The organism is Collinsella sp. LCP19S3_D5 (assembly GCF_052121415.1).
GTDB lineage: Bacteria > Actinomycetota > Coriobacteriia > Coriobacteriales > Coriobacteriaceae > Collinsella.
This window is the reverse complement of record NZ_JBQKEH010000004.1, coordinates 1-115,343: the sequence shown is the minus strand read 5'-3', so window position 1 is coordinate 115,343 and position 115,343 is coordinate 1. Positions and strand designations below refer to the sequence as shown.

Genomic DNA, 115,343 nt, shown 5'->3' with positions numbered 1-115,343 from the left:
AAATAAACATCCCTTTTTGGTAGGTTTTAGTGCTTGCCGTTGGCAGAGGCGGAGCCGTTGACGTGGTCGCGGGCATAGATTACGCCGTGCACAATCGCCAGGCCGGCGGCGTCGGCGGCGCGGGCGCAGGTGTCCTGAAAGTCCTCGGCCTCGCGGGCGCGCAGCTGCTTGAGCACGTAGTCGGCGACAGCCATCTTGCCGGGAGGGTTGCCGATGCCGGTGCGGATGCGGCTAAAGTCGCGGCTGCCCATCTTGTCGATGATGGAACGCAGACCGTTGTGGCCGGCGTGGCCGCCGCCCACCTTGACGCGCACGTCGCCGGCGGGAATGTCGAGCTCATCGTGGATTACGAGCAACTCCTCGGCCTTGATTTTGTACTCGCGGCAAAGCTTGGAGATGGGGCCGCCCGAGGTGTTCATGTACGACTGCGGCTTGACCAGCACAATCTGGCGCTTGCCGCCCTCTTCCTCTGGATCGTTGATGTTGATGAGCGCGACCTCGGCGCCGGCCTGGTTTTTCCAGTACGTGACGCCGGCCTGACGCGCCAGCTCGTCGATCGCCTTAAAGCCTGCGTTGTGGCGGGTCTCGGCATACTCATCGCCAGGGTTGCCAAGTCCGGCAACCATGCGAATCTTAAGCGGCTGTGCAGCTGCCATGTGCTTCCTTTCATCGATTTGTCGCCTGCTATGGTGAGCGACCCCGTTGCTGCTGTCAAATGGAGGGTGATTGAGGCCGCATGAGGGCGTTTGGACAGTCGTCAGAAGCCGGGATGGACAGTTAGTTCAGATTTGTATAAACCAAGAGATCTTTAACTGCCAAAATCGGGGCCACGGAACTGTCATGGCGCTTTGGGGAGCACAATTTGCGCTATTTCAGATCTTTTGAGTCTTCAAATGAGGTGATTGGCGCCGGGATGGCGGCAAACCACCTCGAAATGAGCCGTCTGTTTATACAAATCTGAACTAACTGTCCAGCCATGCTCGGTAGCACTGGGTAAAAGTCTTTTAGACCGGCGCGAGGCCGATTCCGGCCCGCAGGGTGTTGAGCCAGGCGGCCTGACGCTTGCGATAACCCTTGATGCGGTAGCGGAATCGAACTCCCGCAAGTCGATGCATCGTCTGGGCGAAGGCTTCGAGTGCAACAAGGTCCTTCATTTGGTCACGGTTGATAACCAGGACGTGGATACCCATGGCCTTAAGGCCATTGTTGCGATTGCCATCGTGGATGCGAGCGTTTTGAAGCTCATGTCCAATTCCGTTGTATTCGTTGTCGACTCCGGCGGCTGGGCAATATAAGTCGCAGATGGCGTAGGGGATGCCCGAGGACATGTTGACCGCAAGGGTGTCGAAATCGACTCGATAGTTGAGCAGCAGGCCTCCCATGGGCAGGCTGCAACACCCGAATCCGCCAAAGCGCATGGGTGCGCCCAGGACGGCGAACATCAATGATTCCGCTGGGGATGCGGATCCGGCCCGGGCGAGTTTGATAGCTGTGCGAAACGAGGCGTAGGAACTACTTTTGGCAAACCGTGCGACTGCCTCGAGCTCTTCGATGGTTGTGGCGGGCTCGCATTTGTAGTGTGCCTGTTCGTAGCGGGTTTCGGATTGCTTTTCGGGTGTCGGTTGATCGCCTTGGCAATCGAGATCGTCCATCGTTTCGAAGCTGTTGGCCTCGGGCCACGTGTCGTCGTAGGCGATGGGGTAAGTTGCTTCGGGCGGAAGTGAGTAGGTCCCGAGCAGTTCCATGAGAAGCATCAAGGTTTTGGCAACCGATTCATTTTTGGAACAAAGCATGGCCGTCATGGCGGGAGACGTTGCGTAGATGTCGGCTTCGATGTGCATGATCGCGCCCTGGGGGAGAGGGGCGGTGATGGTGTGCTGGAGGAGCCGTCCGTCGGGTCGTCTGTTGCTGCCGCTCGCAACAAAGAGGTCTAGACGCTCGGAGTCGTCTTCGCTCCAGGCGTCAAGTATTGCAAGGGCCGCAAAGTCTATGGCGTCCTTGTTGGGAACGCAACCTACGAGGGCTTGTGTCTGTTGCTCGTCATCGATGGCGTCCCAGGGAAGGGCGGAGTACGCCCGTCGAGCGCGGCGAATTGCGCGGAGGGCGGAGAGGTGTGAAATTACGGTTGTCATAGCTATAAGGTACTAAGCCGTTGGCGAAATGATATGGCCGTACCGTTCTTTTCGCTCAAAGGGGCGTCGCGCGCCGCGGGCGGTAACGACATCATACGGAATGCCTTGGAAAAGTGGAGAATGGAGTGATGGGTTGGCCTTGGAGGCATCTACTGAGATGGGTGCTGGACAGTTAGTTCAGATTTGTACAAGGTGACCGGGGTGTATTGCCGTTGTTGAAGGACTCGGTGGGCAAAATGGGGCCAATGGCATGGTGAAGAGATCCATAGGTGGAGGAATCGAGTAGAATTATGCCGGCAAGAGAGCTTTCGATACATTAAATGGCCCAAACGAATGCCCAAATTAATACAAATCTGAACTAACTGTCCAAGGCGGGTTGTCGAGGGGCAGAAAAAAGGTCGGAAGTGAGCTTCCGACCCTTCAAAAACACCAAAGATGATGCGATGCGCGCTGGATTACAGCGCGAAGTCGCCGCCGACGAGCGTGGAGACGGGCTCCTCGTGGTAAACGGCAGAGATGGCCTCGGCGAACTCCTCGGCGACCGAGATGGTCTTGATCTTGCCGCCAACCTCGACGGGGATGGCATCGGTGACGAGGCACTCGACGATGGGGGCGTCGTTCAGGCGCTCGATGGCCGGGCCGGAGAAGATGCCGTGGGTGGCGCACACGTAGATGTCGCCGGCACCCATAGCCTTGAGCTCCTTGACGTTGGCGCACAGGGTGCCAGCGGTGTCGATCATGTCGTCATTGATGATGCAGGTCTTGCCCTTGATGTCACCGATGATGCCCATGACCTCGGCGGCGTTGTGGCGCGGACGGCCCTTGTGGGCGATGGCGAGGCTGCAGCCGAGCATGTCGGAGAGCTTCTTGGCGGCTTTGGCGCGACCCACGTCGGGGGAGACGACAACCAGGTTGTCGGTGTCGAAGTGCATGTCGTTGTAGTACTGGCCAAACAGCGGCAGTGCAGACAGGTGGTTAACCGGGATATCGAAGAAACCCTGAATCTGGCCCTGATGCAGGTCGAGGGTGATGATGCGGTTGACGCCAGCGCGCTCGAGCAGGTTGGCGACGAGGCGGGCGGTGATGGGCTCGCGCGGGCCGGCCTTGCGGTCCTGGCGGGCATAGCCGTAGTGGGTGATGACGGCGGTGATGGAGCGGGCGGATGCGCGCTTGGCAGCGTCGGTGGCGATGAGCAGCTCCATGAGCATGTCGTTGACGTTGCCGCCGGCCACGGACTGAATCAGGAAGACGTCGGCGCCGCGGACGGTCTCGTCGTAGCGGGCGTAAATCTCACCATTGGCGAACTGCTTTAGCGTAAGGCCCGAAAGCTCGACCCCAAGGTACTCAGCGATCTTCTGAGCGAGGGGACGGTTGGAGGAACCGGAATACACGCGGATGGACTTGCGCATATTCTCCGACTTCTCGGGATCATTAATCGGCATTACCCTTCTCCTTTATATATCGAATGCCATATAGATGCCTTGTTGCATTGTAACCGCGCGGCGGGGTTTATCGGGTCTTGATAACGTCTTTACCGTCAACGGACACGAACCGACCACTCATCCGGTCGCGCAGGTCAGCATAGAAAAAGGAGCCATCCCCATGGGAACAGCTCCTTAGATGCTTGGTAAAACGTTATACCTCGTCGTCCTCGTGCAGACGGCGGCGATAATCGGCGGCCCAGCCCTCAATATTTACCTGACGGGCGCGGCCCAGGCCGAGTGCGTCAGCCGGGACCGGCTCGGTGATGACGGAGCCGGCGGCCACGAGTGCGCCGTCGCCGATCTGGGCAGGCGCGACCATCATGGTATCGGAACCGATGAAGGCATCCTTGCCGATGACGGTCTTGTGCTTGTGCACGCCGTCGTAGTTGCAGGTGATGGAGCCCGCTCCCACGTTGACGCCGGAACCCATGGTGGTGTCGCCGATGTAGGACAGGTGCGGCACCTTGGAGCCCTCGCCGATCGTGGACTTCTTGATCTCCACGTGTGTGCCGGCCTTGGAGCCATCGAGCATGTGGGTGCCCGGGCGCAGGTAGGCGCGCGGGCCGCAGTCGACGCCGTTCTCGATGACAGCCTCGATGGCGATGGTCTCATCGATGGTGCAGCCGCTGCCGACGGTGGTGTCGGTGAGGCGGCTGTTGGGGCCGAGCTGGCACTCCTCGCCCACGGTGACGTGGCCGATCAGGTGCGTCTGCGGCCACACGACGGTGTCGCGGCCGATGGCGGCGTCGGGGCCGATCCAGGCCTGCGTGGGGTCGATGAAGGTAACGCCCTCGGCCATCCAGTGCTCGTTGATGCGGTCGCGCGCGATAGCGGTGAGTTGCGCGAGCTGGATCCGGCTGTTGACGCCCAGGCCGTCGCGGTAGTCGTCGCAGTGGAAGATGGAGACTGCCTGGCCGTGGCCCTTGAGAATCTCGAGCATGTCGGGCAGGTAGTACTCGGACTGCGCGTTGTCGTTGCCGATCTCGCTGATGTGGGCGGCGAGCTGTGCGCCGTCGAAGGCGTAGCAGCCGGCGTTGCACTCGAGCAACGTGGCGGCCTGCTCGGGCGTGCAGTCCTTCTGCTCGATGATGCGCTCGATCTGACCGTCGGCGCCCAGCTTGATGCGGCCGTAGCCAAAGGGATCGGGCGGGGTCATGGTCATGACGGTGCAGGCGAGCTCGCCGCCGGCGACGGTCTTCGCGAACTTGGCGACGGTGTCGGCGGTGATGAGCGGCAGGTCGCCGTTGAGCACGACGACGGGGCCTTGCATGATGCCGCATGCCTCGAGCGCGACCTTTACGGCGTGGCCGGTGCCCAGGCGCTCGGTCTGTTCGACGCACTCGACCTTGGTGGCGCTGTTGGCGTAGGCGCCGTCGATAAGGGCGCGCATCTCGTCAGCGTGGCTGCCGATGACGACCACGACGCGGCTGCAGCCGGCCTTGATGGTGGCGTCGACGATCCACTGGACCATGGGCTTGCCCAGGATCTTGTGCGAAACCTTGCAGTGGTTCGACTTCATGCGGGTGCCCTCGCCGGCGGCGAGGATAATTGCGGTTGCGTCCATGTGATCTCCTGTTACGTTATAGAGACGTGTGTTTGGAAACGATACACGGCGCAATATGATACCGCAGGCATATGATGAGCGCGTAACGATTGGCGCATGGCGGCTGATGTCGGTGCCGCCGGCGTGACGTTTGCGCTGGTTGTGCATGGCGGCGGCACTGCGGCGTTGGCGTTTGAGCGAGGGGATGGGGGTGTCCGTGGATATCATGCGAGAGGAATCGGGCAACGAACCCGTCGCGGCATTCTCGATGTCGCATCCGGCGGTGCCGGCGCTCTACATGGTGCTGACGCTGGGGCTCACCATGTTCTCGATGCAACCGGTGCTGCTTGCGCTGTCGCTTGCGGGCGGGCTGGCGTATGGGTTTGCGACGCGCGGCGTCGCACGCACGTTGGGGGCGCTTCGCTGGCAGCTGCCGGTGATTTTGATTATCGCGGTGCTCAACCCGTTATTTAGCGCTTCGGGCTCGACGGAACTGTTCCGTATTGGCATGCGTGCGGTGTATCTGGAGAGCATGGTATACGGCCTGTGCATGGGCGGGCTGTTTGTGGCGAGCGTGCTGTGGTTTGAGGCCGCGGCGTCGATGCTTAGCTACGACAGGGTGCTTGCGCTTTTGGGTAACACCGCGCCGGTGATCGCGCTCATGATCTCGATGTGTATGCGGCTTATCCCGCAGTTTTTGCGTCGCGGTCGCACGGTGCTGGCGGTGCAGGATGCGATTGATGTGCCGGGCCGCGCGCAGGCCGACCCCGTGCGTTCGCGCCTACGGGCATCGAGCGTGTTGATGGGCTGGGGCATGGAAGATTCGCTGGAGCGTGCGGACGCCATGCGCTCCCGTGGGTGGGGCGCCGCGGCGCGTCGCACGACGTACGCGCGGTATCGGCTGGCGCGCGGCGACGTTGCCGCGCTGGTTGGGCTTGCGCTGTTTGGCGTGGCCACGGCGGCAGTGGCGTGGACCGCGACGATGCAGTATTCGTTTTACCCGCAGCTTTCGGTGCCAGCGCCGTGGCCTGGCTATGTTGTATACGCGACCTGGATGGCGCTGCCCTGCGTGGTGCATGCGATTGACGAGAAGAGGTTTGGCTGATGGCTCGGTTGGACGGGAGCATCATGGCGGACGCGGTGTGCGGCTCGGATATGCCGGCGATTGAAGTGCGGGGCCTGCGCTTTGCCTACCCCGGGGCCGAAGTGCCGGTGTTCGAGGGGCTCGATTGGCGTGTTCCCCAAGGGACGTTTGCGTTGCTTGTCGGTGGTACCGGGTCGGGCAAGTCGACATTACTCTCGTTGCTCAAGCCCGAGATTTCGCCGGCGGGCGAATGCTCCGGCGAGCTGCGCATGCTGGGCGAAAGCGTTGCCGACATGGACGTTCGCGCGTCCGCGGAGCGCGTGGGCTATGTGTTTCAGGACCCCGAGAACCAGATTGTGTGCGAAACCGTGTGGCACGAGATGGCGTTTGGCCTGGAAAACTTAGGCATGTCGCGCGACGAGATGCGTCGTCGCGTGGCCGAGACCAGTTATTTCTTTGGGGTGGAGGATTGGCTCCACCGCGATACCGATACGCTTTCGGGCGGACGCAAGCAGCTGCTGTCGCTGGCAGCCGTGCTGGCGTTGCGCCCTCGCGTGCTGCTGCTCGACGAGCCCACGTCCCAACTGGATCCCGTTGCCGAGAAAAATTTTCTGCATGCGCTGTTTCGCGTGAATCGCGAGCTGGGCTGCACGGTTGTTGTGGCAACGCACCAGCCGCGCCCGATGCTTGAATACGCGACGTGCGCGTATCGGATTGAGGGCGGGCGCGTATGCGAGGTCGCTGACATCGCCTCCTTGGGGCATCGCGAAGAGCTGTTTTCTGGCGAGGTGCCAGGGTGGGGTGGCTCGCGGCGTGCAAAAAACGGAGTTTTCAGCAGCGCCAGTGGCCGGCCGGGCTATTTGGACCCGCGCGTGGGCGCTCCGGGCGCAAAAAAAAGACCGAAATCGGACAAATCGGCTGAATTTGAGGCGCAAATCCTGTCGCAAGACGACTCGGGGGCGCCATCGTGCGCAAGTGGATGCCGAATACTCCCAAAAATGCACGCTGGGTCGGCTACCACCCTGGCAGGGGGCTGGTTTCGCTACGATCGAGCGTCCGGCTGGGTGCTGCGCGGGCTCGATGCGTCGTTTTCGACAGGCGCGGTGCATGCTGTTGTGGGCGGTAACGGCTGCGGTAAGTCGACAATGCTTTCGGTGCTGGCCAAGACGGTCAAGTTGCAGCGTGGGCATATGGAGCGCGGGGCGGCCTCGGCGGCACTGCTGCCTCAGAATCCCAAAGCGCTGCTGGTTGCCGAGACGGTGCGCGAGGAGCTGATGGAATGGGCTTCGACCTGCGGATATGACGAGGCTATGGCGCGAGAGCGCGCGACGAGTCTGGGATTGTCCGGCTTGGATGGGCGCCATCCGTACGATCTTTCGGGCGGGCAGCGCCAGCTGCTTGCGTTGGCAAAGCTGCTGTTAATCGGCCCCGAGCTGCTATTGCTCGATGAGCCCACCAAGGGTCTGGACCTGGCCAGCCGTCGCATCATCGCCCGCGCCCTGCGCGACCATGCGGAGGCTGGCGGTACCGTCATCATGGCAACGCACGATCTGGATTTTGCCGAGCAGGTTGCCGATGACATTGCCATGATGTTCGACGGCGAGATTGCCTGCATGGAGCCGCCCGCCGACTTTTTTGCCGACAATGTGTTTTATAGGGCGTGATGGGATGGCGGATTATCGCGTCCTGCGCATACTCGCAAAACTGGAAATCCCGCTGCTGCTGGCGGTGCCGGCTGTAATGGCCGCAGCATTGTTGGCGGGCATTGAGCAGGCAGCGCTTGCCATGCTTGTCGTGGTGGCGCTGGTGCTCGCGCTGTTCTTTGCGGGTTACGAGGCATCTCGTCCGGGTTTGCGCCAGATTATGCCCTCGCTGGTTCTGGCGGCGTTGGCCGCGGCGGGGCGTATCTTGTTTGGCCCCATTCCCGACTTTAAACCGGTGAGCGCCATCGCCATTATCGCCGGGACGACGCTTGGTCGCCGCAATGGTTTTATGGTTGGCGCGCTGGCGGCGCTGACCAGCAATTTCTTTTTTGGGCAGGGCATGTGGACACCGTGGCAGATGTATGCCTGGGGTCTGGTCGGCTATGTTGGCGGCGCGCTGGCGCATGCGGGTGCGTTCGACCGTGCCGATGGAACCGTGCGCATGCCGGCGCTGATGGCGTACGGCTTTGCGTCGGGCCTGCTCTATGGCGCCGTGATTAACGCCTATGACATCATCGGTTTTGTGCAACCGCTCACGTGGGCGGGTGCCGTGGCGCGTCTTGCCACGGCGGTACCGTTCGATATCACACACGGCCTTGCGACCTGCGTGTTCTTGGCCGCTCTCTACAAACCTTGGTGTCGTCGCATTAACCGTGTCGTCGTGAAATACGGGCTGTAGTGGCGGTTGCGCCGGGGCGAGAATCAATACTGTCGAAGTGCCATTTTAAAACTATGCCGGTTTACGGGGCTAGATTGGCACAGGCAGACCATGCCGGCTTTTTCCGAAAATAGACGATCCGTCTACCTGCGGTTTTATTTTGCTTGAATTGCGTTTGGTTGGGGATTTGCGATTCAGCCCCGTAAACCGGCATGGTTTTGGAATGGCCGACTGATATGACGGGCGTCGTGGCCCTCAGAGAGCCAAATCGAGCCGTTTTCTTCCGCCCCCAGACGTCCCCAGGGAATCAGTTGACGGCGCTTGCCACGAAACTAGCCCATCTACTACGTTTAGCTTGATACCCTCGACCATGACCGCGTTTTATGAAAAACCGCAGGCTTTCTACCTGCGGTTTTCTTTTTGCGTTGTTCGCCGTGATTGAGGGTAGTGGCTTAAACGTAGTAGATGGGGCAGTTTCGTGGCGGGTGTGCCGCGTGGATTCCCTCGCGAGGTGAACATGATCCGTTTTGCTTCGTCCCCGAGGGGTCGGCTGGGGCTAGAGCTCTAGGGTGAGGGTGACGGGGCAGTGGTCGCTGCCAAAGATGTCGCCGCGGATGCCGGTGTCGCGCACGTTGCCGGCGATGGCGTCGCTCACCAGGAAGTAATCGATGCGCCAGCCCGCGTTGTTCTTGCGGGCATTAAAGCGGTAGCTCCACCAGCTGTAGACGCCCTCGACGTCGGGATTTGCCGCGCGCCAGGTATCGGTAAACCCGGCGTCGAGCAGCTCGGTAAACTTGCCGCGCTCCTCGTCCGAAAAGCCTGCGTTGCCGCGGTTGGACTTGGGGTTCTTAAGGTCGATCTCCTCGTGCGCGACGTTAAAGTCGCCGCAGGTCACCACGGGCTTGCCGGTCTCGCGCTCGAGTCCCGCCAAAAAGCCGCGATAGGCATCGTCCCAGGCCATGCGCACATCGATGCGCGCGAGCTCATTTTGGGCGTTGGGCGTATAGACGTCCACAAACCAAAACTTGTCGAACTCGAGCGCGCAGACGCGGCCCTCGGTCGCGGCCTGCGCCACGAGCTCGGCTGCCGCGCCCTCGCCGGCGTAAGGCAGCAGCGCATCGGCGCGCAGCACGCGCAGCGGTTCCTGGCGGCTAAAGACCGCAGTACCCGAATAGCCTTTACGTTCGGCGTAGCTCCAGGTTTGGTGATAACCGGGCAGGTCGATATCGGCCTGGCCCTCCTGCAGCTTGGTCTCTTGCAGCGCCAGGATATCGACATTGAGCTCCTGTGCGATCTGGATAAAGCTCGGGTCCTTTTTGAGCACGGCGCGCAGACCGTTGACGTTCCACGAGGCGAAAGTGTAAGTCTGAGGCATGGTGTCCTTTCGACGGGGTTTGCAGGCTTAAGATTAGCGCAAAAGGGGCGGTGGTGGGCTCCGCGCGTGCTGACTCAAAGGCCGCATGCTGGGATGTCGCCCGACGCTGCCCGACCAACAAGGACGGAGGACTCATATGACGCAGGCGATATCGGATCCCGAGCGGGCCTCCGCCGCACTGGCGGAGCTGTTTGGTACCCACAAGCGTGTGGTCTTCTTTGGCGGCGCCGGCGTTTCCACGGCGAGTGGCATTCCCGATTTCCGCAGCGTGGACGGCCTATATCACCAACAGTTTGCCTACCCTCCCGAGACCATGCTCTCGCATAGCTTTTACGAGGCGCATCCGGCCGAGTTCTTCGACTTCTACCGCACCAAGATGATCTCACTTGGCGCCAAGCCCAACCGCTGCCACACCAAGCTGGCCGAGCTGGAGCGTGCCGGCAAACTAAATGCCGTTGTGACGCAAAATATCGACGGTCTGCATCAGATGGCAGGCTCGCAGCGCGTGTTCGAGCTGCACGGATCGGTCCATCGCAACATTTGCCAGTCGTGCGGCGCGGTCTATAGCGCCGAGTGGATTTGCGCCCGCGGGCACGAGGACGCCGCGGGTGTGCCCGTGTGCCCCGCGTGCGGCGGGCGCATTAAGCCCGATGTGGTGCTCTACGAGGAGCCGCTCGACGAGCATGTGCTGACCGACGCCGTTGCCGCAATTGCCGCGGCCGATGCCCTCATTGTGGGCGGGACCTCGCTCGTGGTGTACCCAGCGGCGGGCCTCACGCGCTACTTTACCGGTGATACGCTGGCCATTTGCAATCTGGCGTCTACCGATCAGGATGCAAATGCCGACCTGCTGATTTCTTGCGACATCGCGGCCGCGTTTGCGTTCTAGCCCGCGCGCGCGGATACAATAGAAAGACTGATTGCAAAGCGACCCCGCCGCCAGCGCCCGACCGCGGCGGCGGGGGCATTTTAGGAGGATGTTCATGGCGAACGACAGCAAGACATGGCGGTGCGGAAAGTACGAGCTCAGCTTTGACCGTCCGCGCATCATGGGCGTCCTCAACGTGACGCCCGATTCTTTTAGCGACGGCGGTGAGCACTTTGACCAGGATGCCGCTATCGAGTACGGCCTGGCGATGCTCGATGCCGGCGCCGACATCATCGACGTGGGCGGCGAGTCCACGTCGACGTGGCGCCCCGGCTTTACCCCGGTCAATCCCGATGAGGAAGCGCGTCGCGTGCTGCCCGTGGTGCGTGCGCTTGCCAAAGAGGGCGCCATCGTCTCGATCGACACGCGTCATGTGGCGGTTGCCAAGGCAGCCGTGCGCTGCGGTGCCTCGATCGTCAACGACGTGACCGGCTTCACCGACCCCAAGATGGTCGAGTTTGTTAAGACGAGCACCTGCGGCGTCATCGTGATGCACGCCGGCGAGGTCGCCGCGCCCGCGCGCACGCACGCGACGGTGCAGCTCGATACCTCGGCAGCGGCGTTTGTTGCCGAGAAGGCGCGCGAGGCGGCTGCCGAGGCCGCGCGCGAGGCCGAGAAGCCGGCTCGCCGCCGTCGCGGCAAGTTGCTGGGCGAGCTTAAGGTGGAGAGCAAGCTCCCGGGCGGCGTGGTGCAGCCCTCGCTGCCGTTTGGCGAGCCGGAGCCCGCGCCCGAGTCTGCAACCGAGCAGGGGCAGGAGACGCCGACTGCCGAGCAGGCTGCTGCCGCCGAGACCGTCGCGCCCGCGCCCGAGGCCACGCCCGCACCCACCGAGGCCACATCAGAGCCCAGCGACCACCTGGCCGCCATGATGCGCCGTAGTGCTCGCCGAGAGGAGGCCTACGTGCCCACCTCGCAGCTCCGCCGCTTCACCCTGCCCGATTCGGCGCCCATCATGCGCCGCGTCATGGGCTTCCTGTCCGACCAGGCCCGCACGCTCATTCATGCCGGCGTGTCGCGCGACCGCATCTGCATCGATCCCGGCCCGGGCTTTGGCAAGACGGCCAACGAGAACATCGTCATCCAGCGCGAGACCGCCAAGATGGCGTCGCTGGGCTATCCGCTCATGTGCGCCGTGTCGCGCAAGCGCTTTGTGGGCGCCGTCTCGGGTGTGACCGAGGCCGCCGCGCGCGATGCCGCCACGTTTGGCGTGTGCCTGGGCGCCATCCAGGCCGGTGCCAACATCGTGCGCGTGCACGACGTCTCCGGCTTTGCGCAGTTCCTGAACGGTTACTGGGCCGTTGCCAAGCCGCAGCCGCGCCGCGCGTTTGTGGCCGTGGGCTCCAACATGGGGCATCGCTGCGACAACATCCGCGCTGCGCGCGACATGATCGCCGAGATCCCGCTCACCTGCGTGTCCAATTGCTCGCGCATCTACGAGAGCGAGCCGGCCTACGAGACGCGCCAGGACGCGTTTGCCAACGCCGTCATCGAGATCAAGACCGAGCTGGCGCCGCTGGTGCTGCTCGACGAGCTCATGAAGATCGAGGCCGAGCTGGGCCGCGACCGTTCCAAAAAGGCCAAGGCCAACGGCCCGCGCACCATCGACCTGGACCTGCTGTGGATGGACGGCGAGACCCACGGCGGCAAAAAGCTGCGCCTGCCGCATCCGCTCATCGGCGAGCGCGACTTTGTGCTGGTGCCGCTCGAGGACCTGATGCACGACCCGGCGCGGTTCTTCCGCTACAACGGCGTCGAGGTCAAGGAGCCCGAGGACCGCGTAGGCCATATCGTGGGCGAATTGGGGCGTATGTAGATGATCGAGATGAACGCTGTTGCCGCCGGCACCGAGCTCGATGCGGCGCGCGATGCGGGCCGCGAGGGCGTGCTCGCGGGCTGGTGCGCTTGGAGCACAGGCGACGCATCACTAACGTTTTCGCTGGTCGTGCGCCCAGATGTGAACATGCATGCCTTCCACGGCCTGCCGTTTGTGGCCGCGATGGGCATGATGGATGCGCTCGTAGGCACGGCTTCGACGCCGGGGTTGCGCCTTGCCGGCAAGGTAGGCATTGAGTGGCCGAGCAATATCGTGTGCGGCGCGCCGGCGTTTGAGATGTCGCTCGCACGCATTGCCGTGAACGGCGGCGCCGGCGCCGCGGGCATGTTCGCTGCCGTGACGGTGGATATCGAGCGTGCGGCGCTGGCAGAACTTGGCGTGGATGTGGCCGACGAGGCGCTGGTCGAGGCGTTGGCCGCGGCGGTGCTCGCCCGCGTTGATGCCTGGGCGGTTGTCGCAAACACACCACAGGGCGCTGCCGGCCCGCTGGCTCCCGTGTTGGGCGAGTACTTCGACATGGTGCCGCTGCTGGGCCGTCAGGTCGCGGCGGTGTCGCCCAACGGCCTGCCGCTCGCGGTCGGCGTGTTTGCGGGTCTGGACATCTGGGGTCGCGCGACCATCAAGACCGACGCCGGCGAGCAAGAGTTTCCGCCCGAGGCCGTACGAATTCGCGGGCTGTAACGCGAGATGCCCGCGCTCAAAGACAACGATGACAACAAGACCCTCCTCGGCAGAGTGAACTGCCTCTGCCGGGGAGGGTCTTTGCGCGACTACAGGGTGGCATCGCGGCCCTATTCCTCAAAACTGAAAATTTTTCGTTTTTGAGGAATAGGATTAAGGCAGCTCGGCCTTTCGCGAGGTATATTCGCTATAGAGCCTATTCCTCAAAACTGAATAATTTTCGTTTTTGAGGAATAGAGATAAAAGACCGCGAGGAGGCCCCGATGAAACTCATCAATAGAGCGTCATATATGGACACGTTGACGAGTCTTATTGGCGTGCCGGATATCAAGGTCATCACGGGCATCCGCCGCAGCGGTAAATCAAAATTGCTCGAGGCCCTCCGCGATTACGTGGAGGCAAATCTGCCTAATTCGAATGTCATCCATATCAACTACAACCTCGATGAGTTCGAGAACCTGCTCGAGTATCACGCGTTGCTCGCTTATGTAAAAGATCATCGGGTGCCCGGCAAACAAAACTTTCTGCTTATCGATGAGGTTCAGATGTGCGACGGTTTTGAGCGTGCGATCAACAGCCTTCACGCATCCGAGCATTATGACATCTTCATTACCGGATCGAATGCCTTTTTGCTGTCGAGCGATCTGTCGACGCTCTTTACGGGGCGCACGTTCGAGATCGAGGTTTTCCCATTCTCGTTTGAGGAGTATCGTCTCTATGGCGACGAGGGCGAGGTCGACCGTGGCTTCGATGGGTATGCGAGAACCGGCGGTATGTCTGGCTCTTACCCTTATCCACTGCAGGAGCAGCGCTATCAATATCTCTCCAACGTCTTTAAGACGCTCATTGTGAGAGATATCGTGCAACGGCATAACGTGAGAAACGAATCGGCGCTGCTGCGCATTGCCGATTACATGATGGACAACGTTTCCAACATTACGTCGGCACGCAACATTACCGATGCATTAAATGCGGATGGACTAAAGATTACGAACAAGACGGTCGGTGCGTACATGGGGTACCTGTGCGATGCGTTTGCCTTCTATAAAGTTCGCCGATACGACATTCGCGGCAAGAAATACCTTAAGAGCGGCGAGAAGTATTACCTGGCGGACCACGCGTTCAAATACGCGCTGCTCGGTACACGCGATATGGACTGGGGTCGCGTGTACGAGAACATAGTGGCCATCGAGCTGCTGCGCCGCGGATATGAGGTATACGTCGGCGTACTCTATAAAAAGGAAATTGACTTTGTAGCAATCAAGCGAAGCGAGAAGCTCTACATTCAGGTGAGCGACGACATCAGCTCGGATAAGACATTTGAACGCGAGATTTCACCACTGCTGAGCATTGGCGACGCGTACCCCAAGATGATTCTCGCCCGCACGCATCACGAGGCCACGGACCGCGACGGAGTGCAGATCGTGGACCTGGCGAGGTGGCTGTGCGGCGAGGCTTAGCGTGCTTCGAGCCTATTCCTCAAAACTGAAAAATTTTCGTTTTTGAGGGATAGAAAGGCTTTGAGCCTCTTAGAAAGCCATTGGGCTGCCTTTTCGGTGCGAGATTTGTGTCCGCGCCGTGCGAAATAATAGTTTATGTCCTAACGATGGGAGCAGACTATGGCTGTCAAAGCAAATTCGGCGTGTCCACAGGCATGGAGGGTTGCAAAATCCCTATCCGAGAAAATACTCGCTCAAGGCAAGAACGGGGTTTGGTCGCCTGCGTGCGTCGCGAGCTTGTTGACGATTGTACGAAAGGGTGCCTCGGGCGCCACATGTCGGGAGCTCGACATGCTCCTGGGCGATGGCGACATGTTTAGCGAGCGTGATCCCTTCGGCATCGAGCTGGAGCGGAACTGGGGCTATGACGGTTATGATGCGAGCACGGCAACGGCAGCTTGGCTTTCCAGGTCCGCGAGCCCATCGGAGGCGTTTCTGCACGAGTGCGACAAATGCAGCGTGCATGTGTCAATCGATGACTTGGCCGATCCGCGCGTTAGCCAACGGGTGACCGATTGGATAGCCGAACAAACTCACGGCCTGTTGTCGCCAAGCATCGAGTTATCACCAGTGGCTCTTGCCTGTCTTGTGAGCGCGCTTTACATGAAGGATGCATGGGCGGATCCGTTTGACGGCGAATCGACCAAAGTTGAGACCTTCCATGCAAAGAACGGCGATGTTCAAGCAGCGTTTATGCGTGGCGAGCGCGATTGTGCGGTGATCGTCGAGAACGGCAGGGTGGCCTTCTTGTTGCCGCTCAGCTCCGATGCCGGCGTGTGTTTTGTTCTTCCGAGCGGCGAGGATGATCATATTGATGACGCGCTTGGGCTATTCGAGCGTCTGTCCCAAGGCGAGGGAGAATGGGAGCCCGTCGACCTGGGGATTCCTCGCTTTGAATGCGAGTCGACGCTCTCGGACGTCTGCTCGCCGCTAAAGGCCGCCGGCGTCTCTACGGCAACTGCGATGGAGCTTACACCTATGGTGGGGGTAGAGGGGACTCCAACGCAGATTGTCCATGGCGCGAAGTTCGCTGTCGATGAGAACGGCGTAGAGGCCGGAGCGTACACGGTGATGGTCGCTGTCGCGGGCCTTCCGCCGGAGAACCCGCCAGAGCCGCGCAAGATAACGCTTGACAGGCCTTTCTATGCAGCGCTCGTGTCTCGCACCGGCGTACCGCTCTTTGTGGCAAGCGTCGCGCTGCCGTCGGTGGACATGCAAGAAAGGTGAGGTTGAGGTTTGCGAAGGGGGGCTGCTATGCCAAGGGTTGCCAACGTACTCTTTCCAGCTGACTATTTTGAAAAGATAGTTCCAGATGGGTTGATGCGCATCGAATATGAGTCTGCGTGTGCTGAGGGGCGTCTTGACGTGGGGCTTTTCGATCTGGAACTGTTCGAGGAGCGTGGAGAGCTTGCGCCCTGCTTTTCTAGGCCATCGGACTGATGCGGGGGTAATCAACCGCATGTTCACGGAGTTTATGGTCAAGGACTATGTAAAGTCGGTCAAAGGGACGAGGTTTCCCGTTAGCTTTCACACTCCCGTGAGCCAGGAGCGCATGGACGGGATTGTTAAAGAGTTCGTCAAGCTCCGCGGGGACCTTTTCACGGTCGGTATTGTCTGCAAAGAGTACGTTGATCTGGCCCGCTACCTTTCTGTTTTGATGAAACGTAGTCCCTTGATCTGGCTCACGGAGGGGTTGGAGAACTAGAGTCATCTAGTCCGTGCGTCAGAGAAACCGAGGGGATAGGACAATGCTCACGCTTGGCTCCGGTCCCTGTCTTGCCCCAGCTCCTGCATGCGGCGGTAGATTTCGCAGATACCCTTAATGGTGAGCTGTCCATCGACCACGTCGAAGGCATCGGTCGAATCGGCGACGATGCCGGCGAGGCCTCCCGTGGCGATAACGGTGGCATCCTCGCGGCCCAGCTCGCGCTTCATGCGCGCGACCAGGCCTTCGGCCATAGCGGCGGTGCCCACCACGGCGCCGACCTTGATGCACTCCTCGGTATCGCGGCCGATGGCGTGCTCGGGCGCCTCGAGCGGCACGCTGGCGAGCTTGGCGGCGCGGGCGGCAAGTGCATCCATGGAGATGCGGATGCCCGGCGCGATCGCTCCGCCAATGTAATAACCGTCCTCATCGATGACGTCGATATTGGTTGCGGTGCCAAAGTCCACCACGATCGCCGGTGCGCCGTAGAAGGTCTCGGCCGCAACGGCGTTGGCGACGCGATCGGCACCTACGGCCTGGGGACGCGCCGCGCGCAGCTTGGTCACGGCGGCCGTCTGCGGCCCAATGACGATGGCGTCTGCGGCAATGCGGTCAGCCACGGCATGCCATTCGCGCGAGAGCTGCGGCACCACGCCCGCAAAGGCGATAGCGTCGACCGCGTCGAGCGAAAGGCCGTACATCTTAAAAAAACCCATCAGGCGCACATGGATCTCATCTGCGGTATAGGAGCGGTCGGTGGGCATGCGCCACGACTGCACCAGCTCGTCTCCGTCAAACAGGCCCATGGCCGTCTGCGTGTTTCCCATATCGATAGCGAGCAGCATGTCTACTCCCGGTTTCGGCATAAAAGGACGCGCACCATTGTATACGTGCTGTCGACGGCGCTCGGCTGCGATTCGTTTACGGTGATATGGGCTGAGAGGTTTTAAATATGAAGGAATTATGCTCTACGAGATTTTTCTTGCCGTCCACCGAACTCCCGAGTAATATTCTTTCTTGCGCATATGAGGCGCCCAGACATTGCGGGGTGGAGCAGTCTGGTAGCTCGCCGGGCTCATAACCCGGAGGTCGTAGGTTCAAATCCTGCCCCCGCGACCAAGACTTTTAGCAGCTCAGAGGCATTGTTTCTCTGGGCTGTTTTCTTTTGGCTAAATAGTGCGGCGAAGAAATAGCGAAGAAAATAAGACGGAACCACGCACAAAGAAGCCTACCGGAGTGCAATAAAGCCAAACGCTGGTAAAAAAGACCGGACTAGCACGTAGAATCTTTCTTAGTGGAAAAGGCTATCAAGTGAGGGTCCGTATGCCGGGGAAGAAAGCCGATGCAGAAGCTTTTGCAAGCAAGTGGGCGAACAAGGGAATTGAGAACCAGGACACCCAGCGGTTCTGGATCGACTTCTATCAGAACGTCCTGGGCGTTGAGGATGCAGTCTCGAGGCTCGAGTTCGAAAAGCCCGTCTCCACCGATGCGAGCACGCATGAGGGCTATATCGACGTCTTCATACCATCAGCCAAAACCCTTGTCGAACAGAAGTCGCTGGGAATCGACCTCGCCAAGGAGGAGACGCGCCAGGGCCGCAAGGTGACGCCCGCGAAGCAGGGCAACGCCTACGCTCAGGGCATGCCCCTCTCCCAACAGCCGCGCTACATCATCGCTTGCAATTTTGCCGAGTTTTGGGTCTTCGACCGCGAGCGGGACTCGCTATGCCGGGAGCCTCTTTTCAAGTTGCCGCTCGCCGAGCTCCCCAAGAACCTCGCGGCCATCCAGTTTCTCAAGGGTGGGGCGGAGGCTCCGGCCACGATCTCTCGCGCCGTTTCCGTAGAGGCTGGCAAGATCATGTCGAAACTCCATGACCAGGTCGCCGAGGCGTTCGATGACTCCGACACGCCCGAGAATCACCATTGTTTGTGTCAAGCTCGGGCTTTCAATTGAGGCAGCGGTTCTTTTCACACGTGGCAAGGAAAGGTTTCAGGTTTGGCAAAGGCGTGCCTCTTTCTCTCTTTGGCTTTGCCTCTTAGCCCCTTCGGGCCATAGGCGAGGCCTCCATCCTCTTCGTCGGCCCCTCGAACACGACCAGGTGGCCGTAGTGGACGATTCGGTCGATCATGGCAGCCGCCATCTGGTCGTCGGTCAGGATCTTTCCCCACCTGCTGAACTCAAGATTCGTGGTCACGATAAGGCTTCTCCTCTCGTAGCACTTGTTCACCACCTGGTACAGGAGCTTGGCGCCATCTTGGTTTATGGGAAGGTACCCAAGCTCGTCCAGTATCACCAGATCGGCCCTCTCGACCTCTTTGAACACCTTCTCCAAGGTTCCCTCGGCTTCGGCCTTGGTCATCCTCACGACGAGGTCGGCGATCGTCGTGAACATCACCGTCATCCCCATGGCGCAGGCTGCGGTTCCGCACGCTATGGCCATGTGGGTCTTGCCGTTCCCCACGCCGCCGTACAGGACGAGGTTCTGCTTGTCTGCAATGAACCTGCAGCTCTCGATGCCCCCGCGTCCGATCTCCTCCGGCACCTTTACCCTCGACCAGTCGTACCCTTCGAAGGTCTTGGGGACCGGGAACTTGGCCCGTTTCAGCAGCCGCCCCCTCCTGCTCTCCTCTCTCCAGGAGAGCTCCTCCTCGAACATGCCTGCCAAGAACCTGAGCTCTGCGGCCGTCGACTCCGACGCGTACTTCTCCGCAGTGTGGTTGGATAGCATCACGGCCCTGAACCCTCTTCTCACCGCGCTCTCCAGGTCGCCTCGCGCGCTCATGCGGCGTCACCTCCGAGCATCCTGTCGTAGACAGTGAGATCCGGGCCGACGTCGGGCTCCGTCCCAAGGCCGAACCCGCCCATCCTCGCGAGCATCATCTCCACGTCGGAGGGCCTGGCTCTCCCCGTTGAGGCCAGCACCTCGGAGATAGCGGCGCCGACGTCCTCGACCGAGCTCTCCCTGCACCACCTGCGCATGCACACGATCAGGTCCTTTCTGGCAGCCGACTCCAGCGCGTCCACATGGGCCCTCACGTCTGCGGGCATGGCGGCCCTGACCGCCGAGTTGCGCCATGCGCCGGGCTTCCTCACCAGCAACGCCAGCTGGGACACGGCCTCCGGCCCGTTCTTCGCGGCCCCGAACCTCCTCGCGTGCTCCGCCACGATCTCGCCCGCGGCGTCCGCGAACGCGACGGTGTGGGCGCCGTACACGGCGGTGACGGTGCCGGAAGCCTGCCTGTGGCCCACATGGTAGCGGTGGCCGCCGTCGACGGTGGCGTCGCCGCGCTTGTCCACCGACACGCCGGTGACGAATCGCATGCAGCTGAAGGGCTTGGCGGGCAGGGGCGGCATCGCCGACCTGTCCCTCTCGAACAGCTCCGACCATGTCAGCCCCTTCTCGTAGTGGCGGTTCGAACCCGAGCCCGAGCAGCGGCTGAGCAGCTCCGCGTTGAACAGCTCGATGTCGTCGACGCTGGGCGCAGGCGTGAACAGATGCTGGCGACACCAGTAGACCTTTCGCTCCACATTGCCCTTCTCGTTGCCGGCGCGGGGGTTGGCGTAGGTCGCCTCGAACCCGTAATGGGCCTTCATCCGGCGGAAGAGGTCCGCCTCGGTCACGCTTTGCCCGCGGCGCCTGCCGGCGCCCGTGGCGTTGTCGAAGACGATGCGGGTGGGAACGCAGCCGATGTGCTCGAAGATGTCGCGGAGGCCCTGGCACACGCACTCGCTGGTCTCGCCCGCGAAGAGCTGGCAGAAGCCCATGTTGGAGAAGGGGAAGCTGAGCACCAGGAAGTGCATCCTCACGCGCTCTCCCCCGGCCAGCACGTCGACGTCGCCGAAGTCGGCCTGCGCCTCCCCCGGCGCCCAGACAAGCTCCATATAGCAGTCGGACGCCGCGGATATCTCGGCCTTGCGCCTCCTCACGTAGTTCTTGACGGTTCCGTAGCCGCCGTCGTAGGCGGTCTCGTCCAGCAAGCGCTCGTATATGCGCTTTGCGCTGTGTCGCTGCTTGCGCCATACGCGCTGGTCGCCGAGCAGGATCTCGTCGACGAAGGGCTTGTAAGGGTCAAGGATCGACGGGCGCGATTGCAGGCTCGGGGCCTGCGGCGAGAAATCGTCCATCGCGATGTACTTGCGGATCGTCGGTTGGGATATCCCCGTCCTGTGCTGTATCTCCGCATTGGAGAGGCCCCTTCTCGACATCTCTCGTATACTTTCGATCATTGGCATGCTGATCATCCTTCCTGCCTCCTATGCAATTGTCAGTTGGTAGCTGCAATTGCAACGGTAGGCCTAGCTGGTCGGCATGCCTTTGCCTTTTCTGAAATTCTTCGTTTCCGTAGATGAAAAGAATGGGTGCCGCACTAGCAACAATCAGATTGCCCTAAACAATATGGATTTCGCCAGAAAGGTTTCAGACTATCGCTTTCAGGCAACGGCTAGACGAGTTGTCTGCTCGCAAGCATTTCGGCTATGCGGTTATCGACGAGGTGCACTGCCTTTCCGAGTGGGGGCACGATTTCAGGGTCTCTTACCTCAAACTGTACGGAACCATAAAGAGATATTGCTCTGAAGCGCAGATCATCGCCCTCACTGCCACCGCCTCGAGAAACGTCCTCGAAGACCTTCTCTGCGAACTCGAAATAACGAAAGCCAACGTCCAGACGTCGACAAGCTTGGACAGACCGGAGCTCAAGTACCACATCGTGCGGATTGACGAGCAGGATCGTGAAGAGAGGCTCGATGCGATTCTCGATCAGATCGACGAGCATTTCCAGGAAACCGAGGGCATCGAATCAATATTTGAAGCACGGGGAATGGATTCTATCTGCGGAATCATCTTCTCAAACATAAAAAACAGCTCCAAGAGGCTTCCCGCGTCATGCGAAGGGGTTCTTGCCCACTTGAGGAAGCGGGGTATTTCCGCCGACTCCTATCATGCTGATAGAGGAGCAGAACGTACGCGCATCCAGGAGGAGTTCCTCGACAACCAGTTCACCGTCATGTGCGCCACGAAGGCATTCGGAATGGGCGTGAACAAGAAGAACATCCGGTATACGATTCACAACGGATTGCCTTGGTCGGTTGAGGCTTTCTACCAGGAGGCCGGGAGAGCCGGGCGCGATCCTGCGCGCAACGAATCCGAATGCTACATCCTATATTCGAACGAATCGGATCCAGATGATACTCGGCTACTATTCGAGGAGACCACCACCGTCGACGAGATCATAAGCCTACAACCGCACCTGGCAGGAGACCTCAACACGTTGTTCTACCTTTGGGGCAACAATCACGAAGACCTGCAAACCGAGCGTCTTGCGATAGTCGAAGTATTCAAATGGCTCCGCAAGAGACGTGGCAAGGATGGACATGTAATCGTCAAGGACGACTTGGTCAAAAGGCTCACGTGGGACGCCGTCAATGAAAGAGCTAAGCAGCGGGCTATGGCGACCAATACGACGACAACAGCAGAAGTGCGAATCGGAACGCAGGACGCCTTGTACAAGCTCGCCATCCTTGGAATTGTCCTCGATTGGACCGCCGACTTCAATGCAGAAACCTACGACGTCGAGATGCGTGAAATCAACGATGAGAGCGAGTCTTTCGTTAAGGCGGCATTGCAGGAGTACATCAAGAGGCACAACCCAACCTTCTCCTTTGACAATCCTTCGCCCGCCCATCGCAAGTACGTCGATGCGTATCGCGGTGCACCCAAGGGAAATAAGCTTATAGGCCTCATAGATACCTTGTTGCTCTGGACGAGCGACAACATAGTGTTCAGCAGGCGCCGCGCAATAGGAAACATGCTCGACCTTTGTCAGAGGGATTGCACCGATCAGGAGATACGCGACTACATCAACAGCTATTTCCGCCTCGACACCGAGAGCAACGACCAGCTCGACGCGATTGTCCGCGATGCGACGCGTGTCGATACCTGGTTGAGGTTGTTTACCACATATGAACTCACCGACGACCCCACCGTCCAAATCGACGTCCTCAAAGATCCGAAAGAGCTCGCCGCAATCGCAGCGCTCTGTGACCGCTATCGCGAAAGCTTCCATGCCAACATCGGTCTCGAATGGTCGACTATGATGGCGAAGCTTTTATCGGGAACTTTCGCCGAGGCGGATGTCGAGAGCCAGTTCTCGTTTGTCGCTTCCGAGATCCCGGAATACACCGGCCTGAATGTCGACGAGCTGTTCGAGAAAACCCTAGCTCTGCTTGTTAGCGCAGGCGAGGAGGCGAAGGACGCGTTCGGCTCGGCTGTCGTGAAGCACGCTCCGCAACGAGCTCTTCAGACGTACAAGGCACTCAACGACGTGGTCACGCTCAGATATCTGGTGGGCGAGGCTGACAATAGGCTCAAATCAACCTGGAAGAGAAGGAGTGAAGCATGAGCTCCCGAGAAGCGAACATTGAAGGACTGAACAACGCCATAGCGACGCTCAGCGAGGATGCGGAAGATCTGCACGGGCTGATAGAAAAGTCAACGAGCGAGCTCGAAAGCGCGACCGCTGCTGGCAACAGGGCGGCAGACAACGCAGATAGAATTATCGAGGCGTTGACGCCCTTGACAGAACTGCTCGAAGCTCAGCATCGCGACTCTGCAGCAATGCTAGACGAGGCGAAGAAGGCGTCTGACGAGCAGCGCGCTGCGACGACAGAGCAGATGGAGTCCCTGAGAGGCACAGTCGGTGAAACCCTGGAATCCGTCAGCACGATGACCGAGACCACGTGTAGCGAACTCAAGAAAACAGTCGAGGACTCCTTCGGCGAATTGGGAAAGATTCAAGATGAGGCTTTCGACGAGCTGAAGACGAAAACCCTCAAAGAGCACGAGAGGACTCGTGACGAGCTGCAAACGGATATGCTTGGATTCAAGAACGCCACCTCGTCGCGACTCGATAGCCTGGAATCCGAAATCACCAAAGCAGAAGGCGCTATTAAGGAGATCGACGGCAAGATTGCCGAGAGCGCGGACTCGGTCAAGAAGAAGCTCCTCATTCCCATCTATGCCGCAATCGGCTTGGGGGTCGTAAACCTTATCTGTCTCGCAATGCTGCTTATTAAATGAGTTAGCTGGCGAATCGGAACCGGGAGCGAGATTTGAGCAAGGTCGACAAATATACCGAGCGCGGCATAGCTTTCTTGGAAGGCGACGGCGTAGCCAAAGATTACGAGCAGGCGTTCTACTGGCTGAGCGCGGCATACGAGCTTGGCTCAAGCAAGGCAGAGACGATTCTTTGTGACATGCGCGCAAAGAGCCTGGGTGCTCCTTTTGATGGAGATGTGCCTGAAACCGCATCGTTGGACGATGGCCCGGATGCGTGCGGTGTAACAACTGGGACCCAAACCGTGGCTGTTTCGAACGTCAGAGCGGACGAGAGTCGTCCCGCCAATCCGAACAGATGCATCGCATGTGGCGAAGAGGCGCTGGTACCAAGTGAGGCTTTTGCCGGGGCAAAGCATTGCTCACCTTCCAGGGGCGGATGTGGGACGAACGTAATGATTCCCATCGTCGAGGACGGTCTCGCTCGCGGGGTTGCGCTACAGCCTTATCGCGAGCCCATTCCCGGGCGCCAGGAAAACACGTACTCGTCTCTGGGGTCGCTCATCCATATGATCAAATACGACACCAGGGTGGACGATGCTCTGAAAGCCGAAATGGTTAGGGAGATCGTCAGAAGAATTGGCGAATGCGGAGTAATCGAGCAGCTGGTGGACAAGCGCGTGATCCGCAATTTAGTCGTTGTGCCCGCCCCATCATCGAAGAGAAGAAAACTACAGCCGGTCAGCCTGTTGGCAGAGCTCGTCTCGGAAGGAAGATTCGGTTACGAGGAGGCTCTTAAGAAGAGGTCGAGGACCGAGTCCAAGAGCAGGCCGAAAGGCACGGAGCTCGCGCCCAATGACGTGAGCTGTAACGAGAGCGTGCGCGGGAAAACGGTTCTTTTGCTCGACGACACATATGGAGAGGGAGCGACTCTGCGGGCTTGCATACGCGCCTTAAAGGACAAAGGCGCGCAAGAGATCTACTTCCTCTCGCTTTGCAAGAACATCTACGGCGGGGTGAAAGGTAGCTCGGCTGATGACGACGATATTTATTAGCGGCTCAAGGGAGATACCGTTCGTTCCCGATGAGGTCAGAGAACGTATCGACAGAATAATCGGCTCTGACTTCGATATCGTGATTGGCGATTCGGAGCGAGGAGTGGATTCGGCGGTTCTGCGCTATCTGGCATCCAGAGCCTATCAGAACGTCTCGGTTTACACTGTGCACGAAAAGCCCCGAACGAAGCACGTCCTCGATACTTGGAGCGTCTGCAGAATCACGCCTTCCTCTGTCGTAAAGACCGATAAAGCAGGAAATGTCCGGAATGGACGTGAAATCGAAACCGCAAAGGATCGGGCCATGGGCGCGATTGCGGATTACGGGCTTGTGATCTGGCAGAGCACATACGTGAACCGTTTCGGTAATGAGTCAGCCAGCAAAGGCAGTTTGCGCAACATGTACCAACTACTCAGCAAGGGGAAGCCAGTCGTACTGTACAAGACCGCCGCGACGGACCTAGATGACATCTGCTTCGATTGCCATGAGCTCAAAACGCTCGAAGACCTACGCGAGATTGCGTTATCGGAACCTGGCGTTGTCGCAAGGGCGTTTGTCGAAATAGAGAAGAGAGACCCACTCAGCAGCCCATCCCTGTTCGACGAGGCGGAGTGAACAGGTTAATTCGTCTCGACAAGGAACTCCACACGAAAGAGAGGATTAAGGCATTCTTTCCGGCGCGGGCCCGGAGAGCCGAACCCGCGCCTTTCGTTGACGTTTACTTGCGCGGCTTGATGCGGGCCATGGGGCCGTGGACGTAGTTGTTGGAGTTCCAGCTGAAATCGCCGTCGTGATCCATCCATGCGACGTAGGGCAGGTTCGGATAGGCGACATCCTTCTTGCCGTCCGGAAGGTCGACCCACACCGAGATGCGATTGAACTCCGGCTGGCCGAAGCCAACGACCGGGTAGGCCTTCCAGTCGTCGTAATGCGAGAACATGTACGCCTCGTCGCCAATCTGAAGCTCGCCGACGGGCACCTCGACCGAGTCCAGGAACTCGCCCAGGCGTTCGCTCTCGGGCATCGCAGCGTCGAACCCGCGGACCATCTCGTCGAAGTCGTACTCCTGCTGCTCGACGAAGCCGTCGTAGAGGCCGATGCGGTCGACGATCTTCCAGCCGTCGATTACGTAGATGCCGTTGTCGCCGGGATCCATGCGCTCGTCGGTGGTGTACGGCCCGATGCCGACGCAGTTGGTGCCGCCGAAGAAGTTGCCGAGCACTTGGCACATGCGCGCCCATCCGTACTCGTCCTTGGCCGGGTCGCGGTAGCCCTTGAGCTCGCAGTAGCGGAGAAGCGGCTCGATGGTGTCGCGCCCGCCGTTCCAGTGGACGTACAGGCCAACCTTGCGCTCCGGCGTGGTGATGATAGCTCTGTTACCCATGATGATGACCTCCTTATGTTTCGACCCGCCCCTTGCGGGTCCGTTGGCACGTGATGCGCCGGGGTTCTCAAGGAACGCAAGGAGGAAAGCGGAAACCCGGAGGGCTCGAGTTTCCGGCCGCATCGATGGGAGTTGCTGGAAAGTTTTCCGCGCCTTGCGCGTCGCGGGGTCCTCGGCGAGTATCCGCGTCCCGGGTCGCACGGGCGGGATGCCGGGGAGGTCGGCCGAAACGGGAGACGGCGGCAGGTGCATGTGCGGGTGGGCTATCATCGTCGTAGTTGGAAAAGAAGGCGGAAAGGGGCGCCCATGGCAACGAGCAGCGCGCAGAAGCTCAAGGTGCTGCACGTGATGGACATACTGAGGACGGAGACCGACCCGGAGCACGGGCTCACCATGCCGCAGCTGATCGAGCGGCTGGCGGCCAGGGGCATCGACGCAGAGCGCAAGGGCATCTACCGCGACATCGAGACGCTGCGCGAGTTCGGCATGGACATCCGGCAGCTAAAGCGCCAGCCGGTGCAGTACGCGCTCGCCGAGCGGGACTTCGAGCTCTCGCAGCTCACGCTGCTCGTCGACGCGGTACAGTCGAGCAGGTTCCTCTCCGACGGGGCGTCCAAGGCGCTCGTGAAGTCGGTGCGGCAGCTGGCCTCGGCCGAGGAGAGGAAGGCGCTCAACAAGCAGGTGCACGTGCACGGGCGCCCCAAGAGGCAGGACCAGTCGGACTTCGTGGCGGTCGACCTGCTACAGGACGCCATGGCCCGCAAGAGCAAGGTGTCGTTCCGCTACTACAAGTACGGCGCCGGCAAGGAGCGTGTGGCTCGCAGAGACGGGGCCGCCCACGTGGTCACGCCGGTGAACCTGACCTACTCCGACGGCAACTACTACCTGGTCGCCTACAGCGCAGCCGACGGCGAGATCCGCAACTACCGCGTGGACCGCATGGGGCAGATCGCGGTGACCGGCGAGGCCGTCGACCGCAACGAGACGATCGCCTGCTACGACCCCGACGAGGCGGCGAGGACCGCCTTCGGCATGTACGACGGCGAGCGCGCCGTCATGACGCTGGAAGTGGACGCCGACCTGATGAACGTCGTGGTGGACCGCTTCGGCCGCGACGTGGACGCAGTGCCCTCCGTCGACGGCAGGACCGCCATTGTGACCGTCCCCGTGCGCGAGAGCCCGGTCCTCTATGGTTGGCTCGCGACACTTGGCGATGGTGCAGAGGTCCTGCATCCTAAAACGCTGCGAGATAACTACGCTGGCAAGCTTAGAGGAATTTTAGGGAAATACGAGATCGGTCTTGGGCGGTAAGGCCGAGAGGCATGCGGTTAAGCACGCCTCGCTACTTGGCTTAAACTCGGAAGGGAAAGATCGGTTTTGCCTCCGAGAACGGAAACAAGAGCTGCTGCTACGAGACCGACCGCAATCGATGACGCATAGATGATATGAGCGCGAAAACGCTTGCCGTCTGCATCGATGGAACGCATTATCTGAACAAGTTCCAACGATTGCCCAATGAGCATCTCGCTCTGCTCGAATGCGAGCCTTTCGGTCTCGAGCTCGCGTTGGATGGAATCTATGATCGAGGCGCAGGTCTCAAGGCAAAGGCGCGTGTCGGCATCACTGCCAGCGAGGCATTCTGAGACAATTCCCGCATAGTGGCCGACGATCTCGGTTATTGCTGTTGAGAGGTCTGGAAACTGTTCGAGGGCCTTTTTGGCAACATCGGGGTCTATATCGGGAAGCGCCGACACGAAGCTCGCGAGCTTGTCTTTGGACATATGGCGGAACGAAGGAATGCCGAGCATCTTCAGCAGATCCTTCTCGTCGATTCGACGTTTAATCTTCATAGGGGGATAACGCCTCCTTAAGATGAGCGGTGTATCCGGCCACAGCTGCTTCGTAATCCTCGACAAGGCTCGCGAACGAGCGCTTCGAGGCGGGGTGCCTCGCCCACGAACCGCCTCTCGCCCAGAGCTCGCCGAGCGGGCGCGTAATCTGGATTTGAGAGCCGAACCCGCATAGCCATCTGTAGAACGTAGGAGACAACTGAACTGATACGAGCAAATAGCCATATTCGATGCCGTTCTCGCCGATTGCGACGTTTTCGAACTTGCATGCATGGCCAAATCTGGCGAGCACGTTATTTGAAGCAAGCGCGCTTACCCTGAGAAACAGGTACCGCTCCACGCCATCGCCGAACATGTCGAAGGTCTGGGTAATTCTGCGAGGCACGCTACGTCTAAGAGCCTCAATCTCCTTGTTGTTCTCGGCGGGCTCATCTAGGATTCTTGGATTTCTGATTCGGTCTAATCTCCTGCTGAAATGCTTTCTGGGAAGCTCTGCGTTCGGAGATTCGGGCCATGTTTCAAGGTAGTAGTTGCCATTGCTGAATATGAGCGCAATAGGCGTCTCGTGAAACTCATGCCCGCCATCGGGCGCATCGAGGAGGTGCTCCCTGCCATCGAGACCATAGAAGCAATATCCAAACCCCATCTTCTTCCCGCGCTCAATAGATAGAGTAGCTACGTCTGCCGCCTCGAACACATCTGGCTCTGTCGGGCGAGGACGCTCGTCAACGTAAACCTCGCCGACGATCCTGTCCTGCTGGTACACAGAAACGAGTCCTTCCAGAGCCTCGCAGAGATGGCGGCATTCGTCTAGAGTGATGAACTTGCAAGTGCGGACAATATTGATGAGCAGCCTCGCCTGCGCATCGGTAAGGAAGGCCTTTGTGCACTTGAACCCGCTGGACTTGCCGCGAGACGGGCGCTCGATTTCGACAGCGGGTATCCCATTTTCCGTTAGAGCCTTGATGTCGGCGAGGACCGAGGGCTCCGAAGGACGCTTGCCCGACTCGCCGCGGGCGGCGAGTACGTCGCGGATTTCGGAGGCGGTCAAGCCGTGGTGCGCATCGGTGAAACCCATGAGGATACCCAGGATGCACAGCAAACGCGAGCGCGCATCATCTTGAAGCCCAAGTGAGCCGGGAAGCATCTCGGCAATTTCTTCTGTAGTCAACACTTCATCCATCACAAAACCTCCTGGCGCACATTATGAGGGGCAACACGTTCCAATATCATTCAGGGCTTTCAAAATGACAAAGCAATATTTTAGTCATACAGCCTATTGGGCTGTAGGCGGGAGCGTGGCGTGGTGAAATAATACGAATGGCCGGAAACGGGATGCCTGCAAAGACCGACACCTTGTTCACCTGCCAAGATTTATAATGAAAATACACGGTTTTAGTAACCTATGCTCGTCCCTACCGGGCTACTTTCAAGGAGAGGACATCATGGCAAAATTCAACGCTGCAGATTTTACCGTCGCCAAGGCAAAGCCGCTGCCAATCATCATGCTGCTTGACGAGAGCGGCTCTATGGGCATGTCTCTCGGTGCGGAGCAGGGTACAAAGATTGACGTTTTAAACAAGGCGGTTAAAACGATGCTCGCAACCCTGTCGCGCGAAGAGACGCAGGCATCTGAATTCCTCGTTTCCATCATCGCTTTCGGCGGTTCTGGGGCCCATTTTGTGGAAGGAGCGCGCTCCACTACCGCTGCAGGCGTCAACTACCATGACTTGCTACCAAGCGGAGGAACTCCTCTTGGCGCCGCGCTCAGTATGGCCAAACAGTTTGTTGAGGATAAGCAGGAAATCCCCTCCCGCTCTTATAGGCCTCTTGTTGTGCTCGTCTGCGACGGTATGCCTAACGATAGCTGGCAAAACCCGTTGAATGAGTTTATTGGCAACGGTCGTACTGCCAAATGTGACCGTATGGCACTTGCCATCGGCTGTAGTGAGGGCAGCCCCGAATGGGCAATGTTAGAGCAATTCGTAGAGGGGACCGATAATCCCGTGTTCACCGCTGACCAAGCTGGTGAGATAATCAAATTCTTCAAGTTCGTGACGATGAGCGTTACGCAACGCACGCAATCTCAGAATCCCAATCAGCTTATTCCTGCTGAACAGGTGCTCAGGCTTCAATCTGGCGAGAAAGCCATCGAAAAAGCTGACGCAATAGCGGATTATGCCGACAGTGTCGAAATCTTTGACGCGGTAATTGTCGAAGAAGACGAAGACGAAGAAGAGGGCTTCAGGTGGTAGACTCCGCAACCATCGTATGCGACACCTCGGGAAGCATGTCTGAATGTGGCAAGCGCTTCATCGCGCGTACAACGTTGCGTACGATTGGTCAGTACTATCAAATGCTCAATCCTAATGCCAAACTCAGTCTGATTGCGTGGAACGATGAAGTCAGGCAGCTTCCGTGGAGCTACGATAGCGATTTGCCCGAAGAACTCATGAACTGTTCAGGGTCTTCAAACGTGGGAGCACTTATCGACGTGCTTGGCAATAGTGGCAACGAGCCAGTCATCATCCTCTCTGATGGTTACTGGAATGATTCTGCTGGACAATTCGATAAGTGGGCTAGCTCTTTCAGGGAAAACGATTTCCGGGTGGTGCTCCTTGGGGCAGACGCAAACCTGAAGAGTGCGAAAAAATTTGCATACGCAGCGGAGCATTTGCTTTCTGCACTCGAGGAGTTCGGTGAGTAAGCATGGGATATTGGGCAAGCTTCGGCGCAAGCGTCATAGGACCTGGTCACATTGCCACCCGCACGCCAAATCAAGATTCTTGGACCTCTTTTCACCGTTCGTTCTGCGACGGCATCGTCGTGTCTGACGGCCTCGGTTCGAAAGAGTTCTCTCATTTTGGGAGCACGGCTGCTTGCATGGCTGTCGAAAGAGCCGTGTTTAGCACGTGGATAGGCGAATGTACAGTTTTTGATCAGGACTTTCTCGACAGCATCAAAGATTGCTGGCTCGAGCATATTGCACCTTTCGAACCGCATCAAGCTGCTGCTACCTGCTTGTTTGGCATTGTCTTTGAATCAATGGTGTGGATTGGACAACTTGGCGACGGCTGTGCCGCTGCAGTAAAAAGCGACGGCGAGATCACGATGCTGACAGACGACAAGGCTGATAGTTTTTCTAATATGACCGATTCGTTAGCGGCTTCTTTAACAGCTGACAAGTGGAAGCTTGTGGGAATTCCGGAAGACGAATGCGAAGCCATCGTCCTCTGCACCGATGGCGTGTCCGATGATATTGACGGATTGGATGCCCTGGCCGATTTCTTGAGGAGCTTCTCTCGAACAGCCTCGGAAATGGCAACGATTGTTGCAGCGAGGGAAGCTAAAGCAATGCTTGAAAACTGGCCTACACCAAAGCATACGGACGACAAAACTATCGCCTGCCTTATAAGAAGGGAGGCATAGGATGGCCGAAAGCTTTTTGTCTAGGACCGGCGAGATTCGCATTGATGAGTTCGGTAACGTATTTAGTCTACGTAACGAACTTTCGCGCGGAGGGCAAGGCGTCGTATACCGTACAAAAGACCCCGATCTTGCCATCAAGCAGCCTATTGACCCCACTACCGGTGAGGTTGATTTAAATTCAAACATGAGAAACGTTTTTCGTGGCGTACGATGCCTGCCCATTCCGAAAGATGCAAGAGTTGCTCTCCCGTTATCGATCCTTCGCGACGAGCCTGGTTACGTTATGAGGCTTCTCAGGGGAATGAGGTCATTTGATAGTGCCTTTTACCTCAAAGGTGACGCAAAAGAAGCAATACGAGATGCGGATATGCCGGGATGGCTACAGGGGGCCGATCGAGAGCTGGCCATCTCTTTGATTCACTACAGCAAGACTGGCTCGACCAAGAGAAGACTTCTTGCTCTGGCGGGTTGCGCTGCGGTACTGGGAAGGCTTCATTCCAACGGTTTGGTTTACTGCGATTTGTCACCAAAAAATGCTTTTATAGACAACAGCACAAACGAGGTCTATCTAATCGATGCAGACAACCTTAGATTTGAGCGGCAACGGGGTGGGTCCTCTGTCTATACTCCGCGGTTTGGGTCGCCGGAAGTTGTGCAAGGGCTTTCTGCATCACGTGAAGTATCCGATGTATGGTCCTTCGCCGTTATGGCGTTTGAAATGCTTGTCCTCAACCATCCCTTCGTTGGATTAAAGGTGCTTGATCCTGACAATTCTGATGGCGGGTGGGATTCTGACGAGGAGATCACCGCGGATGATTTTGGTGATCTGGATGAAAGGGCATATGCCGGAAAGTTCCCATTTGTCGATGACGAAAACGACGACAGCAATGCAGCGCAGGGTGCTGGGCTACCCAGAGAGCTAGTTCTTACGCCCATGTTGCGATGGATGTTCCAGCAGACGCTAGGCTATGGCCGCACGGAGCCCTATCGCAGAACGCCCGCTTCTCTCTGGGCGATGGCGATGGCCCAGGCCCACGACCACTCGTTGATTTGTCCTGCCTGCGAGATGTCCTACTACTCCGACGAAAGCCGATGCCCTTATTGTGATGCAGACCGGCCGAAAACCGTAACGCTTGAGAGCAGCTGCTGGGACATGGTTATCCAGAAAGGCGAGGGTGATGTGGTTGTTCCGCACAGACTTCTGCATCCATTCGATTTACAGCATTACAACGACACGACAGAGTATCAGCTTGATATAAATTTCAACGACGAAACAGTCGCGCCGTCTCGGGGCTATGCTGACCCGTCAGCACTTTTCGATTTCGAGTTTTCCGAGGAGGGCCGATGAAATTCCAAGACCTTCCTGTGCCCATAATGTCGTTTCGACTTAAAACGAACGATAAGATACCGCAACCTAAAAACGCCAAGCCTCTGCCAGTAAAATTCCTGAAGCCGAGCGAAGCAGCTTTAGGTGAGTTCGATTTATTCGTCAACAACGTCATAATCCATGCCAAGGCGGTAGACAAGGCAACTTCGGCCAGATTGGATGGCGAGCTCTCCTTAGGGCGAGAGTTTCTTGCACAAATGGAGCCCCAGCTGCATGACGGTAGCTTTGAGCTGCAGATTGCGTTCTTCTTTCAGCGTCGCGCAGAAATGGGAGATGTCGAAATAGCCGTTGATGAATACATGACGGAACGATTCAAGAAAATTGATAGGGCTCCTTGGCGCAAGGACGATGACGCCATCCGCAAGCAAATGCGAAACGATTTTAACTTCAGGCATGGGGATGAGAACTATTTCTTTATCGTGACCGGTTCTGCGCTCGAAAACGATATTTACCTTGCCGAAGCCGCTGAGCACAAGGAGCCCAAGTCAGCTGCCCAAGATAACGAAGGGGAGTCGCTCGCATCATATTCAAGCTCCGCTGCGCCCATCGGGAAATCCTTCGGCATCGTTGGTCGGGATATATTCTTTTCTGCTACTGAAAGAAATTTCCCCGGCATCGGTGACATATATGTCGCAAGCAAGATGACCAAACGCGAGAATCGCTCTGGACGAAGCGTGAGACTGGCGCATGGTCGACTGTCTTTTTCTGATCTAACACAGACGGGCGGGATAGCAGATATGGCGCGCGCTCAAGTAGAGGCGCTATCTAACGAGAGTTCCACCTACCTAAAAAAATGGGATGAATACGGTGATCAAGAGGGCGGATTCCTTCTTGAGAAAGCAAGAAAATACGGGGTTCTTTTCTACACTAACGCAGAGCAGGGACTTGATGAGACGACAACCGTTCAACTTGTTAGCTCGAGTGTTGGCGAGAAAGCATTTACCGAAATTGCAATTAGCGGGATCGAATCCGTTGACCTCGTAACGGAAATCCCTTCCTATCTAGAAAACCTTGATATGTCCTTCGAGGAATTCGTATCGGAGCTCATGAGTGAGAACCGCGAACAGCGAGCATCGGGCAGAGCGCGTGAAGAAAAGAAAACCTTCAAATTTGTACGGTTCAACGAGGGGACCAACAAGCTAACTCTCCGCGCTCATGGATTGCCACCGAGCGGACAGCTCATTTTGTCTATCAGCGGCGACACCGTTCAAATCAAACGAAGAGAAGAAGCCAGAAAACGAATAAAGGATTGCGATTCGGCAAACCCTCAGCTTGCGTTGATACTCGAACCGGGACAGTCAATTACATCAACAAGGGTCCCAAGCAGGGTGACCGCTTTGAACGCATCCGTTAGACGAAAGGTATTTCCAAGCAATCCTCCTACGGATTCGCAAATCAAGGCTATCGACATTGCGCTCAATACTCCCGACATTGCCCTTATCCAAGGCCCGCCGGGGACTGGCAAGACCACGGTTATTACAGCTATTGTCGAGAGGCTAAACCAGATTTGTGCCGAAAAAGGAATCAATGTCAAAGGCCAAGTTCTGTTGAGCGGTTTTCAACATGACGCCGTCGAGAACATGATTAGCAGAATGTCGCTAAACGGCCTTCCCTGCGTGCCAAAGTTCGGGAAGAGCTCTGCGGATAAAGATGCGGGAAGAGAGAGCTTCTTCGAGAACGCACTTGCTGAATGGTGCCAGGAAGTAGCGGTCAAGATCCGCGCGAAGAACCCCAGGATAGACGAGGCAGGTAAATCGTCTCGCGCACAGATGTTGGCCCTGCAGTACAGCAAGGCTCCTAGTGCGGCACTGGCAATCGAGCTGCTCCAAGAAATCATCGATGCCCCTATCTCAATAACTGGCTCTTCGCTACGAGATAGGGCGCAAAGCGAGCTATCCAACCAAAAGGATCGCGAAAGGCTTGGAAACGCCAACGTACAGCTTTCGGCGGTGCGGCTTCTGCGCGTGAAAGCGGAAAGCTTCCTTGACGATGGGCCAGAAAGAGCAGAGGATGTCCTTGAAGAGCTATACGATTTCCTAGAGCCCCCCGAGCGAAAGCTTCTTAATAAAGCAAGTGTGTGGAATATCTCAAGAGGAGCACCTCCTTTCCTCAAGGATCTTGTTGCGCTGAAAGCAAGGCTACTGGAAAGGCTATCCGTCCCTCCTGTGTTCTATGTAAACAAACCAAACGAAGTAGTCCTACATCTTGCTGAAGAATTCATAGATGCGAGCAAGAAGCCTAGGCTATCTGGCTCTGATGAAGAGCTGCGCATACTTTCGGAGTTTGTAACAGATCTCGAAAACAACCATTACGGAATGATTGACGCAGTTGCTGAATATAGCTTTGCCTTCGCGGCGACCTGCCAACAAAGCTCAAGCATGATGATGCTTGAAGCGAAGGCGACCGACGATGGGCCTCCGGAGTTCGTGTATGAGTATGTAATAATCGACGAAGCGGCACGTGTGGCCCCGCGCGATCTGATGATCCCCATGTCACAAGGGAAGAGAATCATCCTTGTCGGGGACCATAGGCAATTGCCGCATATAATTGATACGCAAATCGAAGAAGCAATCAAACATGAAAACGCGGACATGTCGGACTTGGATTGGCTTGAGAAATCCATGTTCGAGCAACTCTTTACCGAACGAGTTCTCGAGTTGGAAACCGACAAGATTTGCCGCCATGTAACACTCGATACGCAATTCCGCATGCACCCGCTACTTGGAGACTTCATAAGCAGGAATTTCTATGAGCGTTATAGCGAAGGCAAAGAAAAGGTTAAATCCGGTCTTGGCCCCCAATACTACGCACACAACCTTCCGGGAACTTCCAACAAGCCCCTTGCGTGGATTGACGTACCTAGATTCAAGGGCAAAGAGAAACGGGATGAGAGCTCCAGCCTCTACAGGCAGGCTGAGGCTGATGCCATAGTCGCTCAGATAGACGAGTGGCTCGCAACAGACGAAGGAAGCAAACTCAGCTATGGCGTAATCTCCTTCTACAAAGGGCAAGTTAGAACTATCAAGGAAGCGCTTGGCGACCGAGTTGATGGGAGCAAAATCCGCGTTGGCACCGTCGATTCGTTTCAGGGAATGGAGTTCGATGTCGTATTCCTCTCAATGGTAAGAACGCTAGAGGACGGCATCGCCATTCATGAGCTCGAACTTGAGGAAAGACTCGAGCAGGTCACAGAACAATACGAAGAGGCTGTTAATCAGGAGCGAGTTGACCAGGGCGGATTCCTGGGCAGATTCCGAGCTAATAGGAGCAGCCAAACGTCGCCCATTCAAACAAGAACAGTGACGCGAACAAAGGAGGTAAAGCGCCCTGTTTACAAACCGAGACCGCTAGTATGGCCTTCGGGAGATTCCAAAGAAGCCAAGGAGGCGCGCAGGCGATTCGGGTTCTTGACGATGTACAACCGCCTGAACGTTTCCATGAGCCGACAGAAGAAATTGCTCGTTGTCGTTGGAGATAGCAATCTGCTTAAAACTGATTTGTCCGACAAGTACATACCAGGACTCGTGGATTTTTACTTGCTCTGCTGCGCAGAGGGGGTGATGATACCGTGCAAGTCAGGTATCTAGATTTCGGAGACGTAACGCCGAAAGCGGGCATAATTGGGGCAGCACGACATCTCGAATGGCCAGTCAACGGTTATCGCGTCAGCCTTCCCCGAAACATCAGCGACGAAGACAGCTTGAATCCGTTTGAGAGGGTTGTCCTCGGAATAATGCGCGCAACACGGATCCGCGATGTTAATTCAATATCAGCTAAAACGTGCTTGGAACCGGATTTCGTTGAAGGCGTTCTGCTCCGCTTGCGTGATAAGGCGCTTCTCGACGAGCAAAACAGAATCACCGATACCGGTAAGGAAAAGCTAGACGACGAAGGCGGGCTGGAGCTAAGGACGGCGTGGCTATTCCGCGAGCTCGTATCGGGCAAACTTCTCCCGTTCATCCATCTGCCTCAGAACGATGAGCCGCCCCGTTGTAAGAAAGAGCCGTCCCATACCAAGCCAATGCGTGCATCAAAACTACGATTCGGGCCGCCCACGCCGGAAGAGGCGCTCGCAGCGATGCGTGAGACGAAACGCAGAGTCGAGGGGTACGGAAAGACAATCCGCCTACCGAGAGTCGGCCAAATCGATATAGGGCCCAACCCAGAGAGGTTCTCCCTCGATTGCCCCATAGTCATGAGGGATTCAGATGGGCGATGGCGCATAGCGGATCCTTTCGGCTACGGCTATTCAAGAGAGCTAGAAGCAACTTTTCTTCAGGAGATGGGCGAAAACGAAGAGCTATCTGACTGGCTGATGGAATGGAGCGATAGCCTTATCGTTGAAAATGGCGATTCGGCTGATGACAGCAAAGCAGCATACGCAAGCCAAAGCATTCGAAAGCTCTATCCGGGCCTTTCCCAAAACCTGCGGGTACGTAAAGACGGAACAAGAACAATAGGCCAGATTTATGCGGCAATTGAATGGGCCCTATTCTATTCCTGCCGCATAAACGGCTTTGACGACAAGGTGCCAGAGCTAAGGTTCTCTTCGCCAAGAGATCAAATCGACATGTTTAGAGGGGCCATGACGGCCATCGGATGCGACGGCTCGGGTTTCATCGCGCCAGTCGATAAGCGGAATATTAATAACTATCTGTCCGGCACGCCTGAGATGAGGGTTGTTCTACCCATGTCTATACTGCAAGCAGAAGACGACCCCTCTCATCCGCTCCGGGTGTTCTGCCATGCGCACCCTGACTTTGTGGCTCGAATTGGACGAATGAAAGCCCGCAGAGACGCCCCCCTTCACGGCGGGGAGAGTGATCGCTTCGTGCAAAGCGGCGAGCCCGACGATTTATTCATGAAAGAGCTTGTCTCTACGCTATTGCCTGCAGTGAGATTCGACGATGCTAACCAGCTACGTAATGGGGACGCTGACAGCACATTCAAGAACGTCAACTTCAATGCAGAGAACAGCATTATGGGAGAATTCGGCCCTGCTGTACCCTATCTAAGAATGACACGAGGTACGCGTGAGGCGCTACTAAGCGCAGAGCGCTTCTGGATCACCTTCGAAGGCGAAGAGAACTTGCAGCTCTTGGTTAACGAGTACTACGCTGCGCTGCAATCAGTCTTAGACGCGGAAATTCTTTCTGACAGGGTTAGCCGTCCAGACAGCAAATTGTTCGACCCATGTTCGACGGCAACTAGCAGATGTGAGAAGTTGAATTTAGGCACCCTTCCAAGAGGGCTCTTGAATGCAAAGCGAACGTTCATTCAAGATGCCCTGCAGGGCGGGGGGAACCATACGCTCGGTCCATCGCTGATTGTATATCTAGCGCTTGCTGACGAAGAAAAACTTGTTTCAATCGAGGAATCCGTTCCTGGTTTTGTTGATGACATTTGCGAACTGATAGCAATTCGTGGTCACGGCAATGGCGTGATTCCTGGGTGCAAAGAGGATGCAGGGAAATACAGAGCTTTTGCTTTTGACGTTATAAAAGCCATATTGGAGGTTTAGATGAGCGCAAGGAAGAAGAATCGCAACCGCAATACTTGGAGCCCGCAGGACGATCTCGCTTTTGAGATGGCCAAGCGTGACGAAGCTGCTGCTGCAGAGGACGTCAAGAAGGCGGAAGCGGAACAGGCTAAGTCAAGCGAAGCTGAGGCGCCAAACGAGGAACCAGTTACTTCGACGATTGACGAAACAGCTCTTCTCGAACGCGAGGAGGCTTTGAGGTCAAAGCAGTCGAATCTTGACGAGCGCGAGAAAGAGATCAAAAAACGGGAAGACGCCTTAGCGGAGCGCGAAGCGCAAATAGTCGAGCAGGGCATCACCCTTGAAGCAAAAGCCAGTGAGCTGGAACAACTGGAACTAGATGTTGTAGAACGCGAAACCGCCGTGAGAAAAGCTGAGAGCGAGCGCGACGAAGGCTATCGACTCGCCAAGAGCAAGCACGACCAACTGCTCCAAGATGAAGACGAAAAGTCGAAAAGCACTATTGCGCAGCGCGAGCAGGAGGCAATCAAGGCCCTTCAAGAAAACCTTGCGAGAATCCGATCCGAACATGATGCCTCGCTGAAAGAGGAGCTGAAAGCGGCTCGGGCTAGTATTGCCGCTGAGAGGGCCTCTTGGAAAGAAGAGTACAAGCGCCAGTCGGCAGAGTTGGCAACAATCAGATCCGAGATCGACAAGCAGCGCGGAGCTCTTGATGCCCAACAAAGTGAGCTGGATCGACGGATCGAAGACTTTGATTTGGAGCAGCTTGGATTCGATCGTCAGCGAAAGCGCTTCGAAGACCGATTGGAAGAGAAAGAGGGGAAGCTTGACATTATTGCGGAGGAGCGAGCGCAAGCGCGAAAAGACGAATTTGAAGCGCTCGAACAAGCTAACCGCGATGAACGTGAAAGGCTTCTCAAGCAGCTAAGGACTCAGGACGAATTGCTTGCGTCATACGAGGAGCTGCGGCGGCAGCTTGGAGGGAGGTCTCCTCAATCGGTCCTTGCAGAATTAGACGACCTACGAGGGGAGATAGCCCGCCTGAACGACGACATCGCCTCTGGAGCTGCAGCGCAACAAATGCAGAGCCGTATTGACGATGCGGAAAACAGATACCGATCGGCGGTCCAACGGATAACGCAGCTGCAAGAAGAGCGAAGCGCCGATGCCGCTGACCTGATGGATTTCAACGAGATGTATTTCAAGCTGCAGGAGGCAGAGCAAAAGCTTGAATACGCAGACAGAATTGCAAAAAACGCCTCAGGCGAGGTTGCCCGTTTGAATCAGGAACTCGAACGCTATCAATCTGCTTACGAAAAACCCGAGGCTTGGCAAGCGCGAGTAGCGGAAATCGAAGTGCCTTTCATCGAAATCGATACAACTATCCCTGAAGACGGATCGCCGAATCCTGGACGACCAGCGGAACCGGATGAGGAGAATCCGTTAGGCGAGCTTGAATGGCTTGATGGGGTATATGCTGCATGCGAGAACTATGGGCTGCACTTTAACCCCAGGCTGCTAAAGGCTTTTCACACTTCACTCAAGACCGCTGAATGGTCCCCCCTCACTGTTCTCGCAGGTGTTTCTGGCACTGGTAAATCAGAGTTGCCGCGGCTCTACGCCCATTTCGGTGGCTTGTATTTTGCGTCCGTAGCCGTTCAGCCGAATTGGGATAGCAAAGAATCGATGCTCGGCTTTTTCAACTCGATTGAAAACAGATTCGACGCTGAACCCATCCTGCACTTCTTGGCGCAAAGCCAAAAAGACTGGGTTTTCACGTCTGAAGATACGGAAGGGTACCCTGGACTAAACGAAGCGGTATGCCTCGTGCTTCTCGATGAAATGAATCTTGCGCATCCCGAACTGTATTTTGCCGAGTTTTTAAGCAAGCTTGAGGAGCGACGTGGCCGGGATCGCGATCATCTCCCCTGCCTAGATGTGAAGATAGGCACGGGTATGACGCATCAAATCCAACTTGGAAGAAACGTGCTTTGGACGGGCACCATGAATCAAGATGAGACGACCAAATCGCTATCCGATAAGGTGCTTGATCGATCCATCGTTTTGAACTTCCCACGGCCAACAGAGCTCAAGAGACGCGCCAGCGTAAAATCGCTTGATGAGAAGAATCGCGGAGAGCTGCTTCACATCGACACATGGAACAGCTGGAAAGTCCAGAGCTCGCAGTATCACGAGAAGAAGAACCCAACCGGCTTCCGCGATGAAGAAATCCTCCCATACAAGCGATTCGTCGAGGAGATGAACGAGGCTCTCGGCGTCGTTGGCAGGGCAATTGGACATCGCGTTTGGCAATCGGTCGAATACTATATGGCGAGTTATCCAGAAGTCAGGCTCAATGAATTCGGTAGCCGGGACCGCAAGCAGGCAATGCACATTGCCTTCGAAGATCAAATCGTCCAGAAGATCATGCCCAAGCTGCGAGGAATCGAGACGTCTGGCGAGAGCGAGAAAAGGTGCCTGATTCCGATCAAGAATTTGTTGCTCCGCGGTGTCGATATGCCATTCGATTTGACCGAAGATTTCGAGCTCGCCTGCAAGCTCGGATATGGCCAGTTCGTGTGGCAAACAGCAAACTATCTCAAGGACGACTCCGCACAAAACGATGACGAACGATAGACGCATTTAGGCTTAACGGCATGAACTTAGAGGAACTATACAGAGGGTACGCCGAAGGCGGTAACGAGAGAAAGCGATCAGAGGGATTGCTGTCTCAAACGCACTGGATTTCTTCTTTGGTCGATTTCGACCCAAAGACCGGAAAGGCTCTGCCTGTGAATTTCACAGAGCTCCTTCGCCGCTCTTGCTCAATCGACAGTGATGAGTTTCCGAAAGATAGGTTCTGGCATCTTTTGGAGCATAGCCGACGTGCTGTTACTCGAATAATGGACAACCTTTCCGAAGAACCGCGTCGCGAAAATGCGTACATGCCGATTCGATCGGTTCGTGAGCTCGATACGGCAAGCTTCGTGGCATTAAGCCGGCGTCCGGGAAGGAACATCCGCGAGAAATTATCCGACAAGCCATATATGCAGGCAGCCCATCATTATCAATCAGTTGATACTCCCGAAAATCAGTTGTTTAAAGCCTATGTTAAGAGAATCGCTGAGATTCTTGAACTGCGAAAAGAAACGCTCGAAAGCAACGACCCGTTGTTACCGCGCATTAAAAGATGGCTCAAGACGGACGATGCGCTTTCTATCTCGCGCTGGCAAAACCTGCCGCCAAATAACACGCTTCTATCTCACAGGGATTATCGAAAGATCTGGGATTCTTGGAGATGGCTCCAAGCCATCGATGACGATGTCAACAGAGACAATGACAACTATACCGCAAGATGTGATCTGAAAAACTATTGGGTCCAGCTGGCTAACACCTACCTTACGGAAGAAACGCAGTTTGCCGAAATGCCCGTTTCGGTTGATTGGGCACATTTCGCCATTAATCCTTGGATGAAGGAGCCTGTTAGACGCAGAGCGCAAGCCTTTCGGAAGCATGCCGACTTGCCATTGCACTATGAGCCAGTTTGCGTTGATTTAGCACGTCTCTACCCCGCTTATGCTTGCGATGAAGAATTCGAAGTGATGGATGACTCATTTGTTTGGCAAGAATGGCATGAAGCAGACAACCCTTCGAATGACGTTGACATTTGTCTTTTCGAGTCCGATGCGTTCTACGAGGATGCTTCGATTACTACAGTTACTGCGCCAGACCTGTTCTTTTCAAGACGACATGACGAAGAGAGCCTCAACATTGCTGCAGGTGCTTTTGCGGGGCGCTTAAAGGACGCGTTCCCTACGGAAGCGCTCGTTTGGCTAACTCCAGACTGCTTGAATGAATTCGAGCTGGTGATTATCAGGCGCAACATCAACGCCTATTATTCAAAAGCGGAACCTCTTCCACGGTCTGTTGCGGCGGTGCTGGAGCATGTGGATTATAGTGAGATAACTCACGAAGGCTATTCTGTCGCAATCATCGATGACGTAAATGGCGTGTCGAGCGTTACGGTGCTTACGGCGTCGTTCGATCCTGACTTACTGAAAGCCTTGCCCGAAACGCATGGGTATATGTGGGAACGGGAGATACCGCAGACAGAGAGTCGGGAAGCTTCTAGCAAGCACGTCTATTGCGAGATAGCACAAGTTGACGAATCGGGAACATGGAGGAACGATTACAACCCTTATGGCGTCGACCGCGGTGATGTCGAGGACGTTGTCGTTGCTGACGAAAACGGGCACTTCGATTTAGTCATTGGTCTGAACGCCAGTCCCGTTGTTGGCGGCTTGCGCCTAATGAAACTGCAAGCCAAAGCTGGTAATCGTACTATTTGGCGCAATCGAATTCCCGAACTCATGACGCCCGCGACAGATGAGAATGGCATTTCTTACGATCATTATTTCGTCAGTAGGGACGACACCAAAGTTGACCCTGTAAGAGGACGACCTGTACCAATTCCACAAGCCGAAAGCTTTACCATACCCGCTTGGCGAGAGTTCATACCCTTATATCAAGGAGGGGAAGGTGCTGCGCCGCTGGAGTATGCGGCCAAGCTCACATCTCCCGACATCCCCTATAACGACGAGATAAAATGTCACCTGAAGATGACCTATACGTATGGCGCTGACAATCCATACGATCTGACTTTCATACCATTCGATGCGTCACTTCGCGAAATACACGTCGAGTGGAGACCGAAGGCCGCGATGTCCGACGACAGTTCCGTTGGACCCTCTTACCCGACGCCGCTTACTTGGGACGACTTGAAGAATCAGAGGAAGCCATCCGGAGATAAGTGCGACTTCATCGAATGGGCCGAGGATTCTTCCACGCGCCTTCAACGAGAATTGATCATCCCCCCACTTCTTACTGGTTATTTGAAATTCGCTTGGAAGGGGGAAAAGCCCCGTCGGTATAGCTTCATCGTCCACGACGGAACAGAGACGTATGTAAAGGAAACGAGTCTTAGGAAGGTGTCATGTGATGAACTGACCAGATACTCGGAGGTCTATTTCTACGTGAAGACTGGAGCAGATGGCAGAACCCATGCGGCATACGTGTCTGACAGTCCCGACGTCACCGTTTCTTCCTGGAGATATAACGCTAAATCGATAATTGGGTTGATAAGGCGCAATCTCTTTGTTCCGTATGGCAAAGTCTGGGCTGACGGACGTAGCCTTAATGACGATGACTGTCCTGTGGCATTCCGCAACGACCAAATCTCGAAAATCAAGGTTTATGCGGGAGCGTACCATCAGGAAAATGTGCCCAGCACTTTAAAGACTGAGCTTCTTTCGCTCTTGTGTTATACGGGACTAGATTTCCCGTCCGAACTAGAGTGGGAAATACGCGAAGAATACGAGAAAGTACTCCAAGGCGGAGTATCGTATGTGCAAGATCGGCCCTTCGGTTATTTCCTTTCAGATCTTGGGCAGCCGTGGAAGCTAGATGTTCTGCATAGGCTCATCGCATCGACTGATTCTCGGTCTTTAGAAATCCTATCTCAGGCTATTTGGCACCACCCTGATTTCATAGAAGCGCTTGAAGCGGCTGAGATTAGAGCGATCGCAGAAAAGGTTAGCGAAGCTATCGACAGTTACGCAGCCGTGATGGCGTCTAAAGGAAGAAGGCCTGATACGGAATTCGTGCACAATGCTATGAGCCTAACACGCTGCCTTGAGTTGCTCCTCGGGTTATTGATGAGCCGAAACTCTAAGCGTTTCGAAGAGCATCTAACTCTTCAGCCCAATCAGGCTATAGCACAGACTTTGCTGAAACAGGTGCAAATGCTTGAGCGCACGTTTGGATGGCGACCCGAATCGTTCCATACCAGAATCGAGATGGATCTGCCGTCTACTGAAGGATCGGACAGCGAGGAGCATTTACTCGAAGCGCTGCGGCTCTACTTGTCTGGTGACGAAAGAATAAACGCGATCAAGATTACGGGCGTATCTGATAACGCATAGGAAAGCAGCATGGTAAAGATTTGTCGCTATACAGATGTCGGGGCTGGCATAAAACTGGTCGTAACGCATTCGGGCGTTTTCCACGCCGATGAAGTTCTAGGCACAGTTATCCTCGAAAAGGTTTTTGGAGAACTTGCGGTTGCAAGAGTGGTTGAGGTGCCCGATGAATTACCAGGTGATGTAATTGTTTACGACATAGGGCGAGGAGAGTTCGACCATCACCAGCCTGGTGGTAACGGTCAGCGAAAAAACGGGGTTGCCTACGCATCGGCAGGATTGCTGTGGAAAGCGTTTGGTTACAAGGTTGTTGAGAGTTCCGTTAACCCCGATTACCTTTGGAATTATGTGGACGAAACGCTGGTTCAGGGCGTCGACGCAGCCGACAATGGGAGCATCTCAAAAACTGGTGACATGAATCGCGTCTATAGCTTCACGAAGATGGTTGCCGGATTTAACCCTGAATGGGATAGCGAGAAGACGTTTGACGAGGCCTTTTTGGAAGCCGTAGAGTTCGCAGCAATTGTATTCGATAATGTAATTGCCAGAGGAAATGCTCTGATCAAAGCAAAGAGCATCGTTGAGAAGGCGATTGCCGGCACATCTGGTCAAATCATGGTTCTCGAACAACCGATTCCTTGGAAAGAAGCTTTGCTGGAATCCGCAAATCCGCTTGCCAAGGAAATTCTTTTTGTTGTTTACCCAAGCGAAAGAGGTGGCTTTGCATGGCAGGGCGTTCCTGATGCGCCCGGAAGCTTTGGGCAACGAAAACCAGTACCCGAAAGCTGGCGTGGCCTGAGCGATGATGCGTTGAGAGAGGCCACCGGCATTCAAACGGCGCAGTTTTGCCACTCGAAGGGTTTCGCGGGAACGGCTGCGACGCTTGATGACGCGATTCTTTTCGCTAAGAAAGCAATCGAAGCCTAACCATCGCTCTTTCCAAATATGGCCTCAAGTTTAGCCCGTGTTTCTGAGTCAAGGGCGTTACCGAGCGACGTGCCACCTGCCTCTTGACTACTATGGGCGTACTGCAAAACTTCAAGCCTATTTGAGCCGTCTGAAACGCGTTGCTTATAACGGCTCAAATTGTTAAAGGCGATGCTGCGAGCATCTTGCCAATCTTGCCGGGAAACAGTTCTGGGCTTTTCGATGACCGCTATGGCTTCAAGAATGTCCTTGCGCAACGCCTCAATCTCAACGGTTTCATCGCGATCCTTTCCGAGGAAGGCCATCGCAAAGAAATAGGCGAACGAGCCCCTGTCTCCATCAGCGTGCACAATCGTGTTCCTTGTGGCGTGAAGATATCTGAACCAAATTGCAATTAGTCGCAGTTGACCTTCCTTTGATTTGTTCAGCCCATAATAGGCGTTGGGGGTCTCGCGAAGCTTTCTGGTCTTCATGCCCGCGCATAAAAACAGGTCCCTATTCCCAAAAGAGCAATTGAGGAGCAGGTCGCTTATTTCGTTTGAGCGTTTATCGTCTTCGAGTTCATGCGCAGCATCGAGAGGGGTGAAATAGCCCTTATCCAGCAGGCACTGTCCGATTCTTTCGCGATAGATGCATAACGCCTGGATGACCATTTGATGATTTGAGCACCATTTTATTAGCTCAAGGGTAAGAGAAGCCTGGTCGGTTGTAGACGGGATGAATTTGTCGCGAATAGCGGGGATCAGTGACAGGAAGAGGAGCTCGGCACGATTCATCATTGCAGGTCTTCTGAGCTTGTCCAACTCATCAGCCAGCGCATCATTCTTGTATGCGGAGAAGTCCGTTGAGGGATTGAGCGAGCTGATTTCCCCTAACGCTTCGAGAAACGTTTTCTCACGGACGTCGCTATTGTTGTCGATTTGTTCAATGGCGTCCGTATAAAACTTGTATGTTTCCTTGAGATCGCCTAGCTCTCTTTCCATATCGTCTAGGCACTGCTGAACTAGGAGCACCTTTTCTTCAATGTTGTCGACTTGGCATAGGGTCAGCGCGTCAGCAAAATCTTCCATAGCCCTGCAAAGCTTCCTTGTCGGCTCCTTTATATAAGGATTTCCGTCGAAGAATGCCTTGAGCTGATCTGCGCGGCCGTAATCAGTAAAGGAGTCAATCGCGTTAACCAGGTCGATAAGGTCAAATGAGTTGTTTTGTTTGTAGATAGTCTTTTCACTGAAGTTTGTGTACAGGACTTCACCAATCGTGGTTCCCTTTGCGCCCATCTTGATGATTTGGGTGGCTAGAGCGAGCAGGATAACCGCGTCTCTTGGGCCTCCCGTAATATCGATGTTGACGCGCGCACCCGTTCCGAGTATTCCAACAAGATCATCAAGAGAGTCGGCTGGCCTTAGCGGATTGAACGGGACAGGCGAGGCCATTGGCAGAGCGCAATCGTTGGCCTCACAATAGCTACGAATCCTTTCAAGGAAGAATTCCTCGGTTGAAATCAAATCGCTCACAGCGTTTAGCCCTGGAATAGCTAATGCTGCCTGAGATACCGGAATCTTTGGCACTAGGCAGCTATCTGGGCAAAGATAGACGATGTCGGTTATGGGGTTGCCAGAGTCTTTTCCCGATTGGATAAGGTACTCAACCGGGGCTTCGTTTGCTTGAATGCCAGGAAAATGACCTCCGTTCGCATCGTGCCTGTAGATGTTTTCAGAGGGGGGCGTTTTGCCGTGCTCGGTATCTATGAGAAACAGGTTTCCGAGGACGAAAAGAGCGATGTTGTCGTTCATGGTGCAACTCCATTAGGGCCAAGCGCAAGAATGAGAGCATTTTCGCATGCCTATTCATTATAGATTGAGTGGGCGCATCGGCCTCTAGCGATATCGGCCGATAGAGCGACTGCAAATAACAATTTGGCCAACATCCAATAGTTTCAAGATCATCGGCGTCGATGTTGGACCAGCGACGATTCAATGATGAGGTCTTTCTGGTTCCATACGCCCTCAATAGGTGTTGCAGTTTGAGGGCGTATGGAATGCCAGCATTGCTAAAGACCCAGCAGGTCGAGCACGCTCGCGTCGGGCCTTACGGCTGAAATTGCCGCCTCCAGCGACGAGCCGTCTGCCATGCGCTGCGCGATTGCCGCTCTGTCGGCTTCGCTGAGCGAGGGCCTCTCGGCTCCTTTTGGCCGGTCGGATGCCTCCGCCAGTATATTACCGATAGTATTTGCGGCCGCACGGTCGTTCTGTGCAATGAAATGCGCATAGATGTCCATGGTAAGACTTGCAGAGGAATGACCCAGCCGCTGTTGTACAGTCTTGATGTCCGCGCCAGACCCAATCAACAACGTAGCCTGTGTGTGCCTGAGCTCGTGCAGGTTGTAGCCGACATAGGCTCCTTTGCGCCAGCGTTTTCGTCCCGTCGAGTCCGTGTACCTAACCGCCGGCCCGAACTCTCCAAGACCGTGGTCGGCGAAATACTGGCGGCGCCAGCGGTTGAACGTGTTGGGATCCATGAACTTGTACAGAGAGTTTGTGCAGACAGGCGTCTCCTCGTCTTGGTCGAGGCCTGCGATCTCCATCGCACGAGCCTGCTTCTGCTTCCACTCCGCAAGGAACGCTATTGTTCCGTCATCGAGCCCGAGCCAGCGGTGTGACTTCTCGCTCTTCGGGTCGCGGATCTTATGGTCGGCGGCGTACTGCTGGCCCACGTACACGCGCTTGCGCTCGAAGTCGACGTTGCGCCACACGAGCCCGAGAATCTCTCCTCTGCGCATGCCCGTCGCGAGCGCAATCCAGACCGCCACAGTATTGCCCGTCTGCTCCTCGGTGCGAAGCGCCACTGCAAGCTCAAGGGCTTGCTCGTCGGAGAGCGCCTTGCGCTCCTTGGCCTTTGGTCTTGGCGCTTTCACGTATCCGCATGGATTCGCCCCTATGAGCCCGTTCGCGACTGCCTCGTCCATGATGAGCGAGAGCGCGGCGTTGAGCTTGTGGAGCGTGCTCTTCGTCGCCTTCTTCGAAGAGAGGAGCTTGTCGTACTCGTCCGACACCTTCTTGAGAGTGAGGTTCTGAAGCAGCGTGTCACCCCAGAGGTCTTCGATCTTTCGGACCTGGAGCTCGTCGTCCTTGAGGGTGAGCGGAGAGTACCTGCCTGAATTCACGCGACGCCTGTACCAAGCCCGTGCATACCTTCCAACTGTGAGGTCATCGGGATTGTCGACTCCGTACTCGAGCTCGATACGGTACTCCTCGAGGGCGCGGCGCGCATCCGCCTTGGTGCCGTAAATTGTCTTCTTGGGGGACCTGATGTAGCGCCCTGTCTTAGGGTCGCGGCCGAGGTGGTGCCGGATGCGGTACACCTTGCCCTTGACGACCTCTTCGATTTCGCCTGCACCGGTGATCTTCATGACATATTCTCCTTTGCATCTATGGTCCGGCGTCGGCTGAGTGGAAGATGCCGGACCGCCTACCATTCCTGGATGAAAGCTGGGATAATTTGGAAGCAACTTTCACCGCAGCGACCGCCCGGAGTGTTTGTGGAAGTGGTCTCCGGAACAGCCATTTTCGAGAGTATCACACAAACCCTGCGAGGGGGGAATCGAAAACGCCGATTTCGAGCAATCGGGGGGAAATCGGGGGGAAAGATAGAGAACACGAGAAGCGAATGCCGATGAAACTAGATAGCAAAATCGCGGTTTATCTGGGATAACGGTTTGACAGACGGGAGAAACGAGACGTCCCGATACTGGAAACGCGTGCTCATAACCCGGAGGTCGTAGGTTCAAATCCTGCCCCCGCGACCAAGACTTTTAGCAGCTCAGAGGCATTGTTTCTCTGGGCTGTTTTCTTTTGGCTAAATAGTGCGGCGAAGAAATAGCGAAGAAAATAAGACGGAACCACGCACAAAGAAGCCTACCGGAGTGCAATAAAGCCAAACGCTGGTAAAAAAGACCGGACTAGCACGTAGAATCTTTCTTAGTGGAAAAGGCTATCAAGTGAGGGTCCGTATGCCGGGGAAGAAAGCCGATGCAGAAGCTTTTGCAAGCAAGTGGGCGAACAAGGGAATTGAGAACCAGGACACCCAGCGGTTCTGGATCGACTTCTATCAGAACGTCCTGGGCGTTGAGGATGCAGTCTCGAGGCTCGAGTTCGAAAAGCCCGTCTCCACCGATGCGAGCACGCATGAGGGCTATATCGACGTCTTCATACCATCAGCCAAAACCCTTGTCGAACAGAAGTCGCTGGGAATCGACCTCGCCAAGGAGGAGACGCGCCAGGGCCGCAAGGTGACGCCCGCGAAGCAGGGCAACGCCTACGCTCAGGGCATGCCCCTCTCCCAACAGCCGCGCTACATCATCGCTTGCAATTTTGCCGAGTTTTGGGTCTTCGACCGCGAGCGGGACTCGCTATGCCGGGAGCCTCTTTTCAAGTTGCCGCTCGCCGAGCTCCCCAAGAACCTCGCGGCCATCCAGTTTCTCAAGGGTGGGGCGGAGGCTCCGGCCACGATCTCTCGCGCCGTCTCCGTAGAGGCCGGCAAGATCATGTCGAAACTTCATGACCAGGTTGCCGAGGCGTTCGACGACCCCGACGCGCCCGAGAACCACCATGCGCTCTCCGTGCTCATGACGCGCCTCATGTTCCTTATGTTCTGCGAGGACGCTGGTCTCATGGAGCCAAATGCCTTCCGAGACTACGTCGCACACTTCCAGGCGGGTGATCTCAGGCGAGGCCTCAAGGACCTGTTCGTCTGGCTCGATACCAAAGATGAAGATCGTGACAAGTACGCCGAGGACTGGTTGAAGAAGCTACCCTATATGAATGGCGGCCTCTTTCGTGAGAGGACGGAAATCCCGCCATTGTCCGAGAGTTTCCGACATACGCTCATTGTCGAGGGCTGTCAGGAATTCGATTGGACTGGCGTGAGCCCCACGGTCTTCGGTTCCATCTTTGAGGGGGCGCTGTCGCATGACCATCGGCGTGCGAACGGCCAACACTTCACGAGCCCCGAGAACATCCATAAAGTGATTGACCCGCTTTTTCTCGACGATCTCAAGGTGGAGTTTGATGAGGCCTGTGCAAAGCCCGTCGCGGGCGGCGCGAGGACCCGTGCTCTCAAGGAGCTCCATGAGAAGATCGGTTGCATCTCTATCCTCGATCCGGCGGCAGGTTCGGGTAATTTCCTTACGGAGAGCTATCTCTGCCTGCGACAGTTAGAAAACCGTATTCTTTTTGAACTCCAAGGAGAACAAACGTCTTTCCGCTTTGAGGAGGTCGAGGCCGCCGACGTCCTTGTCAGTCTGAAGAATTTCCATGGCATCGAGCTTGAGGATTTCGCCTGCTGCGTTGCCCGCACTGCGCTCTGGATTGCCGAGAAGCAGGCGGATGCCGATACGGCAAAGGTGACGCAGCGCGTCTATCAGGAACTGCCGCTCACGGACTGCGAGGGCATCGTCAACGCAAACGCGCTTCGCATCGACTGGAACGACGTGGTCCCAAGTGATGAGGTCAACTACGTTCTCGGCAATCCGCCGTTTATCGGGCAGTCCCAAAGGACCGATGAGCAGGTGGACGACCTCAAGTATGTTTGGGGCCGGGGCTACGACGGCTATCTCGACTATGCGACATGCTGGTATAGGAAAGCGGCCGATTATTTGGTTAATACTGACGCGGAGTTTTCGTTTGTCTCGACGAACTCGATTTGCCAGGGCCAGCCGGTTCCATCCCTTTTCAGGCCCCTATTCGACGCGGGATGGAGGGTCAGTTTCGCACACCGTTCTTTCGTATGGGATTCGGCGGCTGACGACGAGGCCCATGTGCACGTAGTCATCGTTGGATTCTCCCAGGGTCCCGTGGAGCCTGTTGCCTTCTCGTATCATCGGGGCAAAAGGACGATTGAGCATCCGAACAATTTGAACGGTTACTTGCTTGACGCTCCGAACGTCTTTGTTGAGAAGAAAATGAGACCACTGTTTGAGGATGTATCTCCTATGGTCATCGGAGGTAAACCGGCGGATGGGGGATACTTCCAGATTAAGACAAGAGAAGAATACGAGGACGTTATTTCCGACAGCGTCGCCGCAAAATATGTAGTCCCGTGTGTGGGAGCCCAGGAGTTGATTAACAACAAGGAAAGATGGTCTTTGTGGCTTGCGGACGCGCCTAGATCGGATATCGCGAAATCCCCGATCTTGAGGGAGAGGGTCCAGGGAGTCCGAGATTTCCGTTTGGCTTCGAAGAAAGCATCGACGAGGCGGCTTGCTGATGAGCCCTGGCGCTATGCTGAGGTGAGGAAGGCCGACGGGCCGTTCCTCTGCGTCCCGCGTCATTTTTCCGGTGGGCGAAAGTACTTCACGGTCAAACGGTGTGAATCCGGGGAAATCGCTACGGACGCCTGTTTCTTCGCCGACGACCCCGATGGTCTCCTGTTCGGAATCATCTCATCAGGGGTCTTCATGGCGTGGCAGAAGGCGGTCGGAGGCGAGCTCAAGAGCGACTGCCGTTTCTCGAACACCATCGTGTGGAACAATTTCCCCCTGCCGAAATTAACCGATGAGGGACGGCGGGCCATCATCGATGCCGGTCAGGCGGTGCTTTCTGCAAGGGGGCTGTATCACGGCGCGTCCCTGGCCGACCTCTATAAACCGGCGGACGAGTTCCTGTATCCAGAGCTGTTCGAAGCCCACGGCAAGCTCGACGAGGCAATCGAATCGGCCTACGGTGTCGATTTCAATGGAGACGAGAACAAGATCGTCTCTCATCTATTTAATCTCTATGCCGAAAAGGTCGGTGAGTAGCGTGAAGGGGAGTGCCGTAAAGCCAAAAGAGGGGGCGGAGCTATCCGAGCCCGATTCTGTGAAAGAAGGTGTTGGGGGCCTAAAGGCTGAGGCTGATCGGCAGGAGGAAGAAGCCCAGAGATACGCCATTGCCTTCCTCAAGAAGGTGATGAGGCTGAAGGGCGTGGCGATTGAGCGCGGCCATTTTCTCCGTTCTGAGTTCAGGAAACGAGGCGTCTCGGACGAGCGAGTGGAGCTCGCGATTTCAATGAGCCCGGCTGCCGCTGGGGTGGATTCCGACCTCGTTGACTCCATCGCGAGGGACGTCATTGATTTCGAGACGAAGAAATCGACCGTTCTTTCGTTCTCCGCGGGATTGCCCGGAGGGCTCGCGATGCTCGGAACGATCCCGGCGGACGTGACGCAGTACTATGTCCACGCCTTTCGAATCATGCAGAAACTGGCGTATCTCTACGGCTGGCAGTCCTTCATCGACGATTGCGACGAGATGGACGATGAGACCTTGGCGGCTTTTGCCCTTCTCCTGGCTGTGATGGTCGGAGTGAGCGGGGCCAACTCCGCGTTGACGGCGTTTTCCAAAACGGTTCAGTCGAATATCGCCAAGAAGGTCGCCAGCAAGGCGCTTACGCAGACGAGCTACTACCCGATCATCAAAAAGGTTCTTGCCGGAATCGGCGTCAAGATCACCAAAAGCAGTTTCGGCGACGCGGTGAGCAAAGTCGTTCCGGTCGTCGGCGGCTTCACCTCGGGCGGCCTCACGTTCGTTAGCCTCAAAGGCGGGTCCAGGAGACTTGCAGGGGAGCTCAGGTTGTTGCCACAGGCGGCAGGCCCCGCAACTGCGGAACGGTCGGGCCCCGTTGGGCTATAAGCCGATTCGGTAAACTAGAACAGAAAGAGGAGCCAGATATGGCAATTAACTTGAAGACTGCGAAAGGCACGCATCGGGCGAGAGGGTGACGGATGAAGACTTATAACCTGGACACCATCCAGAAGGTTCCCCTGCGCGAGGTGTGGCCGCATGAGGCCCACGACTTCACCAAGTGGCTGGCCGAGGAGCAGAACCTCGCAACCCTCGGGATGGCGGTCGGAATCGAGCTCGAGCTCATAGAGACTGAGTCCTCGGTCGGATCGTTCAACGTGGACATCTACGCGCAGGAGTCCGGTACGGGCCGCAAGGTGATCATCGAGAACCAGCTCGAGGACACCAACCACGACCACCTCGGCAAGGTGATCACGTACGCCGCCGGCAAGGGCGCCGAGGTCGTCATCTGGGTCGTGGCGCGCGCCCGCGACGAGCACCGCCAGGCCATCGAGTGGCTCAATCAGCACACCGACAGCGACTTCGGGTTCTTCCTGGTCGAGGTCGAGCTCTGGAGGATCGGGGACTCCCTGCCCGCCCCGCGCTTCGGCGTGGTCGAGCAGCCGAACGAGTGGACCAAGACCGTGAAGCTCTCCGAGGGGCTCAGCGAGACCGAAAAGGTCAAGCTGGCGTACTGGACGGCCTACCGCGAGGTGGCGGGCGGCCATCCGGAGTTCCTCAAGGAGTTCAGCCCGCAGAAGCCCAGCAAGGACCATTGGTCGACGCTTCGCCTGGGGGTCTCGGCATACCATCTCGCCCTGCTCATCGATACGCACAAGGGCCGCACGGGTATCGAGCTGTACGTGGACGACGACAAGGAGATCGGGCACCGCGCCATCGCCAACAGCGGAATCTTCGAGGAGCGCCTCGGGCTGACGGCGGCACCCTTCGATGCGAAAAAGGCCTCGGGACTGCGCTTCTACAAGGCGGGCCACCCCATCAAGGGCCACCAGGACGCATGGCCGGGGTACATCGAGGAACAGCTCGGATGGGCCCTCGAGATGAAAATAATAATCGCGGAGATCGGACTTTAAAAGCGCTTCGGCAATTACTGGGCTTATTGGACACACTTTTTGTCCTATAAGCCGACTGTTTTCTGACTACAAAATGCGGGGATGTCATCGAAAACAACGCTTGCGGTATCCAGATTCTGGTGGGGATAGATATCGCGAGCAAGGATTCCGATGCTAGACGATGCGCCCGGTAAGGTGCCCGGACGCATCGCGGTCGGTCTGTTGGGGGCCGTGCATCTGACGGTAAGATCTATCACGATGTTACAGGGCATGCCATCTTGCGGTCTTTCCCGTTCCGTCGCTATCGATGGTCTTGTCCACCTTCTTCATTTTCGCTAGAAGGTTCGATACCTTCTTGGCCTTTTGCGCGTCGGTAAGGCCCGAGGGGAGAAGATCGTTGATGAGGGCGGTGATTTTCGCACGTGGTGCGGGCCCCGTTTCTGAGAGCATCTGAATGACAAGCGCCTTGCAGGCCTCTTCATTGAGGCTTTTGCTGCGCGTGTAAGACACCTCCTGTCCCGTCTTCGAGGCAAGGGCGTTCGTGATGGAGATATGGGGGTACCTGCCTTCGATAAGCTTGAGTCGATGCAGCTCTGAGGCCTCCTCGTTCGTGATTTCCTCGCCTTTTTGAACCTTGTCCAAAAGGTAGACGACGTCCATCGGAAGGTCCGGCTTAGCATAGAGTAGCCTGCTGTAGCTCTCATTGATGGTCTTACCGTAGACACTTACGCGCACGCGGGTTGGATCCGAAAGGTCGTAGGTGGGTAGGGGGAAGTATCGCTTTCTCTGCATCTGGAATACTTTGGGGATTCCCATGGCGATGGTGTCGATCATGTCCATCTGCACCATCGCCTCGGAAAGGAAGGGGTTGCGGTAGTAGCTTGGCTTAAAACCCGGCCGCATCGCATTTTCGATTGTCTCCGGAATGAAGGACCCTTCGTTTAGGAAAACGAGGTGATCCTCGAATTCCTCGACGTTGATTCGCCCCTGCATGGAATAGTCTTGATGGGCGATACAGTTGTTCAGGAGCTCTCTGATGATCTCGGGTTCGTACTGGTCAGCCTCAAAGGGAAACAGACTCGCGCCATTTGCGTTGAACCGGTACTTCGCGTTGCGGATTTTCCCGAGTACCTGGTCAATCGCGAGAAGGAAGGGTGGTTTGAAGTGCTCGTAAGAGGTTACCGATCCATTGGAGGCATAGAGAGTCCAGGTGATGCGCGGGCTCATCCCATCGAGCAAGCGGGTGGATTCCGGCCTTCCGAGCAGGATGAGTGTCGTCGGGGTGATCTTGCCGTTTCTGGTTAGGTTTGCCATGTCGAGAATCGTGCGGTCATCCATGTCCGCGAACGCCCCGGAATGCCGTCGGTGCTTGGAGAGAAAGAGCCCCACCGCTTTCTTCACGGCTTCGGGGTCGAGGTCCTCGAAGGTTGCTTCTTCGATTTCGAGGGCACTCCAGTCCGGCCTCCGCATTTGGCGTATCTGCTCGTACTTATCGATGGGGAGTGGCCCGAGTGATTCGCCCTCGCGCGCCCATGCCGCATTGTTGAACGCCGTTGGCATGCCCGGCGTTGCGGCGGGGATTTGAAACGCGAGGACGCGTTTGCCGTCAATCCTGAGTTCATGGATCTCTCTCAGGGTGAGGTGGTTGTTCGCGCGGTCCGCAATCTCCTTTTTAAGGGATCTAAGGTTGGCCGGATTTCCTTCTCGGTAAGCGGTTCCGCATGCGACCTTGTCGTTGTCCATACCGAAGATGAGCCAGGCGTCTTGTTTCCCGCGCAGGACCGCTTCGTTACTCAGGGCGGAGAAGTACTTCCCGAGGTTCTTGAAACTGAAGTCGTTTTTCGCTTCCTTGAGCTCGATAACCTCGCTCTCGTAGGGCTTCTCGATACGGGCGATGAGTTCAAGGACGTCGTGATCGCTGTAGTACAAGATCGCTCCTAACGGTCTCGTGGCTGATATTTAGTCGTAAGATACGACTAAATACCGAAATCAAAGTCATTTTAGTCCAATCTAACGACTAGAAATAAAGATGTTGGACTGTTTATAGGACTAAACACTGTGGAAGGCCCGGCTTTAGTCCAATCGCTGTTTGACGGCCCGCCATATCCGTAACCCGGAGGTCGTAGGTTCAAATCCTGCCCCCGCGACCAAGAACTTGCAGCTCGTCGGCCTAGCCGACGAGCTTTTTTGTTATTCCGGGATCGTGTTTTCGGTACGGTCCGCAGCTTCTCAAACAATATCTTGATCTGTAACAGATGGACCCGATTTGGACGTCTGGCCGTTACAAATCGAGACAAACCAGCACGCCAGCCTCCGTTTGTCTAAATCTGTAACACGAGGAGCGATTTTTGTCGTCTAATTGTTACAGATCAAGATTATTCGGAAGCCCGGTTTGGTTTGTCTCGATCTGTAGCGCCTAGGGCCGGTTTTGGTCGATAGATGTTACAGATCGAGACGTTTTGTTGGGATGGTTTCTATTGTCTCGATCTGTAACAGGTAGGGGTCAAAAGTGGGTCTAGCTGTTACAGATTTAGATTGTTGAGGATGGGTCGAGAGGAATATCTCGATCTGTAACAGTAAGACCCGGTTTTGCTGAGTAACTGTTACAGATTGAGACAAACCGACGGGCCGCCCCGCCCCATCCGCCTGCCTCCACCTGATATTCGCCGATTTTCGTTGTGCCGCTGTACCCCCATGCCATATCCTCTAAACAACTACGCGGCACCATCGCCGCCGCGTCTACAAGAGAGGAATGTCCATGACCGCACCTGCGTCCAAGCTGCTCCAGCCCATTACGGTTGGCCCCCTTGAGCTCAAGAACCGCATTATGTTCCCGCCGCTGACCACCGGCTATGAGGAGCGCGACGGTTCCATCGGCGAGCGCAGCCTGGCTTTTTACGAGCGCCTGGCCCGTGGCGGCGTGGGCTACATCGTCATCGGCGACGTCGCTCCCGTCATGACCGCAAGCCCCACGCCCAAGCTGGCGACCGACGCCCAGATCCCCACGTTTAAGGCGCTGGCCGACGCCGTCCACAAGCACGGTGCCAAGGTCGCGCTGCAGCTGTTCCACCCCGAGTACGACGTGCCCGGTGTCGGCCGCATGGTCATGGGCTCCATGGCCGCCGCCAAAGCCGCGCAGGAGGCCAAGGCCGCCGGCGACGAGGAGACCTTTGCCGCCAAGATGGCCGAGTCCAACGAGATCCGCAAGCAGGCATATGCCAAGCTGCACCACGACATGCAGCACTTTGTGAACGAGGCGAGTGTAGAGCAGCTCACCCAGATCAAGGAGGCCATCGCTGCCTCGGCCGCTCGCGCGCAGCAGGCCGGCATCGACGCCATCGAGGTCCACGGCGACCGCCTGGTGGGTTCGCTGTGCTCCGCGATCCTCAACAAGCGCACCGACGAGTACGGAGGCTCGTTTGAGAACCGTGTTCGCTACGCGCTGGAGGTCGTCGCTGCCATCAAGGAAGCCGCGCCGCAGCTGATGGTGGAGTATAAGCTCCCCGTGATCATGGAGAACCCCGACGGCACGCTGCGTGGCAAGGGCGGCCTGCAGCCCGATGAGGCCTGCGAGTTCGCCAAGCTGCTCGAGGGCGCGGGCATCGATATGATCCAGGTTGCACAAGCCAACCACACCGGCAATATGGGCGACACCATTCCGTCCATGGGCGCCATGCCCTACAACTGGACGCTGCCCGTGGCCGAGCGCGTCAAGGCCCTGGTCTCCGTGCCGGTGGCAACTGTGGGCCGTGTTGTCTCGGTCGAGGCTGGCGAGAAGATCCTGGAAGACGGCGCGGCCGACATCATCGCCTATGGCCGCTCGCTCATGTGCGACCCCGACATTGCGCTAAAGGCCGCCACGGGCGAACCCATCCGCGAGTGCCTCAACTGTAACAAGGGCTGCGTCGATGCGATTCAAAACCGCAAGTACATCTCGTGTGTGCTCAACGCCGAGAACGGCGACGAGGCTACCATCGCCATTAAGCCGGGCGAGGGCGACAAGAAGATCGCCGTTGTGGGCGGCGGTATTGCCGGTCTGGAGGCCGCACGCGTGGCGGCCAAGCGCGGCTACGACGTGACCGTCTACGAGGCGAGCGATCATCTGGGCGGCCAGATTGTGCTGGCGGCCGCGCCTCCGCGCAAGGACGAAATCATGCGCTCGGTCGAGTATTACGAGAAGATTCTGCCCGGCCTGGGCGTGAAGGTTGAGCTCAACCATGCCGCTACGGCAGAGGACCTCAACGCCGCCGACGCCGCGATTGTGGCTGTGGGCGCGCACGACGTGGTCATCCCTGTTCCGGGTGCCGATTCTAAGAAGGTCGTCTCGAGCTGGGACGTGCTGGCCGGCAAGGTGGAGCTTACGGGCCGCGTCGCCGTCATTGGCGGTGGCCTGGTGGGCACCGAGACTGCCGAGTACCTGCTGCAGCACGGCTGCGAAGTGGCGATCGTGGAGATGCTCGACAAGATTGCCGCGGGCGAGTCCGAGACCATTCTGCCGCTGATTATGAGCGACTTTGCAGAGCACAACGTGGAGCAGCATGTTAAGACCCGTCTGACCGCCATTACCGACGAGGGCGTGGAGGCCGTGCGCACTGCCGATGACGGCGCCGAGGAGCCGGTGAAGATCGCCTGCGATTACGTGGTGATGGCCGTCGGTTCCAAGGCCAACGCGTTTGACTTGGATGGCGTTACGGTGCCCGTGACCTGTGTGGGCGACTGCTCGGGCGAGCGCACCGCCGACATTGCGAACGCCATTCGCACGGCATATCACGCGGCCAACGAGCTGTAGTTGAACATCGCGGCCAGGTGGGGCGGTAGCACGGATCTGTCTCGCCCGGCCGCGTCCCATCGGGTGTTAATCGGGGCGGGGCCTGCAAGCGCAGCAGGTCCCGCCCTTTTTGTTTTGCCCCGGTGAACGGCAATGCGCGCTAATCATGGGGAGTGAGGCGTCTACTGCCTTGCAGGCTGCTCAAAATTATTGGAGGAGGGGTTAATAATCATATCCTCTATTCCAAAGGATATAAAGAGATGCCAATTTTGCTGGCAAGCGAATGACGATTAGCTGCGAGCTAGTTACCAGCGTAAATAATCAATAAAGAAGTGTCGTAAATTGGTGTCAAATTCCCAGATAGCGCCGCGTCTATTTTAATTAACTGCTTTGAGCAAACAGTAAAATGCTACTATCTAACTTGCACGTAAGAAAGCAATTTAACGTTTAAGGCTAAGAAGTAGAAGTGGCAGGTATGTCAGAAACAACAAGGACTCGCACGCATGCGCCCGAGATTAGGCAGCGCGCTGTCGAGATCCTCCAAGAAGGGGTCGGCCATCGCGCGCTCGCCGCAGAGCTTGGCATTCCCCAGGCCACAGCCCGTCAGTGGGCCCGTGCGTATGCCGTGGGCGGCGCCGACGCCGTTCTCAATGCGGGCTCTCATCACCACACATATTCGTTTGACGTTAAGCTTGCCGTGGTTAAGGACCGCTTGGAACATGGTCTGACGGTGCGTGAGGTCATGGTCAAGCACAAGATCCCCAGCGAGTCTTCGGTTAAAGCTTGGTGCCGACAGTATCGCGACGGTGGCGAGGCCGCCTTGGTCGATAAGCCGCGGGGTCGTAAACCGCGCGTTAAAAAGGCGGAATAGCGAACGGGATGGTGCGTCCGCAGGGGCGCATTTTTCTTGCCGCGCCAACTTTTTGGACCGCCGCGAGTCTATCGGGACATCCTTCAAAGTGGTCAATAAACCGCGCGTAGTGGCCCGTGCGCCCGCCGCTACGAGAGGGGGAGCGTTGCCTCTCTACTCCAAAGCGGACATGCCCTTACCCCATACGCCTAAAACTCCCCAGTTGACCGAAAACCTGCCGCCTGAACTCCCAATTTGAGCTATAACGTTAAATAATTGCAGCGTTTTTGCATGGGGGAGTGATGGTATGACGCTACTGTATTTCCTTACCCTGTTTCCGCTGGTACCGGCGATGGGCATGCTGCTCGCGCGCAGTGACCGAGCCCGCGATGCGGTAGGGCTTGTAGGCTCCGGCATTATTATGGCGGTGACCGTTGTAGTTGCCGTCTTATTTTTTGGCACGGGTCCGCAGGGCTTTGAGGTTGCCCCCGGCACCTCGCATGTGCTCTCGATCATCAGCTCCGTCATCGACGTAATTCTGTGCGCCGTCATCCTGTACAACGCGTTCAAATATAGGAACGCGCTTACCGGTGTGCTCGGCGTGGTGCAGCTGGTGGGTTCGGTTGCCTTCGCTGCCATGACGCTGCCCACGGCCGAGGTCGTCACCGCCACGCCGCTCTACCTGGACTATATGAGCGTGATCATGGTGCTCGCCGTTGGCATTGTCGGCAGTCTGATCTGCGTGTATGCCCTGGGCTACATGAAGGACTTCCAGGCGCACGATGAGCACGAGGCCGCGCTGCGTGGGCAGACCGCGCCCGACCGACGCCCGCAGTTCCTGGCGCTTATGTTCCTGTTCCTTTCGGCCATGTTCGTCATCGTGACGAGCGACAACCTGGAGTGGCTGTTCTGCGGCTGGGAAATCACCACCGTGTGCTCGTTTCTTATGATTGGCTATACGCGCACGCCCGAGGCTATCAAAAACGCCTTTACCCAGATCATCCTCAACATGCTGGGCGGCATCGCGTTTTTGGCGGGCCTTATGTTCCTGCACGTCAACGGCGTGCCGCTGACCATTTCGGGCATGATCGAGCTTTCCGGCGCCGGAACCGCGCAATCCGCGCTGCTGGTGCTGCCGGTCGTCTTGCTGTCGATCGCCGCGCTTACCAAGGCCGCACAGATGCCGTTCCACACCTGGCTGCTCGGCGCCATGGTCGCCCCCACGCCCACGAGCGCCCTGCTGCACTCGTCCACCATGGTCAAGGCCGGCGTGTTTTTGATGGTCAAGCTGAGCCCGCTGTACGCCACCTATCCCGTGACCGGCTTTATGGTCACGAGCGTGGGCGCCATCACGTTTTTGCTCGCCGCCCTCATGGCCATCTCGCAGAGCAATGCCAAGCGCGTGCTCGCGTACTCCACCATTTCCAACTTGGGCCTCATCAGTGCCTGCCTGGGTGTCGGCGCGCCCGAGGCCGTGTGGGCCGCCATCTTCTTGATCTTGTTCCATACGGTGGCAAAGTCGCTGCTGTTCCTGTGCGTGGGCACGGCCGAGCATCATATCGGTAGCCGCGATATCGAGGACATGGACGGCATGTTCAGCCGCATGCCGCACCTGACGCGCCTGATGATGCTGGGCATCATGGGCATGTTCGTGGCGCCGTTTGGCATGCTCGTGTCTAAGTGGGGCGCCCTGGTGGCGTTTGCGCAGACCGGCAATGTGCTCATGATCATGGTGCTGGCCTTTGGCTCGGCCGCGACGTTCTTCTTCTGGGGCAAGTGGCTCGCCAAGCTCTCGGGCGTGGATTCTACGGCCGAAAACGTGGAGGGCAATGTCCATAAGACCGAATGGATAGCGCTCAACACTATCGCCGCGCTGCTGATTCTGTGCTGTGTAGCGTTCCCGATTATCTCGAGCGGTCTGGTGTCGCCTTACTTGGCCATGGTGTTTGGCCGCGTGCCGTATGTTATTGGCAAGGATGCCATGTATCTAATGGTGGTTATCGTGGCTTTTATCGCCGTGGTGCTGCTGACTTCATTCCGCGTGAGCAACAAACCGCATGTAAACGTATATCTTTCGGGTGTGGGAACCGACAATTACCGTCATTTCCGCGGCTCGATGGGACACGAGGTGAAGGCCGAAAAGCGCAATTGGTACCTGGAGGACGCCCTTAGCGAGAAGCGCATTGGCCCCGCGGGCAGCATCGTGTGCTGCAGCATCATCCTGTTCGCGCTGCTATGCTGCGCATGGATTGGTCCCGATACGCTCGCCATGGGCGAGCCCTCGGTGCTGCGCGGCAAGTATTTCGAAGGCTCGGGCGTCGTGGGCATCTTTATAGGCACCGTGGCGTTTGCCCTGCTGGCGCCTTTGGTTGGTGGCCTGATCGACGGCATCGACCGCAAGCTGTCCGCCCGCATGCAGGGCCGCGTGGGACCGCGTCTGCTGCAACCGTTCTACGATGTAGCCAAGCTCCTGCGCAAAGCCCCTGCCAGCGTAAACACCGTGGACGATACCTACATGGCGTGCGCGCTCATCTTTACCGTGGTGGGCGGCGGCATCTTTGTGTCGGGTTCCAACACACTGTTATGCGCCTTTATGGTTACCCTCGCTGCGATCTTTGTGGTGCTGGCGTCCGCCTCGACGCAAAGCCCGTTTGCCCAGGTCGGAGCCGACCGCGAGCTGCTGCAGGTCATGAGTTACGAGCCCGCCGTTTTGCTGATGAGTGTGGGCCTGTACCTTGCCACCGACAGCTTCGATTCCATCGCCGTGACGGGGCAGTCGGCCCCCATCATCGTGTACAGCGTGCCCATTTTCCTCGCGCTGCTCGCGGTGCTTACCATCAAACTGCGCAAGTCGCCGTTTGACCTTTCATACTCGCATCACGCGCATCAGGAGATCGTCCAGGGCGTCGCCACCGAGATGAGCGGCGGCACGCTGGCCAAGATGACCCTTATGCACTGGTGCGAGACTGTGCTGTTTTTGATGTGGGTGGGCATGTTCTTTGTTTGGGACAACCCGGTGAGCTGGGTCGTAGCCCTGGTCGTGATGGCTGCGACGTATTTTGTCGAGGTGCTGATCGATAACACCTTCGCCCGTAGCACCTGGCGCAGCTGCTTTAAGCTCGGCTGGGGTGTGGCACTGGTGTTTGGCCTGCTCAACCTTATGCCCATCCTCGTCGACGTGTTTATTTAGGAGGCGGCATCCATGGATCATAAAATGTCGCGTTCGCCGTGGGTTATTCATTACGACGGTTCGAGCTGCAACGGATGCGATATCGAGGTGCTGGCCTCGCTCACGCCGCTGTTCGATGCGGAGCGCTTTGGCGTGGTCAACACCGGCAACCCCAAACATGCGGACATCTTTTTGGTGACGGGGTCGGTCAACGCCCAGAACTTGCCCGTCGTGCGCCAGATCTACAACCAGATGCTCGAGCCCAAGTGCGTGGTGGCGTGCGGCATCTGCGCGTGCTCGGGCGGCGTGTTCCGCGATGCGTACAACGTGATCGGTGGCGTGGACCGCGCAATTCCCGTGGACGTGTACGCGCCCGGATGCGCCATTCGCCCCGAGACGGTGATCGACGCCATCGTGGAGGCGTGCGGCATCCTGGACCAGAAGGAGGCCGTGATGCGCGCCGGCGGCGACCCGCTTACCGTGGGCGGTGCCGCTACCTGGGATGGTGGTGTTGAGCTGGGCGAGGACGGATTTGTGGCCGCGGCTGAGGCCGGCGACGCGCCCGCCGCTGGCGACGCACCTGCTGGGACGCCCGCCGCGTCCGCCGCTGCAAGGGGGGCCGAGTAATGCAAAAGGCAATCTATACCACCGTCGAGCTCGATGCGCTGCTGTCGCATGTCCAGGCGCTCAAGGGTTCCGGTGCCCGCTTTGTACAGATGCACGCCGAGCGCAATGTGGACGACGGCACGTATCGCTTGGTCTATACGTTCATCAACGTTCGTGCTGCCCAGGAGCAGATCGCGCAGGACGGCAGTTATGCGATTGAGAACCTGGTGGTTGAGGGCATCGACCAGTACCAGGAGATTCCATCCATCAGCTCGTACTACCCTGCGGTGTTCCCGTTTGAAAATGAGGCGCACGACCTGTTTGGGCTTGCCATTACCGACATGCAGATTGACTTTAAGGGCTTTTTCTACCAGGTCTCGACTGCCGAGCCCATGAGCGTCATCACGCCCGAGGTGAAAACCGCGCGCGAGAAGGCCATGAAGGTCCGTGCCGCTGCCGAGGCCAAGGCGCGCAAGGCTGCGGCCGAGAAGGCCGCCGCTGCCGCGGCCGCTGCGGGGGAGGGCGCTGGCGATGCTGCGGGCGCTGCCGTCGCTCAGCCCGCTGCGGCTGCCGGCTCCGATGCTCAGCATGACGAGGCTGCCGCCAAGGCCGCGCTCAAGGCTGCCGAGATGGAGGCAAAGCTCGCCGCCATGGATCCCGAGAAAGCGGCCAAGGTCCGCGCGACACTTGCCGCCAAAGCCGCCCGCGATAAGCAGAAAAAGGAGGCGTAAGGTCCATGGCACATCGCTCCGTTATTCCGTTTGGCCCGCAGCACCCGGTGCTGCCCGAGCCGCTTCACCTGGACCTGGTGCTCGAGGACGACCGCGTTATCGAGGCAATTCCGCAGATCGGCTTTGTGCACCGCGGACTCGAGAAGCTCACCGAAAAGCGTGACATGCACCAGTTTGGCTACATCGCCGAGCGCATCTGCGGCATTTGCGCCGTGGGTCACAGCTGCGGCTATGCCAGCGCCTGCGAGCGCATGCTCGACATCGAGGTGCCTGGCCGCGTGCAGTATATCCGTACCATTTTGCACGAGCTTTCGCGCATTCACTCGCACCTGCTGTGGCTGGGCCTGCTCGCCGATGCCTTTGGCTTCGAGGCGCTGTTCTATCGTTCGTGGACCCTGCGCGAGCAGATTCTCAAGATCTTTGAGAGCACGTGCGGCGGTCGCGTGATTCTGTCGATTAACGAGATCGGCGGCCTTAAGCACGATATCGAGGACTCCGAGCTGGCGGGCATTGTCCAGACGCTCGATGCCATGCGCCCCGACTACGAGGCCCTGGTGCATACGTTTTTGGACGACAACAGCTGCGGCGAGCGCCTGCATGGCGTGGGCGTGATCAGCAAGAAAGACGCGCTGGAGCTTTCGATGGTCGGTCCGTTTGGGCGCGCCTCGGGCGTGGACTACGACGTGCGCATGTTTGGCGACGGTGCCTATGCGGACCTGGCTGCGTTTGAGCCCATCGTTGCCACCGATGGCGACTGCTATGCCCGCTGCCAGGTGCGCTGTGCCGAGGTCACGCAGGCCATGGACATCATTAAGGAGCTTGTGGGAAAGATTCCGCACGACGGCATCGGCGGGCGCACCAAGCTTACGCCGGCCGATGGCGCACGCGGCGAGGTTGTGATTGAGCAACCGCGCGGCGAGGCGTACTACTATGTGCGCGGTAACGGCACCAAGAATTTGGAACGTTTCCGTGTGCGCACGCCGACGTCGCAAAACCTGGCGGGCCTGACGCATGCACTGCAGGGCGTGCTCATTGCCAACGTGCCCATGATTATCCTGACCATCGACCCCTGCATTAGTTGCACGGAAAGGTAGGCGCGGCATGAGTTTGATGACATTTGCCAAGACGGCCTTGGGCTCTATGGTCAAGCAGCCGGTCACGGTGTGCTATCCGCAGGAGAAGCTGGCGGCGCCCGAGCGCCTCCGCGGGCATATCGTCAACGATGTGGACGTGTGCATCTGCTGCGGTATGTGCGCGCGTCGCTGCCCGGCGGGCGCGCTTGCGGTCGATCGCAAGGGTGGTACCTGGTCGATCGATCCGTATGCTTGTGTGGTGTGCGGCGAGTGCATCGAAAGCTGCCCTAAGCACTGTCTGAGTATGGACACCACCCGCACCCCGGTTGCGGCGGACAAGACTCCCACGGTAGAAACCAAGCCGGAGTAGCACTGGAATAGAGCTGGAATAGGGGCCGGTGGGGCAAAAATGCCCCACCGGCCCCGCGCTTAAACGCGCGGCTAGGCTGCCGTTAACAAAACTATGCCGGTTTACGGGGCTGGATAGCGAACCTCCGACCATACAGAAAATTGCAAAAACAAAACCGCAGGTAGACAGCCTGCCGTTTTCCAAAAAATGAAGGTATGGATGAGGGTCCCGACTTTAGCTCCGTAATCCGGCATGGTTTTGAAATGGCACCATATCCGTAACAGCCTTTGATCTCCCGTGGACGGAGGAAAACGGACCATTTTGGCCTTGCGAGGGCTGCCTCGTGACCCGTCTGCCACGAAATGGGCCTATCTACTACGTTTAAGCCGTCGCCCTCAACCATGGCAAATAATGCGAAATAAAAACCGCAGGTAAAACTCCTGTGGTTTTTCATGAAACGCGGTTATGGTCGGGGGTGCAGGACTAAACGTAGTAGATGGGCCGATTTCGTGGCGGGCGCCGTCAGCCGATCTCCGCGGGCGGAAGAAAACGGATCACTTTGGTCCTGCGAGGCTTGCGGAGGCATTCGTGCAGGGGCGCCCGAACAAAACTATGTCGGTTTACTACGATAAATTCGACATCCCCGACCATGACTGCATTTTTCCAAATATTGCAAGCGTTCTACCTGCGGTTTTGCAAGCTCGCAATTTGCTGTGGTTGAAGGTGGGCGATTCATCGTAGTAAACTGGCATCGTTTTGAAATGGCATTAAACCGGTAGCAGACATTTTGTTATGTCGGGGCGGTCGGTCTTCGGGCAACTACCCTCGCAGGTAGGCGATGGCGATTTGGGTGCGGTTGCGCAGGCCCATTTTGGCCAGGATTGAGCTGATATGGTTGCGCACGGTGCCTTCGCCCATATAGGCGGTGGCGGCAATCTCCTTGTTATCGAGGCCGCGGGCAATGAGCTCGGCGACCTCGAACTCGCGGTCGGTCAGGCTGACGAAGGCCGCGGGCCGGCGGGTCGTGCCCACCTCGACGCCCGCCCCATCAAAGTTGATATCCTCGATCGCCTTACCCTCGAGCACGCGTTTGCCGTCCATGACCTGGGCCAACGCCGGCGGGATGGCAGCGACATCGGTTTTGATCAGGTAGCCGCGGGCACCCAGTTTGAGCGCCGACACAATGTACTCGTCATCCGAGAATGTCGTCAGAAACACCACGCGCGCCGCAGGGTCGCGCTCAAGGATCTCGCGGGCCGCCGAAAGCCCGTCGCGCCCCGGCATCTGAATGTCGAGCAGCGCAATATCGGGTGCGTGTTCGGCATAAAGAGCCACTGCATCGTTGCCGTTGGCACCGGTACCCACCACTTCGATCTGCGGCTGGGCGCCCAGGATAATCTTGAGCGAATCGACCACTAGGCGGTCGTCGTCGACAACGATGAGCCTCATCGGCCCTCATCTCCTTGCTGTTTAGGAACGGTGGCAAACACACGCCAGCCGCCGGCGCCGGCGCGTGGGCCGGCGGTGAAGGTGCCGCCAAGCGCCTCGACGCGCTCGCGCATGGAGCCGAGCCCCATGCCTCCTGTGACGTTGCGGCTGCTTGCTTGAGCCCCGCCTGCGCCATCGTCGGTAACGATGAGCTGGTAAAACGACGGATGCTCCATGCATCGTACGGTGACAGTATGGGCGCAAGCATGGCGTATGGCGTTGGAAAGCGCCTCGCGCAGGACCGCCGCAAAGCAGTTGGCGACATTTGCGGGCGCATGCTCGGCCAAAACCTCAAGTTCAATCTGCGGCCCGCCATCTGAGCGCGCGCCCTCCACGATGCGCTCGAGCTGTACGGAGAGATTCGCCGCGTTGTCGTTGAGCGCGTGGACGCTCGAGCGCACGAGCTGAAGCGCTTCGTCCACGGTGCGCTTGACGTCAGCGAAGTCGGCGGCGACGCCGGGCTCGTTGGCGTGGACCACGCGTAGGGCCTCGGTTTGCAGCGAGGCGCGCGTGAGCTGGTGTCCCACGTTATCGTGGATCTCGCGTGCGATGCGGGCGCGCTCGGCGAGCGTTGCGAGCTCGACCTCGTAGTCCTGGCGGTCGGCAAGGTCGCGGTTGCGCGCCTCGAGCGCGAGGGCTCGCTCCTGCAGGTCGTCGCGGGTGCGACGCATGCGCTCCTGCTCGCGCTCCAGCTGAGCGGTGCGCAGAGACAGCAAGGTGGCGGCGACTGAAAGGATGGCGGTCAACAGCAGCGCACGGGTGGGAAGCGCGCCGGCGTGGGCATATGCGACGAGTGCGCAGACAAAGATGGCGCCGGCGCCCAGCGCGACCCAGGCGTGCTCACGGCGCACGTATCGCGCGATGTCATAGAGGGCGAGGGGCGCAAACGGCACAAACGGCGGCACAAAGACGGTCACCATAATGTAAGCGTAGCTCGCGGCCTCACCGGCGCGGCGGGCACGTTCGCCTTGCGCAATTTCCGTAAGCGAGGCGACTGCGACGCCAAGACAAAACGCCGCGACCAAGCAAGCGTCCACGGCAAGGCCCATTGCGGCCGCAATGCAGCACGCCAGCATGATCGATTTGTCGAATAGCCTGTTCATACGGGTATTGTACGCGATGGTGCGCGCGACGATTGCTCGGGTGCCGCAACCGTGACATTCCTCCCGCCCGCCCCCGCCGCACTTGTGACAAAGCTCACTGGCGCGCGCCGGCGGCTCCTGCGATGATGCAATCGTACCGGGCCGCAATCAACGGAAGGGCCGCCTCATGACAGACATCGTCCACGTCGAAAACCTCGTCAAGCGCTACGACGATCTTATCGCGCTCGACCACTTTAACCTGAGCATCGCCCCCGGCGAGATCTTTGGCCTGCTGGGCCCCAACGGCTCGGGCAAGACTACGTCCATCAACTGCATTCTGCAGCTGCTCGCCTACGACAAAGGCACCATCGAGTTGTTCGGCGAGCCCATGACGCCCACGCGTTACGACCTCAAGCGCCGCATCGGCGTGGTGCCGCAGCAGGTGGCGGTGTTCGACGAGCTCACGGTGCGCGAGAACATCGACTATTTCTGCAGCCTCTACGTCAACGACCGCAAGCGCCGTCGCGAGCTGGTCGACGAGGCCATCGACTTTGTCGGGCTGGGCGACTTTGCCAAGTTTCGCCCCGGCAAGCTCTCGGGCGGTCTGGCGCGTCGCCTCAACATCGCCTGCGGCATCGCGCACAAGCCCGAGCTCATCTTCTTCGACGAACCCACGGTGGCCGTCGACCCGCAGAGCCGCAATGCCATCCTGGAGGGCATCTGCCGCCTGCGCGACGAAGGCGCCACGGTGGTGTATACCAGCCATTACATGGAGGAAGTCGAGCAGATCTGCAGCCGCATCATGATCATGGACAGCGGGCGCGTGCTGGCGCAGGGCGCCAACGACGAGCTCAAGCGCATGATTCAGATGGGCGAGCGCGTGACCGTCGAGGTCGGCGCCGTCGAGCTCGCCACGGTCGAGCGACTGCGCGCCCTCGAGCACGTGCTCAGCGTCGAGCTGTCCGGCGGCGAGCTCGTCTGCACCTGCGAAGCGAGCCCGCACAACCTGGTTGACATCCTCGACACGCTGCGCGCCGCCGACGTTGCGCTCGGCCGCGTGTGGAGCGAGCCGCCGACCCTCAACGACGTATTCCTCGAGATCACCGGCCGCGAGCTGCGCGACTAGGGGGCGGCCATGTTCAACACCATTATTATCACGGTCAAGACGCTGCTGCGCCGGCCGAGCACGTGGGTTTGGGGCGCGATCTTTCCCGTCGCGCTTTCCACGATGTTCATGTTTATGTTTGCGAATCTGAGCTCCGACGGCACGGTCGACCCGGTGCCGGTGGCCGTCGTGGCGGATGAGGCCTGGGGCGCCTCAACCTTTAAGGACGTGGCGACGTCGCTTGCCAAGGAAGGCGACGACCAACTGCTCGAGATCCACGAGTTCGACGACGCAGTCGATGCGAACCGTGCGCTTAAGGCTGGCGAGGTCGCGGGCATCTATGCGGTCGATGCCGCGGGCACGCCCAAACTCACATTGCTTTCGAGCTATGACAGCTCGCGTGCGACGTCGGTGCTCACCGACCGCAGCATCCTGGAGACGGTGGCAAGCTCGTATACGCAAAATGCCGAGCTCATGCGCCAGATTGCCCAGGACAACCCGGCGGCGCTCGCCGACCCGGAGGCGGTTGCGCGCGCCCTGTCGCTCGAGGGCGGAATCCGCCGTGTGAGCCTGACGCGTGCCACGCCCGATGGCACGGTCATCTACTACTACGCGCTCTTTGGCCTGGTCGCGATGATGTCTGCCGAGTTTGCCGCCTTGAGCGTCGTCGACCTGCAGCCCAATCTGTCTGGCCTTGGTGCGCGTCGCTGCGTGGGTGGCCTTTCCAAGACGGCGTCGCTGGCCGGCATCTTTGTGGGCGCGTGGTTGGCTTCCTTTGCCTCGATGACGATCGCGATCGGCTACGTGCGCCTGGTCGTGGGGGTCGACTTTGGCGGGCGCGAGGGGCTCTGCCTGGTGGGCGGCGCCGTGTCCGCGCTTGCCGCCACGGGTCTGGGCCTTTTTGTGGGCACGCTTCCCGTTAAGGGCGGCAAGGCGTCCAAGTCGGGCATCCTCACGGGCTTCGCCACCACGTGCGCCCTGTTCGCCGGCCTCTACGGCGAGCCGGCGATGGCGCTTGCCGACGACGTCGCCCGCGCCTGCCCGGCCGAGAGTTGGCTCAATCCCGTCAAGCTTATCTGCGACATGTTCAACCGCCTGTATTTCTTTGAGGACCTGGGCCCCTTTGCCGTTCGCGCCGGCGCGCTGGTCCTTATGGCGTTGCTGTTCGTTGCCGTCGCCACGCTGATCTTTGGAAGGAGCCGCTATGAGCACCTTTAAGACTGCGCTTCGCATGGCGCTGGCGCACCCGTTCTACCTGCTCATCTATACGGTGTTCATCTCGCTCATGGGCGTATTCATCGCGGCATCGGTGAGCTGGAACTCGTCGCAGCTCACCGAGTACGAGCCCTACGACACCAACGTGATCGTGGTCGACCGCGACGACAGCGACCTTTCGCGTGCACTCACCAAGCACCTGGGCTCGCGCTTTGATCTGGTCACGGGTATCGGCGAGGACACCTACGACCTTGCGGACGCGCTTTCCAAGAGCAACAGCGCCAAGGGCAGCGCCGACTGCGTGTTCTTTATCCCGGAGGGGTTTGAGGACGACCTCGTTGCAGCCGCCCGAGCGGGGGAGTCCCTGCCCAAGCTCGATGTGACCTACGGTGCCGGCACCATGGCGGCGGCGCTTTCGTCTGCCGAGGCCTCGCGCTGGATCTCGCTCGCGGGCGCTGCGGCCGCACTTGATCCTACTGTCTCCGACGGTGACGTCGCCAAGGCCGCCGAGCATGCCGCCGTCAAGCGCGCGGAGGTCGAGATTGAGCAGGTCAAGATCGACTCGACAGCCGCCGCCACGCTTGAGTCGTACTTCAACTTTGGCACGTACGCGATTATCTCGTCTGTCATCGTATCGGTGGGGCTGGTGTTCTCGGGCATGAACGAGCCCGAGCGCGTGCGCCGCATGGATGCCGGCCCAATCTCCGAGCGCCAGCGCTCGCTTGCCGTGTTTGCGGCCGCCGCCGTGCTCGCCGTCTGCATCTGGTTTGTGTCGAGCATGATGGGCGTCGTGGGCTTTGCCGGCGCGGTCGCCGAGGTCGGCGTGGGTCGTGTATGCCTGGCACTGGCGGCAACGTTTGCCCTGGCGTGCACGCCGCTGGCCGTTGGCTTTGCGTTGTCGAGCCTGGGCGCGCGCGAGGAGCTGCTCAACGGTGTGGGCAACCTGCTTGGCATGCTCATGACGTTTTTGGGCGGCGCCTGGATGCCGCTGTCGCTGATGGGCCCGGCCGTTCAGACGGTGGCGCACTTTGTGCCGACGTATTGGGTGAACGACGCAATCGGCAAGGCGCTCTCGTCGGACCTGACGTCCGCCGTGCTGGGCGACATCGTCTGCGATCTGGGCGTCACGGTGCTCTTTGCCATGGCCATCGCCGCCGTAGGCCTAGCCCTCACTCACGCCAAATCCCACGCCTAGCCACCTAGTCATTGGGTGCTCATTGGGGACAGACTTAAACGACCAAGGGTGGTCATTGGGGACAGACTTAAACGACTAGTCATCGGGGACAGTCTTTGCCGATTCGCCGGCTCGCCGGCAGGGTCGGCAAGGGCTGTCCCCAGCTGCCGGCAGGAAAGGAACGTCCCTAGCCGCCAGGTGGCGAGGCACTCATTTAAGTCCGTCCCCAATGAGTGGTTTCAGTCATTTAAGTCTGTCCCCAATGACTAGGCGCCGTACTTGACTTTGACCCCGCTTTAACGGGTACCATCCTCTATGTCTGTAACGCCATATAGACCGAGGGGATAGATCTATGACCGCAACTTCACCCGCAGCACCCGCTAAGGTGTACTTCACCAACTTGCGTACGCATGCTCGCGAGAGCCAGCTCGACAAGCTCAAGCGCCTCATCCGCCGCGCCGGTATTGAGCAGATCGACTTTGAGAACAAGTTCGTCGCTATCAAGATTCACTTTGGCGAGCTGGGCAACCTGAGCTTTTTGCGCCCCAACTACGCCCGCGCCGTCGCGGATGTCGTGAAGGAGCTGGGCGGCAAGCCCTTCCTCACCGACTGCAACACGCTCTATGTCGGTAGCCGCAAAAACGCGCTCGAGCACATCGATACCGCCTACCAGAACGGCTTTACCCCGTATGCCACGGGTTGCCAGATCATCATCGCCGACGGCCTTAAGGGCACCGACGAGGCGCTCGTCCCGGTCGAGGGCGGCGAGTACGTGCGCGAGGCCAAGATCGGCCAGGCGCTCATGGATGCCGATATCGTGATCAGCCTCACCCACTTTAAGGGCCATGAGCAGGCCGGTTTTGGCGGTGCCATGAAGAACCTGGGCATGGGAGGCGGCAGCCGTGCCGGCAAGATGGAGCAGCATGCCGCCGGCAAGCCGAACGTCGCGACCGAGCACTGCATTGGCTGCCGTGCCTGTGAAAAGATCTGCGCGCACAACGCTATCTCGTTCGATGACACCCGCGAGCGCGAGCTTGCCAGCGGCGCTACTCGCACGGTGCACGTGGCCGCCATCGACCACGATCGCTGCGTGGGCTGCGGACGCTGCATCGGCGTGTGCAACCAGGACGCCATCAAGCCCGTCTATGACGCCGCGGCCGACGTGCTCAACTGCAAGATCGCCGAGTACACCAAGGCCGTCGTCGACGGCCGCCCGAGCTTCCACATCTCGCTTGCCATGGATATCAGCCCCAACTGTGATTGCCATCCCGAAAACGATACGCCTATCGTCAACGATATCGGCATGTTCGCGAGCTTCGACCCGGTCGCCATCGACCAGGCCTGTGCCGATGCCGTCATGGCGTCCGAGCCGCTGCCCAACACCGAGCTCACCGATAGCGCGGCCAAGATGGAGCATAACCACGAGCATCTGGAGGGCGAGCAGGCGCGTGACCCCTTCTGCATCACGCATCCCGACACCGACTGGCGCGCGTGCATCGCGCACGCCGAGAAGATCGGCCTGGGCACGAGCAAGTACGAGCTTATCGAGGTCAAATAGCGCCTAGCTATTGGACAATATAAGCGCCTTTGTGGCGTAATTCGAGCAAAAGCCGCTCGCGAGCACAGCGCTCACGGGCGGCTTTCCGGAAGTATGCGGCAAATTTCGAGACCGCCGAGCACACGACATTTTTTGGCAACAAAACCCCTGATAAATTGTTGGTAAAACTGCGGTCTGGTCGGCAGTTCCAGATTTTGCCGCATACTTCCGAAGGCGGGAGCCAAAACGGTCCTCCAGCGCTGTAACCAACCATGATTGTTCGCCGTTGATGCGTCAACAAGCAAAGAATGGGTAAACAAGGGGTCACGTATGGTGCAAATTTCGCACGTACCCAGACGCTTTGATATAGTGTTGAGAACTCTTTACGTTGGAGGATGTAACCGGCATGTCCGATTCGAGCGACAGTTCCAAGCCGCGACCCAAGACCGCGGCCGTTCCACACTACACGGTGGGTGAGGAGATCATGAACTCCGTCACCCATGGTGTCGGTTGCCTGCTGGGCATCGCGGGCTTGGTGCTCCTGATCGTATTTGCCGCTCTTCGCGGCGGAGGCCCGGCTCACATGGCCGCGGCGATTGTCTATGGCGTCAGTATTATCCTCGAATACCTAGCCTCTACGCTCTACCACGCGATTCAGCCCGCGCGCGCCAAGCGCGTGTTTCGCATCATCGACCACAGCTGCATCTACCTGCTCATAGCTGGCAGCTATACGCCGTTTTGCCTCATCACACTGGCAAACGATGGCGGCCCTATGCTGTTCTTTGCCGTATGGGCCATCGCCATTATCGGCATCGCCCTCGAGTGCTTTATGCGCGAGCGTCAACCGCACTGGGTAAGCGGCCTGGTCTACCTGCTGATGGGCTGGCTCGTTGTCTTTAAGCTGCCCGAGCTCGTGTCGCTGCTCAACCCCGTGGCACTTGCCCTGCTCGCTGTCGGCGGCGTGTGCTACACCGTGGGCGTGCCGTTCTACATCGCTAAAAACGTGCGCTACCTGCACAGTGTGTTTCACTTGTGGGTGCTCGCCGGCAGTATCTTCCAGTTCATGGCGGTGATCCTCTTCGTAATCTAGCGATCACGTCTGTGCCTGCGGACCCATCCAAGCGGCCGCCGGACGCAACTGCCCTATCCGTTATCTACGTTTACTACCTAACGTCCCGAATCTTGGAGGTTCGAGAAACTCCCGATGGACATAACCATCTCCCTTATCACCACCCTCGTTTTGACCCTCATCAACGGCTACTTCTCTATGTCCGAGATGGCGCTCACCACGGCAAAGCGCGCCGTGCTGGAGCACGAGGCCGAGGAAGGCGACAAACGCGCCGAGCGCGCCGTTAAGCTGGCTGCCGACTCCGACCAGCTGCTCGCCACCATCCAGGTCGCCATCACGCTCGTGGGCTTTGCCTCGTCCGCCGTCGCCTCGACGAGCTTGTCCGACCCGCTCGCCACGTGGCTCATGAGCTTTGGCATCGCGCCGCTCTCTGCCATCGCGCGCGGACTGGCGCCGGTCATCATCACCGTTGCGGTCGCCTTCATGTCCATCGTGATTGGCGAGCTTGTGCCCAAGCGCATTGGTCTGGCCAATGCCGAAGGCGTTTCCAAGCAGGTCGTGGGGCCGTTGTCGTTTTTCCAAAAGATCGCCCGTCCGCTCGTTTGGCTGACTGGCGCTTGCTCCGATGGCCTGGCCCGCATCCTGCGCATCAAGAGTGCCGACGACCGTCAGAACGTCTCGGAGGAAGAGATTAAGTACATGGTCTCGGAGCAGGACGACCTGCTCGACGAGGAAAAGCGTATGATCCACGAGATCTTCGACCTGGGCGATACCGTTGCCCGCGAGGTCATGGTGCCGCGCGTGGACACCACTATGTGCGAGGACGACGAGACGGTCGCCGACGTGCTGTCCACTATGCGCCAGACCGGCTTTAGCCGCATCCCCGTCTATCACGAAGATCCCGACAACGTGGCGGGCATCGCGCACATCAAGGACCTGATTCAGCCCTCGCTCGACGGCGAGGGCGACCAGCCCATCGCCGGTTATTTGCGCGACGCCACCTTTGTGCCCGACACCAAGGACATCCTGCCGCTGCTGTCCGAGATGCAGACTTCGCACGACCAGATCGTGGTGGTCGTGGACGAGTACGGCGGCACGGCTGGCATCATTACCATCGAGGACATCGTCGAGGAGATCGTGGGCGAGATCGAGGATGAGTTCGACCCCGATAACAAGTACCTCACGCGTCTTTCGTGCCGTGAGTGGCTCGTCGATGGGCGTTTTTCGTGCGATGATGCGATTGAGCTTGGTTGGCCGCTCGAGGAAAGCGATGATTATGAGACCATCGCCGGCTGGATTTTGGAACTTTGCGACTCGGTGCCCGACATCGGAGAGGTGTTCGAGGTTGCAGGGTACAAGTTCAAGGTGCAGTCGATGCGTGGCCAGCGCATCTCGCTTATTCGCGTGATCGCTCCGGCCGAAACCGATAAGAAGGATTCCGAGTCCTCGGCAGATAAGCCGGCGGCGCCGGGCGCGGGCTCTGCGGGCCCGCACGACGGCGACGAGTAGGGCAAGGAAGAGTAGGGGAGAGTTATGGCAGGCCTGTTCAACATCCTTAAGGTCACCGTCAGCGAGGACAAGATCTGCGCGCATGTGCTGGTGAACCCCGGCATGCCGCTCATGACCTCGGAGGACATCGAGGCCACGGCGCGCGTGTACTACCTGGTGCCCGCGATTGCCAAGCACCTGTGCCTAGGCGATTCCGGTCGTGAATTCCAGGACTGCATGGGCCAGACCGAGCTTTGCCATCTGCTTGAGCACGTGACAGTGGAGCTCATGAACGAGACCGGTCTCGCCGGCAGCATTTCGTGCGGCCGTACCCGCGTAAGCGAGCACGATGAGCGTGTCTTTGAGGTTGAGCTTTCATGCCCCGATGACGCGCTGGCCATCGGCGCGCTGTCTTCGGCGACCTTTATGATGGACTGGGCTTATCTGCACGCCGACCAGCCTGCCCCTGACGTGGAGGGCACGGTCGCGGGCCTGCGCAACCTGGTGCTGGGTATGCGCGCCGAGGCCGAGGGCAAGGATCCGCACGAGGCCATCGCCGCCGCAAACGCCGAGGACGTGGCCGAAGGCGAGGCTCCTGCCGATTCCGAACCCGGCGTCGAGGCAACTGCTGAGGAAGCCTTCGAGTCCGAGCCCGCGGAGCCCCAGGGTGTCCCGAGCTTTGACGATGAGCTGCAGGAGGCAATCGATACCGAGGGCGCGACCGCCGAGAGCCACGAGGCCCCCGCTGCCGTCTACGGTGGCGCGGCGACGGTTCCGGCAGGCCCCGCACAGGAAGGTGCGCTTCCGCTCGTTGATGGCGCCGGCGAGGACCCGGCGGCCACGGTGGCCATGCCTGCCATGCCGCAGGAGTAGGCTCACTCGCTTATCACTATCATGTACCTGCGCTTTTACCGTACGCAGATGAGCGCGACGGCAAGTGTTGCGCTGCGGGTATAATGGACAGCATTCAAACGGTGGGCATCGAGGTGCCCGCAGGAGAGGAATGATCATGGGAAAGACTTTCAGCTTTGTCTCCGGTGCGCTCTTTGGCGCTGCCGCCGGCGCTATCATCGGCGTTGCTCTGGCCCCGCGCTCGGGTGCCGAGACCCGTGCCATGGCCGCCGATATCGCCAACGATGCCTGGGACAACATGCGCGACACCTACGAGCACGGTGCCGAGGAGGCTCGTGCCGCGGTCAACGACTTTGGTCCGATGGTCGACGCCAAGACCGATGACCTGCGCGCCAAGGTCGACCTGGCCCGCGAGCGCATGGACCAGCTTCGCGAGCAGCTCAACGACGCCATCTCGGGCGGCAACGTGACGCCCGCTGCCGACGTCGTGGTCGAGAACGTCACTGAGGCCGACACCGAGGCCACGGAGCCCTCGACCGAGGCATAATGCGCGCAGGGGATTTTGTCGGCGTCAAGGTTTATCGTAAGCCTGCCGAAGACAAGCGCACCAAAAAGGACGGCACGCCGCGCAGCCCCAAAAAGCTCGGCAAGATTCACTTTCCGGTCTTTACCCCGGGCGGTACGCGCGTGGTGGGCTTTATGGTTCGCCAGTCCGATATCGCGGGCATGATCGAGCGCCCCGATCGATTTGTGGCACTCGATGCCATCGGCGTCTATGAGGGTGCTGTCGTGGTCGACGACGTCAAGGGCACCTACGATGCCGCCGCGGCCAAGCGCCTCGATATCAACCTGGACGATTGCATCATCTGGGTTGGCATGGACGTGCGCACGGAATCGGGCGATGTCGTGGGCTACTGCTCGGACGTTGAGTTCAAGCCGCGTTCGGGTATCGTGCAGACGTTCTACGTGACCGCCGGCACTGCCTCGAGTGTGCTGGTGGGCGACACACAGATGCCGCCGACGATGCTGCGCGGCTACGAGAACGGCGCGATGATTGTCTCGGACGAGGTCAAGTCGCTCGGGTATTCGGGCGGCGCGGCCGCCAAGGCTGCCGAGGCCAGTGTCGTGGTGGGCGATAAGGTCAAGAAGGGCGCCAAGGTGCTCGATGACAAGGGATCGGCCGCCGTGGACAAGGGCAGTCGCGCACTGGGCAAGCAGCTCGGCAAGACGCGCGGTATGTTCAAGGCCTTTAAGGACGAATATCAAAAGGCGAGCGGGGGCTCGTCAAAAGCTAGCAAATAGCGACGTACCAAATGACGGGGGCGAGCCGGAGACATGTTGCTCCGGCTCGCTGTGTTTATGGGGGATGGCACATGCGCCAAAACGGATCTAACTTAAACGGGCGCTCGGGTGCGCGTCCGACGGCGCGACGCGACCTGGGGCAGCTGCCCAGCGGTCAGCGTCGACGTCGCCGTAAACCCGGCGCGATGTACCTCAACCATAGCCGTGGGTTTAGCGATCGCAGCGCGCGCATCGGCAACGGGCGCTCACCGCGCCGACCGTCCCGCCTGCCCTATGCGCTCATCGCTGTCGGCTGTGCGCTCGTGCTGTTTATCGCTGCCGTCGTGGGCTATGTCAATCGCAGCGTGGACATTGTGCTCAATGGGGAGCAGGCTTCGGTGCGCGTGGGCTCCACGTTGCAGAACCTTATCGATGATCAAGGCCTGACCGACACCTACGATGCCGGCGACTTGTTGGCTGTCGACGATAGCGTGCTTACCCGCCGTGGCGGCGAAAAGCTGTCGGTGAAGGTGGACGGCAAACGGGTGAAGCAGGGCAAGTGGAATAGCCGCGAGCTAACGGGCGGCGAGAAAGTGACGGTCAAAGACGGCCGCGACACGTACGAGAAGCACGAGGTCCAGGTCACGACCATTGAGCCCAAGTTGAAGGTCGAGGGCACGGGCGCTATCGAATACGTTAAAACCTGGGGCGTTCGGGGCCGCTCCGAGGTATGGGTCGGCGAGCAGTCGGGCAAGACGCAGGACCGCGGCGAGGTCGTGCCCGCCACCGACTGTGTAGTCGAGTGCGCGAGCGTAGCGCCCAAGGGCAACGAAAAGTACGTGGCCCTGACATTTGACGAGGGTCCGAGCGGCGCGACCAAGCAGGTCTTGCAGGTGCTCAAGGAAAAGGGCGTCACGGCGACGTTCTTCCTTTCGGGCGATGCTGCGGAAGCCTCGCCCGCTACTGCCAAAGCGATTGTCGATGCCGGATGCGAGATCGGCTCCAACAGCTACAGCGATGATTCGCTCAAGGACAAGGATCGCGAGGCGGTGCGCAAGCAGATCACGAAGGGCACCGAGGCGATTAAGTCGGCGACCGGCGTCGAGACGATGTTGCTGCGTGCTCCCTACGCCGCGTTTGACGAGCAAAACTGGATCGATGCGATGGACCTGGTGTCTGCCGTGGTCTCGTGGAATATCGATTCGGGCGACTGGCTGCTCAACGGCGCCGACGAACAGGTTTCGACAGTGCTCGAATCGGTGACTCCGGGCAACATTGTTTTGTTCACCGATAGCGACGAGTGCTCCGAACAGACGCTCGAAGCGCTGCCGCAGATCATCGATGGCCTTGTCGGCAAGGGCTACAAGATCGTGACGCTGAGCGATTTGGTGAAGACGGATACGTCGCTGAGCAAAAAACTCACCTCGCTAACGAAGACTTCCATGCCCAAGAACGCCGTGTTTCCCCAGCTCGCCGAAGATAACGACACCGCAGACTAGTCATGGGGGACGTTCTTAAACGACTATGTCACGGATGCGTCAGCGTTTGGTATGCCTGCGATGTTTGGAGCATAAATTTGGCGTCACGGCGCGATGCTGATGCTATAGTTACTGCGGATAACAAGGGTCAAGAGAAAGGTTGCAGGTGAAATCCAAACCTCGACCATACAGTCGATGACCCCTTGCAGGTGCTTCTTGCGCATGCACGGGGTGTGAGCGCCGAGCGGTGTGCCGCCCGCGCATGCGTATACATATCTAAAAGTCCACGGATGGCGTGCCGGCATGGCCACGGTCCGAAGGAATAATGATGGGGAGCACCAGTGAATTATCTGAGTGAGATGCTCAAGCTGCCGGTCTTGGACGTCGATGGCGAAAAGCTCGGCGTTGTGAACGATTTTGGCATTGCTACCGGCGAAGTTTTTCCGCACGTGACGTCGCTCGCGTTCCGCGGTCCCGGCAAGACGCCGTTTATGATCAGCTGGCGAAAATGGGTCGACCGTATCGACGAGACGGGCGTATACCTTAAGACGTCGGCTACCGAAATCCGTTTTTCGTACCTGCAGCCGACCGAACTCCTGCTCGCGCGCGACGTGCTCAACAAACAAATCGTCGACACGCAGGGCATGAAGGTCGTGCGCGTAAACGACATCAAGTTTTCCATGTCAGGCGAAAATCAGCTGCGCCTGCTGGGTGCCGAAGTCGGTGCCCGCGGTCTGCTGCGCGCAATCAGCCCCGCTCTTGAACATGTCGTCGAGGGCTTTATGAAGCACCTGGGCAAACCGCTCGGCGAGGACATCATCGCCTGGTCCTACATGGACCTGCTCGATCGATCGACTAAGAACATCCAGCTGTCGGTGTCGCATAAGACGCTCGGCGAGCTGCATCCTGCCGACATTGCCGACATTATCGAGCAGCTCGATCCTCGCCTGCGCGCGCAGGTGTTCGCGCAGCTCGACACCGCCCAGGCCGCCGAGGCCATCTCGGAGTTCGATGACGACGAGCTCATGACCGAGATGCTCGAGGGCCTGTCCGACACGGATGCGTCGTCGATGCTGGCCATGATGGACCCGGACGACGCCGCCGACCTGATCGACGAGCTCGATTACGAGAAGGCCGAGAAGCTCCTGCGCCTGATGGGCGTTCAGGAGGAGAAGGCGATTCGTAACCTGCTGGGCTATGAGGAAAACACTGCCGGCCGCATTATGACCTCGGAGTTTGTCTCCCTGCCTGCCACGGCGACGGTCGGTGACGCCATTGAGGCGATCCGCAAGCTCGACGAGGATTTCGAAAGCGTCTACTACGTCTATACCGAGGATCCGAGCGGTATGCTGACCGGCGTGCTCTCGCTGCGCACGTTGATCGTGGCCGACCGCGACGCCACGCTGGGCCAGCTGGCCTACCGCGACCTGGTTTATGTGTCGCCCGACGAGGACCAGGAAGACGTAACGGATGAGATGACCAAGTACGACCTGGTCGCCATCCCCGTCTGCGATGAGAACCGCCACATCTTGGGCATTGTGACCTTCGACGACGCCATGGACGTTATCGCCGAGGAGCACCAGGAGGACCTGCAGATCGCAGGCGTCGGCTCGGGCGATAGCGCGTCCGACGACTCGACGAATGTGCTCAGCTGGTTTGTGCATCGCCAGTACTGGGTTGTCGTTTGGGGCATTGCCTCGTGCATCATGGCGGCAGTGCTGGGGACGGCGCTGGGCTCCGCACATCTGGTGGTGTTCCCCATGTGCGCCATGCCGCTCGTGCTGCTGGCTGCCTCGCGTATGGTGTCGTTCGTCAAGAACTACTTCCTGGAGTACGACGGCCATGACGATGAACCCAAGCCGTATCTGGGATTCTTCTTCCAGAGCACGGGCATGGGCCTGATCCTGTCGCTCGTGACCTACCTGTGCGCTCAGCTGGTGCGCACCACGGCGTTCCCCGACGCGCCCATGCTTGAGGAGCAGCTCTTTACCGGCTGCTTTAACATCGCGGCCATCGTCTGCCTGATTGGCAACATGAGCGCTGTGATTTACCTGATGGTGCTGTTCTGGCGCGACGAGCACGACCTCAATACGTCGGGTACCGCCATGAACGTCATTGCCGTCATGATCTCGTGCGTGGCGTACTGTGCCGCTGCGGTGCTGCACACCATGTCGGTCATGGGTTAGGTGGTCGCGTGCAAAATAGCAAGCAAAAGCAGGGCACCAAGCAAAAGCTGACCATCGCGGCCATCTTTGGTGCCATGGGTCCTGGCCTTCTGGCGGCGCTTTCGGGCAATGACGCAGGCGGCATCGCCACGTATTCCAGCGCCGGTGCCAGCTATGGTTACAAGATGCTCTGGATGCTTCCCGTCATGACCGTGCTGCTCATCGTGACGCAGGAGACCGCGGCGCGTTGCGGCTGCGTGACGGGCAAGGGCCTGGCCTCGCTCATTCGCGAGCGCTTTGGCGTGCGCAAGAGCGTGCTGGCCATGGCGGCGCTGCTGATTGCCAACACAGCCGTGACCATTTCGGAGTTTGCGGGTATCGCGAGCGGCCTTGCCCTCTTTGGCGTGCCGGCGAGCATCTCGGTGCCGCTTGTGGCGCTGATGGTTTGGATGCTTACCATGTCGGGTAGCTTCCAGCGCATCGAGAAGATTCTGTTGCTGGTGAGCTGCGTGTTTGTGACCTACATTGTCGCTGCAATTATGGCTGGTCCCAGTTGGGGCGAGGTGGCGGTCGATCTGGTTGTACCCAACATTCAAAATGACCCCAGCTACGTGTCGCTTGTGGTCGCGACGATCGGTACCACCATCGCGCCCTGGATGATTTTCCTGGCACAGAACAACGTGGTCGATAAGAATGCGGGCGAGGACGATATCGTGTTGCAGCGCATCGATACCGTGAGCGGCTCGATTGCCGCCGATGTCATTGCCGGTTTTATTATCATCACGACCGGTACGGTATTGTTCCCCGCGGGCATTCAGATTAGCGACGCTGCAGACGCTGCCCGCGCGCTGGAGCCCATTGCGGGCCAGTGGTCCACGGTGCTGTTTGCCTCGGGCCTGGTCGCGGCGAGCTTCTTGGCCGCCTGTGTGCTGCCGGGCGTTACGTCCAGCGCTATCTGCGAGGCGTTTGGCTGGGAACGCGGTGCCGATCGCAGCTGGGACGAGGCCCCGGTCTATCGCGGCATCATTACGGCAATCATTGGCATTTCTGCCGTGCTGGTGCTCATGCCCGGCGTCGACCTGTTCCAGATTATGATGACCTCGCAGGTCATCAACGGCGTGTTGCTGCCCGTGGTTCTGGTGTTCCAGGTGGTTATTGCCGCCGATCGACACATTATGGGCGCCAACCGCAACGGCCGTGTGTGGAATGTGCTCACTTGGGCGACTATCGGCGTTATTACGGTGCTGACGGTCGTCATGTTTGTTCTGCAAGCGATGGGCTACAGCGCGTAGCACCTCTCTTGGACTCTAAACAGGCCGCCGCCATGGGCTGCGGCCTGTTTTTGTCTGCTATAGGGTGCTAGTTATATACCGATATGCAGCTATAAAGCCGCCTCTGGGGTGAATTAACAGCCCAGAGGCGGCTTTGTAAGTCGCGGAAGTGGTCCCAAGTGCCGGATTGTAAGCAGATTTGGCTGTGCGTTACTTGTCGGTGCCTAGCTTGTGCGGTTTGTAGGCGAGGGCGTTGACGAGTGCCTCGGCAGCGGATTTGACAGCCGCCGGCTGCGGATCGTTAACGTGGTCCTCGGGGTGCACGGGTAGGTCCTTCTTGACGGCATCGTGGATGAGCTTAAGGTACTCGGTCACGCCGGTAGTCGACAGGTGCGTGCCGTCGCCATCGAACAGGTCGTTGCGGTTGGCGCTGTGCCCGTACCAGTCGATAACGCGTACATTCTTGTAGCGCGTAGCGGCGTTGGCGATGGCTTGGTTCGTGGACCCGACCCACGGCTGCGGGCTACGCGTGTTTACAAACACGACAATACGCTGATCACCGGCGTCGGCCATGATCGCATCAATCTGATCATCGGTTACCAGGCCGTTGGTGCCTAGCGCAAAGACCACAATCCTGCCTGCAAGATTTTGCTGGATATAGCCCTCAAATGTCGCGCGGCCCGCATCAAACTGGCGGCCCTTTTCGGCATCGATGTGGCTGTGCGGGAACACGCCGTCAAAGGCATCGACGGCGCGCAGGGACACGGAGTCGCCAATCATTAGCAGGTCGTAGGCTCCGTCGGGGAAGCCGTCGTCATCTTTGTCGGTGTCATCGGCCGCCCGCTGATCTTGAGGCTTTGCATTTTTGGCCTCCTTGTTTAGGATTTCGGCGCCCTCGCCGCTCAGTGCGGATGTGTCGGGCACAAAGACCAGGCCGCCCAGCGCCACAACAAGCGCGACGGCGCAAACGGCGCAGGTGGGGACATGTGCGCGCATCCAGCCGGCGAGCGTGGTGGTGCCGTCGCGGAGCTCGGCAACGGTGCGCCCAAAAGCGCCCTTCCTAAACGGCGTTTCGATAAAGCGATAGGAGCACTCGGCCACGGCGACCACCAACAACACCTGCAAAATGTACTGCCACCAGGGCGTGTCGTTAATGTTGGCGACCGGGTTCATGAGGAGCAGCAGCGGATAATGCCACAGGTAGATGCTGTAGGAGCGCTTGCCGATCCATACGAGCGGCTCGGCGGCCAAGGCCCGTGCGACCATGCCCTGGGGCTGCACACATGCCGCGATAACCATCAGTGTGAGGATGGAGCACAGCAGCGTGCCGCCGCGATACTGAAACGCGGTATAGCCGTTGGTGAGCGCGACCATGGCGGCGAGTCCGACCAGGCCAACGACGCCCATCAAATCGATGGATGCGGGGGAGGACCAAAAGCGTGCGAGCTCACTTGGCTTTGTCGTGGCGGCCTCGGCGGTGTCGCTCTTTGACTTGCCGTGCTTGGCGGCGCCGGCCAGTCGGTCGAGCCCCAGATGGCGGACAAGGCGCGCAGGCGCCAGGTCGCGGTCGGGGATAAAGGCCATCCAGGCGCCCAGCAGCAACGAGAACACGCGGGTGTCGGTGCCGTAGTACACGCGGCTGGGGTCGGTGGCGGGGTTGTAGAGCACCATCATGGCGAGGGCGGATACCGCGGCAAGGCCCAGGACCACGCGGCGCGTGTTGGGCTTGCTCATGTGCACCGACACCATGGCGAGCAGCAGCGGCGGCCAAATAAGATAGAACTGTTCCTCGATGGCAAGCGACCAAAAGTGCGTGAGCGGCGAGGGGTCGCCCAGGGCGTTAAAGTACGAAACGTCCTGCATGATCTGCCACCAGTTATTAAAGAACAGCAGCGACGGCAGGATGTCGGGGCGCATCTTGGTGAGCATCACATGGTTAAAGACAGTGCACAGTGCGCAGGTCACCACCACGACGGTTACCACGGCGGGGAACAGGCGACGGATGCGGCGGATCCAGAAGCTCTTGAGATCGATACGACCGGTCTTTGCGATTTCGTTGAGGAGCAGGCGCGTGATCAAGTATCCCGAGAGCACAAAGAAGATCGTGACGCCGAGCAGGCCGCCCTGAGCCCACGTGAGGTTGAGGTGATAGAGCACCACCGCGACAACGGCGAGCGTGCGAAGGCCGTCGAGGGCGGGGATGTAGCGAGATTTGGGACGCGTGGGCGCCTGTTCTTTTGCGGCGCTGTCGGTGCGGGCGCCCTTGTTGGCGGGCGAGCGATGGGAGCCTGCAGCGCGGCGCGGCTCGGTGGTTTGGCGGTTAGTGCGCGAACGTTCGTGCGGCGCTTGTTGATCGCTCGCATGGCGTGAGCTGCGCGAGCTCGATCGCGGGAATTGATCCATAAAACATCATCCAATGACGAGAATAATCAGCACGCTTTCATTGTAGCCGCCTACTCCTGTGAATGCTTGCTGCTGGCGTAAGCTCAAGCGCGCGTCCACATCAAAGTGAACTAAAGTTATAGAGGTGCGAGAGTGCACGATTGACGGCCGACAGCGGGTGCAGAGCCCGCGGACGAGGAGGTTTCCATGGCAGATTGCGGCATCGTTGCGGTGTTTGGCAGCATGAACATGGACCTTTCGGTGGCGTGCGAGCGCATGCCGCGTGCGGGCGAGACCGTCGGCGGCAGCGGGTTTATCACCAACGCCGGCGGCAAAGGCGCCAACCAGGCCGTAGCAGCTGCGCGCATGGGCGCGCGCACGCGCATGATCGGCGCGGTCGGCCGCGACGCGTTTGGCTCGTCGCTCGTGGCGGGGCTCCAAGATGCTGGCGTGGACTGTGACTTTGTGGCGTGTCGCGACGATGTGGAGACGGGAACGGCGACCATCATTCGCTGTGAGGGCGATAACCGCATCGTGCTGTCGCCGGGCGCCAACCATGCACTTGCGGGCGAGGACGTTGCCCGCGCGCTGAGGCGTCTGGTGACCGATGAGCTCGATGGCAACGCCAGCGAGATTGCCCCGGCTGCCGGAAGCGTCTTTATCGCCCAGGGCGAATGTGACCTTGTGGCGACTGTCGAGGCGCTTGTTTGCGCTCGCGAGCTGGGGTTCTATACGGTCTTTAATCCAGCGCCTGCCTGCGAAGTGCCTGCGGAGGTCTGGCCTGCAGTCGACTTGGTCTGTCCCAACGAGACTGAGTGCCAGGTACTGACGGGCATCTTGCCTGCAGACGATGCGAGCTGCGTCGCGGCGCTCAATGCCCTGCTCGCCAAAGGTGCCGGCGCTGCGGTCATCACGCTGGGCGGCGCCGGCTCGGTTACGCTCGGCGACGACGGCGATCTGCTGCGCATGCCGGCGCTTTCGAGCGCGGTGGTCGATACGACGGCCGCGGGCGATACGTTTATCGGTGCGCTTGCCGCGGCTCGTCTGGAGGGCCTGCCGCTCTTTGAGTGCATGGCCGCGGGTGCTCGCGCCTCGGCGGTGACGGTGTCGCGCCTGGGCGCGCAGCAGTCGATTCCCACGCGTGCCGAAGTTGAGCGCGTGTTTGATTTAGACGATTTAGTACAAGACGGAGAAGCGGAGTAGAACAATGGCAACCAAGAAGCTGATCCTTGATCTGGATATGGGTGTGGACGATGCGATGGCGCTTGCCTATGCCATCGCGAGCCCCGAGGTTGAGCTCGTGGGCATTACCACGTGTTTTGGCAACGTGCGCGTCGACCAGTCGGCGCGCAACTGCCTGGCGGTGCTTGACCTGTTGGGCCGTCCCGAGGTGCCGGTGTACCTGGGTGCCGACCGTCCTCTGCAGGCGACTGAGCCCTATACGCCGCCGGCGTCCACCGTACTCATTCACGGCAAGAATGGCATCGGCGGCGCGAGTGTGCCCGCGTCGCCCTACGAGCCGGTGGGGGCGACGTCGGCCGATGGCAACGCTGCAGTCGATTATCTGATTGATGCCGTGCGCACCTATGGTCCCGATCTGGTCTACGTAGCGACCGGCCCGCTCTCCAACCTGGCGCTTGCCCTGGAGCGCGATGCGGCGGCGGTGATGTCTATTGGCCGCGTGGTGGTGATGGGCGGCGCCCTGACCGTGCCCGGCAATGTGAGCGCGGGTGCCGAGGCCAACATGGCAAGCGATCCCGAAGCGGCCGATGCCGTGCTGCGTTCGGGCCGCAAGCTCACTATGGTGGGCCTGGATGTGACGCATCGCGTGGTGCTCACGCGTCGCGACATTGCCGGATGGACGGGCTCGGGCACCATGGCGGGCTGTGCGTTTGCGAGCATGGTCGAGCACTACATTGGCTCGTACGAGATGAACGCACCCTACCTGGGTGGTTGTGCGCTGCACGATCCGCTGGCCGTCGCCGTGGCGATCGACCCCACGCTCGTGGGTGCGCTCGGCTGCAATCTGCGTGTTGATCTGCTGGGAGAGTATCGCGGCCGCACCATTTGCGACGAGCATCGCCTGTCCGATCCGGACAAGAGCGCGCTTGTGGCGCTGACCGTGGATGCCCCGCGCTTCCTGTCCGAGTTCAAGACGCGCATGGCCCGTGTTCTTGGCTAGATGATTTCCGTGCCCCGCCCCATGTAGTCAATTTGGGACGGGGCTTTTTTAGCTACCGAGTAAATGTGCCCGTTGGGGGAATAGTCGTGCCACTTCGCTTGACAACAGGCTAAACTAGCTCATAAACATTTACTATTCTGTTTAGATTGAATTTGCGGTCGTTTAGTTGTCGAGTCATCAAGTTGCGATGCTCCGCCACGGCCGTTGCTAGGGGGAACAATGGCCAAAGCAAGTGTTCGCGAGATCAGCCGCATCACCGGTTTTTCGCCTGCGACCGTGTCCAACGCGCTCAACCGCAAGCGCAGCGTGAGTGAAGAGACCGCCAAGGTCATCCTGGAGTGCGCGCAATCGCTTGGCTATCAGCAGTCGACGCAGCTCGAGAGCATTCAGTTTGTGCTCGCGCGCAAGACGGGCGCCATTCTGGACGAGAGCACCTTCCATCCCGCGGTCATCGAGGGCGTGGAGCGCCAGGCGCGTCGTCACGGCATGAGCACGAGCTTTGTCTCGCTCGACTTTAGCGACTTGGACGCCGTGCGTCCGCAGGTCGAGGGCCTGATCGCCGATCCGTCCGCCGCTATCGTGCTGATGGGTACCGAGCTGGGTGAGGAAGACTACGCCCTGTTTGCCAACGCTGCCGCCCACCTGATCGTGCTCGATGGCTGGAGCGATCGTCAGTACTTCGATGCCGTGGTCATTGCCAACACCGACTCGGTGCTGCGCGCCGTGGATCACCTCATCGAGAAAGGTCACAGGCAGATCGGCTATCTGGCAGGCGACCTTCGCATCCGCAACTTTAAGGATCGCGAGCGCGGCTATCGCCAAGCGCTTGAGGACGCAGACCTTGAGGCCAACCCGACATGGCGCGTTACGCTGGGCACCACGCTCGAGGGCGCCTATCGCGACATGGGCGCATGGCTCGACAGCGTCTCGCGCGACGACCTGCCGACGGCTTTCTTTGCCGAAAACGACGTGCTCGCCGTGGGTGCCATGCGCGCGCTCAACGAGCACGGTATTCGCGTGCCCGAGGATGTCTCGATCATCGGCTTTGACGACCTATCTCTGGGCGCCTTCTCCAACCCGCCGCTCACCACGGTGCACGTTCCCAAGCACGAGGTGGGCGAGATCGCGGTGCGCCGCCTGGTGGGCAACATCCGCAATCCCAAGAGCTATACCTGCAAGACAGCCGTATCGACCTATTTTGTCGAGCGTCAGAGCGTGCGTGAGATCTAGGCAAAGGCAACGCCGGGCCGCAGGGCGGCAAAGCTCGCCAAGGCAGAAAAATAACGTCATCCAAAAGGGGTCCTTCGGGGCCCTCTTTTTGTTGCCCTTGTATGTTCAGTTTGTTTACATACCGTTTAGGCTGATTTCTCTACCGTTTACGGGTATTTCGCGTTACACTTCTAAACAAAAGAGTAAAACATTTAGTAAACAGAACAAAACGAAATACGCGTCTGTTTACTGAACATACAACTAGGGGAGGACGTACATGGATAAGATTAAGCTCGGCTTTGTGCCCACGCGCCGCAGTATCTTTAGCGCGCCGGACGCAATCAAGTATCGCGGCCTGACGGCTGATCGCCTGCGTGAGATCGGCGTCGACATCGTGGATATCGACGACATCAATGACGAGGGCCTGCTGTTCGACGACAGCCACATTGAGCCTATCGTCAAGAAGTTCCGCGCCGAGGGCGTCGATGGCATTATGCTGTGCCACGCCAACTTTGGCACCGAGTACGTTTGCGCTCGCCTTGCCCGCGAGCTCGGCCTACCCGTGCTGCTGTGGGGCCCGCGCGACGAGCGCCCCGAGCCCGACGGCACCCGCCTGCGCGATAGCCAGTGCGGCCTGTTCGCCACCGGCAAGGTCCTGCGCCGCTTCCAGGTTCCCTTCACCTACATGACCAACTGCCGCCTGACCGATCCCGAGTTCGAGCGCGGCGTTTGGGACTTCTTGGCCGTGTGCAACGTGGTCAAGACCTTCAAGCACACCCGCATCCTGCAGATGGCCACCCGTCCGTTCGACTTCTGGTCGACCATGTGCAACGAGGGCGAGCTGCTCGAGAAGTTCAACATCCAGCTTTCGCCCATTCCCATGACCGAGCTTGTCCAGGCCGTGCGCGACGCCCAGGCCGACGAGCAGGCCATGGCTACCATGCTTGCCCACATCAACGACAGCTTTGAGATCTGCATCCCCGAGGATAAGGTTCCCGCGGTCGCCGGTCTTGCCATCGCCATGAAGCGCCTGGTCGAGAAGTACGGCTGCAACGCCGGCGCCATTCGGTGCTGGAACGCTCTGCAGGACGAGCTAGGCATTATGCCCTGCGCCGCCAACGCCATCCTCAACGAGATGGGTATTCCTATCGTATGCGAGACCGATATCCACGGCGCCATCACTGCGCTGATGGTCGAGGCCGCCGACCTGGGCCGTCACCGCGGCATGTTCGCCGACTGGACCGTGCGCCATCCCGATAACGAGAACGGCGAGCTGCTGCAGCACTGCGGCCCCTGGCCCTGCAGCTGCGCGGCCGTCAAGCCCAAGCTCACCTACCCGCTGGCTTTCGATCATCCCGGTGCGCTGACGGCCGAGGCCAAGCACGGCGACCTCACCCTTGCCCGCTTTGACGGCGACAACGGCGAGTGCTCGCTGCTGCTGGGCAACGCCCGCGGCATCGACGGCCCGGCCGGCATGGGCACCTATCTGTGGGTCGAGGTCGACAACCTCAAGCGCCTCGAGGCCAAGATCGTCGAGGGTCCCTACATCCACCACTGCGTCGCTATTCACGCCAACGTGGTGCCGGTGCTCTACGAGGCGTGCAAGTACCTCGGCATTGCTCCCGACCTGTACGACCCCATCGAAGAAGACGTTAAAGCCTACCTGCGAGGAGAGTAGAAATGGCAACTATCGAAGAGCTTGAGTCCCTGCGTTGGGACCTTCGCCGCGATTGCGTCGATATCATCATGGCTGGCGCTGGCGGCCACATCGGCGGTGACATGTCGGTGATCGACGCCCTCATGACCCTCTACGCCAACCACCTCAACATTTCGCCCGAGACCGCCGACGATCCCAACCGCGACCGCTTCGTGCTCTCCAAGGGCCACGCCATGGAAGCCTACTACGCGGTGCACTGCCACGAGGGCTATCTTGACCTCGACGACGTCAAGGCCCGCTTCTCCAAGTTCGGCAGCCCCTACATCGGCCACCCCAACAACAAGCTCAAGGGCATCGAGATGAACTCGGGCTCGCTGGGTCACGGCCTGCCGGTGGCCGTGGGCATGGCGCTCGCCGGCAAGATGGACGGCCGCGACTACCGCGTCTACACCATCATGGGCGACGGTGAACTTGCCGAGGGCTCGGTCTGGGAGGGCGCCATGAGCGGCGGCAACTACCAGCTCGATAACCTGTGCGCGCTCGTGGACCGCAACCGCCTGCAGATCAGCGGCAGCACCGAGGACGTTATGAAGCAGGACTCGCAGGAGGAGCGCTGGGCCGCCTTCGGTTGGAACGTGCTCTCCATTCCGGGCAACGACGTCCGGGCCATCGACGCCGCGCTGACGCTTGCGGCCGAGACCTGCGGCAAGCCCACGGTCATCATCCTCAACACGGTGAAGGGCTATGGCTCGCCTGTTATGGAGGACAAGGCCGCCTGGCACCATCACCTGCCCAACGATGAGGAATATGCTCAGATCATCGCCGATTTCGCTGCCCATAAGGAGGCCGTCAATGGCTAACAAGATCGCCAATCGCAAGGTTATCTGCGACACGCTGCTCGAGGCCGCGAAGACCGATAAGGACATCGTCGTCCTATGCTCCGACTCCCGCGGCTCCGCATCGCTCACGCCGTTCTTTGATCAGTATCCCCAACAGTCCGTCGAGGTCGGCATTGCCGAGCAGGACCTGGTGAGCATCGCCGCCGGCATGGCTTCGTGCGGAAAGAAGGCCTGGGCCGCCTCGCCGGCGTCCTTTGTGACCACGCGCTCGTATGAGCAGTGCAAGGTCGACGTCTCGTACTCCAACACCAACGTCAAGCTCATCGGCATCTCTGGCGGCGTGTCCTATGGCGCCTTGGGCATGAGCCATCACTCCGCGCAGGATATCGCCGCCATGAGTGCGATTCCCAACATGCGCGTGTATCTGCCGAGCGACCGCTTCCAGACCGCCGAGCTCGTGCGGGCTCTGGTCGCCGACAACAAGCCGGCCTACATTCGCGTGGGCCGCAACCCGGTCGAGGACGTGTATACCGAGGACGAGTGCCCGTTCCAGATGGATCGCGCCACCTGGGTGCGTCGCGGCACCGATGTGACGCTCGTCGCCACCGGCGAGATGGTCCGCCATGCCGTGGACGCTGCCGACCTGCTGGCCGAGCAGGGCATCTCGGCAACGGTGCTCGACATGTATTGCGTCAAGCCGCTTGACGCCGAGGCCGTGATTGAGGCCGCCGGTGCCACGCGCGCCGTTGTGACCGTCGAGGAGCACAGTCCCTTCGGAGGCCTGGGCTCTATGGTCGCGCAGGTGGTGGGCGAGCATTGCCCGCGTCCGGTCAGGTGCCTGAGCCTGCCCGACGCGCCGGTCATCACCGGCACGAGCCCCGAGGTCTTTGCGCACTACGGCCTCACCGGCGAAGGCATTGCCAAGGCTGTCGCCGAGTTCCTCGGCAACTAGTAGATACAGACGCTGCGCGGCCGCCAAGCACCGCACCTTGCCGTTCAAACCGTCGCTTGCGTACGCAAAGTACGCGGCGCTCCTCTTTCACGGCAATCTGCGGCACTTGACGGCCGCTCGCTCCTTGTCCGCCAGTCGTCTTTGATTTGGCGGAAGGAATGGGAGAGTACATGAGCAAATACATCATCGGAATCGATCAATCCACGCAGGGCACCAAGGCACTGCTGGTGGACGAGGGCGGCCATTTGATTCATCGTGCCGATCGCTCGCATCGCCAGATTGTCAACGAGGCCGGTTGGGTGAGCCATGATCCGGTCGAGATCGCCGCTAACGTGTTGGCCGTGGCGCGTGCCGTGGTGGAAGAGACCGGGGTCGACCCTGCCGACATCGCCGGCATCGGCATCTCCAACCAGCGCGAGACCACCGTTGCCTGGAACCGCGAGACGGGCGAGCCGCTGTGCGACGCCGTAGTGTGGCAGTGCGCCCGCGCCCGCGAGCTGTGCGACAAACTGGACGCGCGCGAGGGTGTGGCCGAGCTGGTGCGTGACACAATGGGCCTGGTGCTCTCGCCCTACTATCCGGCGGGCAAGATGGCTTGGATTCTCGCGAACGTTCCGGCGGCTGCCGAGGCCGCGGCGTCGGGTGAGCTGTGTCTGGGCACCATCGATGCCTGGGTGGTCTGGACGCTCACGGGCGGCGCGGAGTTTCGCTGTGACTGGTCCAATGCCAGCCGCACGCAGCTCTTCGACCTGCGCCGTGGCTGCTGGAGCGAGCCGGTGTGCGAGGCCTTTGGCATCGATTCGGCCTGCCTGCCGCAGGTGACCGATTCCGACGGTCTGTTTGGCACAACGGACCTGGATGGCTTTTTGCCCGCACCCGTGCCGGTACACGGCGTGCTGGGCGACAGCCATGCGGCCCTGTTTGCGCAGGGTTGCGCCAGCCGCGGCATGGCCAAAGCGACCTATGGCACCGGTAGCTCGGTCATGATGAACGTCGGCAACGAGTTTGTCGCCAGCTCGCACGGGCTTTCGAGCTCGCTTGCGTGGCGTATGGATGGCGTGACCGAGTATGTACTCGAGGGCAACGTGAGCTACGCCGGCGCCGTCAAGACCTGGCTGCGCGACGACCTGGAGCTCATCAACAACCCCGAGGAGGTCACCGACCTGTGCTACGCCGCCAACCCGGCGAGCCATGTTTACTTTGTGCCGGCGTTTACCGGCCTGGGTGCGCCGCACTGGGCAAGTGATGCCGAGGGATGCGTTTTTGGTATGACACGCACCACGGGCCGCGCGGAGTTCGTAAAGGCTGCCGACGAGTCGATCGCCTATCAGATTTTTGACGTCATTGATGCGATGGTCGAGGATTCGGGCGCGGCGCTTGCCGAGCTTCGTGTTGACGGCGGCCCCACGCGCGACGCGTACCTGATGCAGTTTGAGAGCGATTTGGTCGGCTCGCCCATCCGCATTGCGAGCAACGACGAGATGAGCGGTCTGGGCGCGGCTTGGGCCTGCGGTATCGCGCTGGGCATGTATACGCGCGATGTCGTCGATGTCTACGGCGCCCGCGGCATCGTGGAACCGTCGATGCCCGCTGACGAACGCGCCAAAAAGATCGCCGGCTGGCGCCATGCCGTCGACGCGACCATCTCGTACACTGCCTAGCATGATTTTCCTGGGACGGGGATTAAAAACTCATTGATCCCCGTCCCGGGCAGCTCATTTGGGACGGGGCTTTTTTGACTGGTATGATTGGTGCGACCATTCGAACCAGCTAAAAGAGCCCCGTCCCAAATTGACTATCGAGAGGATCTGCCATGGAGCGCATCGCGAGCTTTTCCGTTGACCATCTGCTGCTTGAGCCCGGCGTGTATGTGAGCCGCATCGACCGCGATCCGGCGACCGGCGCCGCCGTCACCACCTTTGACCTGCGCCTGACCACGCCCAACAAGGAGCCGGTCATGAACACCGCCGAGTGCCATACCATCGAGCACCTGGGGGCGACGTTCCTCCGCAACCATGCCGAGTGGTCGAGCCGCATTGTCTACTTTGGCCCCATGGGCTGCCGCACGGGCTTTTACCTGGTTGTGTTTGGCGAGGTGACGAGCGAGGAGATCCTGCCGCTCGTGCGTGAGTTGTTTGAGTTTGTCGCCGGCTTTGAGGGCGATGTCCCCGGTGCCGCTCCCGAGGAGTGCGGCAACTACCTGGACCAGAACCTTCCCATGGCAAACTGGCTCGCGCGCCGCTACCTCAACCGTGACCTGGCCGATATCGACGAGAAGCACCTGCACTATCAGCAGGCGTAAGGGCTTATCGCCCAAAACGCGCACATTGGGCGCCTTCGCTTATGCGGGGGCGCCTTTTTGTTGAGTGGTCTGGACGAGCGTTCAAAATCGCTCATGTTTGTTCTAGAATGTTCGTATAGTCATATTTACGAATAGGAGCGAACATGCATATCTATTCTGTTAAGGATTCCGAGTTCAAGTCCTATGGCCGCGTGTGGGACGACGTCCCGTCCGGCCTGACCGCCCCACTCGTCGAGGCGCTCTCCGCTACGCCCATCCCCGAGGGCAGTAAGTACGTAGCGAGCGCGCCGGAGCTCGAGGGCGTCAAAGATGCCGATAAACTGGGCTTTCTCATGTTTGGCGGCCGCCCCTTCCAGCTCGGCTGGTGCAATGGCCACAACACGTGTCTCAACTGCCTGGAGTACCACCGCGCGAGCGAGTTCAACCTGGGGGCGCGTGACTTTATCCTGCTCGTGGCGCATCGCTGGGAGATCGAGGGCGGCAAGCTCGACACCGCGTGCGTCAAGGCGTTTCGCGTGCCGGCGGGCAAGGTTGTCGAGGTTTTCAACACCACGCTCCACTACACGCCGTGCATGGTCGACGATGGTGGCTTCCAGGTGATGGTGGCGCTGCCCGCCGGCACCAACGGTCCGCGTCCCGAGGCTGCGGCCGATATGCCTGCTGCCGGCGACGGCTACTGCTACTGGAAGGCCGACAAGTGGGTTCTCTGCCATGCTGACAGCCCCAAGGCAGCCGAAGGCGGCTACGTAGGTCTCATCGGCAAAAACCTCGACATCGCCTGCGACTAGAATCTTCTGTCTCGATCTGTAACATCTAGCGGGCTAAATCGTCTCTGCCTGTTACAGATCGAGACATACCGCCCCCAGCCACCACAAAGGTGCCTGTCCCCATTGTGGTGGCTGTCTAGAGCTGGCTGCGCAGATAGTCAGCCATATATGGAACAGCGAAACGCACGTAACCGCGGCGTGCCTGTTCGATAACGCCGGCGTCGATGAGGCGTCGGCGATACTTTTGCGCGTAGTCCGGTGTGACTGACATGCGCTCGGCCACATTGGAGATGCGCGACACGCCGTCTTTGTCATCAGCCATTGCGTCGAGAAACGCGACGTCTTGGTCCGATAGCGCGGCGAGCGTCGTCTCGCAAACATCGTTTTCGAAATCGGCCTTTGACGCTTCGATAGCTCCGTCGACTTGCTCTGGCGTTACGTGTTCTCCTGCCTGGCAACGATTGGCGATGTTGTAGCCGATGAGCTGCAGCATGTAGGGCGAGCCTTGAGTTGCGCGAGCGGCGTCCAACCGAAGATCGCCTGGAATATCAAGATCGAGCTCTTCGAAAGCCCGCTGATAATAGGCATCGACATCTCCGACTGAAAGCGGTTCGAGCGTGACTTTGCGTGCGCGGTTGAGAAATGTCAGTACGCGGTCGTTGAGTGTCGCGGAGACTGCTCCCGGGAGGCCCGCCATGACGAGCGCGACGTTGAGCCGTTCGCCGACCAGCTCTTGATAGGCGGTGACGAGCTGTCTGATCTCGGGTGAATTTGCTTGGAGCTCGTCGATGAGGATGAGGATGCCGTGTCCCTGCTCGGTCAGCTTGCGCGCCAGCTGTGTGAGTTTGAACTGAAAGCTTTTGGTCTCCTGCACGTCTCGTGTGAACTCGAGGCCTGCCGAGAAACCGAAGACGCTCAAACTGCCACCTGTAAGTTTGGGGAGACGATGCTTGTTGGCGTAAGGCTCGCCTGCTTCCTGGATCTTCTCAACAATGCGCTCGAGCATATCCTCGGAGGCTACGGTGGGCGTGGCGACAACAAAGCCGAGCTTGCGTGCGCGGTCGGCAAGTTCCCACAGAAGAACCGTCTTGCCGCTGCCTCGCTGTCCAAGCATGAGCGTGGCTCGGTCGCGATTGCCCGGCTCCTGCTCAAGACCGGAGATGAATGTCGAAATCACGTTCCCGCGCCCCACCAGATAGGACGGGCGATTTCCAAATGAGGGGGAGAAGATGGTTTCAGTCATAAGTCTCCTTTCCTTTTTTTCCTATTTTTTCCTTTTTTTCCTATTCAGTCAAATGAGTTGCTGAGCGAAGGCGGCTACGTAGGTCTCATCGGCAAAAACCTCGACATCGCCTGTGACTAGAATCTTCTGTCTCGATCTGTAACATCTAGCGGGCTAAATCGTCTCTACCTGTTACAGATTTAGACAAACTGCAAGGGACTGGCCGAACAATCTCAATCTGTAACACCAGGCCCGGTTTTGGCGGCCTACCTGTTACAGATCGAGACAAACCGTCCCAAACCGCCACAAAGGCGCCTGTCCCCTTTGTGGTGGATTGGGCAGGCGGGTATCAAAAAGTGTCAGGCGGGGTGGCTGCCGGGCGCCTGCACGCGAAAAGAAGTATCGGCCTGTGCCGTTGCCGTTGAGCGGTACCCCGTTTGCAGGGATACTGAGCCTATGACAACAGCGTGCGAAAGGATTGATACATGGCTTTCCGTAATAACTTCCTGTGGGGCGGCGCAACGGCTGCCAACCAGTGCGAGGGTGCCTACGACGTGGACGGCCGCGGCCTGGCCAACGTGGACGTGGCTCCGCACGGCCCCGAGCGCTATGCGGTGGTCTCCGGCCAGCGTAAAATGCTCGACTTCGAGGACGGCTATTACTATCCCGCGCAGACCGGCATCGATTTCTATCACCACTACAAAGAGGACATCGCTCTCTTTGCCGAGATGGGCTTTAAGACCTTCCGTATGAGCCTGGCTTGGACCCGCATCTTCCCCAACGGCGACGAGACCGAGCCCAACGAGGCTGGCCTGGCCTTCTACGAGGACGTATTCCGCGAGTGTCAGGCGCACGGCATCGAGCCGCTCGTGACCATCACGCACTTCGATTGCCCGATTCACCTCATCAAGGAGTACGGCGACTGGCGCAACCGCAAGCTCATCGACTTCTACAAGAACCTCGCGACCACGATCTTTACCCGCTACAAGGGGCTGGTGAAGTACTGGCTCACCTTCAACGAGATCAATATGATCTTGCACCTGCCGTTTATGGGTGCCGGTCTGGTCTTTGAGGAGGGCGAGAACAAGGAGGCCGTCGAGTACCTGGCCGCCCACAACGAGCTCGTCGCCAGCGCTTGGGCAACCAAGATCGCCCACGAGATCGACCCCGAGATCAAGATCGGCTGCATGCTCGCCGCGGGTAGCTACTACCCCTACAGCTGCCGTCCGGGCGACGTGCGCCAGGCGCAGCTCGATAACCAGGACAACTACTTCTTCGTCGACGTCCAGAGCCGCGGCTACTACCCGGCATATGCCGTCAAGAAGCTCGAGCGTCTAGGCATCGATGTGGGCATGACGGACGAGGACCGCGAGATCCTGGCCGCTAACACCGTCGACTTCATCAGCTTTAGCTATTACAGCACCCGTTGCTCTGCCGGTGCCGATAACCCCGATGTCGAGCGCACCCAGGGTAACGCCTTCGCCGGCGCCAAGAACCCCTACCTGCAGGAGAGCCAGTGGGGCTGGGCCATCGATCCGCTGGGCTTCCGCATCACCCTCAACGACCTGTACGACCGTTATCAGAAGCCGCTGTTTGTGGTCGAGAACGGTCTGGGCGCCAAGGATGTTGTCGAGGAGGATGGCTCCATCAACGACGACTACCGTATCGACTACCTGCGCCAGCATATCACCGCGATGCGCGAAGCGGTGACCGAGGACGGCGTTGACCTGCTGGGCTACACCACCTGGGGCCCGATCGACCTGGTGTCTGCCGGCACGGGTGAGATGTCCAAGCGCTACGGCTTTATCTATGTGGACCGCGACGATGCAGGCAACGGTACCCTCAAGCGTTCCAAAAAGAAGAGCTTCGACTGGTACAAGAAGGTTATTGCTTCTAATGGTGAGGACCTGTCCTAAGGAAGCTGAGACACTCAACTTCATAGCCTTCTAACCAAGGCGCCCGGCGAGTAGTTATTGCTCGCCGGGCGTCTTGCCGTCTGCGGATTTTGGGACATGCGGCCCGCTTTTTGGGCCCGCTTGTCGGTACACTAAAGGGACTATGAGTACCCGCGAGCGACATATCGGCCACGCGGCCGCCCGGACCGCTCCGGTTGCGGATCCCGGGGGCGGCAGGCTCTTCGCCATGCCGCGATTCCTTGTTGGCATAACACATCAGGTGTACCGTCACCGCGTCTTTGCTATCGCCGGCGCCATCACCGCGCTGTTCCTCATGCTTTTGGCGATCTTGCCGGTGCTGTTCGCCTTCGACCCCAAACTTTCTAACGCCGTGCCCGCCTATAGCGAGGTGTCCGAAGAGGTCGTGGATGGGCTCACCCATTCGAGCCCTCTCCCGCTGCTTGTCGCCGCAATTGTAGTTTCGATTTGGGGCGTGTTGGTCTATCTGCGTTGTTTGGACTATGTGTTGCGCCGCCGCCTTGTTGCCATCGCCACCATCTGTGCCCTGTGGATGATCGAGGTCATTCTCAAGTACAAGTCGTACACGCCGTTCTATGCCACCTTGCTGTGGTACCTGTACTACGTGCCCATGACGCTCATTCCGCTGCTCTACCAGCTCTGCGGCCTGCGCCTTGCGGGCCTGGAGCAACGCCGCCTGGGTCGCCGCTACCGTGCTGCGCTGTGGATTGTGGCCATCCTGCTTATCGGATTTGTGCTCACCAACGATTTTCACCAGCAGGTCTTCCGCTTTGACCGTACAAGCGACACCTGGAGCAACGATTACACGTACGGCCGGGGTTATTTCGCCTTCCTCGTGTGGACGGCCTTTAACTTCGTGGCCTTTTTTATCCTGGTTGGTCGGTCCTCGTCCTTTCGCATCCAACGTTTCTCGGGCACGGCGGCGCTCGTGCTGCTGGGCGGCGCATTCTTTGGCATCTCATATGCTCTGCGCGTGCCCTGGGCATGGAGGCTCAACTTTTCGCTCGTCTATTGCATCCTGTGCGTGGTGGCGATGGAAATCTGTCTCGATTGCGGTGTCATTCCGTCGTACCACGATATCGCCGGCATCTTCGATACCTTGCCGCTTGACCTCAAAGTTCTAACGCGCGACCTGCAGGAGGTCTATGCCACGCCGGCGTCAAAGCCAATGCCGGTAGGCGTGCGCGAGGAGTTGCGGACCCAGGAGCACGGCCGCGCCCATGCCTTTACCGTGGCGTCCGATCCCGATGTGATGTATCGTGCTTTTCCGCTGCTGGGGGGATCGGCCCTGCTTGCCCAAGACGTATCGGAGCTCAACGAGCTCAATCGCGAACTGGCGCATCGGCGCATGGAACTGCAGCGCCAAAACGAGCTGCTTGCCGCCGACTACGACCTTAAGACACATTTGGCAGATCAAGAGGCCGAGACCTTGCTAGTCCAAGACGTGGACCAGGCGCTTGCCCGCGCGCTCGAAGAGATGTACGACTTGTTGAGCTCGCTGCCGCCGTTGACTGACGAGGAATCTTCGCGCGAGCGTTACCGCATGCTGCAGCGCGCCAAGATGCTCGTTGCCTATTGCAAACGGAAGGGGTCGCTCACGTTGGCACAGCACGGGGAGAGCGGTTTTGACCGCGACCGCATTCAGCTCATTGCCAACGAGCTCGCAAGCGACCTGCGCACGATCGATGTCGATTGCGCCTCGATTATTGCCATACGGCGCCCGATGCACGCCAGTACGGTAAGCGCGCTGTACGACTGCGTGTATGACTTTGCGTTTTTTGCCTACGCCACCGATCATCCGGCACTTATGTATCACTTGGGCGACCATGACCGATGCAGCGTCGAGCTGCGCGCCACACTTTTTTCCAACGATGATGAAGATCTTTCGCAGACGCCCGCTGCGCAAGAGCTCGAAAGCGCTTTGCAAGGGCGCAACGTGGCATACCGCCTTGAGGGCGAGTCCGGTCAGCTGCGCATGATCGTCTTGATGCCGAGGGCGGGTGAGTGACGATGCAGATTTCGCTCATACTTCCTCAAATCGTTGCGCTCGATGTTGTCTTTGCCCTGGCTGCGTGTCTGCAGACGATCCACGTCCCGCTCATCGCATCGCGCCGCTCGTCCTATAACCGTAAGGTGATTTGCGCCTACGAGGCGAGTCTTGTGCTTCACCTGATGATTTCGGCGCTCATCTTGTTCACGTCGTCTGGCTCGTATCTGGTGGCGCCGCTTGACGTTTGCGCCAGGGCAATGGGCGGAGCGTTGTGGCTCAATGCCGCAATCTTTGCCTATGGCGTGGTACTTATGGTGCACTATCGTCGTCCCGTCATGCTGGTCGAGCTGTTGCTTGTTGTCGCCGTTACACCACCGGTGGTTTTTGCCATGGGCTCGGCGTGGACCGTTGTCCTTATCGCAGAGGGAGCGTTCTTCCTGTTCCGTTCCATCGCGGCGCTCTTGATGGACGTCCGTAACCGCCAAGAGGATATCACCATGTTCTCGACGATCGAGACCATCAACGTGATTCCCGTGGGCATCCTGTATCTAGACCCGAGGGGCCGTCCGCTGCTCATGAACCGCTGCATGCGCAAAAACCTCGTAGAGCTCCATATGCCCACCGACCTGGGCGACATGAGCAGCACATGGAACGACCTGCGCAAACTGAGCATGCAAATGCCCGAAAGCAGCGCTAATCGCGCCCATATCGACCTTGATCGCTTTGGTAGGGATCGCGCCGTGGTCGAGATCTCTCCTTCCGAGATTCGTCTGTTCGTGCGTGACTCCGTTACGGTCTCGAGCCGTCCGTTCGAGCGCGTCGTCGGCCTGGACGTGACGGAATACGCACACGCCTACGACCGTCTGGCGCAAGCCAACCACCTGCTTGAGCGTGCTGGCCAAGAGCTCCAGGCCCAGATCGAAGAAGCCAAAAAGGTTGCCGACAATGCAGCCTACCTACGTATGCGTGCCCGCGTTCACGATGTGATCGGCCAGCGCCTGTCCATTCTTCATCGCTATTTGGAGGAGGGACGTCTGGATGATGAGTCGCTCGAGCAGATTGACCCGTTGCTGCGCTCAATCGCCGCCGATTTGCGCAGTGGCGGTGCCAGCGAGCCTGCAGAGCAGCTGAGCGATATCGTCCACGCCTTTGGCTTGGTGAGTGTGCAGATCGATGTTGAGGGTGCGCTGCCTGAGGACGCGCGTGTCGCCGCCGCATTTTTGCAGATTATCCGCGAGGCCTCGACCAATGCCACCAGGCATGCGCAGGCGCATCGGGTCCACGTGCGCCTGTGGCAGGAGGGGACGAATGCTAGCGCCGTCGCGCGCATGACGATTTCTAACGACGGGTCCCCGGCCCCCGTATCGTATCGCGAGGGAACGGGTATCCCAGGTATGAGGCATGTCGCGCAAGATTTGGGCGGCGGCCTGGAAGTCCACGCCGCCCAGCCCTTTACGCTTGCGGTGTCCATCCCGCTGAGCCCCAACGCCACGGTCCAAAGGAGAAGTTCATGATCCGCGTGTTAATTGTCGAAGATCAGGCCATTCTACGCGAAAGCCTGGCGCGCTCCGTTGGCGACCAGCCCGATATGACCGTCGTCGCCGCGATCGCCGATGCCTCCGAGGCCTTGGGTGTCGCGCTCAAGGAGCGCCCGGACATGATATTGATGGACGTGTGCACCGAACACGATTCAAACGGCATCGTGGCGGCGGCACGCATCAAGGAGCAGCTGCCCGAGTGCCGCGTCATCATCATGACAGGCATGCCCGAGATCACCTTTGTCGATCAGGCTCGCGAGGCGGGCGTCGATAGCTTTGTGTACAAGAACGTTGGTATCGACGAGCTGTTCGCCGTGATGCGCTCCACGCTGGCGGGCTACTGCACGTTTCCCAAGCCGCCCGAAAGCATTTTTTCGGGCACGGCGGCACTCGACGATGTCGAGCTGTCGATTTTGCGCCTTGCCTGCGAGGGCAAAAGCCGCCGCGAGATCGCGGCCGAGCTGTTTATGAGTGAGGGTACCATCAAGCGTCGCATCTCGGAGATTCTGAGCAAGACCGGCTACGACAACATCATGCGTCTTGCCGTGCGCGCGGTAACGGAGGGCAGCATCGTTCCCAACATGGAGCGCCCGTAATCGACGCGCTCGCCGTGTTCTGGCGCCGTAAAGATAGGCCGTCCGCCGTTTTGCATCAGAAAACGACGGGCGGCCTGCTTGTGCGGCTGTGCTGTCGGCATAAAAACGACGGGGCCGCAGGATCAACTCCTGCGGCCCCGCCTGGCAAGTGCGCGGATGCGTCCGCCAATCCGCGGCTGATGTTACGTGCCGCTACGCGATGGTTGCGGTGTAGGAGGCGACGTCCTCGTAGGAATCGGTCAGGTAGGCGTCGATGCCGATGGTCGTGTTGACCAGGTCGTCAAGGCTGTCAAGCTCGCCGCTCGAGAACGTGAATTCCTCGGTGGCGTTGGTGCCGGGCATCAGGTTAGCCGAGAACCAGGGTTCCTTCATGGTGCCGTTGACGTTGGTCTTGCCGGAGGGAGCGTAGAAGGTCAGGTCCTTGTCGCTCTTGTTGGTGATGTTGACGACAAAGCCGATGTCGCCCCATTCGTCCTTGAACTTCTCGGTGATGGTGATGGTGCACAGATCGTCATCGGCGACGGTGACGGCGGGGGAGATTTCGACGCTCTGGACATCGTCGTCTTCGACGGCCTCATCGATCTCCTCTTCCTTCTCGGCCGCCTCGCGATCCTTTTTTAGCGTACCGGACAGATCCTTGTCGGACTTCGTAAAGATAAGCTTGTCGCCTTCCACCTCGAGGACGAGCTTGCCGTCCTTGAGTTTCATGTCCTGCGAATCGCCGTCGGCGGTGATGGTTGCAGTGGTGGCGTCCTTGGCCTCCCATTTCAGGTCGGCGACCTCAAGGAACATGTCGAGGACGCCCGTGCCGTCTTCGTCGAGGATCAGGATACAGTTGAGGCCCCACTCCTTGAGCATATCCATGTACTCATCGGTGATCTCTTCGCCCTCCAGGGTTCCACCCGAGAGTTCCCAGCTGCCGACGAAGTTGGCCTTGGGGTCCTTGCCGCCGCCGCTGCAGCCCGTCAGGGCAAAGGCGAGCGCCAGGACGCATGTCAGAAATGCGAGTACGGACTTTTTGAACGTTGTCTTCATGGTGTCCTCCTTTATCGAACGAAACCCATAGAAGCAAATGCGGGGGTGGCGGACCTCCCCGCCAATTACCAGGTAGAGGGGCTAGGGCCTGGGCGTTCCGCAGTTGCTGCAGAACTTGCCGCCGTTTTCGCTACCGCAGTTGGGGCAGAACCACTTGGCCGGTGCCGGGGCGGGTGCGGGACTGCCGCACTCGGGGCAGAACTTGCCGGTGTTGGTGGCACCGCAACTGCAGGTCCACGTGCCGGCCGCGGGGGCAGCGGCAGGAGCCGGCGCGGGGGCGGGTGTCGGAGCCGGCTGTGGGGCAGCCTGCTGCTGTGCCTGGCCGGCGGCGAACAGCTGGCTGGCGTTCATGCCGCCCATGCCGCCCGCCATACCCATGCCCATAAAGCCGGCCATCGCGCCGTTGGGGTTGGCGGCTGCCGCGCGCATCGCATCGCTCTGGGCGCTGGCGATGTTGGCGGCTGCCATGGTGGGATCGCGCATGACTGCGGCCTTCTGCAGGTCCTTGATCATTTGCTCGTCTTCTTGCGAGGCGGCGATGGAGTTGACGCCAAAGCTCACGATCTCGACGCCGCGCAGGTCGCGCCAGTCGGCGGAGAGAACCTCGTTGAGCGCGCGGGCGAGCTCGGTGGTGTGGCCGGGGATAGCGCTGTAGCGGATGCCCATCTCCGAGATCTTGGCAAAGGCGGGTTGCAGAGCGGTGAGCAGCTCGGACTTAAGCTGGCTGTCGATCTTATCGCGCGTGTAGCTATCGGTCACGTTGCCGCACACGTTGGTGTAGAACAGCAGCGGGTTGGTGATGCGGTACGAATACTCGCCGTTGCAGCGAACGGAGATGTCGACATCCAGGCCAATGTTGTTATCGACCACGCGGAAGGGCACAGGCGAGGCGGTGCCGTACTTGTTGCCGATGATCTCCTTGGTGTTGATGAAGTAGACACGCTGGTCCTTGCCTGCGTCGCCGCCAAAGGTAAAGCGGCTGCCGATATTGGCGAACGTCTCCTTGATGGAGTCGCCCAGGTTGCCGCTAAAGACGCTCGGCTCGCTGCCGGTGTCAAAGACAAACTCGCCGGGCTCCAGCGCGACCTCGATGATCTTGCCGTTTTGCACCACGAGCATGCCCTGGCCGTCGTTGACGGAGATGACGGAGCCGTTGGAGATGACGTTGTCCTCGCCGCGCGTGTTGGAGCTGCGGCCGCCGGTGCGCTTGCTGCCCTTGCAGGCCAAGACGTCAGCGGGCATCGATTCGCAATAGATAAATTCCTTCCATTGGTCGGCCATGACGCCGCCGGCAGCACCCAATCCAGCTTTCAAGAGTCCCATGGTGATCTTCCTTTCTCGTCAAAGGCCGGGTGGTATTGGTCAGAATGGCTAATCGTCCTTGTTGTCCTTCATGACAACGGTGGTCTCGGTGTGGCTGAAGGTGTCGTGCTTCTCGGTCAAGTCGAGCTCGCCGCAGTAGCAATCGGCGTGGGTGGCCTCGTTGGCCGTCTTGAGCTGGCCTACCAGCAGCACGTCTGCGATGATTACGATGATCAGCGGCGCGACGATGTTGATGAGGATGCCCTCGATATCAAAGGTGAGGTAGTCCGGATTGAAGGCGTTCTCGCCCATAAAGAGAATCTGGGAGAGGACAAACCCGATCACAAAGAACAGCACCGAGGCGATGGCGAGCTTGGGCTTGGAGCAGGGCAGCTCGCCGACCATGCGGCCGGTTTGGCCGTTCATGGCAAACAGGTAGCTCTTGCCGTTCCACGAGGTGGAAAGCATCCACACGGGGAACAGAGCGTAGTTGCTGTCTTCCCAGGTGTAGTCGAGCTGCTTGCTTTCGACCGTGGCATCGTCATATTCGTCGACGACGGTCTCGCGCAGGGCCGAAATCGTACTTTCTTCCATACGACGCTCGGCGCGCGCCTTGCAGGTCTCGCAATCCTCATCGTAGCGGTTGGCGATGTAGCCGGGCATATACGCGACCGAGAACGGGCGCAGCGCGTCGTAGTCAAACGGCTCAATGGCATCCATGTGGCCGTCGGGCATCTTGGACGATCCGTCGACGGGCACGCGCTCAAACGAGATTTTGCCCTTACGGTAGGCGTCGTAGTGGTCGGTGGTCGTGACGGTGCGGTCGGATTCCTCGGTCACGGTCTCGTTGGTCGCATCAAAGTACACTTCGCCGTCCACGCGGGCGCCGTAGAGCCAAAACGGCACGTAAACGCCTTGGACCTCGTCGATGTGGTTGCCGGTGACAAAGCTCTTGGGCAGCAGGATTTTGCCCTTGTAGTGCTCTTTGAGTGCTGCCATAACATCATCGCGCCCGAGCTTAAACGGAATCACCAGGTCGGGTGAGAAGTCGCCCGAGAGCTGGCCGGGCGCCACGGCGGAGTTGCCGCAGTATGGGCAGGTGGTAACGGCGACGGTGCCGTCCGAGACCAGCTCGGCGCCGCACGACGAGCAGATGTAGCCGGCGTTTTGGGCCAGCTCCTGCACGGCATCGTCGACAGCAGGTTTGCGAGCCGCGGCTGCGGCATCGGCTTTGGCATCCGCCTTGTCCTGGCGCTCGCGATAGAGGGCCTCGACTTCTTCGACTTCAAAACGCGAATCGCAGTAGTCGCAGACAAGCTTTTGTTCGGCACTGGCAAAGTGAAGGGGGCCGCCACACGCGGGGCACTGATAGTTGACGCTCTCGAAGGCCATGATCGGTCCTTTCCGTGCCGGAGGCTATGCGCCGATGGCACCGCCGCAGTATTCGCAGCGCCCACTGGCATCGGGAATGGTGGTTGCACCGCAGAAGGGGCAGGTGACCGCGGTCTTGGGGGCCTTGGCGGCCACGACGCTGTCGCGCGTTTCCTGACGAAGCTGCACCAGCGCATCGCGGACCTCGGTTGCCTGGCGCTTGGCCTCGCGGTACTCGATGGACCCGCGCTGATCGATGGTGGAGTCGTTCACGCGCAGGTTGATCTCGGTAAAGTACGGCGTGTTGACGTGGATGGTCAGATTAAAGTCGTAATCCAGGTCGTAGCGCGGCGGGTTGTAGCTCTCGCGCTCGCCGTCCTTGGTCTCGCGATAAATCTCGGTGCGATGCTCGTCGATATCCATATCGCAGCCGAGTACCTGTGAGAACTCGATGATGTCGGGATTGGCGTCGCGCCAGCGGCTCTGTGAGGTAATGATTAGCAGACCCGCGTCCTCATCGAGCATGATGTTGGTGCGCCCGGCAGAGAGCGTGCGCGTGGGGTTGAACGAGGCCAGGCGCTCGGCGTTGGCCTCGCGGTAGGCGAGTTGCTCGCGGATATCGTCCGCGGTGCTGGAGCGCCAACCACTAAAGAAGGGGGAGAGCTTGCCTGCGCACTCTTTGCACAGGTAGCCTTCGTTGATTTTGGTCTTTCCCAAAAGTCCCAGCTCGGTACCGCAAATCGCGCACTCTTTCTTCTCGAACATCTTGTCAAAGAAGCCCATAGCTGCCTCCCATCAACAGGTAGCGTGTGTCACTTTTGATGATGGGTGAGCGCGCGATCTTTCACGATACCCAGACGGCTCAACGAGTCTCCACAACTGGGACACATGGCCCATTTTCGGCCACTCATTGGGGACGTACTTAAATGAGTGGCAGTTGGGGATGCTCCATGCCGAATGTGGCGGCTGCCGAATGTAGGCGCCGTCCCTGCTATGCCACGGTCACGGCAACTTGGGCGTAGCGGCTGCAGGGGCGCTCGGCGCGGCACTCGTGATGTTTGTGGGTATTGCGATTACGCTGTTGGGACAGTTGGGGCAACGGGCCGATGATGCCGTGATGCAGGACGGGCTGGCGCTTGCTGCCGACAATCTTGGTGGAGATCTTGCGCCCGTATGTTCCGACCCCGCGCTTGTGGAGGCAGCGGAGCCCACGCCCGATGAACGCCTCGATGCCTTCGTCACCACCTTTGGGCTTACAGAGCGCGAGCGCGATATTCTTGAGGCCTTGGTCGTTTCGGATCAGAGCGTTCAGGACATTGCCGCAACGCTTTTCCTTTCGCGCTCTACGCTCTACCGCCACATTTCCTCGATCAACAGAAAGACCGGTACCGACTCGCGTGTGGCCCTTATCAACTTCTTCTGGTCCTGGGCACCCAAGGACTAGCGTATGAGGCGCCGCCCAGTTCCTTACTCTAACGGGGGGATGTGGCTCCAAAGCGCACCCGCATCGACGCTTCGCCTGCGCTAAACTGGAGGGCACGTACGCGATTACGAGAGGAGCCCGCATGGAGGCTTACAAGCAAGAGTTCATCAAGTTTATGGTTGAGTCCGACGTTCTTAAGTTCGGCAGCTTTACGCTCAAGAGTGGTCGTCAGTCCCCGTTTTTTATGAACGCCGGCGCTTACGTGACAGGCTATCAGCTCAAGAAGCTGGGTGAGTATTACGCCCAGGCCATCCACGATAACTTTGGCGACGACTTTGATGTGCTGTTTGGACCGGCCTACAAGGGTATTCCGCTGGCCGTCGTGACCGCAATTGCCTACCACGAGCTGTACGGCAAGGAGGTCAAGTACTGCTGCGACCGTAAGGAGGCCAAGGACCACGGTGCCGATAAGGGCAACCTGCTGGGTTATGAGCCCCAGGACGGCGACCGCGTGGTCATGGTCGAGGACGTTACCACCAGCGGCAAGTCCATCGACGAGACCTATCCCAAGGTTAAGGCTGCCGCCGACGTCGAAATCAAGGGCCTGATCGTGTCTCTCAACCGCATGGAGGTCGGCAAGGGTGGCGTGACCACCGCTCAGAAGGAGATCGAGGCAAAGTACGGTTTCCCCGTCGCGAGCATCGTCTCCATGGCCGAGGTCGTCGAGACCCTCTACAACCACGAGATCGATGGCAAGGTCGTCATCGATGACGAACTTAAGACCGCCATCGACGCCTACTACGAGCAGTACGGAGCACAGGAGTAGGTAGTTACGTGGGTTTACCAACCCTATCGGTTCCGCCGGTCTGCCGAACGACGGAACCGCCGACGCTGCGCGCTGCCAAGGGCGACAATTTGTCATTCAAAAGGCGAGGCATGACCAGAAGGTCAATGCCTCGCCTTTTTCATGCCAACTTGTTCGCCCTGGACGTCGCTCGCTGTCCGTCCTCTACTTGCGGCGTTGTCTTGCTCCGAATGCGGCCCGCTCGCTGCCGTTGCCAGATTAGTCATTGGGGACGTTCTTAAACGACTAGTCGTTGGGGACATTCTTGTTTGACTAGTCGTTTAAGAACGTCCCCACCGACTGGGGCTGGCAGATCGATCCGCTTGGCCTGCGCATCGCCCTCAACGAGATTTACGCCCGCTACGAGATTCCGCTGATGGTGGTCGAGAACGGCATGGGCGCCTGCGACGAGGTCGAGGAGGACGGCTCCATCCATGACCCGTATCGCATCGCCTACCTGCAGAGCCACATCAAGGCCATGGGCGAGGCCATTGCCGATGGCGTTGACCTGATTGCCTACACCTGGTGGGGTCCCATCGACCTGGTTTCCGCCGGCACTGGCGAGATGCGCAAGCGCTACGGCTTCATCCACGTCGATAAGTACGACGACGGCACCGGTACCTATGAGCGCCGCCGCAAGGACAGCTTCTTCGCATACCAGAAGATCATCAAGTCCAACGGCACCGAGGGCTTGGAATAATTGAGCCCCGGCGTTCCGCCGAACGCCGGATCGGCCGCCGACTACGTGACCACCGACGTCGATGACGCCGAGGTTTTATTATGTATTTCAGATACTAAGATTTATTTTTAGTCGTTGATAGGTCGAGCACTTATTGTGATGTTTAACTAAGCGTTATCCAGTGAATTGATGTTTGTTCAGGTGACAAAAAATGTTTGCCGTTGAAAAATGCCTCTACCCGAAGGCCGACGGGGGAACGATGGACGGCTGGATCATCAACCATCCGGACGCCTACCCCTTCTGGGCCAACAAGTTCCTCCACAAGATGAGCATGGGCTCGCCCCAGACGGCGAGGCAGTACGCCTACAAGCTGTGCAAGTACCTCAACTACCTGCAGGACTGCTGGCACATCGGCTACGCCGACGCGACCGCCAAGCACCTCGCCGGCTTCTTGCGCTTCCTGCAGTTCGGAAACGTCATCCCGTTCGTCGGCGCAGTGGAGGGAAAGAGGTCCGGCTTCACCGTCAGGGGCTACTACACGGTCGTGGCCAGCTTCTACACCTTCCTGCGCTCCCAGGGCAAATACATCAAGATGGAGGTCGCAGAGGAGCGAAGCGGGGAGAACCCGCACTCCTTCCTCTACGGCCAGGGAATCGTGACCACGTCGCCGCGCTATGTCGCCGAGACGTCCTTCGCCAGCGGAAAGCCTCCTGTGGACTACGAGAAGTGGTACACGGACGAGCAGGTCGACGCAATCCTCAGCAACTTCCGCACCTACCGCGACAAGGCGGTCTTCTCCCTCTCGCTCGACGGCCTTCGCATCGACGAGATCCTCTCCGCCCAGATCGACCTCTACCGCGCAGACGAGGGCACCTTGAAGCTTTTCCGCAGCAAGGGAAGGCGCGAGGGCGAGGGGCGCGTCTGCGTCTTGTCGGAGCGCTCGCGGCGACTGCTGGAGGAGTACCTCTACAACGAGCGCAGCGCCGTCGAGGGGAAGCTGATCGATTCAGGGTCGCTCATACCGACCGAGATCTTCCTCAACCTGCGCGAGCGCGAGGGCAGCTTCGGCAAGCCGATGGCCTACCACAACGCGCTCGAGATCATCAAGCGCGCCGCCAAGCACGCCGGCCTCGACCCCGCCAAGGTGCGCACCCACTCCGGCAGGAGCACGAAGATGGAGGAGCTCCTCAGGCAGCAGGCCCTCGACCCCGCCTCCCTTACCGACAACCAGATACTCGACATCATGGGCTGGAAGAGCATGGAGTCTGCCGAGCCCTACAAGAACAGGCAGGACAGGGTGACCGCCGTCGAGAACTGGAAGAGGCTCGAAGCAGCCAAGGAACAGAGGCGCGCCGATGATCAGGCAACCTGAGGAGGCGCTCGAGCACATCAGGGACAACTCCGGGGGTGCGAAGCGCAGCAACAACTACACCCATGTCGCAGACACGGCGACGGTGAGCGACTTTGCTGCCTTGGCCGCCTGCGTGGAGTCGCGCACGCCGCTGCCCTCCTGCGAGGGCTTGGAGGAGTCGCTGAAGGGGACATATAGCTATGGGACCCTGTGTCGTCTTGCCCTGACCTCCATGTTCTCGGAGGAGGAGCTGAGCGACTACTTCCTCGACGTGCTCGTCTCCATGCACGAGGACGAGGAAGCCTGGGAAAAGCCCGGCATAAAGAAGCTCTGCAAGGTGATAACCGGGTTGACCTACCAGGTCAGGGACTGCGTTAACCCCCTGATACGTATCTTTGGCGAGACGTACATGGAGCGCTTCTACACCTATCACCGCTTCCCGGTGCAGATCGGGGACCGCGCCGTCGAGGCCGTCAGACGACGTGAACCCCTCGTCGAAATCCGCAGGGAGTTTATCGAGAAGTACTGCAGCCTTTCCCGCAATAACTTCTTGCAGTGGTTTGACAACTGCGTTGTCGAAGAGGTCGGCGAGGAGGAGTTCGCGGCGTATGTGCGCGACATGGCAGAGAAGTATGCCTCGGGGCTGTCCGATCGCAACTACCGACACTTCACCTACCCGCGCCTGACCGCGTACATCTTCGGGTTCTCCTGGCGCCCTGTCGGGAGGTGCCGAAAGCGCAAAGCGAGGGGGCACGGCAAGCGGTGGGACTATCGCAGGCTGCATGAAGTAATCGCTAGGGAGATGTTGCCCTACACGTACGCTGCGTACGCTACGACCTCTAACCGGACCGCCGTATATGAATTCCTAGATCTCAGCGCGGAGGAACGCGCCTATTACGACGAGAAAGCTGTGCGGGTTGACAAGAGCTCCGTCCCTGCTGGACTGCTTGTCGCAGGTGACTCCCAGTTGCCGGCACCGGAACTGCCAGGCGGCGTCAGCTTCGAGGAGCTCCTGGGCGCATACGATGCGTTCTTCGCCGGCAGGTACCTGGCCCCCGACTCTCCGAGGGGGCCGATCTTGCCCCTCCACAGATTCCGTCGCGACTTCAAGGAGCATTTGGAAGACGAGGACGTGAGGAAGTTCGCGGCGTTCAAGAAGGTGCGGCAGACCCCCACCCTCGCAAACGCTTTTGACGAGCACCTGGAGAACAAGATCGCCGGCCTGCGCAGGTTCATGTTCGACGGCAACGCCGACGAGGTGGCCAGCGACAAGTCGGAGGTGTGGTTCTACTTCCCCAAGGGGGAGACGTTCTCAGGCAGTCGGCTCGACTTCTCCGTGCTGGACGGGACGGGTTTGTTCCAGCAGGATGCGAGGGAGTATCTGAGGTTCCTCTACCAGGATGCATGCCAGCGCGCGAGCTCTGACCATCGCGCGTTGGCGCGCATCCCGGCTGCGATGGCCGATCTGCTAACCGTGCTCTCCTTCCTCGTCGGCGAATACGGCATCACCTGCCCAGAGGACGTGGGCGAGCTGCATGTCCTCGCCGCGCTCTCGCATATGAGCAAGGATGGCTATGCACCCGGCACGCTCAAGCATCATCTGACCAGCTGCAGGAGGTTCTTCCGGCACCTCGTCGCTCGCGGGCGCCTTGACACGGACCCGACCGCGAACCTGACGGTCAGGAGCGGCTCTGACTACTCGAGGGCGACCCCGGATATCCCCGAGGACATCCTGGTGTTCCTCGAGGAGCACGTCGACGAGCTTGGGTCGAGCGCCTGCAAGCTGATGCTCAAGCTCGCGATGGAGACCGGGTGGCGCCTCTCCGATATCAAGAGCATCCGCGTCGAGGACATCACGGCCGAGGACCCCGCCAGCGGCATGCCGCAGGTGAGGGCGAGGTCCCCCAAGACCGCGGCATCCAGGATCAAGCGGCGCCTCGGCGACAAGATCTTCGCCGTCATCTCGCCAGAGCTGCACGGCGAGATCGAGGCCTACATCGAGGAGACCTCCGCCCTCAGGGAGATGTACGGGGTCGAGACGCTCTTCTTCTGCATCACCAACGGGGTTAAGACCGAGTTCCCCGCGACGACCTTCAACGGAGCGATCAACAGGCTGCTCGAGCGGTACGGCATGCAGTCGATCGACGAGAGTTACGACACGTTTTGCTCCAGGCAGACGCGCAAGACGGTCGCCGTCGAGCTCATCACGTCGGGTGCCACGCTTACAGACGTGCAAAAGCAGCTCGGCCACGTCGACCACAGAACCACCGAGCGCGTCTACGCCGAGGTGAGGATGAGGAGGCTCGCAGAGCTGAACAGCGAGTTCTTCCAGCAGAAGTTCAACCTCCTGATCGAGAGCGGCAGGCTCGACCTGTACACGGAGGAGGAGCGCCGCTGGCTCTACGTCGACTTCTGCACCAACCGCCGCAACGTGGAGCTGGGCGTGTGCTCCAAACACCCCTCGGAGGGCAGGTGCGCCGACCTCGGCAACATCAGCTGCGCGTCCTGCCCCAAGCTGTGCACGGGAAGGGCCTTCCAGGGGCGCTGGGAAGAGCTCTGCGAGGACTCGTCGAGGCTGCTGGCGCAGTTCGAGGCCAAGTACGCGGAGCTGGACATCCCGATGGACGAGTACGAGGGCTACACCGAGTACGCGCAGGAGAGGGCCTTGAACGAGCGCTACAGGGCCGTGCTCGACGCCATTGAGGAGGGAACGCAACATGCCTGACAGCCTGCTCTTCCCCACATCCGGGTCCGCGGCCCTCGAGCCGGTCGTCCTCTCCAACGCCGTGTCCGTCACCGACGAGCAGGCGGCCAAGATGCTCTCAGACTACTGCTCTGCCTCGAGCTTCAGCGACGACGTCTGGCAAGCCGACAAGGTGAAGCCCGACAAGAACGTCAAACCGAGCTCGCGCAACATATATTTCACGGGTATCTCGAACGAACACCTCAAGAAGGAGGCCAAGAGATGGGCGCTGACGAGGCTCGTGAAGGGGCGGGACCCCGCTGCCATCAGCTCAGACATCTGCATGTCCATCAAGCACTGCGCAGACTTCATCCCCGACGATTGCAAGAGCTTCGCAGAAGCCCCGCCGGAGGCGCTCGCCTCCTTCTATGCCTACCTCTTCTCGGGAGAGCGGAAGACCACCCTGAGAAAGCGCCTGCATTACTGGCACGCTCTCGAGGCATTCGCGAGGGAGTCGGGGTTCACCGACATCAGCTCCGCCATGCAGAGGTTCGTGCTGGAGAGGGCCCCCGCCTACGTCAAGAAGGAGGACAAGTACATCCCCGACGAGGTGGCCGGCCAGCTCGACGTCATCTTCATGAAAGACGGCATCCCGCTGGTCTACAGGTGCATCTACTGGATGCTGCGCCTGATCCCCAACCGCGCCACCGAGGTCCTCAGCATGACGGTCAGGTGCCTGAAGCGGCTCGACGCGGACACCTACACCCTGACGATCCCGTCCTTCAAGCAGTCGGGACCCTACGTCCCGAGCGACATCAAGCTGATCGAGGTCAGGTACGAGGGCATGGGGAAGCTCCTCGTCGACCTGGTGGCAGCCCAGAGGGACGAGGTGCTGGCGCACCTCGGCGAGAATGCAAGGTGGCTTTTCACCTCGCGGGCCTACAGGCTCATAAGGGACCCGAAGACGGGGGAGAGATGCTATAGGACTCACGGGTCGGCATTCAAGCCGAAGAACCTTGGAAGCTGCAACCGCTTCTTCTCGCGGCTCTGCAAGTGCAGGGGAATCGTCGACGAGCACGGCGAGCCCTACTCCCCGACGACGCACCAGTTCCGCCACAACGCCGTCAGCGACCGCATGAACTCGGGCCTCTTCCGCGCCATCGACCTGCTGCCGCTCACCGCCCACCACAACACCAAGATGATCGAGCAGAGCTATACCCACACTTCCGTCAAGGACCTGCGCAAGGACGACCCCGTCGTGTTCAGGGGCAGGATCATCAACACAGACGACCCTGCCCGCTTCGACAGGATCCTGTCGAAGCCCTTCGCCAAGAGGGTCCACAGGATCGGCCTGTGCTCGGACGCAAGGGGCTGCAGCGCCGACAGGTCGAGGTGCCTCCGCTGCAGCTACCTCGTCCCCGACGCCGGCGACCTCGACTACTATCAAAGCGAGCTCGACGACTGGCGCAGCAAGCAGGAGAAGGCTCTAAGTTGTGGCAACGATGTCTTCGCGGAGCTCTGCGGTGTTTGGATAGACGCATACAAGACGCTGATCCAGCGCGTGCTGAACGCGATTAGCGGCGAGGACCTGGAGGTCTCTGATGAAGCAGCCCAGTGAGAACATGCAGAGGATGTACGCGGCGAAGAGGGAGAAGACGCTGGCCCTCATCCAGGGAGCCATCGACGAAATCGAAGAGGACCACCGCATCGTCACCAAGAAGGAGCTCATGGCGCTAACGGGGCTGAGCTCGGGGACGTTCAGCCAGCAGCACGTCAAGGAGCTCCTGGCGAAGAACCAGGTCTGCCAGTTCAGGCCGCTCGCAAAGGTAAGCCAGAAAGGGAACCTCGAGCTGAACAAGGACGCCGAGATAACCAGGCTGTCAAGGGAGCTCCAGAGGGCGCAGTCGCGCCTGCAGGACCTCGATATCGCCCTCGACAAGAGCAGGAAGCAATCGAGGAAGCTGAAGGAGGAGAACGCGGAGCTCCAGCGACAGCTCCTGCTGCTCCGAGGCAAGTACCAGCAGCTGCTGGAGTACCTGGAGGTGCTGGGGAGCGACCTCTCGGGCATTCCCCTCGCATGACGCGGCCCCGGCCTCCTAGTCGTCGAGGAGGCCGTCGACAAAACGCTCCGGAGCTTGGCTCACGCGGTCGACGTTGTGGGCATAGACCATCGTGGTCGTCAGGTTCGTGTGCCTTGCGAGCGCCTGGGCCTGCTGCAGGCTGGCGCCCCCCAGCAACGCGAACGTCACCGCGCTGTGCCGGAAGCTGTGGGTCGTGAGCCTCTCGCTCATATGACCCAATCCGCTGTCAAGAGCCACAATGGCCCCGCCGACTGCTTGCAATCGGTCGGCGGGGCCTGCCGTTAACCCGTCCCGGTCCGCCCCCGGCATGTCATCGACGCCTTCGGCTCAGTCTCATATCCGCGGATACCGTTCTGTCGGCCCGCACTCCATTCCTTCGGCGGGGTTCCCCAAG

The 115,343-nt window shown here is 59.0% G+C and carries 88 protein-coding genes, 1 tRNA gene and 1 pseudogene; 67 read left to right on the top strand and 23 right to left on the bottom strand.

Features of this window, described 5'->3' with window-relative positions; all coding sequences use genetic code 11:
* Positions 1-26: 26 nt before the first annotated feature.
* From pth to glmU, 4 genes are all read right to left on the bottom strand, one after another.
* Positions 27-656, bottom strand: coding sequence for an aminoacyl-tRNA hydrolase (pth, locus tag ACTQXO_RS02965; RefSeq protein ID WP_427717993.1), 630 nt, complete (start codon positions 654-656; stop codon positions 27-29).
* Positions 657-1,004: 348 nt separating this feature from the next.
* The gene (locus ACTQXO_RS02960) at positions 1,005-1,841 is read right to left on the bottom strand and encodes a hypothetical protein (RefSeq protein WP_441033143.1); all 837 of its coding nucleotides are present in this window, start codon (positions 1,839-1,841) and stop codon (positions 1,005-1,007) included.
* A gap of 746 nt (positions 1,842-2,587) precedes the next feature.
* Complete coding sequence (locus ACTQXO_RS02955; protein WP_154516678.1) at positions 2,588-3,574, bottom strand: ribose-phosphate diphosphokinase; 987 nt, start codon at positions 3,572-3,574, stop codon at positions 2,588-2,590.
* Positions 3,575-3,767: 193 nt separating this feature from the next.
* Positions 3,768-5,180 carry a bifunctional UDP-N-acetylglucosamine diphosphorylase/glucosamine-1-phosphate N-acetyltransferase GlmU gene (gene glmU / locus ACTQXO_RS02950; RefSeq protein ID WP_441033146.1) on the bottom strand — a complete coding sequence of 471 codons (1,413 nt, stop codon included), beginning with the start codon at positions 5,178-5,180 and terminating at the stop codon, positions 3,768-3,770.
* Between the two features lie 205 nt (positions 5,181-5,385).
* Between glmU and ACTQXO_RS02945 the strand changes: the two genes are divergently transcribed.
* Genes ACTQXO_RS02945 through ACTQXO_RS02935 form a run of 3 tightly spaced genes read left to right on the top strand, consistent with a single transcriptional unit; the run spans position 5,386 to position 8,625 of the window.
* Positions 5,386-6,264, top strand: coding sequence for an energy-coupling factor transporter transmembrane component T (locus ACTQXO_RS02945; protein WP_441033173.1), 879 nt, complete (start codon positions 5,386-5,388; stop codon positions 6,262-6,264).
* A 23-nt stretch (positions 6,265-6,287) separates the two neighbouring features.
* Positions 6,288-7,907, top strand: coding sequence for an ABC transporter ATP-binding protein (locus ACTQXO_RS02940; RefSeq protein ID WP_441033149.1), 1,620 nt, complete (start codon positions 6,288-6,290; stop codon positions 7,905-7,907).
* A 4-nt stretch (positions 7,908-7,911) separates the two neighbouring features.
* A complete protein-coding gene (locus ACTQXO_RS02935; protein ID WP_441033151.1) occupies positions 7,912-8,625 on the top strand; it encodes a DUF6580 family putative transport protein in 714 nt (237 codons plus the stop codon).
* Between the two features lie 535 nt (positions 8,626-9,160).
* Here the strand turns inward: ACTQXO_RS02935 and ACTQXO_RS02930 are convergent.
* Positions 9,161-9,979 carry an exodeoxyribonuclease III gene (locus ACTQXO_RS02930; protein ID WP_154516667.1) on the bottom strand — a complete coding sequence of 273 codons (819 nt, stop codon included), beginning with the start codon at positions 9,977-9,979 and terminating at the stop codon, positions 9,161-9,163.
* Between the two features lie 136 nt (positions 9,980-10,115).
* Between ACTQXO_RS02930 and ACTQXO_RS02925 the strand changes: the two genes are divergently transcribed.
* The 6 genes from ACTQXO_RS02925 to ACTQXO_RS02900 all read left to right on the top strand — a co-directional run bounded on the left by ACTQXO_RS02925 (position 10,116) and on the right by ACTQXO_RS02900 (position 16,626).
* A complete protein-coding gene (locus tag ACTQXO_RS02925; protein ID WP_441033153.1) occupies positions 10,116-10,868 on the top strand; it encodes an NAD-dependent protein deacylase in 753 nt (250 codons plus the stop codon).
* 94 nt (positions 10,869-10,962) lie between these two features.
* The gene (gene folK, locus ACTQXO_RS02920; RefSeq protein WP_441033156.1) at positions 10,963-12,720 is read left to right on the top strand and encodes a 2-amino-4-hydroxy-6-hydroxymethyldihydropteridine diphosphokinase; all 1,758 of its coding nucleotides are present in this window, start codon (positions 10,963-10,965) and stop codon (positions 12,718-12,720) included.
* A complete protein-coding gene (locus ACTQXO_RS02915; RefSeq protein WP_441033159.1) occupies positions 12,721-13,422 on the top strand; it encodes a hypothetical protein in 702 nt (233 codons plus the stop codon).
* Between the two features lie 263 nt (positions 13,423-13,685).
* Entirely contained in the window at positions 13,686-14,882 is a 1,197-nt protein-coding gene (locus tag ACTQXO_RS02910; RefSeq protein ID WP_441033161.1) for an ATP-binding protein, read from the top strand.
* A gap of 159 nt (positions 14,883-15,041) precedes the next feature.
* Positions 15,042-16,148: a serpin family protein gene (locus tag ACTQXO_RS02905; protein WP_441033164.1), complete on the top strand. Its 1,107-nt coding sequence runs from the start codon at positions 15,042-15,044 to the stop codon at positions 16,146-16,148.
* Positions 16,149-16,395: 247 nt separating this feature from the next.
* Positions 16,396-16,626 carry a hypothetical protein gene (locus ACTQXO_RS02900; RefSeq protein ID WP_427718019.1) on the top strand — a complete coding sequence of 77 codons (231 nt, stop codon included), beginning with the start codon at positions 16,396-16,398 and terminating at the stop codon, positions 16,624-16,626.
* A 47-nt stretch (positions 16,627-16,673) separates the two neighbouring features.
* Here the strand turns inward: ACTQXO_RS02900 and ACTQXO_RS02895 are convergent, their stop codons facing one another.
* Entirely contained in the window at positions 16,674-17,471 is a 798-nt protein-coding gene (locus ACTQXO_RS02895; RefSeq protein WP_441033170.1) for a type III pantothenate kinase, read from the bottom strand.
* Positions 17,472-17,668: 197 nt separating this feature from the next.
* Here ACTQXO_RS02895 and ACTQXO_RS02890 point away from each other — a divergent pair.
* A tRNA-Met gene (locus tag ACTQXO_RS02890) sits at positions 17,669-17,745 on the top strand.
* Between the two features lie 204 nt (positions 17,746-17,949).
* Positions 17,950-18,579, top strand: a complete 630-nt coding sequence (locus ACTQXO_RS02885; RefSeq protein ID WP_441545419.1) for a type IIL restriction-modification enzyme MmeI — start codon at positions 17,950-17,952, stop codon at positions 18,577-18,579.
* An 82-nt stretch (positions 18,580-18,661) separates the two neighbouring features.
* Here ACTQXO_RS02885 and istB read toward each other — a convergent pair whose 3' ends face one another.
* Both istB and istA read right to left on the bottom strand, forming a co-directional pair.
* Positions 18,662-19,408, bottom strand: coding sequence for an IS21-like element helper ATPase IstB (istB, locus tag ACTQXO_RS02880; RefSeq protein ID WP_304202432.1), 747 nt, complete (start codon positions 19,406-19,408; stop codon positions 18,662-18,664).
* Positions 19,405-20,859, bottom strand: coding sequence for an IS21 family transposase (gene istA, locus ACTQXO_RS02875; RefSeq protein ID WP_441033228.1), 1,455 nt, complete (start codon positions 20,857-20,859; stop codon positions 19,405-19,407). The genes istB and istA overlap by 4 nt, the downstream gene beginning before the upstream one ends.
* Before the next feature lie 161 nt (positions 20,860-21,020).
* On the opposite strand from istA, the gene ACTQXO_RS02870 reads away from it, so the two are divergent.
* Genes ACTQXO_RS02870 through ACTQXO_RS02855 form a run of 4 tightly spaced genes read left to right on the top strand, consistent with a single transcriptional unit; the run spans position 21,021 to position 25,351 of the window.
* Entirely contained in the window at positions 21,021-23,027 is a 2,007-nt protein-coding gene (locus tag ACTQXO_RS02870; RefSeq protein ID WP_441545423.1) for a helicase-related protein, read from the top strand.
* Positions 23,024-23,704 (top strand): hypothetical protein, encoded by a 681-nt coding sequence (locus tag ACTQXO_RS02865; RefSeq protein ID WP_441033231.1) that lies wholly within the window; start codon positions 23,024-23,026, stop codon positions 23,702-23,704. Before ACTQXO_RS02870 ends, ACTQXO_RS02865 begins: the two co-directional genes overlap by 4 nt.
* A 32-nt stretch (positions 23,705-23,736) precedes the next feature.
* The gene (locus ACTQXO_RS02860; RefSeq protein ID WP_441033234.1) at positions 23,737-24,735 is read left to right on the top strand and encodes a phosphoribosyltransferase family protein; all 999 of its coding nucleotides are present in this window, start codon (positions 23,737-23,739) and stop codon (positions 24,733-24,735) included.
* Positions 24,716-25,351, top strand: a complete 636-nt coding sequence (locus ACTQXO_RS02855; protein ID WP_441033236.1) for a hypothetical protein — start codon at positions 24,716-24,718, stop codon at positions 25,349-25,351. The genes ACTQXO_RS02860 and ACTQXO_RS02855 overlap by 20 nt, the downstream gene beginning before the upstream one ends.
* Before the next feature lie 103 nt (positions 25,352-25,454).
* Here the strand turns inward: ACTQXO_RS02855 and ACTQXO_RS02850 are convergent, their stop codons facing one another.
* Positions 25,455-26,120, bottom strand: a complete 666-nt coding sequence (locus ACTQXO_RS02850) for a hypothetical protein (RefSeq protein ID WP_441033239.1) — start codon at positions 26,118-26,120, stop codon at positions 25,455-25,457.
* Between the two features lie 306 nt (positions 26,121-26,426).
* On the opposite strand from ACTQXO_RS02850, the gene ACTQXO_RS02845 reads away from it, so the two are divergent.
* The gene (locus tag ACTQXO_RS02845; RefSeq protein ID WP_441033242.1) at positions 26,427-27,431 is read left to right on the top strand and encodes a helix-turn-helix transcriptional regulator; all 1,005 of its coding nucleotides are present in this window, start codon (positions 26,427-26,429) and stop codon (positions 27,429-27,431) included.
* A gap of 17 nt (positions 27,432-27,448) precedes the next feature.
* Here ACTQXO_RS02845 and ACTQXO_RS02840 read toward each other — a convergent pair whose 3' ends face one another.
* Both ACTQXO_RS02840 and ACTQXO_RS02835 read right to left on the bottom strand, forming a co-directional pair.
* Positions 27,449-27,970 (bottom strand): hypothetical protein, encoded by a 522-nt coding sequence (locus ACTQXO_RS02840; RefSeq protein ID WP_441033244.1) that lies wholly within the window; start codon positions 27,968-27,970, stop codon positions 27,449-27,451.
* Positions 27,960-29,153 (bottom strand): helix-turn-helix transcriptional regulator, encoded by a 1,194-nt coding sequence (locus tag ACTQXO_RS02835; RefSeq protein WP_441033247.1) that lies wholly within the window; start codon positions 29,151-29,153, stop codon positions 27,960-27,962. The genes ACTQXO_RS02840 and ACTQXO_RS02835 overlap by 11 nt, the downstream gene beginning before the upstream one ends.
* 262 nt (positions 29,154-29,415) lie before the next feature.
* On the opposite strand from ACTQXO_RS02835, the gene ACTQXO_RS02830 reads away from it, so the two are divergent.
* The 9 genes from ACTQXO_RS02830 to ACTQXO_RS02790 all read left to right on the top strand — a co-directional run bounded on the left by ACTQXO_RS02830 (position 29,416) and on the right by ACTQXO_RS02790 (position 45,191).
* The gene (locus ACTQXO_RS02830; protein WP_441033250.1) at positions 29,416-30,225 is read left to right on the top strand and encodes a vWA domain-containing protein; all 810 of its coding nucleotides are present in this window, start codon (positions 29,416-29,418) and stop codon (positions 30,223-30,225) included.
* Positions 30,219-30,677, top strand: a complete 459-nt coding sequence (locus ACTQXO_RS02825; RefSeq protein WP_441545418.1) for a hypothetical protein — start codon at positions 30,219-30,221, stop codon at positions 30,675-30,677. Before ACTQXO_RS02830 ends, ACTQXO_RS02825 begins: the two co-directional genes overlap by 7 nt.
* Before the next feature lie 2 nt (positions 30,678-30,679).
* Positions 30,680-31,399 (top strand): PP2C family serine/threonine-protein phosphatase, encoded by a 720-nt coding sequence (locus ACTQXO_RS02820; protein WP_441033256.1) that lies wholly within the window; start codon positions 30,680-30,682, stop codon positions 31,397-31,399.
* 1 nt (position 31,400) lies between these two features.
* Entirely contained in the window at positions 31,401-32,747 is a 1,347-nt protein-coding gene (locus ACTQXO_RS02815; protein ID WP_441033259.1) for a protein kinase domain-containing protein, read from the top strand.
* Positions 32,744-36,373: a DEAD/DEAH box helicase gene (locus tag ACTQXO_RS02810; RefSeq protein ID WP_441033262.1), complete on the top strand. Its 3,630-nt coding sequence runs from the start codon at positions 32,744-32,746 to the stop codon at positions 36,371-36,373. The genes ACTQXO_RS02815 and ACTQXO_RS02810 overlap by 4 nt, the downstream gene beginning before the upstream one ends.
* Before the next feature lie 113 nt (positions 36,374-36,486).
* Complete coding sequence (locus ACTQXO_RS02805) at positions 36,487-38,307, top strand: hypothetical protein (protein ID WP_441545417.1); 1,821 nt, start codon at positions 36,487-36,489, stop codon at positions 38,305-38,307.
* The gene (locus ACTQXO_RS02800) at positions 38,308-40,923 is read left to right on the top strand and encodes a hypothetical protein (RefSeq protein ID WP_441033268.1); all 2,616 of its coding nucleotides are present in this window, start codon (positions 38,308-38,310) and stop codon (positions 40,921-40,923) included.
* Positions 40,924-40,943: 20 nt separating this feature from the next.
* Positions 40,944-44,267 (top strand): DUF2357 domain-containing protein, encoded by a 3,324-nt coding sequence (locus ACTQXO_RS02795; protein ID WP_441033271.1) that lies wholly within the window; start codon positions 40,944-40,946, stop codon positions 44,265-44,267.
* Positions 44,268-44,276: 9 nt separating this feature from the next.
* Complete coding sequence (locus ACTQXO_RS02790) at positions 44,277-45,191, top strand: MYG1 family protein (protein WP_441033274.1); 915 nt, start codon at positions 44,277-44,279, stop codon at positions 45,189-45,191.
* Here the strand turns inward: ACTQXO_RS02790 and ACTQXO_RS02785 are convergent.
* Both ACTQXO_RS02785 and ACTQXO_RS02780 read right to left on the bottom strand, forming a co-directional pair.
* Positions 45,188-46,984 carry a TM1812 family CRISPR-associated protein gene (locus tag ACTQXO_RS02785; protein ID WP_441033277.1) on the bottom strand — a complete coding sequence of 599 codons (1,797 nt, stop codon included), beginning with the start codon at positions 46,982-46,984 and terminating at the stop codon, positions 45,188-45,190. The genes ACTQXO_RS02790 and ACTQXO_RS02785 overlap by 4 nt on opposite strands.
* A 257-nt stretch (positions 46,985-47,241) precedes the next feature.
* Positions 47,242-48,600, bottom strand: a complete 1,359-nt coding sequence (locus ACTQXO_RS02780) for a tyrosine-type recombinase/integrase (protein ID WP_441033280.1) — start codon at positions 48,598-48,600, stop codon at positions 47,242-47,244.
* A gap of 600 nt (positions 48,601-49,200) precedes the next feature.
* Between ACTQXO_RS02780 and ACTQXO_RS02775 the strand changes: the two genes are divergently transcribed.
* The 3 genes from ACTQXO_RS02775 (at position 49,201) to ACTQXO_RS02765 (ending at position 53,880) form a co-directional block, all read left to right on the top strand.
* Positions 49,201-51,987, top strand: coding sequence for a class I SAM-dependent DNA methyltransferase (locus tag ACTQXO_RS02775; protein WP_441038776.1), 2,787 nt, complete (start codon positions 49,201-49,203; stop codon positions 51,985-51,987).
* Position 51,988: 1 nt separating this feature from the next.
* On the top strand, positions 51,989-52,855 hold the full coding sequence (locus ACTQXO_RS02770; RefSeq protein ID WP_441545416.1) for a hypothetical protein: 867 nt from the start codon (positions 51,989-51,991) through the stop codon (positions 52,853-52,855).
* A gap of 92 nt (positions 52,856-52,947) precedes the next feature.
* Positions 52,948-53,880 (top strand): DUF4268 domain-containing protein, encoded by a 933-nt coding sequence (locus ACTQXO_RS02765; protein ID WP_441032018.1) that lies wholly within the window; start codon positions 52,948-52,950, stop codon positions 53,878-53,880.
* A gap of 240 nt (positions 53,881-54,120) precedes the next feature.
* Here ACTQXO_RS02765 and ACTQXO_RS02760 read toward each other — a convergent pair whose 3' ends face one another.
* Complete coding sequence (locus tag ACTQXO_RS02760; RefSeq protein ID WP_441032020.1) at positions 54,121-55,788, bottom strand: RNA-binding domain-containing protein; 1,668 nt, start codon at positions 55,786-55,788, stop codon at positions 54,121-54,123.
* 829 nt (positions 55,789-56,617) lie between these two features.
* On the opposite strand from ACTQXO_RS02760, the gene bilR reads away from it, so the two are divergent.
* The 7 genes from bilR to ACTQXO_RS02725 all read left to right on the top strand — a co-directional run bounded on the left by bilR (position 56,618) and on the right by ACTQXO_RS02725 (position 65,426).
* Positions 56,618-58,648, top strand: a complete 2,031-nt coding sequence (gene bilR / locus ACTQXO_RS02755; RefSeq protein ID WP_441032022.1) for a bilirubin reductase, long form — start codon at positions 56,618-56,620, stop codon at positions 58,646-58,648.
* A gap of 454 nt (positions 58,649-59,102) precedes the next feature.
* Positions 59,103-59,498 carry a helix-turn-helix domain-containing protein gene (locus ACTQXO_RS02750; protein WP_229770663.1) on the top strand — a complete coding sequence of 132 codons (396 nt, stop codon included), beginning with the start codon at positions 59,103-59,105 and terminating at the stop codon, positions 59,496-59,498.
* Between the two features lie 286 nt (positions 59,499-59,784).
* Positions 59,785-62,667 carry a proton-conducting transporter transmembrane domain-containing protein gene (locus tag ACTQXO_RS02745; protein ID WP_441032025.1) on the top strand — a complete coding sequence of 961 codons (2,883 nt, stop codon included), beginning with the start codon at positions 59,785-59,787 and terminating at the stop codon, positions 62,665-62,667.
* A 12-nt stretch (positions 62,668-62,679) separates the two neighbouring features.
* Positions 62,680-63,273, top strand: a complete 594-nt coding sequence (locus ACTQXO_RS02740; protein ID WP_427795592.1) for an NADH-quinone oxidoreductase subunit B family protein — start codon at positions 62,680-62,682, stop codon at positions 63,271-63,273.
* Positions 63,273-63,983 carry an NADH-quinone oxidoreductase subunit C gene (locus tag ACTQXO_RS02735; protein ID WP_441032027.1) on the top strand — a complete coding sequence of 237 codons (711 nt, stop codon included), beginning with the start codon at positions 63,273-63,275 and terminating at the stop codon, positions 63,981-63,983. The genes ACTQXO_RS02740 and ACTQXO_RS02735 overlap by 1 nt, the downstream gene beginning before the upstream one ends.
* Positions 63,984-63,988: 5 nt before the next feature.
* Positions 63,989-65,077, top strand: a complete 1,089-nt coding sequence (locus ACTQXO_RS02730) for a hydrogenase large subunit (RefSeq protein WP_441032029.1) — start codon at positions 63,989-63,991, stop codon at positions 65,075-65,077.
* 7 nt (positions 65,078-65,084) lie between these two features.
* Positions 65,085-65,426 carry a 4Fe-4S dicluster domain-containing protein gene (locus ACTQXO_RS02725; RefSeq protein WP_441032031.1) on the top strand — a complete coding sequence of 114 codons (342 nt, stop codon included), beginning with the start codon at positions 65,085-65,087 and terminating at the stop codon, positions 65,424-65,426.
* Positions 65,427-66,224: 798 nt separating this feature from the next.
* On the opposite strand, the gene ACTQXO_RS02720 is transcribed toward ACTQXO_RS02725, so the two are convergent.
* Positions 66,225-66,854, bottom strand: coding sequence for a response regulator (locus tag ACTQXO_RS02720; protein WP_441032033.1), 630 nt, complete (start codon positions 66,852-66,854; stop codon positions 66,225-66,227).
* Positions 66,851-67,996, bottom strand: coding sequence for a sensor histidine kinase (locus ACTQXO_RS02715; protein WP_441032035.1), 1,146 nt, complete (start codon positions 67,994-67,996; stop codon positions 66,851-66,853). The genes ACTQXO_RS02720 and ACTQXO_RS02715 overlap by 4 nt, the downstream gene beginning before the upstream one ends.
* A 166-nt stretch (positions 67,997-68,162) precedes the next feature.
* On the opposite strand from ACTQXO_RS02715, the gene ACTQXO_RS02710 reads away from it, so the two are divergent.
* From ACTQXO_RS02710 to ACTQXO_RS02655, 12 genes are all read left to right on the top strand, one after another.
* A complete protein-coding gene (locus tag ACTQXO_RS02710) occupies positions 68,163-69,101 on the top strand; it encodes an ATP-binding cassette domain-containing protein (protein WP_441032037.1) in 939 nt (312 codons plus the stop codon).
* A gap of 9 nt (positions 69,102-69,110) precedes the next feature.
* Complete coding sequence (locus tag ACTQXO_RS02705) at positions 69,111-70,298, top strand: ABC transporter permease (protein ID WP_441032039.1); 1,188 nt, start codon at positions 69,111-69,113, stop codon at positions 70,296-70,298.
* Positions 70,285-71,490 carry an ABC transporter permease gene (locus tag ACTQXO_RS02700; RefSeq protein ID WP_441032041.1) on the top strand — a complete coding sequence of 402 codons (1,206 nt, stop codon included), beginning with the start codon at positions 70,285-70,287 and terminating at the stop codon, positions 71,488-71,490. The genes ACTQXO_RS02705 and ACTQXO_RS02700 overlap by 14 nt, the downstream gene beginning before the upstream one ends.
* A 331-nt stretch (positions 71,491-71,821) precedes the next feature.
* Positions 71,822-73,027: a DUF362 domain-containing protein gene (locus ACTQXO_RS02695; RefSeq protein WP_427727237.1), complete on the top strand. Its 1,206-nt coding sequence runs from the start codon at positions 71,822-71,824 to the stop codon at positions 73,025-73,027.
* Between the two features lie 385 nt (positions 73,028-73,412).
* Positions 73,413-74,096: a PAQR family membrane homeostasis protein TrhA gene (gene trhA, locus ACTQXO_RS02690; RefSeq protein ID WP_427747617.1), complete on the top strand. Its 684-nt coding sequence runs from the start codon at positions 73,413-73,415 to the stop codon at positions 74,094-74,096.
* Positions 74,097-74,210: 114 nt separating this feature from the next.
* Positions 74,211-75,584 (top strand): hemolysin family protein, encoded by a 1,374-nt coding sequence (locus ACTQXO_RS02685; RefSeq protein WP_441032044.1) that lies wholly within the window; start codon positions 74,211-74,213, stop codon positions 75,582-75,584.
* 24 nt (positions 75,585-75,608) lie between these two features.
* Positions 75,609-76,436 (top strand): cyanophycin synthetase family protein, encoded by an 828-nt coding sequence (locus ACTQXO_RS02680; RefSeq protein WP_441032046.1) that lies wholly within the window; start codon positions 75,609-75,611, stop codon positions 76,434-76,436.
* A 136-nt stretch (positions 76,437-76,572) separates the two neighbouring features.
* A complete protein-coding gene (locus tag ACTQXO_RS02675) occupies positions 76,573-76,962 on the top strand; it encodes a YtxH domain-containing protein (protein WP_154516595.1) in 390 nt (129 codons plus the stop codon).
* The gene (locus ACTQXO_RS02670; RefSeq protein ID WP_441032049.1) at positions 76,962-77,717 is read left to right on the top strand and encodes a PRC-barrel domain containing protein; all 756 of its coding nucleotides are present in this window, start codon (positions 76,962-76,964) and stop codon (positions 77,715-77,717) included. Before ACTQXO_RS02675 ends, ACTQXO_RS02670 begins: the two co-directional genes overlap by 1 nt.
* Positions 77,718-77,788: 71 nt before the next feature.
* The gene (locus ACTQXO_RS02665) at positions 77,789-79,195 is read left to right on the top strand and encodes a polysaccharide deacetylase family protein (protein WP_441032051.1); all 1,407 of its coding nucleotides are present in this window, start codon (positions 77,789-77,791) and stop codon (positions 79,193-79,195) included.
* A 320-nt stretch (positions 79,196-79,515) separates the two neighbouring features.
* Positions 79,516-81,360 carry a magnesium transporter gene (locus ACTQXO_RS02660; RefSeq protein ID WP_427795580.1) on the top strand — a complete coding sequence of 615 codons (1,845 nt, stop codon included), beginning with the start codon at positions 79,516-79,518 and terminating at the stop codon, positions 81,358-81,360.
* Positions 81,361-81,434: 74 nt separating this feature from the next.
* Positions 81,435-82,631 (top strand): Nramp family divalent metal transporter, encoded by a 1,197-nt coding sequence (locus ACTQXO_RS02655; protein ID WP_427747655.1) that lies wholly within the window; start codon positions 81,435-81,437, stop codon positions 82,629-82,631.
* A gap of 189 nt (positions 82,632-82,820) precedes the next feature.
* Here ACTQXO_RS02655 and ACTQXO_RS02650 read toward each other — a convergent pair whose 3' ends face one another.
* Positions 82,821-85,013, bottom strand: a complete 2,193-nt coding sequence (locus tag ACTQXO_RS02650; protein ID WP_441032053.1) for an acyltransferase family protein — start codon at positions 85,011-85,013, stop codon at positions 82,821-82,823.
* A gap of 186 nt (positions 85,014-85,199) precedes the next feature.
* Between ACTQXO_RS02650 and ACTQXO_RS02645 the strand changes: the two genes are divergently transcribed.
* The 9 genes from ACTQXO_RS02645 to ACTQXO_RS02605 all read left to right on the top strand — a co-directional run bounded on the left by ACTQXO_RS02645 (position 85,200) and on the right by ACTQXO_RS02605 (position 94,921).
* Entirely contained in the window at positions 85,200-86,195 is a 996-nt protein-coding gene (locus ACTQXO_RS02645; RefSeq protein WP_441032055.1) for a ribokinase, read from the top strand.
* A gap of 4 nt (positions 86,196-86,199) precedes the next feature.
* On the top strand, positions 86,200-87,174 hold the full coding sequence (locus ACTQXO_RS02640; protein ID WP_441545415.1) for a nucleoside hydrolase: 975 nt from the start codon (positions 86,200-86,202) through the stop codon (positions 87,172-87,174).
* Positions 87,175-87,393: 219 nt separating this feature from the next.
* Positions 87,394-88,404, top strand: coding sequence for a LacI family DNA-binding transcriptional regulator (locus ACTQXO_RS02635; protein WP_427793677.1), 1,011 nt, complete (start codon positions 87,394-87,396; stop codon positions 88,402-88,404).
* Positions 88,405-88,660: 256 nt separating this feature from the next.
* The gene (locus tag ACTQXO_RS02630; protein WP_441032059.1) at positions 88,661-90,061 is read left to right on the top strand and encodes an L-fucose/L-arabinose isomerase family protein; all 1,401 of its coding nucleotides are present in this window, start codon (positions 88,661-88,663) and stop codon (positions 90,059-90,061) included.
* Positions 90,062-90,063: 2 nt separating this feature from the next.
* A complete protein-coding gene (locus ACTQXO_RS02625; RefSeq protein WP_441032061.1) occupies positions 90,064-90,900 on the top strand; it encodes a transketolase in 837 nt (278 codons plus the stop codon).
* Positions 90,893-91,831: a transketolase family protein gene (locus tag ACTQXO_RS02620; protein WP_441032063.1), complete on the top strand. Its 939-nt coding sequence runs from the start codon at positions 90,893-90,895 to the stop codon at positions 91,829-91,831. The genes ACTQXO_RS02625 and ACTQXO_RS02620 overlap by 8 nt, the downstream gene beginning before the upstream one ends.
* A gap of 170 nt (positions 91,832-92,001) precedes the next feature.
* Entirely contained in the window at positions 92,002-93,492 is a 1,491-nt protein-coding gene (locus ACTQXO_RS02615) for an FGGY family carbohydrate kinase (protein ID WP_441032065.1), read from the top strand.
* Positions 93,493-93,644: 152 nt separating this feature from the next.
* Positions 93,645-94,133: an S-ribosylhomocysteine lyase gene (locus ACTQXO_RS02610; RefSeq protein ID WP_441032067.1), complete on the top strand. Its 489-nt coding sequence runs from the start codon at positions 93,645-93,647 to the stop codon at positions 94,131-94,133.
* A gap of 143 nt (positions 94,134-94,276) precedes the next feature.
* On the top strand, positions 94,277-94,921 hold the full coding sequence (locus ACTQXO_RS02605; RefSeq protein WP_441032069.1) for a DUF4867 family protein: 645 nt from the start codon (positions 94,277-94,279) through the stop codon (positions 94,919-94,921).
* A gap of 115 nt (positions 94,922-95,036) precedes the next feature.
* Here the strand turns inward: ACTQXO_RS02605 and ACTQXO_RS02600 are convergent, their stop codons facing one another.
* On the bottom strand, positions 95,037-96,143 hold the full coding sequence (locus tag ACTQXO_RS02600; protein WP_441032071.1) for an ATP-binding protein: 1,107 nt from the start codon (positions 96,141-96,143) through the stop codon (positions 95,037-95,039).
* 464 nt (positions 96,144-96,607) lie between these two features.
* Here ACTQXO_RS02600 and ACTQXO_RS02595 point away from each other — a divergent pair, with 464 nt between their 5' ends.
* From ACTQXO_RS02595 to ACTQXO_RS02580, 4 genes are all read left to right on the top strand, one after another.
* Positions 96,608-98,038 carry a 6-phospho-beta-glucosidase gene (locus ACTQXO_RS02595; protein WP_441032073.1) on the top strand — a complete coding sequence of 477 codons (1,431 nt, stop codon included), beginning with the start codon at positions 96,608-96,610 and terminating at the stop codon, positions 98,036-98,038.
* 226 nt (positions 98,039-98,264) lie between these two features.
* Positions 98,265-100,064, top strand: coding sequence for a histidine kinase N-terminal 7TM domain-containing protein (locus ACTQXO_RS02590; protein WP_441032075.1), 1,800 nt, complete (start codon positions 98,265-98,267; stop codon positions 100,062-100,064).
* Positions 100,061-101,560, top strand: a complete 1,500-nt coding sequence (locus ACTQXO_RS02585; protein WP_441032077.1) for a sensor histidine kinase — start codon at positions 100,061-100,063, stop codon at positions 101,558-101,560. The genes ACTQXO_RS02590 and ACTQXO_RS02585 overlap by 4 nt, the downstream gene beginning before the upstream one ends.
* Positions 101,557-102,180, top strand: coding sequence for a response regulator transcription factor (locus ACTQXO_RS02580; protein ID WP_418825693.1), 624 nt, complete (start codon positions 101,557-101,559; stop codon positions 102,178-102,180). The genes ACTQXO_RS02585 and ACTQXO_RS02580 overlap by 4 nt, the downstream gene beginning before the upstream one ends.
* A gap of 192 nt (positions 102,181-102,372) precedes the next feature.
* Here the strand turns inward: ACTQXO_RS02580 and ACTQXO_RS02575 are convergent, their stop codons facing one another.
* The 4 genes from ACTQXO_RS02575 to ACTQXO_RS02560 form a co-directional block, all read right to left on the bottom strand.
* On the bottom strand, positions 102,373-103,215 hold the full coding sequence (locus ACTQXO_RS02575) for a hypothetical protein (protein ID WP_441545414.1): 843 nt from the start codon (positions 103,213-103,215) through the stop codon (positions 102,373-102,375).
* Positions 103,216-103,296: 81 nt separating this feature from the next.
* Positions 103,297-104,538: an SPFH domain-containing protein gene (locus ACTQXO_RS02570; protein ID WP_441032080.1), complete on the bottom strand. Its 1,242-nt coding sequence runs from the start codon at positions 104,536-104,538 to the stop codon at positions 103,297-103,299.
* A gap of 48 nt (positions 104,539-104,586) precedes the next feature.
* On the bottom strand, positions 104,587-105,909 hold the full coding sequence (locus ACTQXO_RS02565; protein WP_441032082.1) for a hypothetical protein: 1,323 nt from the start codon (positions 105,907-105,909) through the stop codon (positions 104,587-104,589).
* Between the two features lie 24 nt (positions 105,910-105,933).
* The gene (locus tag ACTQXO_RS02560; RefSeq protein ID WP_441032084.1) at positions 105,934-106,671 is read right to left on the bottom strand and encodes a DUF4428 domain-containing protein; all 738 of its coding nucleotides are present in this window, start codon (positions 106,669-106,671) and stop codon (positions 105,934-105,936) included.
* Between the two features lie 229 nt (positions 106,672-106,900).
* Here ACTQXO_RS02560 and ACTQXO_RS02555 point away from each other — a divergent pair, with 229 nt between their 5' ends.
* The 7 genes and pseudogenes from ACTQXO_RS02555 (at position 106,901) to ACTQXO_RS02525 (ending at position 114,949) form a co-directional block, all read left to right on the top strand.
* On the top strand, positions 106,901-107,332 hold the full coding sequence (locus tag ACTQXO_RS02555; RefSeq protein WP_441032086.1) for a LuxR C-terminal-related transcriptional regulator: 432 nt from the start codon (positions 106,901-106,903) through the stop codon (positions 107,330-107,332).
* 121 nt (positions 107,333-107,453) lie between these two features.
* Positions 107,454-108,137: an orotate phosphoribosyltransferase gene (pyrE, locus tag ACTQXO_RS02550; protein ID WP_154518188.1), complete on the top strand. Its 684-nt coding sequence runs from the start codon at positions 107,454-107,456 to the stop codon at positions 108,135-108,137.
* A 313-nt stretch (positions 108,138-108,450) separates the two neighbouring features.
* Positions 108,451-108,855: pseudogene (locus ACTQXO_RS02545) on the top strand (family 1 glycosylhydrolase); the annotation flags it as partial.
* A 190-nt stretch (positions 108,856-109,045) separates the two neighbouring features.
* Positions 109,046-110,206: a tyrosine-type recombinase/integrase gene (locus tag ACTQXO_RS02540; RefSeq protein ID WP_441032088.1), complete on the top strand. Its 1,161-nt coding sequence runs from the start codon at positions 109,046-109,048 to the stop codon at positions 110,204-110,206.
* Entirely contained in the window at positions 110,190-112,910 is a 2,721-nt protein-coding gene (locus ACTQXO_RS02535) for a tyrosine-type recombinase/integrase (RefSeq protein ID WP_441032090.1), read from the top strand. Before ACTQXO_RS02540 ends, ACTQXO_RS02535 begins: the two co-directional genes overlap by 17 nt.
* Positions 112,903-114,486, top strand: coding sequence for a hypothetical protein (locus ACTQXO_RS02530; protein ID WP_441032092.1), 1,584 nt, complete (start codon positions 112,903-112,905; stop codon positions 114,484-114,486). Before ACTQXO_RS02535 ends, ACTQXO_RS02530 begins: the two co-directional genes overlap by 8 nt.
* Positions 114,470-114,949, top strand: a complete 480-nt coding sequence (locus ACTQXO_RS02525; RefSeq protein ID WP_441032094.1) for a hypothetical protein — start codon at positions 114,470-114,472, stop codon at positions 114,947-114,949. The genes ACTQXO_RS02530 and ACTQXO_RS02525 overlap by 17 nt, the downstream gene beginning before the upstream one ends.
* Positions 114,950-114,964: 15 nt before the next feature.
* Here ACTQXO_RS02525 and ACTQXO_RS02520 read toward each other — a convergent pair whose 3' ends face one another.
* Positions 114,965-115,159 (bottom strand): tyrosine-type recombinase/integrase, encoded by a 195-nt coding sequence (locus ACTQXO_RS02520; protein ID WP_441032096.1) that lies wholly within the window; start codon positions 115,157-115,159, stop codon positions 114,965-114,967.
* Between the last annotated feature and the right edge of the window lie 184 nt (positions 115,160-115,343).

Coding starts and splice junctions, on each gene's coding strand:
- ACTQXO_RS02720 (WP_441032033.1), bottom strand. CDS start 66,854: ATGAGGCTCATCGTTGTCGACGACGACCGCCTAGTGGTCGATTCGCTC.
- ACTQXO_RS02900 (WP_427718019.1), top strand. CDS start 16,396: ATGGTCAAGGACTATGTAAAGTCGGTCAAAGGGACGAGGTTTCCCGTT.
- ACTQXO_RS02570 (WP_441032080.1), bottom strand. CDS start 104,538: ATGGGACTCTTGAAAGCTGGATTGGGTGCTGCCGGCGGCGTCATGGCC.
- ACTQXO_RS02930 (WP_154516667.1), bottom strand. CDS start 9,979: ATGCCTCAGACTTACACTTTCGCCTCGTGGAACGTCAACGGTCTGCGC.
- ACTQXO_RS02525 (WP_441032094.1), top strand. CDS start 114,470: ATGAAGCAGCCCAGTGAGAACATGCAGAGGATGTACGCGGCGAAGAGG.
- ACTQXO_RS02945 (WP_441033173.1), top strand. CDS start 5,386: ATGCGAGAGGAATCGGGCAACGAACCCGTCGCGGCATTCTCGATGTCG.
- ACTQXO_RS02730 (WP_441032029.1), top strand. CDS start 63,989: ATGGCACATCGCTCCGTTATTCCGTTTGGCCCGCAGCACCCGGTGCTG.
- ACTQXO_RS02635 (WP_427793677.1), top strand. CDS start 87,394: ATGGCCAAAGCAAGTGTTCGCGAGATCAGCCGCATCACCGGTTTTTCG.
- ACTQXO_RS02705 (WP_441032039.1), top strand. CDS start 69,111: ATGTTCAACACCATTATTATCACGGTCAAGACGCTGCTGCGCCGGCCG.
- ACTQXO_RS02590 (WP_441032075.1), top strand. CDS start 98,265: ATGCCGCGATTCCTTGTTGGCATAACACATCAGGTGTACCGTCACCGC.
- ACTQXO_RS02695 (WP_427727237.1), top strand. CDS start 71,822: ATGACCGCAACTTCACCCGCAGCACCCGCTAAGGTGTACTTCACCAAC.
- ACTQXO_RS02895 (WP_441033170.1), bottom strand. CDS start 17,471: ATGCTGCTCGCTATCGATATGGGAAACACGCAGACGGCCATGGGCCTG.
- ACTQXO_RS02560 (WP_441032084.1), bottom strand. CDS start 106,671: ATGGGCTTCTTTGACAAGATGTTCGAGAAGAAAGAGTGCGCGATTTGC.
- ACTQXO_RS02645 (WP_441032055.1), top strand. CDS start 85,200: ATGGCAGATTGCGGCATCGTTGCGGTGTTTGGCAGCATGAACATGGAC.
- ACTQXO_RS02845 (WP_441033242.1), top strand. CDS start 26,427: ATGGCAACGAGCAGCGCGCAGAAGCTCAAGGTGCTGCACGTGATGGAC.
- ACTQXO_RS02650 (WP_441032053.1), bottom strand. CDS start 85,013: ATGGATCAATTCCCGCGATCGAGCTCGCGCAGCTCACGCCATGCGAGC.
- ACTQXO_RS02725 (WP_441032031.1), top strand. CDS start 65,085: ATGAGTTTGATGACATTTGCCAAGACGGCCTTGGGCTCTATGGTCAAG.
- ACTQXO_RS02840 (WP_441033244.1), bottom strand. CDS start 27,970: ATGAAGATTAAACGTCGAATCGACGAGAAGGATCTGCTGAAGATGCTC.
- ACTQXO_RS02835 (WP_441033247.1), bottom strand. CDS start 29,153: ATGGATGAAGTGTTGACTACAGAAGAAATTGCCGAGATGCTTCCCGGC.
- ACTQXO_RS02625 (WP_441032061.1), top strand. CDS start 90,064: ATGGCAACTATCGAAGAGCTTGAGTCCCTGCGTTGGGACCTTCGCCGC.
- ACTQXO_RS02740 (WP_427795592.1), top strand. CDS start 62,680: ATGGATCATAAAATGTCGCGTTCGCCGTGGGTTATTCATTACGACGGT.
- ACTQXO_RS02830 (WP_441033250.1), top strand. CDS start 29,416: ATGGCAAAATTCAACGCTGCAGATTTTACCGTCGCCAAGGCAAAGCCG.
- ACTQXO_RS02715 (WP_441032035.1), bottom strand. CDS start 67,996: ATGAACAGGCTATTCGACAAATCGATCATGCTGGCGTGCTGCATTGCG.
- ACTQXO_RS02575 (WP_441545414.1), bottom strand. CDS start 103,215: ATGAAGACAACGTTCAAAAAGTCCGTACTCGCATTTCTGACATGCGTC.
- trhA (WP_427747617.1), top strand. CDS start 73,413: ATGTCCGATTCGAGCGACAGTTCCAAGCCGCGACCCAAGACCGCGGCC.
- istA (WP_441033228.1), bottom strand. CDS start 20,859: ATGCCAATGATCGAAAGTATACGAGAGATGTCGAGAAGGGGCCTCTCC.
- pyrE (WP_154518188.1), top strand. CDS start 107,454: ATGGAGGCTTACAAGCAAGAGTTCATCAAGTTTATGGTTGAGTCCGAC.
- ACTQXO_RS02955 (WP_154516678.1), bottom strand. CDS start 3,574: ATGCCGATTAATGATCCCGAGAAGTCGGAGAATATGCGCAAGTCCATC.
- ACTQXO_RS02680 (WP_441032046.1), top strand. CDS start 75,609: ATGGCAGGCCTGTTCAACATCCTTAAGGTCACCGTCAGCGAGGACAAG.
- ACTQXO_RS02795 (WP_441033271.1), top strand. CDS start 40,944: ATGAACTTAGAGGAACTATACAGAGGGTACGCCGAAGGCGGTAACGAG.
- ACTQXO_RS02750 (WP_229770663.1), top strand. CDS start 59,103: ATGTCAGAAACAACAAGGACTCGCACGCATGCGCCCGAGATTAGGCAG.
- ACTQXO_RS02940 (WP_441033149.1), top strand. CDS start 6,288: ATGGCGGACGCGGTGTGCGGCTCGGATATGCCGGCGATTGAAGTGCGG.
- ACTQXO_RS02565 (WP_441032082.1), bottom strand. CDS start 105,909: ATGGCCTTCGAGAGCGTCAACTATCAGTGCCCCGCGTGTGGCGGCCCC.
- ACTQXO_RS02865 (WP_441033231.1), top strand. CDS start 23,024: ATGAGCTCCCGAGAAGCGAACATTGAAGGACTGAACAACGCCATAGCG.
- ACTQXO_RS02675 (WP_154516595.1), top strand. CDS start 76,573: ATGGGAAAGACTTTCAGCTTTGTCTCCGGTGCGCTCTTTGGCGCTGCC.
- ACTQXO_RS02620 (WP_441032063.1), top strand. CDS start 90,893: ATGGCTAACAAGATCGCCAATCGCAAGGTTATCTGCGACACGCTGCTC.
- ACTQXO_RS02810 (WP_441033262.1), top strand. CDS start 32,744: ATGAAATTCCAAGACCTTCCTGTGCCCATAATGTCGTTTCGACTTAAA.
- ACTQXO_RS02640 (WP_441545415.1), top strand. CDS start 86,200: ATGGCAACCAAGAAGCTGATCCTTGATCTGGATATGGGTGTGGACGAT.
- bilR (WP_441032022.1), top strand. CDS start 56,618: ATGACCGCACCTGCGTCCAAGCTGCTCCAGCCCATTACGGTTGGCCCC.
- ACTQXO_RS02710 (WP_441032037.1), top strand. CDS start 68,163: ATGACAGACATCGTCCACGTCGAAAACCTCGTCAAGCGCTACGACGAT.
- ACTQXO_RS02610 (WP_441032067.1), top strand. CDS start 93,645: ATGGAGCGCATCGCGAGCTTTTCCGTTGACCATCTGCTGCTTGAGCCC.
- pth (WP_427717993.1), bottom strand. CDS start 656: ATGGCAGCTGCACAGCCGCTTAAGATTCGCATGGTTGCCGGACTTGGC.
- ACTQXO_RS02935 (WP_441033151.1), top strand. CDS start 7,912: ATGGCGGATTATCGCGTCCTGCGCATACTCGCAAAACTGGAAATCCCG.
- ACTQXO_RS02785 (WP_441033277.1), bottom strand. CDS start 46,984: ATGAACGACAACATCGCTCTTTTCGTCCTCGGAAACCTGTTTCTCATA.
- ACTQXO_RS02595 (WP_441032073.1), top strand. CDS start 96,608: ATGGCTTTCCGTAATAACTTCCTGTGGGGCGGCGCAACGGCTGCCAAC.
- ACTQXO_RS02925 (WP_441033153.1), top strand. CDS start 10,116: ATGACGCAGGCGATATCGGATCCCGAGCGGGCCTCCGCCGCACTGGCG.
- ACTQXO_RS02960 (WP_441033143.1), bottom strand. CDS start 1,841: ATGCACATCGAAGCCGACATCTACGCAACGTCTCCCGCCATGACGGCC.
- ACTQXO_RS02700 (WP_441032041.1), top strand. CDS start 70,285: ATGAGCACCTTTAAGACTGCGCTTCGCATGGCGCTGGCGCACCCGTTC.
- ACTQXO_RS02885 (WP_441545419.1), top strand. CDS start 17,950: ATGCCGGGGAAGAAAGCCGATGCAGAAGCTTTTGCAAGCAAGTGGGCG.
- ACTQXO_RS02665 (WP_441032051.1), top strand. CDS start 77,789: ATGCGCCAAAACGGATCTAACTTAAACGGGCGCTCGGGTGCGCGTCCG.
- ACTQXO_RS02910 (WP_441033161.1), top strand. CDS start 13,686: ATGAAACTCATCAATAGAGCGTCATATATGGACACGTTGACGAGTCTT.
- ACTQXO_RS02600 (WP_441032071.1), bottom strand. CDS start 96,143: ATGACTGAAACCATCTTCTCCCCCTCATTTGGAAATCGCCCGTCCTAT.
- ACTQXO_RS02520 (WP_441032096.1), bottom strand. CDS start 115,159: ATGAGCGAGAGGCTCACGACCCACAGCTTCCGGCACAGCGCGGTGACG.
- ACTQXO_RS02530 (WP_441032092.1), top strand. CDS start 112,903: ATGCCTGACAGCCTGCTCTTCCCCACATCCGGGTCCGCGGCCCTCGAG.
- ACTQXO_RS02915 (WP_441033159.1), top strand. CDS start 12,721: ATGATCGAGATGAACGCTGTTGCCGCCGGCACCGAGCTCGATGCGGCG.
- ACTQXO_RS02580 (WP_418825693.1), top strand. CDS start 101,557: ATGATCCGCGTGTTAATTGTCGAAGATCAGGCCATTCTACGCGAAAGC.
- ACTQXO_RS02535 (WP_441032090.1), top strand. CDS start 110,190: ATGATCAGGCAACCTGAGGAGGCGCTCGAGCACATCAGGGACAACTCC.
- ACTQXO_RS02775 (WP_441038776.1), top strand. CDS start 49,201: ATGCCGGGGAAGAAAGCCGATGCAGAAGCTTTTGCAAGCAAGTGGGCG.
- ACTQXO_RS02855 (WP_441033236.1), top strand. CDS start 24,716: ATGACGACGATATTTATTAGCGGCTCAAGGGAGATACCGTTCGTTCCC.
- ACTQXO_RS02800 (WP_441033268.1), top strand. CDS start 38,308: ATGAGCGCAAGGAAGAAGAATCGCAACCGCAATACTTGGAGCCCGCAG.
- folK (WP_441033156.1), top strand. CDS start 10,963: ATGGCGAACGACAGCAAGACATGGCGGTGCGGAAAGTACGAGCTCAGC.
- ACTQXO_RS02820 (WP_441033256.1), top strand. CDS start 30,680: ATGGGATATTGGGCAAGCTTCGGCGCAAGCGTCATAGGACCTGGTCAC.
- ACTQXO_RS02685 (WP_441032044.1), top strand. CDS start 74,211: ATGGACATAACCATCTCCCTTATCACCACCCTCGTTTTGACCCTCATC.
- ACTQXO_RS02780 (WP_441033280.1), bottom strand. CDS start 48,600: ATGAAGATCACCGGTGCAGGCGAAATCGAAGAGGTCGTCAAGGGCAAG.
- ACTQXO_RS02670 (WP_441032049.1), top strand. CDS start 76,962: ATGCGCGCAGGGGATTTTGTCGGCGTCAAGGTTTATCGTAAGCCTGCC.
- ACTQXO_RS02615 (WP_441032065.1), top strand. CDS start 92,002: ATGAGCAAATACATCATCGGAATCGATCAATCCACGCAGGGCACCAAG.
- ACTQXO_RS02540 (WP_441032088.1), top strand. CDS start 109,046: ATGTTTGCCGTTGAAAAATGCCTCTACCCGAAGGCCGACGGGGGAACG.
- ACTQXO_RS02745 (WP_441032025.1), top strand. CDS start 59,785: ATGACGCTACTGTATTTCCTTACCCTGTTTCCGCTGGTACCGGCGATG.
- ACTQXO_RS02655 (WP_427747655.1), top strand. CDS start 81,435: ATGGGTCCTGGCCTTCTGGCGGCGCTTTCGGGCAATGACGCAGGCGGC.
- ACTQXO_RS02735 (WP_441032027.1), top strand. CDS start 63,273: ATGCAAAAGGCAATCTATACCACCGTCGAGCTCGATGCGCTGCTGTCG.
- ACTQXO_RS02905 (WP_441033164.1), top strand. CDS start 15,042: ATGGCTGTCAAAGCAAATTCGGCGTGTCCACAGGCATGGAGGGTTGCA.
- ACTQXO_RS02630 (WP_441032059.1), top strand. CDS start 88,661: ATGGATAAGATTAAGCTCGGCTTTGTGCCCACGCGCCGCAGTATCTTT.
- ACTQXO_RS02850 (WP_441033239.1), bottom strand. CDS start 26,120: ATGGGTAACAGAGCTATCATCACCACGCCGGAGCGCAAGGTTGGCCTG.
- glmU (WP_441033146.1), bottom strand. CDS start 5,180: ATGGACGCAACCGCAATTATCCTCGCCGCCGGCGAGGGCACCCGCATG.
- ACTQXO_RS02815 (WP_441033259.1), top strand. CDS start 31,401: ATGGCCGAAAGCTTTTTGTCTAGGACCGGCGAGATTCGCATTGATGAG.
- istB (WP_304202432.1), bottom strand. CDS start 19,408: ATGAGCGCGCGAGGCGACCTGGAGAGCGCGGTGAGAAGAGGGTTCAGG.
- ACTQXO_RS02605 (WP_441032069.1), top strand. CDS start 94,277: ATGCATATCTATTCTGTTAAGGATTCCGAGTTCAAGTCCTATGGCCGC.
- ACTQXO_RS02790 (WP_441033274.1), top strand. CDS start 44,277: ATGGTAAAGATTTGTCGCTATACAGATGTCGGGGCTGGCATAAAACTG.
- ACTQXO_RS02765 (WP_441032018.1), top strand. CDS start 52,948: ATGAAGACTTATAACCTGGACACCATCCAGAAGGTTCCCCTGCGCGAG.